At 57.4% G+C, this 112,895-nt stretch carries 111 protein-coding genes, 2 tRNA genes and 1 pseudogene (2 of these 114 cut by a window edge); 53 read left to right on the top strand and 61 right to left on the bottom strand.

Features of this window, described 5'->3' with window-relative positions; all coding sequences use genetic code 11:
* Both queA and GV827_RS06350 read right to left on the bottom strand, forming a co-directional pair.
* Positions 1–1,059: the 5' portion of a tRNA preQ1(34) S-adenosylmethionine ribosyltransferase-isomerase QueA gene (gene queA / locus GV827_RS06355; protein ID WP_164352953.1), read on the bottom strand. Its footprint begins 6 nt before the window's first position; only the first 1,059 of its 1,065 coding nucleotides appear in the window; its start codon is at positions 1,057–1,059; its stop codon lies beyond the left edge, outside the window.
* Between the two features lie 10 nt (positions 1,060–1,069).
* The gene (locus GV827_RS06350; RefSeq protein WP_164352952.1) at positions 1,070–4,456 is read right to left on the bottom strand and encodes a YhdP family protein; all 3,387 of its coding nucleotides are present in this window, start codon (positions 4,454–4,456) and stop codon (positions 1,070–1,072) included.
* Between the two features lie 96 nt (positions 4,457–4,552).
* Here GV827_RS06350 and GV827_RS06345 point away from each other — a divergent pair, with 96 nt between their 5' ends.
* From GV827_RS06345 to GV827_RS06330, 4 genes are all read left to right on the top strand, one after another.
* The gene (locus tag GV827_RS06345; RefSeq protein ID WP_164352951.1) at positions 4,553–5,014 is read left to right on the top strand and encodes a peroxiredoxin; all 462 of its coding nucleotides are present in this window, start codon (positions 4,553–4,555) and stop codon (positions 5,012–5,014) included.
* Complete coding sequence (locus GV827_RS06340; protein ID WP_164352950.1) at positions 5,011–5,823, top strand: ferritin-like domain-containing protein; 813 nt, start codon at positions 5,011–5,013, stop codon at positions 5,821–5,823. Before GV827_RS06345 ends, GV827_RS06340 begins: the two co-directional genes overlap by 4 nt.
* Positions 5,824–6,030: 207 nt before the next feature.
* A complete protein-coding gene (locus tag GV827_RS06335) occupies positions 6,031–7,359 on the top strand; it encodes a DUF5930 domain-containing protein (protein ID WP_164352949.1) in 1,329 nt (442 codons plus the stop codon).
* Positions 7,349–7,864, top strand: a complete 516-nt coding sequence (locus GV827_RS06330) for a bactofilin family protein (protein WP_164352948.1) — start codon at positions 7,349–7,351, stop codon at positions 7,862–7,864. The genes GV827_RS06335 and GV827_RS06330 overlap by 11 nt, the downstream gene beginning before the upstream one ends.
* 150 nt (positions 7,865–8,014) lie before the next feature.
* On the opposite strand, the gene GV827_RS06325 is transcribed toward GV827_RS06330, so the two are convergent.
* Positions 8,015–8,572, bottom strand: a complete 558-nt coding sequence (locus GV827_RS06325) for a peptidylprolyl isomerase (protein ID WP_164352947.1) — start codon at positions 8,570–8,572, stop codon at positions 8,015–8,017.
* The gene (locus GV827_RS06320; protein ID WP_164352946.1) at positions 8,565–9,071 is read right to left on the bottom strand and encodes a peptidylprolyl isomerase; all 507 of its coding nucleotides are present in this window, start codon (positions 9,069–9,071) and stop codon (positions 8,565–8,567) included. Before GV827_RS06320 ends, GV827_RS06325 begins: the two co-directional genes overlap by 8 nt.
* 126 nt (positions 9,072–9,197) lie before the next feature.
* Here GV827_RS06320 and GV827_RS06315 point away from each other — a divergent pair, with 126 nt between their 5' ends.
* The 5 genes from GV827_RS06315 (at position 9,198) to GV827_RS06295 (ending at position 14,761) form a co-directional block, all read left to right on the top strand.
* Positions 9,198–10,400, top strand: coding sequence for a phosphoglycerate kinase (locus GV827_RS06315; protein WP_164352945.1), 1,203 nt, complete (start codon positions 9,198–9,200; stop codon positions 10,398–10,400).
* Positions 10,401–10,532: 132 nt separating this feature from the next.
* Positions 10,533–10,832, top strand: a complete 300-nt coding sequence (locus GV827_RS06310; RefSeq protein WP_164352944.1) for an FtsB family cell division protein — start codon at positions 10,533–10,535, stop codon at positions 10,830–10,832.
* Between the two features lie 182 nt (positions 10,833–11,014).
* Complete coding sequence (gene pdhA / locus GV827_RS06305) at positions 11,015–12,025, top strand: pyruvate dehydrogenase (acetyl-transferring) E1 component subunit alpha (RefSeq protein ID WP_164352943.1); 1,011 nt, start codon at positions 11,015–11,017, stop codon at positions 12,023–12,025.
* A gap of 3 nt (positions 12,026–12,028) precedes the next feature.
* A complete protein-coding gene (locus GV827_RS06300) occupies positions 12,029–13,408 on the top strand; it encodes a pyruvate dehydrogenase complex E1 component subunit beta (protein ID WP_164352942.1) in 1,380 nt (459 codons plus the stop codon).
* A gap of 12 nt (positions 13,409–13,420) precedes the next feature.
* Positions 13,421–14,761 (top strand): pyruvate dehydrogenase complex dihydrolipoamide acetyltransferase, encoded by a 1,341-nt coding sequence (locus GV827_RS06295; protein ID WP_164352941.1) that lies wholly within the window; start codon positions 13,421–13,423, stop codon positions 14,759–14,761.
* A 79-nt stretch (positions 14,762–14,840) separates the two neighbouring features.
* On the opposite strand, the gene cysE is transcribed toward GV827_RS06295, so the two are convergent.
* The 10 genes from cysE to fabD all read right to left on the bottom strand — a co-directional run bounded on the left by cysE (position 14,841) and on the right by fabD (position 24,381).
* Complete coding sequence (gene cysE, locus GV827_RS06290; RefSeq protein WP_164352940.1) at positions 14,841–15,653, bottom strand: serine O-acetyltransferase; 813 nt, start codon at positions 15,651–15,653, stop codon at positions 14,841–14,843.
* Between the two features lie 102 nt (positions 15,654–15,755).
* Positions 15,756–16,049, bottom strand: a complete 294-nt coding sequence (locus GV827_RS06285) for a DUF7742 family protein (RefSeq protein ID WP_164352939.1) — start codon at positions 16,047–16,049, stop codon at positions 15,756–15,758.
* Complete coding sequence (locus tag GV827_RS06280; protein ID WP_268895726.1) at positions 16,049–18,379, bottom strand: baseplate megatron protein TIM-barrel domain-containing protein; 2,331 nt, start codon at positions 18,377–18,379, stop codon at positions 16,049–16,051. Before GV827_RS06280 ends, GV827_RS06285 begins: the two co-directional genes overlap by 1 nt.
* Before the next feature lie 52 nt (positions 18,380–18,431).
* Complete coding sequence (locus GV827_RS06275; RefSeq protein WP_204325754.1) at positions 18,432–18,776, bottom strand: hypothetical protein; 345 nt, start codon at positions 18,774–18,776, stop codon at positions 18,432–18,434.
* A 234-nt stretch (positions 18,777–19,010) separates the two neighbouring features.
* Positions 19,011–20,195, bottom strand: coding sequence for an endolytic transglycosylase MltG (gene mltG / locus GV827_RS06270; protein WP_164352937.1), 1,185 nt, complete (start codon positions 20,193–20,195; stop codon positions 19,011–19,013).
* A gap of 3 nt (positions 20,196–20,198) precedes the next feature.
* A complete protein-coding gene (gene fabF, locus GV827_RS06265) occupies positions 20,199–21,455 on the bottom strand; it encodes a beta-ketoacyl-ACP synthase II (protein WP_164352936.1) in 1,257 nt (418 codons plus the stop codon).
* An 80-nt stretch (positions 21,456–21,535) separates the two neighbouring features.
* Positions 21,536–22,069, bottom strand: coding sequence for a GNAT family N-acetyltransferase (locus GV827_RS06260; RefSeq protein WP_164352935.1), 534 nt, complete (start codon positions 22,067–22,069; stop codon positions 21,536–21,538).
* A 167-nt stretch (positions 22,070–22,236) separates the two neighbouring features.
* Positions 22,237–22,470, bottom strand: a complete 234-nt coding sequence (locus tag GV827_RS06255; protein ID WP_025048350.1) for an acyl carrier protein — start codon at positions 22,468–22,470, stop codon at positions 22,237–22,239.
* Positions 22,471–22,669: 199 nt separating this feature from the next.
* On the bottom strand, positions 22,670–23,407 hold the full coding sequence (gene fabG / locus GV827_RS06250; protein WP_164352934.1) for a 3-oxoacyl-[acyl-carrier-protein] reductase: 738 nt from the start codon (positions 23,405–23,407) through the stop codon (positions 22,670–22,672).
* Between the two features lie 41 nt (positions 23,408–23,448).
* Entirely contained in the window at positions 23,449–24,381 is a 933-nt protein-coding gene (fabD, locus tag GV827_RS06245; RefSeq protein ID WP_164352933.1) for an ACP S-malonyltransferase, read from the bottom strand.
* 141 nt (positions 24,382–24,522) lie between these two features.
* On the opposite strand from fabD, the gene GV827_RS06240 reads away from it, so the two are divergent.
* Positions 24,523–25,734, top strand: a complete 1,212-nt coding sequence (locus GV827_RS06240) for a cytochrome b/b6 domain-containing protein (protein ID WP_164352932.1) — start codon at positions 24,523–24,525, stop codon at positions 25,732–25,734.
* Positions 25,735–25,787: 53 nt separating this feature from the next.
* On the opposite strand, the pseudogene GV827_RS06235 reads toward GV827_RS06240, so the two are convergent.
* Positions 25,788–26,369: pseudogene (locus GV827_RS06235) on the bottom strand (YceI family protein).
* Between the two features lie 173 nt (positions 26,370–26,542).
* A complete protein-coding gene (locus GV827_RS06230) occupies positions 26,543–27,037 on the bottom strand; it encodes a hypothetical protein (RefSeq protein WP_164352931.1) in 495 nt (164 codons plus the stop codon).
* A 419-nt stretch (positions 27,038–27,456) separates the two neighbouring features.
* Here GV827_RS06230 and rpsF point away from each other — a divergent pair, with 419 nt between their 5' ends.
* Genes rpsF through rplI form a run of 3 tightly spaced genes read left to right on the top strand, consistent with a single transcriptional unit; the run spans position 27,457 to position 28,723 of the window.
* Positions 27,457–27,810: a 30S ribosomal protein S6 gene (gene rpsF, locus GV827_RS06225; protein ID WP_164352930.1), complete on the top strand. Its 354-nt coding sequence runs from the start codon at positions 27,457–27,459 to the stop codon at positions 27,808–27,810.
* Between the two features lie 29 nt (positions 27,811–27,839).
* Positions 27,840–28,067 (top strand): 30S ribosomal protein S18, encoded by a 228-nt coding sequence (gene rpsR / locus GV827_RS06220; protein ID WP_039018159.1) that lies wholly within the window; start codon positions 27,840–27,842, stop codon positions 28,065–28,067.
* Positions 28,068–28,078: 11 nt separating this feature from the next.
* A complete protein-coding gene (gene rplI / locus GV827_RS06215; protein WP_164352929.1) occupies positions 28,079–28,723 on the top strand; it encodes a 50S ribosomal protein L9 in 645 nt (214 codons plus the stop codon).
* 195 nt (positions 28,724–28,918) lie between these two features.
* On the opposite strand, the gene GV827_RS06210 is transcribed toward rplI, so the two are convergent.
* Positions 28,919–29,866 carry a cation diffusion facilitator family transporter gene (locus tag GV827_RS06210; protein WP_164352928.1) on the bottom strand — a complete coding sequence of 316 codons (948 nt, stop codon included), beginning with the start codon at positions 29,864–29,866 and terminating at the stop codon, positions 28,919–28,921.
* A 209-nt stretch (positions 29,867–30,075) separates the two neighbouring features.
* On the opposite strand from GV827_RS06210, the gene GV827_RS06205 reads away from it, so the two are divergent.
* Both GV827_RS06205 and GV827_RS06200 read left to right on the top strand, forming a co-directional pair.
* Entirely contained in the window at positions 30,076–30,546 is a 471-nt protein-coding gene (locus GV827_RS06205; RefSeq protein WP_204325752.1) for a transglycosylase SLT domain-containing protein, read from the top strand.
* Between the two features lie 193 nt (positions 30,547–30,739).
* The gene (locus tag GV827_RS06200) at positions 30,740–31,675 is read left to right on the top strand and encodes a calcium/sodium antiporter (protein ID WP_328823116.1); all 936 of its coding nucleotides are present in this window, start codon (positions 30,740–30,742) and stop codon (positions 31,673–31,675) included.
* Between the two features lie 50 nt (positions 31,676–31,725).
* On the opposite strand, the gene tig is transcribed toward GV827_RS06200, so the two are convergent.
* Positions 31,726–33,060, bottom strand: a complete 1,335-nt coding sequence (gene tig, locus GV827_RS06195; protein ID WP_164352927.1) for a trigger factor — start codon at positions 33,058–33,060, stop codon at positions 31,726–31,728.
* Between the two features lie 146 nt (positions 33,061–33,206).
* The gene (locus GV827_RS06190) at positions 33,207–33,491 is read right to left on the bottom strand and encodes a DUF2312 domain-containing protein (RefSeq protein ID WP_164352926.1); all 285 of its coding nucleotides are present in this window, start codon (positions 33,489–33,491) and stop codon (positions 33,207–33,209) included.
* Positions 33,492–33,599: 108 nt separating this feature from the next.
* Between GV827_RS06190 and GV827_RS06185 the strand changes: the two genes are divergently transcribed.
* Together GV827_RS06185 and GV827_RS06180 are read left to right on the top strand one after the other, a co-directional pair.
* A complete protein-coding gene (locus GV827_RS06185) occupies positions 33,600–33,839 on the top strand; it encodes a hypothetical protein (RefSeq protein WP_164352925.1) in 240 nt (79 codons plus the stop codon).
* Positions 33,840–33,922: 83 nt separating this feature from the next.
* Positions 33,923–34,345: a TIGR01244 family sulfur transferase gene (locus GV827_RS06180; RefSeq protein WP_164352924.1), complete on the top strand. Its 423-nt coding sequence runs from the start codon at positions 33,923–33,925 to the stop codon at positions 34,343–34,345.
* A gap of 5 nt (positions 34,346–34,350) precedes the next feature.
* On the opposite strand, the gene GV827_RS06175 is transcribed toward GV827_RS06180, so the two are convergent.
* From GV827_RS06175 to GV827_RS06155, 5 genes are all read right to left on the bottom strand, one after another.
* Positions 34,351–35,571: a FliM/FliN family flagellar motor switch protein gene (locus GV827_RS06175; protein ID WP_164352923.1), complete on the bottom strand. Its 1,221-nt coding sequence runs from the start codon at positions 35,569–35,571 to the stop codon at positions 34,351–34,353.
* Between the two features lie 94 nt (positions 35,572–35,665).
* Positions 35,666–38,389, bottom strand: coding sequence for an ATP-binding protein (locus GV827_RS06170; protein WP_164352922.1), 2,724 nt, complete (start codon positions 38,387–38,389; stop codon positions 35,666–35,668).
* Entirely contained in the window at positions 38,389–38,679 is a 291-nt protein-coding gene (locus GV827_RS06165) for a hypothetical protein (RefSeq protein ID WP_164352921.1), read from the bottom strand. The genes GV827_RS06170 and GV827_RS06165 overlap by 1 nt, the downstream gene beginning before the upstream one ends.
* Before the next feature lie 17 nt (positions 38,680–38,696).
* Complete coding sequence (locus GV827_RS06160) at positions 38,697–39,062, bottom strand: response regulator transcription factor (RefSeq protein WP_164352920.1); 366 nt, start codon at positions 39,060–39,062, stop codon at positions 38,697–38,699.
* Between the two features lie 113 nt (positions 39,063–39,175).
* Positions 39,176–40,474 (bottom strand): short-chain fatty acyl-CoA regulator family protein, encoded by a 1,299-nt coding sequence (locus GV827_RS06155; protein WP_164352919.1) that lies wholly within the window; start codon positions 40,472–40,474, stop codon positions 39,176–39,178.
* 225 nt (positions 40,475–40,699) lie between these two features.
* Here GV827_RS06155 and GV827_RS06150 point away from each other — a divergent pair, with 225 nt between their 5' ends.
* From GV827_RS06150 to GV827_RS06130, 5 genes are all read left to right on the top strand, one after another.
* Entirely contained in the window at positions 40,700–42,046 is a 1,347-nt protein-coding gene (locus tag GV827_RS06150; protein ID WP_164352918.1) for a substrate-binding protein, read from the top strand.
* A gap of 112 nt (positions 42,047–42,158) precedes the next feature.
* Positions 42,159–43,187 (top strand): branched-chain amino acid ABC transporter permease, encoded by a 1,029-nt coding sequence (locus GV827_RS06145; protein ID WP_164352917.1) that lies wholly within the window; start codon positions 42,159–42,161, stop codon positions 43,185–43,187.
* 3 nt (positions 43,188–43,190) lie between these two features.
* Positions 43,191–44,426: a branched-chain amino acid ABC transporter permease gene (locus GV827_RS06140; protein ID WP_164352916.1), complete on the top strand. Its 1,236-nt coding sequence runs from the start codon at positions 43,191–43,193 to the stop codon at positions 44,424–44,426.
* Positions 44,427–44,438: 12 nt separating this feature from the next.
* On the top strand, positions 44,439–45,200 hold the full coding sequence (locus tag GV827_RS06135; RefSeq protein ID WP_164352915.1) for an ABC transporter ATP-binding protein: 762 nt from the start codon (positions 44,439–44,441) through the stop codon (positions 45,198–45,200).
* A 60-nt stretch (positions 45,201–45,260) separates the two neighbouring features.
* The gene (locus GV827_RS06130) at positions 45,261–46,013 is read left to right on the top strand and encodes an ABC transporter ATP-binding protein (protein WP_164352914.1); all 753 of its coding nucleotides are present in this window, start codon (positions 45,261–45,263) and stop codon (positions 46,011–46,013) included.
* Positions 46,014–46,150: 137 nt separating this feature from the next.
* Here GV827_RS06130 and GV827_RS06125 read toward each other — a convergent pair whose 3' ends face one another.
* Positions 46,151–47,650, bottom strand: coding sequence for a class I adenylate-forming enzyme family protein (locus GV827_RS06125; RefSeq protein WP_164352913.1), 1,500 nt, complete (start codon positions 47,648–47,650; stop codon positions 46,151–46,153).
* Between the two features lie 144 nt (positions 47,651–47,794).
* Here GV827_RS06125 and accB point away from each other — a divergent pair, with 144 nt between their 5' ends.
* From accB to aat, 3 genes are read left to right on the top strand one after another with little or no spacing between them, the layout of a single operon-like run.
* A complete protein-coding gene (gene accB / locus GV827_RS06120) occupies positions 47,795–48,295 on the top strand; it encodes an acetyl-CoA carboxylase biotin carboxyl carrier protein (RefSeq protein WP_164352912.1) in 501 nt (166 codons plus the stop codon).
* 12 nt (positions 48,296–48,307) lie between these two features.
* Positions 48,308–49,660, top strand: coding sequence for an acetyl-CoA carboxylase biotin carboxylase subunit (gene accC, locus GV827_RS06115; protein WP_164352911.1), 1,353 nt, complete (start codon positions 48,308–48,310; stop codon positions 49,658–49,660).
* 6 nt (positions 49,661–49,666) lie between these two features.
* Positions 49,667–50,302, top strand: coding sequence for a leucyl/phenylalanyl-tRNA--protein transferase (gene aat / locus GV827_RS06110; protein WP_164352910.1), 636 nt, complete (start codon positions 49,667–49,669; stop codon positions 50,300–50,302).
* Here the strand turns inward: aat and GV827_RS06105 are convergent.
* Both GV827_RS06105 and GV827_RS06100 read right to left on the bottom strand, forming a co-directional pair.
* Entirely contained in the window at positions 50,266–50,646 is a 381-nt protein-coding gene (locus tag GV827_RS06105; RefSeq protein ID WP_328823115.1) for a DUF2155 domain-containing protein, read from the bottom strand. The two genes, aat and GV827_RS06105, sit on opposite strands and share 37 nt — an antisense overlap.
* Complete coding sequence (locus GV827_RS06100) at positions 50,643–51,026, bottom strand: NADH:ubiquinone oxidoreductase subunit NDUFA12 (protein ID WP_164352909.1); 384 nt, start codon at positions 51,024–51,026, stop codon at positions 50,643–50,645. The genes GV827_RS06105 and GV827_RS06100 overlap by 4 nt, the downstream gene beginning before the upstream one ends.
* A gap of 184 nt (positions 51,027–51,210) precedes the next feature.
* Here GV827_RS06100 and GV827_RS06095 point away from each other — a divergent pair, with 184 nt between their 5' ends.
* The gene (locus GV827_RS06095) at positions 51,211–52,977 is read left to right on the top strand and encodes an FkbM family methyltransferase (RefSeq protein ID WP_164352908.1); all 1,767 of its coding nucleotides are present in this window, start codon (positions 51,211–51,213) and stop codon (positions 52,975–52,977) included.
* Here GV827_RS06095 and GV827_RS06090 read toward each other — a convergent pair.
* From GV827_RS06090 to GV827_RS06080, 3 genes are all read right to left on the bottom strand, one after another.
* Positions 52,974–53,336 carry a RidA family protein gene (locus tag GV827_RS06090; RefSeq protein ID WP_164352907.1) on the bottom strand — a complete coding sequence of 121 codons (363 nt, stop codon included), beginning with the start codon at positions 53,334–53,336 and terminating at the stop codon, positions 52,974–52,976. The genes GV827_RS06095 and GV827_RS06090 overlap by 4 nt on opposite strands.
* Positions 53,337–53,620: 284 nt before the next feature.
* The gene (gene clpX / locus GV827_RS06085; RefSeq protein ID WP_164352906.1) at positions 53,621–54,886 is read right to left on the bottom strand and encodes an ATP-dependent Clp protease ATP-binding subunit ClpX; all 1,266 of its coding nucleotides are present in this window, start codon (positions 54,884–54,886) and stop codon (positions 53,621–53,623) included.
* A 125-nt stretch (positions 54,887–55,011) separates the two neighbouring features.
* A complete protein-coding gene (locus GV827_RS06080; RefSeq protein WP_164352905.1) occupies positions 55,012–55,668 on the bottom strand; it encodes an ATP-dependent Clp protease proteolytic subunit in 657 nt (218 codons plus the stop codon).
* A 128-nt stretch (positions 55,669–55,796) separates the two neighbouring features.
* On the opposite strand from GV827_RS06080, the gene GV827_RS06075 reads away from it, so the two are divergent.
* Together GV827_RS06075 and GV827_RS06070 are read left to right on the top strand one after the other, a co-directional pair.
* Positions 55,797–56,999 carry an FAD-binding domain-containing protein gene (locus GV827_RS06075; protein WP_164352904.1) on the top strand — a complete coding sequence of 401 codons (1,203 nt, stop codon included), beginning with the start codon at positions 55,797–55,799 and terminating at the stop codon, positions 56,997–56,999.
* 129 nt (positions 57,000–57,128) lie between these two features.
* Positions 57,129–59,159 (top strand): PhoX family protein, encoded by a 2,031-nt coding sequence (locus GV827_RS06070; RefSeq protein ID WP_164352903.1) that lies wholly within the window; start codon positions 57,129–57,131, stop codon positions 59,157–59,159.
* Positions 59,160–59,366: 207 nt separating this feature from the next.
* On the opposite strand, the gene GV827_RS06065 is transcribed toward GV827_RS06070, so the two are convergent.
* Entirely contained in the window at positions 59,367–60,263 is an 897-nt protein-coding gene (locus GV827_RS06065; protein WP_235930261.1) for a zinc ABC transporter substrate-binding protein, read from the bottom strand.
* A gap of 110 nt (positions 60,264–60,373) precedes the next feature.
* Here GV827_RS06065 and GV827_RS06060 point away from each other — a divergent pair, with 110 nt between their 5' ends.
* The 6 genes from GV827_RS06060 (at position 60,374) to pcaG (ending at position 64,934) form a co-directional block, all read left to right on the top strand.
* Positions 60,374–60,853 (top strand): helix-turn-helix domain-containing protein, encoded by a 480-nt coding sequence (locus GV827_RS06060; protein ID WP_164352901.1) that lies wholly within the window; start codon positions 60,374–60,376, stop codon positions 60,851–60,853.
* The gene (locus tag GV827_RS06055; protein WP_164352900.1) at positions 60,850–61,581 is read left to right on the top strand and encodes an ATP-binding cassette domain-containing protein; all 732 of its coding nucleotides are present in this window, start codon (positions 60,850–60,852) and stop codon (positions 61,579–61,581) included. The genes GV827_RS06060 and GV827_RS06055 overlap by 4 nt, the downstream gene beginning before the upstream one ends.
* Positions 61,581–62,375 carry a metal ABC transporter permease gene (locus tag GV827_RS06050; RefSeq protein ID WP_164352899.1) on the top strand — a complete coding sequence of 265 codons (795 nt, stop codon included), beginning with the start codon at positions 61,581–61,583 and terminating at the stop codon, positions 62,373–62,375. Before GV827_RS06055 ends, GV827_RS06050 begins: the two co-directional genes overlap by 1 nt.
* Before the next feature lie 65 nt (positions 62,376–62,440).
* Complete coding sequence (gene pobA, locus GV827_RS06045; protein WP_164352898.1) at positions 62,441–63,610, top strand: 4-hydroxybenzoate 3-monooxygenase; 1,170 nt, start codon at positions 62,441–62,443, stop codon at positions 63,608–63,610.
* Positions 63,610–64,344, top strand: coding sequence for a protocatechuate 3,4-dioxygenase subunit beta (pcaH, locus tag GV827_RS06040; RefSeq protein ID WP_164352897.1), 735 nt, complete (start codon positions 63,610–63,612; stop codon positions 64,342–64,344). Before pobA ends, pcaH begins: the two co-directional genes overlap by 1 nt.
* Entirely contained in the window at positions 64,344–64,934 is a 591-nt protein-coding gene (gene pcaG / locus GV827_RS06035) for a protocatechuate 3,4-dioxygenase subunit alpha (RefSeq protein WP_164352896.1), read from the top strand. Before pcaH ends, pcaG begins: the two co-directional genes overlap by 1 nt.
* An 18-nt stretch (positions 64,935–64,952) precedes the next feature.
* Here pcaG and kynU read toward each other — a convergent pair whose 3' ends face one another.
* From kynU to GV827_RS05985, 10 genes are all read right to left on the bottom strand, one after another.
* A complete protein-coding gene (kynU, locus tag GV827_RS06030) occupies positions 64,953–66,110 on the bottom strand; it encodes a kynureninase (RefSeq protein ID WP_164353210.1) in 1,158 nt (385 codons plus the stop codon).
* Positions 66,111–66,143: 33 nt separating this feature from the next.
* Positions 66,144–66,971, bottom strand: a complete 828-nt coding sequence (locus tag GV827_RS06025) for a tryptophan 2,3-dioxygenase (RefSeq protein WP_164352895.1) — start codon at positions 66,969–66,971, stop codon at positions 66,144–66,146.
* Positions 66,968–68,587, bottom strand: coding sequence for an AMP-binding protein (locus tag GV827_RS06020; RefSeq protein WP_164352894.1), 1,620 nt, complete (start codon positions 68,585–68,587; stop codon positions 66,968–66,970). The genes GV827_RS06025 and GV827_RS06020 overlap by 4 nt, the downstream gene beginning before the upstream one ends.
* A gap of 1 nt (position 68,588) precedes the next feature.
* On the bottom strand, positions 68,589–69,737 hold the full coding sequence (locus GV827_RS06015) for an acyl-CoA dehydrogenase family protein (protein WP_164353209.1): 1,149 nt from the start codon (positions 69,735–69,737) through the stop codon (positions 68,589–68,591).
* Between the two features lie 57 nt (positions 69,738–69,794).
* Positions 69,795–70,595 (bottom strand): enoyl-CoA hydratase family protein, encoded by an 801-nt coding sequence (locus tag GV827_RS06010; RefSeq protein ID WP_164352893.1) that lies wholly within the window; start codon positions 70,593–70,595, stop codon positions 69,795–69,797.
* Positions 70,585–71,058 (bottom strand): MarR family winged helix-turn-helix transcriptional regulator, encoded by a 474-nt coding sequence (locus GV827_RS06005; RefSeq protein ID WP_164352892.1) that lies wholly within the window; start codon positions 71,056–71,058, stop codon positions 70,585–70,587. Before GV827_RS06005 ends, GV827_RS06010 begins: the two co-directional genes overlap by 11 nt.
* Positions 71,055–71,774, bottom strand: a complete 720-nt coding sequence (locus tag GV827_RS06000; RefSeq protein ID WP_164352891.1) for an SDR family NAD(P)-dependent oxidoreductase — start codon at positions 71,772–71,774, stop codon at positions 71,055–71,057. Before GV827_RS06000 ends, GV827_RS06005 begins: the two co-directional genes overlap by 4 nt.
* Positions 71,771–74,068, bottom strand: a complete 2,298-nt coding sequence (locus tag GV827_RS05995; RefSeq protein ID WP_164352890.1) for a bifunctional salicylyl-CoA 5-hydroxylase/oxidoreductase — start codon at positions 74,066–74,068, stop codon at positions 71,771–71,773. Before GV827_RS05995 ends, GV827_RS06000 begins: the two co-directional genes overlap by 4 nt.
* 241 nt (positions 74,069–74,309) lie before the next feature.
* Entirely contained in the window at positions 74,310–75,368 is a 1,059-nt protein-coding gene (locus GV827_RS05990; protein WP_164352889.1) for an ABC transporter ATP-binding protein, read from the bottom strand.
* The gene (locus GV827_RS05985) at positions 75,365–76,195 is read right to left on the bottom strand and encodes an IclR family transcriptional regulator (RefSeq protein WP_164352888.1); all 831 of its coding nucleotides are present in this window, start codon (positions 76,193–76,195) and stop codon (positions 75,365–75,367) included. Before GV827_RS05985 ends, GV827_RS05990 begins: the two co-directional genes overlap by 4 nt.
* Before the next feature lie 202 nt (positions 76,196–76,397).
* Between GV827_RS05985 and GV827_RS05980 the strand changes: the two genes are divergently transcribed.
* The 10 genes from GV827_RS05980 (at position 76,398) to GV827_RS05935 (ending at position 88,227) form a co-directional block, all read left to right on the top strand.
* The gene (locus tag GV827_RS05980) at positions 76,398–77,615 is read left to right on the top strand and encodes an ABC transporter substrate-binding protein (RefSeq protein WP_235930273.1); all 1,218 of its coding nucleotides are present in this window, start codon (positions 76,398–76,400) and stop codon (positions 77,613–77,615) included.
* A 122-nt stretch (positions 77,616–77,737) separates the two neighbouring features.
* The gene (locus GV827_RS05975) at positions 77,738–78,652 is read left to right on the top strand and encodes a carbohydrate ABC transporter permease (protein ID WP_164352886.1); all 915 of its coding nucleotides are present in this window, start codon (positions 77,738–77,740) and stop codon (positions 78,650–78,652) included.
* The gene (locus tag GV827_RS05970; RefSeq protein ID WP_164352885.1) at positions 78,652–79,500 is read left to right on the top strand and encodes a carbohydrate ABC transporter permease; all 849 of its coding nucleotides are present in this window, start codon (positions 78,652–78,654) and stop codon (positions 79,498–79,500) included. Before GV827_RS05975 ends, GV827_RS05970 begins: the two co-directional genes overlap by 1 nt.
* Positions 79,497–81,581, top strand: a complete 2,085-nt coding sequence (locus tag GV827_RS05965; protein ID WP_164352884.1) for an alpha-galactosidase — start codon at positions 79,497–79,499, stop codon at positions 81,579–81,581. Before GV827_RS05970 ends, GV827_RS05965 begins: the two co-directional genes overlap by 4 nt.
* A 100-nt stretch (positions 81,582–81,681) precedes the next feature.
* Positions 81,682–82,452 (top strand): SDR family NAD(P)-dependent oxidoreductase, encoded by a 771-nt coding sequence (locus GV827_RS05960; protein WP_164352883.1) that lies wholly within the window; start codon positions 81,682–81,684, stop codon positions 82,450–82,452.
* A 2-nt stretch (positions 82,453–82,454) separates the two neighbouring features.
* Complete coding sequence (locus GV827_RS05955; protein ID WP_164352882.1) at positions 82,455–83,357, top strand: 2-dehydro-3-deoxygalactonokinase; 903 nt, start codon at positions 82,455–82,457, stop codon at positions 83,355–83,357.
* Positions 83,354–83,959: a 2-dehydro-3-deoxy-6-phosphogalactonate aldolase gene (locus tag GV827_RS05950; RefSeq protein ID WP_164352881.1), complete on the top strand. Its 606-nt coding sequence runs from the start codon at positions 83,354–83,356 to the stop codon at positions 83,957–83,959. Before GV827_RS05955 ends, GV827_RS05950 begins: the two co-directional genes overlap by 4 nt.
* Positions 83,956–84,813, top strand: a complete 858-nt coding sequence (locus GV827_RS05945; protein ID WP_164352880.1) for an SMP-30/gluconolactonase/LRE family protein — start codon at positions 83,956–83,958, stop codon at positions 84,811–84,813. The genes GV827_RS05950 and GV827_RS05945 overlap by 4 nt, the downstream gene beginning before the upstream one ends.
* Complete coding sequence (locus GV827_RS05940; RefSeq protein ID WP_164352879.1) at positions 84,810–86,726, top strand: beta-galactosidase; 1,917 nt, start codon at positions 84,810–84,812, stop codon at positions 86,724–86,726. Before GV827_RS05945 ends, GV827_RS05940 begins: the two co-directional genes overlap by 4 nt.
* Before the next feature lie 88 nt (positions 86,727–86,814).
* A complete protein-coding gene (locus GV827_RS05935; protein WP_164352878.1) occupies positions 86,815–88,227 on the top strand; it encodes a pyridoxal phosphate-dependent decarboxylase family protein in 1,413 nt (470 codons plus the stop codon).
* A gap of 13 nt (positions 88,228–88,240) precedes the next feature.
* Here GV827_RS05935 and GV827_RS05930 read toward each other — a convergent pair whose 3' ends face one another.
* Positions 88,241–89,116, bottom strand: coding sequence for a hypothetical protein (locus GV827_RS05930; RefSeq protein WP_164352877.1), 876 nt, complete (start codon positions 89,114–89,116; stop codon positions 88,241–88,243).
* Positions 89,117–89,338: 222 nt separating this feature from the next.
* Here GV827_RS05930 and GV827_RS05925 point away from each other — a divergent pair.
* The 4 genes from GV827_RS05925 to GV827_RS05910 all read left to right on the top strand — a co-directional run bounded on the left by GV827_RS05925 (position 89,339) and on the right by GV827_RS05910 (position 92,542).
* Positions 89,339–89,414 (top strand) — tRNA-Thr (locus tag GV827_RS05925).
* 510 nt (positions 89,415–89,924) lie between these two features.
* Entirely contained in the window at positions 89,925–90,368 is a 444-nt protein-coding gene (locus tag GV827_RS05920) for a hypothetical protein (RefSeq protein WP_164352876.1), read from the top strand.
* Positions 90,369–91,862: 1,494 nt separating this feature from the next.
* Positions 91,863–92,297, top strand: coding sequence for a hypothetical protein (locus GV827_RS05915; protein WP_164352875.1), 435 nt, complete (start codon positions 91,863–91,865; stop codon positions 92,295–92,297).
* A gap of 5 nt (positions 92,298–92,302) precedes the next feature.
* On the top strand, positions 92,303–92,542 hold the full coding sequence (locus GV827_RS05910; RefSeq protein WP_164352874.1) for a CDGSH iron-sulfur domain-containing protein: 240 nt from the start codon (positions 92,303–92,305) through the stop codon (positions 92,540–92,542).
* Positions 92,543–92,895: 353 nt separating this feature from the next.
* Here the strand turns inward: GV827_RS05910 and GV827_RS05905 are convergent, their stop codons facing one another.
* The 3 genes from GV827_RS05905 to GV827_RS05895 form a co-directional block, all read right to left on the bottom strand.
* A complete protein-coding gene (locus GV827_RS05905; RefSeq protein WP_164352872.1) occupies positions 92,896–94,689 on the bottom strand; it encodes a DEAD/DEAH box helicase in 1,794 nt (597 codons plus the stop codon).
* Between the two features lie 59 nt (positions 94,690–94,748).
* Entirely contained in the window at positions 94,749–95,045 is a 297-nt protein-coding gene (locus tag GV827_RS05900) for a hypothetical protein (RefSeq protein ID WP_164352870.1), read from the bottom strand.
* A gap of 222 nt (positions 95,046–95,267) precedes the next feature.
* A complete protein-coding gene (locus tag GV827_RS05895) occupies positions 95,268–95,411 on the bottom strand; it encodes a hypothetical protein (protein ID WP_164352868.1) in 144 nt (47 codons plus the stop codon).
* Positions 95,412–95,569: 158 nt separating this feature from the next.
* Here GV827_RS05895 and GV827_RS05890 point away from each other — a divergent pair, with 158 nt between their 5' ends.
* The 3 genes from GV827_RS05890 to GV827_RS05880 all read left to right on the top strand — a co-directional run bounded on the left by GV827_RS05890 (position 95,570) and on the right by GV827_RS05880 (position 97,455).
* On the top strand, positions 95,570–96,043 hold the full coding sequence (locus GV827_RS05890; RefSeq protein WP_164352866.1) for a hypothetical protein: 474 nt from the start codon (positions 95,570–95,572) through the stop codon (positions 96,041–96,043).
* Between the two features lie 486 nt (positions 96,044–96,529).
* On the top strand, positions 96,530–96,778 hold the full coding sequence (locus GV827_RS05885; RefSeq protein WP_164352864.1) for a hypothetical protein: 249 nt from the start codon (positions 96,530–96,532) through the stop codon (positions 96,776–96,778).
* A gap of 134 nt (positions 96,779–96,912) precedes the next feature.
* The gene (locus GV827_RS05880) at positions 96,913–97,455 is read left to right on the top strand and encodes a hypothetical protein (RefSeq protein ID WP_164352862.1); all 543 of its coding nucleotides are present in this window, start codon (positions 96,913–96,915) and stop codon (positions 97,453–97,455) included.
* A 195-nt stretch (positions 97,456–97,650) separates the two neighbouring features.
* On the opposite strand, the gene GV827_RS05875 is transcribed toward GV827_RS05880, so the two are convergent.
* The 3 genes from GV827_RS05875 to GV827_RS05865 all read right to left on the bottom strand — a co-directional run bounded on the left by GV827_RS05875 (position 97,651) and on the right by GV827_RS05865 (position 99,809).
* A complete protein-coding gene (locus tag GV827_RS05875; RefSeq protein ID WP_204325751.1) occupies positions 97,651–97,824 on the bottom strand; it encodes a hypothetical protein in 174 nt (57 codons plus the stop codon).
* A gap of 65 nt (positions 97,825–97,889) precedes the next feature.
* A complete protein-coding gene (locus GV827_RS05870) occupies positions 97,890–98,315 on the bottom strand; it encodes a pentapeptide repeat-containing protein (RefSeq protein WP_164352861.1) in 426 nt (141 codons plus the stop codon).
* 147 nt (positions 98,316–98,462) lie between these two features.
* Positions 98,463–99,809 carry an integrase family protein gene (locus GV827_RS05865; protein ID WP_164352860.1) on the bottom strand — a complete coding sequence of 449 codons (1,347 nt, stop codon included), beginning with the start codon at positions 99,807–99,809 and terminating at the stop codon, positions 98,463–98,465.
* A 100-nt stretch (positions 99,810–99,909) separates the two neighbouring features.
* Here GV827_RS05865 and GV827_RS05860 point away from each other — a divergent pair.
* Positions 99,910–99,989: transfer RNA gene (locus GV827_RS05860), tRNA-Thr, on the top strand.
* 447 nt (positions 99,990–100,436) lie between these two features.
* Here the strand turns inward: GV827_RS05860 and GV827_RS05855 are convergent.
* From GV827_RS05855 to GV827_RS05795, 13 genes are all read right to left on the bottom strand, one after another.
* Positions 100,437–102,026: a caspase family protein gene (locus tag GV827_RS05855; protein ID WP_204325750.1), complete on the bottom strand. Its 1,590-nt coding sequence runs from the start codon at positions 102,024–102,026 to the stop codon at positions 100,437–100,439.
* 9 nt (positions 102,027–102,035) lie between these two features.
* On the bottom strand, positions 102,036–103,112 hold the full coding sequence (locus GV827_RS05850) for an OmpA family protein (RefSeq protein ID WP_164352858.1): 1,077 nt from the start codon (positions 103,110–103,112) through the stop codon (positions 102,036–102,038).
* Positions 103,113–103,232: 120 nt separating this feature from the next.
* The gene (locus GV827_RS05845; RefSeq protein ID WP_164352856.1) at positions 103,233–104,339 is read right to left on the bottom strand and encodes an alpha-hydroxy acid oxidase; all 1,107 of its coding nucleotides are present in this window, start codon (positions 104,337–104,339) and stop codon (positions 103,233–103,235) included.
* Complete coding sequence (comE, locus tag GV827_RS05840; protein WP_164352854.1) at positions 104,339–104,893, bottom strand: sulfopyruvate decarboxylase subunit beta; 555 nt, start codon at positions 104,891–104,893, stop codon at positions 104,339–104,341. The genes GV827_RS05845 and comE overlap by 1 nt, the downstream gene beginning before the upstream one ends.
* Positions 104,890–105,396 (bottom strand): thiamine pyrophosphate-binding protein, encoded by a 507-nt coding sequence (locus GV827_RS05835; RefSeq protein ID WP_164352852.1) that lies wholly within the window; start codon positions 105,394–105,396, stop codon positions 104,890–104,892. The genes comE and GV827_RS05835 overlap by 4 nt, the downstream gene beginning before the upstream one ends.
* Positions 105,397–105,444: 48 nt before the next feature.
* A complete protein-coding gene (locus tag GV827_RS05830; protein WP_164352851.1) occupies positions 105,445–105,855 on the bottom strand; it encodes a universal stress protein in 411 nt (136 codons plus the stop codon).
* Positions 105,856–105,885: 30 nt separating this feature from the next.
* On the bottom strand, positions 105,886–106,866 hold the full coding sequence (locus GV827_RS05825; RefSeq protein ID WP_164352849.1) for a zinc-dependent alcohol dehydrogenase: 981 nt from the start codon (positions 106,864–106,866) through the stop codon (positions 105,886–105,888).
* A complete protein-coding gene (locus tag GV827_RS05820; protein ID WP_164352847.1) occupies positions 106,863–107,624 on the bottom strand; it encodes an SDR family NAD(P)-dependent oxidoreductase in 762 nt (253 codons plus the stop codon). Before GV827_RS05820 ends, GV827_RS05825 begins: the two co-directional genes overlap by 4 nt.
* Entirely contained in the window at positions 107,617–108,924 is a 1,308-nt protein-coding gene (gene hisD, locus GV827_RS05815; protein ID WP_164352845.1) for a histidinol dehydrogenase, read from the bottom strand. Before hisD ends, GV827_RS05820 begins: the two co-directional genes overlap by 8 nt.
* 11 nt (positions 108,925–108,935) lie before the next feature.
* Entirely contained in the window at positions 108,936–110,264 is a 1,329-nt protein-coding gene (locus GV827_RS05810) for a TRAP transporter large permease (protein ID WP_164352843.1), read from the bottom strand.
* 12 nt (positions 110,265–110,276) lie between these two features.
* Positions 110,277–110,789, bottom strand: coding sequence for a TRAP transporter small permease (locus tag GV827_RS05805; protein ID WP_164352840.1), 513 nt, complete (start codon positions 110,787–110,789; stop codon positions 110,277–110,279).
* Positions 110,790–110,902: 113 nt separating this feature from the next.
* On the bottom strand, positions 110,903–112,051 hold the full coding sequence (locus GV827_RS05800; protein WP_164352839.1) for a TRAP transporter substrate-binding protein: 1,149 nt from the start codon (positions 112,049–112,051) through the stop codon (positions 110,903–110,905).
* Positions 112,052–112,075: 24 nt separating this feature from the next.
* Positions 112,076–112,261 carry a hypothetical protein gene (locus GV827_RS05795; protein WP_164352836.1) on the bottom strand — a complete coding sequence of 62 codons (186 nt, stop codon included), beginning with the start codon at positions 112,259–112,261 and terminating at the stop codon, positions 112,076–112,078.
* Positions 112,262–112,394: 133 nt separating this feature from the next.
* On the opposite strand from GV827_RS05795, the gene GV827_RS05790 reads away from it, so the two are divergent.
* Positions 112,395–112,895, top strand: the start of a protein-coding gene (locus tag GV827_RS05790) for a LacI family DNA-binding transcriptional regulator (protein ID WP_386334089.1). The gene runs 546 nt beyond the window's last position; 501 of the gene's 1,047 nt are visible here — the first part of the coding sequence; the start codon lies at positions 112,395–112,397; its stop codon lies off the right edge, out of view.

The following is a 112,895-nucleotide window of genomic DNA, read 5'->3' as shown; positions in this document are numbered from 1 at the left end:
AGAGTTTTGCGACATAGGTATTAAAAGAGAGGCATCGCCGTAGGAAAAAAAGCGATATTCATGCACAATGGCATGTGCGTAGATCTTCTTGATCCGGTCGGCCCCCATCAGGGCGGACACGAGCATCATCAAGGTAGACTTGGGCAAATGGAAGTTGGTCATCAGCGCATCGGCGACTTTGAAGTCGAAGCCCGGCGTGATGAAGATGTCCGTATCGCCTTCCCACGGTTTGATGCTTCCCTCGCGGCCCGCTGTCTCGATCAGGCGCAATGCCGTCGTGCCGACAGGGATCACCCGCCCGCCTGACGCCTTGGTGGCCGCGATTTCTGACGCCGCGGTTTCGCTGACCGATCCCCATTCCGCATGCATCTTGTGGTCTGAGATATCATCCACCTTGACCGGCAGGAACGTCCCCGCCCCGACGTGCAGTGTCACGTAGGTGAACGTCACCCCCTTGTCGGCCAGCGCCTTGAGAAGGGGTTCATCAAAGTGCAACGATGCCGTGGGGGCCGCGACGGCCCCTTTGTTCTTGGCCCAAACAGTCTGGTAGTCGGTCTTGTCCTGGGCGTCGGCAGGGCGTTTGGCAGCGATGTAGGGCGGCAAGGGCATGGCGCCTGCCGCGTTCAGCGCCGCATCGAAATCATCCCCTGTACAATTGAAGCGCAAATGCCCCTGCCCTTCGTTCGTCCCTTCCAGCGTTGCGGAAAGCGCATCGCTAAAGACCACCACTTCGCCGATTTTCACCTTCCGCAGAGGTTTGATCAGCGCTGCCCAGGTTCCGTCTCCGCGCGGTTCTAGCAATGTGACCTCGATCTTCGCGGTGACCGCGCCCTGCGCACTGTCACGATTTCGCACGCCAAAAAGGCGGGCAGGAATCACACGGGTGTCATTCAGCACCAGCCGGTCAACGGGGCGCAGCCAGTCCACCAGATCTGTGACATGCTGGTCGTGAATGGTATCACCTTCGGCCACGAGCAACCGGGCCGATGAACGCGGCACCGCAGGCCGCGTCGCTATCAGCCGTTCGGGCAGATTAAAATCAAAATCAGAGAGCTTCATGGGCCGCGCTTTAGCGTCCCTCATAGGTGCGAGCAACGGGTCTTTTTGGCTTGGGCGCGGCTTGGGGCACAGTGCTTTCCTTGACCCCGTCCACTTCGGGCAATTCCGGCGGAGGTGCGCGGAAAATCTCGCGGAACATCGCCGGAGTGAGTGCGGACAGAGGGTTGACCCCGACTTTCGGCTCTTTCGCTGACCCTCTCAGCGTGTAGTTGAATCCGATCAACCCTTCGCCCTTGCGGGTCAGGATCGAGCCGATGGCATTGAGCAGATAGACCGGGCTGATCACCCCTTGCATCCTGATCTGGCCCGTGTCGAGCGCATAGGTCCCATCCATCGAGAGGCCCATGGACGCCCCCACAGCGCTTGCCTCGGTTAACGTTAGTTGATTTGGGGTCAGGCGAAAAATTGCTTCAACGTCATCAAAATAGATGCCGTCGCCGTTCAACTCATTGATCAGCCCGACGACAGAAACGGCATTCAGCAGCGCCGCAATGCCCGGTGCATCGCGGATGGTCACACCTTCTACTGTCAGACGTCCGTCAAAGGCACCGCCCGACCCAATCGGCAGCAGGACAAGGGCAAGGTCACCGCCCACAACCTGCCGCAGCAGCCCCGCGGCACGCAGCACGTCACCCGCATCAGAAGATATCAACCGAACGGCACTGCGCCCGTCTTGTGGCACGACCCGACCCTGCACAGCGGCCGCGCCGTTCAACTGCGCGTCAAAGCTTCCATCAAGGCCGGCTGCGGTGTCAAAGCGCCCCCGCATATTCGTCAGAGCGATGGTGTCGGTGATTTGCAACCTGTCCAGCGCGACCTCCATCGGTGGGGCGCCGGTCGTCGGTGGCCCTTTGCCGAATTCGGCGCGGCGCAGGTCCAGACGCCCCCCGCGCAGAACAACCTGAAGCGGACGGCCCGCCCCCCTACCGACAAGATCTAGCGGGACATTCAGCCAATTGCCCACCTCAACACGGTCAAAGCGCACGCGCTCAAGTGTGCGGTCGTCGTTGAGACGCACTGAACCAGAGGCGCTTAACCCCGGTCCAGATATCTCTAGCGTGTCGATTTGCGGCACCGCGCCAAAGCTTCCCGCGACCCGGAGTTGGCCGGTCTGACGAGCGGATTTTGACCATGAGACCTGCGGGACTGAGACACGAATCCCTCTCAAATCAGAGCGCAGGTCAAAGGCAGGGGGCGCCCCGCGTGCAAGCGTGACCTCCATCTCGGCCTGTCCCTCTCCGGCAACGGAACCAGAAGGCAGGGTCACCCCAAAGGTTTGCAGCGCCGTTTCAGACAGGGTGATCTGGCCCAGCAGAGTTCCGGGGGCCGCACCCGGACCGAGCGGCTGATTGAGCGTCATGTCAAAGGGAACATTATCAATCGTCCCTGACCCCTTTAGTTCAAGCAGGTCATTTTGTGCGGCAAGTTGCAAACGGTCTGCCACAATCTGACGGTCCTTTACCAACACATCGGATGTCAGCGAAAGCAGATCGCCTTCTGCGTGAAAATCAACCTTGGGCTTGGTACCCGGTTCCAAGGCCATCGCCAACGTTGCTGACATCACCGCCTTGCCGTCCGCCAGTGCAACTGGCAGTTTGGCTTTGTCCATGACAGAGAGTGGCGGCATGTTTAGCAGCGACAGGGCTGATACAATGCTGGACCGCGCCTGCAGGCGCACAACGGCTGGCGTGCCTTCCTTGGCGGTGACATCCGGGATGATAAAAGAAGACCCTGTCATCGAAATTGGTCCGCCTTCGGGCGGTGTGACCTTGCCTGCATCAAGCGAGACCACCATGCGGTTTTCGGCCAGGCTGAAATGCCCCCGCCCCTCGGTGACCAGTGGCAGCGTTTTGGAATAGCGCACGGTGGCCTTATCATAGTCAAAGGCAAGGTAGGTTTGGGGTGCCCTGTCAGGCGCGCGGCGCAGGGCTACGTCTATGCTGTGGATCTCGCCCGCCTTCAGGTTCTCATCCAGCCAGCGCCGGGTGTTTGTGGCCGCGCGTTCCGGCCAAAGCGCCAGCAACCTGTCAGGGGCCAGCGCATCCATCCGTCCGTCCAGTGCCAGCCGCCATCCTTCGGGATCGGCAACCACCTCTCCGTTCACCAGCAGTGTCTGGCCCTGATCGCTGATCTGCCCCCGGCCAAGAGTGACCCGGAAAGGGTCAAGTTGGAGACGGAAGTCCACATCCGCAGACGCGATCTTGATGGGTTCATGATACAGTTCGCTTGGATTGGCTGCGAGGTTCTCAAGCCTGATCTGCCCAACAAGATCGCGCAGCCTTCGATCATCGGGATCGATACCAAGGACCGCGGTCCCGGTGGCCTGTCCGGCAATCCACTTGCTGCGGACGGACAATTCATCGAACCGCAAGAGTTTTTCTGCCGGGTCATAGCTGAAATAGCTACGCGCCCCGTCAAAAGGAATCGGAGACGTGCCGGGGTTGGGCTGAACTGCGCCAGCGCCGATTTGAAGCGTGGCGGCAATCGGCTCAAACCGGCCATCCGATTTCAAGCCAGAGCGGACAGACCCGGAGATGGGCGCCTGCAAAACACCAAGCCAGGCGAATGCTGGCCCCTGTGCCGCAATGTCACCGGCAGGCAGATCGTCAAAGGTCACACCGAAATCAGCAGCGGTCTCCCCGATCTGACTGGTGTAGTTCGCGGAAAGCGTGGCGACGCCCGACCCACCGCTGAGGACGGCAAGGTCAGCCCCAAGGGTCAGGTCCGTGCCGTTCCGGGTCAGCCGCAAACGGCCCCCGTCCACCGTCCATGCGCGTTCAGAACTCACGTCTTCGAAGCGCAGGGTCAGCGCACGCAAATCAATATTCCGCAAGGCGCCCAAAGCAGGACTGGTCAACACCTCGTCCAGTTGTCCGATCAATTCAGGCAGGGTTGCCGCCTCCCGCTGGGGGGCAAGGCCGCTGGCCCCGGTCTGCAGCGACACACGGCCATCGCTCTCTCGCTTCAATCGGGCCACGATGCCGGACAAGGCAATCTCGCGGGGTTGAATTTGCCGTTGCGCCAGCGCGCGCGTCGAAAACGTCGCCTGCACTTCGTTGAAACTGATGATCTCGCCGCCCGACGCGGCACGCACGGCTACTTCCCTGAGGCGCATGCGGGGCCGCCAGCCCTCATCCATGACAAAGCTCATCTCGCCAAAGCTAACGCGTGCCTGCGGCAGCACTTCGGCGAGGCGGTCTTCGATCATGGATTGCGCCCATTCGGGTGCGGTCAGCGGATTGCGCTTGAGATAGAAAACCGACCCACCCGCCAACAGGACCGCGACCGTGGTCATGGCAAGGACCGCGTTCAGCGTCCACATCACGCTTTTGCCCAGAACCCGCCTGCGGGTTTTGGCGGTTGGTTTTTCGGGCCGGGATGCCGGGGCTTTGTTCATTATCGGTCCGGTTGCGTTTCAGGGTCTTGGCGCTGGCCCTTACCGGGCTAATATGTCAGGCCACAAACCAGCTTCCAAGTGAAAGAGACGTGAACCATGCCAGATACCTCTGATCCTGCACCAGACTTTACCTTGCCCGTGACCGGCGGCGGCGATGTTACGCTGAGCAAATTGAAAGGCACGCCCGTTGTGTTGTTTTTCTATCCGCGCGATGACACGCCGGGCTGCACCAAGGAAAGTATCGGCTTTTCGGAAAGCCTTCGCGATTTTGAAGCGGTCGGCGCAAAGGTCTTTGGCATTTCACGCGATACTATGGCCAAGCACGACAAATTCACCGCCAAACATGACCTGACGGTGCCGCTTTTGTCTGACGAAGAAGGCACGGTGACAGAGGCGTATGGCGTCTGGGTCGAAAAGAACATGTACGGCAAAAAATCCATGGGGATCGAGCGTGCAACATATCTCATCGACGCCGATGGCAAGATCGCGCAGGTCTGGCGCAAAGTGAAGGTGCCGGGGCACGTCGAAGCGGTGCTTGAGGCGGTGCGCGCCCTGTGATCCCGCTTGCAGAAATGGCCGAGGCGGTGCTGCGTTGCGCTGATGGGCGCGAAAAGACCGCGCTGTCGCGGCGTTTCGCAGCCCAGTGGCAGGCGGCCCGCGCGGCAGGCGAGACCCCAGCGATTGGCCGGGCGGACCCACCGCTTCATCCTGCCCGCCCCGCAGCCCCCGAGTTGTTGAGCCCACGCGACGTGCCGCGTCGCCGCCCGGGCACGCCTGAGGGGCGCATCGCGCTGCTGCATGCTGTCGCGCATATCGAGCTGAATGCCGTTGATCTGCATTGGGATGTGATCGCCCGCTATACAGATACGCCTATGCCGATGGGCTTTTATGATGATTGGGTAAAGGCCGCCGATGAGGAATCGAAGCACTTCAATCTGATGTGTGATTGCCTTGAAGAGTTGGGCAGTTTCTACGGCGCCCTGCCCGCGCACGCAGGCATGTGGCGGGCGGCAGAGGATACGGTGGACGACCTGATGGGGCGGCTTGCTGTCGTGCCCATGGTTCTTGAGGCACGCGGTCTGGACGTGACACCGGGCATGATCAAGATCTTCAAACAAGCCAAGGCCGACAGCGCCGTGGCCGCGCTTGAGACGATCTATGCCGAGGAAGTTGCGCATGTCGCTTACGGCAGCAAATGGTTCCACTTCCTGTGTGGCAGATACGATGAAGACCCCAAAGAACGCTTTCACGCTCTGGTTCGGCATTACTTCCACGGTGACCTGAAACCACCATTCAACGAGGAAAAACGTGCCGAGGCCGGCATTCCGCCGGATTTTTACTGGCCGCTTGCGGCGCAATCCCGCTAAATCCACGCGAATTGGTTGTAGCGTGAACCACGCAACCCAAGGCATTGGTATCGGCGGATTTTTGCCCATCCGCGTTATTCTGCCGTTTTAACGGAGAGGCACCGGTCAACGGACTTGCCCGCTTGAACCCGCTTAGGTAAGGAAACCTAACCAAAATGTGCCGGTAGACAGGGTACAAGTAACGGGACGGTTAAAGAGGTAGACGACGTGCGCACAAGGCTCGCCATCAAAATCCATGCAGTTTTGGAACATTATTTCCCGGAACGCCGCGTCTTTCTCAAATCTGACACAGATACTCGTTTCATCCGTCTGCGGCCCGGAACGCAGATTATTGCATTTGCAGGCAGTGCTGCACTCGTGGCCTGGGCCATTGTCGCAACGGCAATCATCCTTATGGACAGTATTGGGTCGGGCAATTTCCGCGAACAAGCCAAACGGGACCAACGCACATATCAGGCGCGTCTCAATGATCTGTCCGCCCAACGCGATCAGCGCGCTGAAGAAGCGCTTGCCGCGCAGGAACGTTTTAATGCCGCGCTGACACAGATTTCTATTATGCAGTCCGAGCTCTTGCAGTCCGAGACCCGGCGCCGCGAGCTTGAGACAGGGATCGACGTTATCCAGAATACCCTGCGTGCCACGATGAAAGACCGCGAAACCGCGCGCCGGCAACTGGCGACGCTGCAAGGTGAAATTGAGAATGGTGGCGGTGGCGTAATCCAGACCGCGGCCAGTTCAGCCCCGCTTGGATTTCTGGCTGAAGCGCTGGAGCGTACAGCGAAGGAACGTGACCAGGTCGTCGCAGATGCGCAGGACGCCCTGCTTGAAGCGGACAGGATGAGCCAGGAAATCGCCTTGATGCGCGACCAGAACGACGCCATCTTCCGCCAGCTCGAAGAAGCAATGACCGTTTCGGTTGCTCCGCTGGACAAGATGTTCCGGAACGCAGGTATGCCAACGGACCGTATTCTTGAAACCGTGCGCCGCGGCTATTCCGGGCAAGGTGGGCCCCTTGCCCCGCTTAGCTTTTCCACACGTGGTGAGGAACCCAGCGTTGATACGATGCGCGCCAACCGTTTGCTGAACCAGATGGACCGGCTCAATCTGTACCGCATCGCCGCCGAGAAAGCGCCATTTGCGAATCCTGTCAAAAACGCCTTCCGCTTTACGTCGAAGTTCGGCTATCGCCGCGACCCGAAAACAGGCGGTCGGCGGATGCATTCCGGTGTTGATTTCGCGGCCGGGCTTGGCACACCACTCTACGCGACAGCGGACGGTGTTGTGGTGCATGCAGGCTGGCAATCAGGATATGGTAGGCTTGTCAAAATTCAGCATGAATTCGGCATCGAAACCCGCTACGCCCACTTGTCAAAACTTCGCGTGAAAGTCGGACAAAGGGTATCGCGCGGTCAGAGAATCGGTGATATGGGAGCCTCTGGACGCGTAACCGGCGTACATCTGCATTACGAAGTGCGTGTAGGTGGCAAGGCCGTGAACCCGATGATCTATATCAAGGCAGCAAACGATGTTTTCTAAAAGCAAAATCAACGATCCCGCCCCAAACAAAGATTCAGAGGCCGCCGCCAAGCCTGCGACACCCGCCTCCTCCGCACCTCAGACCAGCACGCCTTCTTCACCCAGTGAGTTCAAGGCTTCTGCGCCGAAAGCGAAGCCACCAGCCTCGCTTTTGTCGGCGGATCTGCACGTTACGGGCAACATGAAAACAACTGGCGATATTCAGGTTGAAGGTACGGTAGAGGGCGACATCCGCGCGCATCTGCTGACCATCGGCGAGTCCGCCACGATCAAAGGCGAAGTGATTGCGGATGACGTTGTCATCAACGGCCGTATCGTGGGTCGCGTGCGCGGGCTGAAAGTGCGGCTGACCTCAACCGCGCGGGTCGAGGGTGACATCATCCACAAGACCATCGCTATCGAGAGCGGCGCACACTTCGAAGGCTCCGTACAGCGTCAGGACGATCCATTGAACCCCGGCGCGAAATCTGCACCGGCAGCCAAGGCAAATCCGGCAGCCGAGTAAGCGCTGCTCAAATCCAATTCGGAAAAGGCATCGCCACATCGTGGCGGTGCCTTTTTCATTGGCAGCGACAAACCATCTGTCAGGCAACAAGAAAGGGCGCGTTTTCCAACGCGCCCTTTTCGAATTTCGCTCATGCCTTGATCGGCGGAATTATTCCGTCACGGTGACAGATTTCATCACGTCAGGTTGACCAACAACAGCGCCGTTCCCGCCCGTCCCCAGCTTGATGCTGTCCACGACTTCCTGTCCCTCGGTGACTTTTCCGACAACCGTGTACTGGCCATTCAGGAAATATCCGGCATCAAACATAATAAAGAACTGGCTGTTGGCAGAGTCTGGGTTCTGCGAACGAGCCATACCCACGACACCTTTGTCAAAAGGAATGTCTGAGAATTCCGCAGGCACGTCGGGCAAGTTTGAGCCGCCCATGCCAGCGCGGCGCATGTCTGCACCTTCCTTGCCAAACTCAACGTCGCCGGTCTGTGCCATAAAGCCTTCGATCACGCGGTGAAACACCACACCATCGTAGGCGCCCTGCTCGGCCAGCGTTGTGATGCGCTCAACGTGCTGCGGGGCGACATCCTCGAACAGGTCGATCTTGACCGTACCGTTGGCCTCACCTGCAACTTCGATCTCAAGACCGCTGGCAGCGGCGGATGATCCGACGAGAACGGCGAAAAGACCGCCTGCGATGAACGCCTTACGCATCGGCAGCGACCTTGACGCTGATCATGCGATCCGGCTCGGCAGGCGGCTCGCCGCGGGTGATAGCGTCGACATGCTCCATCCCTTCGATAACCTGACCATAGACAGTGTATTGTCCGTTCAGGAAATCATTGTCTTTGAAGTTGATGAAAAACTGGCTGTTCGCGCTGTCAGGATTGGCCGACCGTGCCGCGCCCAAAGACCCGCGCGCATGCGGTACCTTGGAAAATTCCGCAGGTACGTTGTCCAGATCGGACCCACCTGTACCAGCCATGCGCAGGTTAAATCCGTCTTCCATGTTGCCATGCTCCACATCGCCGGTCTGTGCCATGAAACCGTCGATAACCCTGTGGAATGCCACGTTGTCGTATTTGCCAGCGCGGGCCAGCTCCTTCATGCGCTCAACATGCTTTGGTGCGACGTCGGGTAGCAGTTGGATTGTGACGGTACCACCTTTGAGTTCCATCAGGATGGTGTTTTCAGGGTCTTTAATCTCGGCCATGCCGTGCTCCTTTGAACTTGATTTGCCTCTACCTAGGGGGGATGGGCGCAATTGCCAAGCGCGTGCATTGACCATTCGGGCCAGAAAGGCAAAACACCCATCGAACAGATCGGGAAAGGACGCGGGATGAGCTGGAAAACGCTGGACGACATGAATCTTGAGGGCAAGCGGGTGCTGGTCCGGGTGGATATCAATGTCCCTGTCGAGAATGGCCGCGTTACCGACGCAACACGGATCGAGCGAATTGTGCCCACGGTTCGCGACATTATCGCCAAAGGTGGCAAGCCCATGTTGCTGGCGCATTTCGGACGGCCCAAGGGCAAGGTAAACTTAGACATGAGCCTTGGACAGGTGTTGCCCGCGCTGCGGGATGCTTTGGACCTGAAGGTGGTGCTGGTCGAAACACTTGAAGGCGCGGAAAACCTGACCGCAGAGGCAGAGGCCGCCGATGTGATCCTGCTGGAGAATATCCGTTTCTATCCCGGCGAAGAAAGCAATGACCCTGATTTCGCAGCGCGCCTTGCGGGCCTGGGCGATGTCTACTGCAATGACGCCTTTTCCGCCGCACACCGCGCACATGCGTCAACCGAAGGAATCGCGAGGCTGATGCCATCCTGTGCAGGCCGCTTGATGGAGGCGGAACTGAGCGCGCTTGAAGCCGCTTTGGCCAAGCCTGAGCGCCCAGTCGGTGCTGTCGTGGGTGGCGCCAAGGTTTCCACCAAGATCGCGCTCCTAGAGAACCTCGTGAACCGCCTCGATACGCTGGTGATCGGCGGCGGCATGGCGAACACCTTTCTGGGCGCGCTGGGTGCTGACCTTGGCGCGTCACTTTCAGAACCCGACTTTTTTGATACCGCCCACGATATTCTCGCACAGGCTGAGAAGGCTGGCTGTCGCGTTATTCTGCCCGAAGACGGGCTTGTCGCCAGGGAATTCGCGGCAGGGACAGCGCATGACGTAAAACGTCTTGGCCCTAATACCAAGCTGGAAGCTGACGAGATGGTTTTGGATGCAGGTCCCGCCAGCATCGAAACGGTCAGCAAGGCCTTCGAGGGGTTGAAAACACTGATCTGGAACGGTCCCATGGGCGCGTTTGAAATCGCCCCCTTTGATACCGCCACAGTGGCGGCTGCCCGCATTGCCGCGCAGCGCACCAAAGACGGCGCGCTGATCTCGGTCGCTGGCGGGGGTGATACGGTTGCCGCGCTTAACAAGGCCGGTGTGGCCGAAGACTTTTCGTATATTTCGACAGCCGGCGGCGCGTTTCTTGAATGGATGGAGGGCAAGACACTGCCCGGCGTCGCTGCCTTGGAGGGCGTGCCACTCTGAACCTGCGGATTTGTCACGCGGGATCAGAAATCCTTAAAAAGATGGCTTTTAACCCGATTTGGGATTCACAGAGCGAATCACCTGTGTCATAGTCTTGTCACGTCCACCAAGAGACGATCTGAGGCAGACCAGATGACCCGCACCGCACGCCCCGCCTTTGGCACATTGCTGTTTTTTGCAATCGCCTTCGCGCTAAGCCTGTATTTCACCTTTGCCGCCGTACAGGGTGATTTTGGGCTGTTTCGCCGGGCTGAGATTGTCGCGGAAAGCCAGCAACTGCGCAGTCAGTTGGCCGAAGTCCGCACAGAAGTTGCCCGGATGGAAAACCTGACCAAGCGCATGTCGGATGATTATCTTGACCTTGACCTGCTTGATGAACAGGTGCGGCGTGTTTTGGGTATGGTTCGCGCAGACGAAATCGTCATCCGCTGAGGCAGGATTGTTTTGGGACACCTGTTCCAGATCGATGTTTCATATCAAAAGCTGCGCTAGTCTCCTTCGCACGACGCTGGTTTCTGTTTGCCCCTACCCTTTGGTCAACGAATCCGATAATAGATAGTTTAACACTAAACTATCTTGTGCACGTAACGACGCGCTGACGGAGGACACGCCCCATGGCGGCAAAGAAGACCACCAAGAAACCCAACGTCTCGGCCGATGAGCTGAAGGCTTATTACAAGGACATGCTGCTGATCCGACGGTTTGAGGAAAAAGCAGGTCAGCTATATGGTATGGGGCTGATTGGCGGTTTCTGCCACCTGTACATCGGACAGGAAGCTGTTGTTGTGGGCCTTGAGGCGGCAGCCGAAGAAGGCGACAAGCGCATCACCTCCTATCGCGATCACGGCCACATGCTGGCTTGTGGCATGGACCCCAATGGCGTGATGGCCGAGCTCACGGGCCGCGAGGGCGGTTATTCCAAGGGCAAAGGCGGCTCCATGCACATGTTCTCGAAAGAGAAGCATTTCTACGGTGGCCACGGGATCGTCGCCGCACAGGTGCCGCTGGGTGCAGGTCTGGCCTTTGCAGACAAATACAAGGAAAACGGTCGCGTTACCTTCACCTACTTCGGTGACGGGGCGGCGAACCAGGGTCAGGTGTACGAGACATTCAATATGGCCGCCCTGTGGCAGCTGCCCTGCATCTTCGTGATCGAGAACAACCAATACGCCATGGGCACGTCCCAGCAACGCTCTACCTCCTCGGCTGAGATCTGGGAGCGTGGCAAAGCGTTCGGCATTCCCGGCGAAGCAGTCGATGGCATGGACGTTCTCGCCGTGAAGGCTGCAGGCGAAACGGCGGTCGCGCACTGCCGCTCGGGCAAGGGCCCCTACATTCTAGAGATCAAAACCTACCGCTACCGCGGCCATTCGATGTCCGATCCGGCCAAGTACCGGACCCGCGAGGAAGTCCAGAAGATGCGCGATGAACGTGACCCCATCGAAGCAGTGCGCAACATGCTGTTGCAGGGCAAGCACGCGACCGAGGATGACCTGAAGGCCATCGACAAGGACATCAAGAAAATCGTTAACGAAAGCGCAGATTTCGCCAAGGACAGCCCCGAGCCCAGTTTGGATGAGCTCTGGACCGATATCTACGCAACCGAAGTACCGCAGGAGGCCTGATTGATGGCGACCGAAATTCTCATGCCCGCTCTCTCGCCAACAATGGAAGAAGGCACGCTTGCCAAATGGCTGGTCAAGGAAGGCGATACCGTCAATTCCGGTGACATCATGGCCGAGATTGAAACCGACAAGGCGACGATGGAGTTCGAAGCCGTAGACGAAGGCATCGTCGGCAAGATCCTCATCGAGGAAGGTACCGAAGGCGTCAAGGTGAACACGCCTATCGCGATCTTGCTGGAGGAAGGCGAAGATGCCTCCGACATCGAGACCGCCAAATCCGAGCCTGCCTCCGCTCCCGTCCCCGCCGACAAGGAGCAATCCTCAGAGACCGCCCCGGCAGCCGCGATGGAGCACCCGGAACCCAAGGTGGACACCTCGCCCGACTGGCCCGAGGGCACCACGCTCAAGCAACAGACGGTCCGCGAGGCCCTGCGCGACGGCATGGCCGAGGAAATGCGCCGCGACGAGAATGTTTTCGTCATGGGCGAAGAGGTGGCTGAATACCAAGGTGCCTACAAGATCACCCAAGGCATGCTTGATGAGTTTGGCCCCAAGCGCGTGATTGACACCCCCATCACCGAACACGGGTTTGCGGGCATCGGTGTGGGTGCTGCTTTTGGCGGTCTGCGCCCCATCGTGGAGTTCATGACCTTCAACTTCGCGATGCAGGCGATTGACCACATCATCAACTCGGCGGCCAAGACGCTTTATATGTCGGGCGGTCAGATGGGCGCGCCAATGGTTTTCCGTGGCCCCAACGGTGCTGCCGCCCGCGTCGGTGCACAGCACTCTCAGGATTACGCCGCGTGGTACATGCAGATCCCCGGTCTAAAGGTTGCGATGCCGTACTCTGCGTCCGACTACAAAGGTCTGATGAAAACGGCGATCCGCGACCCGAACCCGGTCATCTTCCTTGAGAACGAAATCCTTTACGGCAGGTCATTCGACGTACCAGACCTTGACGATTACACCGTTCCATTCGGCAAGGCACGCACATGGCGCGAAGGCGAGGATGTCACAATCGTGAGCTTTGGCATCGGGATGAGCTATGCGCTTCAAGCCGCTGAAAAGCTGGCAGAAGAGGGTATCAGCGCCGAGGTTATCGATCTGCGCACGATCCGTCCAATGGACACGGGTGCCATCATCAAATCGGTGATGAAGACCAATCGTCTGGTCACGGTTGAGGAAGGCTGGCCGCAAGGGTCGGTTGGCAACTACATCTCGTCCGTGGTGATGCAGGAGGCGTTCGATTACCTCGACGCGCCTGTGATCAACTGCACGGGCAAGGATGTTCCGATGCCCTACGCGGCGAACCTTGAAAAACATGCGCTTGTGACCACTGATGAGGTCATCGAAGCTGTGAAAAAAGTCACCTATAAGTAAGGAGCGGACAAGATGCCCACAGAAATCCTCATGCCCGCCCTCTCGCCCACCATGGAAGAAGGCACACTGGCCAAATGGCTGGTCAAAGAAGGCGATACCGTCAGTTCCGGCGATGTGATGTGCGAGATCGAGACCGACAAGGCGACCATGGAGTTCGAAGCCGTGGACGAAGGTGTCATTGGCAAAATCCTGATCCAAGAAGGCACCGAAGGGGTCAAGGTCAACTCTCCCATTGCAGTGCTGCTGGAAGACGGTGAAAGCGCTGACGACATTGGTGATGTCAGCGCGCCCAAAGAACCAGCGTCCTCAAACGCGGCGCCCGCAGAGGCCTCCGACAAAACTGCCCCTGCGGCCGGATATGGTCGCGGCGAGACAGAGGCATCGCCCGCTCCCGCTGCCCCACAGGGTGCAGATGGAAAGCGCATTTTTGCCTCCCCCCTCGCCCGTCGCATAGCGGCGGACAAGGGCTTGGACCTCAGCCAGATCAAAGGCTCCGGGCCCAGAGGGCGGATCGTGAAAGCTGATGTCGAGGGGCTGAGCAAGTCGGACACGCCTGCAAAGGCCGCAGAGGCCACCGCAACGAGCGAAGCGCCAAAGGCAGCCGCGCCGGCAGTGGCTGCTGGACCGTCCACCGATGCCGTGCTCAAGATGTACGAAGGTCGCGACTACGAAGAGATCAAGCTTGATGGTATGCGCAAGACCATCGCCGGCCGCCTGACCGAAGCCAAGCAGACCATCCCGCATTTCTACCTGCGCCGCGACATCCATCTGGATGCGCTGATGGCCTTCCGTTCCCAGTTGAATAAGCAGCTGGAGCCGCGCGGCGTGAAATTGTCGGTGAATGATTTCATCATCAAGGCCTGTGCCTTGGCGCTACAGCAGGTGCCCGAGGCCAATGCCGTCTGGGCAGGCGACCGGATGCTTAAATTGACCCCATCGGATGTGGCCGTCGCCGTCGCGATCGAAGGAGGTCTGTTCACACCGGTCCTGAAGGACGCGGAGATGAAATCGCTTTCCGCGCTATCAGCCGAGATGAAAGACCTCGCGACCCGCGCCCGCGACCGCAAACTTGCGCCGCATGAATATCAGGGCGGTAGCTTTGCCATCTCGAATCTGGGGATGTTCGGCATCGACAATTTCGACGCAGTGATCAATCCGCCGCACGGCGCAATCCTTGCCGTTGGCGCAGGGGTCAAGAAACCGGTTGTGAACGCCGAGGGAGAAATCAGCGTCGCCACTGTGATGTCAGTGACATTGTCGGTCGATCACCGGGTAATCGACGGCGCGCTAGGCGCTCAGTTGCTTTCCGCGATCAAGGACAACCTTGAAGCACCGATGACGATGCTCGCCTGACGGACGTTTTGCGGCAAAGCTTAATCCAATAAAAAAGGCCGGGATTTTCCCGGCCTTTTCTTTCAATTCAACTTTAGGACTATTCTTTCCAAGGCCCAAGCATGTGGTTCATCGAGATTGCTGGCTGCTCACAGCCCGCCTCTCCAACAATGCGCGCCGGAATACCAGCCACCGTCTTGCACGGCGGCACTTCCTCCAACACGACGGAGCCTGCAGCGATGCGGCTGCAGTGTCCCACCCGAATGTTACCCAGCACCTTGGCGCCCGCACCGATCAGCACACCGTCCTCAATTTTGGGATGCCGATCCTCTTCTTCCTTGCCGGTACCGCCCAGAGTAACCGAATGCAGCATCGACACGTTATCGCCGACTACAGCCGTTTCACCGATGACGATGGAATGCGCGTGGTCGATCATGATCCCTTTGCCAATGACAGCTCCGGGATGAATATCGACGCCAAAAATCTCGCTCACCCGCATCTGGACGAAGTAAGCCAGATCCTGACGCCCATGCACCCAGAGATGATGCGCCACACGGTAGGCCTGCACAGCCTGATAGCCTTTGAAATAGAGGATCGGTTGCAGAAACCTGTGGCAGGCCGGATCACGCTCATAAATCGCGACAAGGTCAGCACGCGCCGCTTCTACCAAAGAGGGGTTGTCCGCATAGGCTTCTTCCACCATCTCCCGCACGACGACCATCGACATCTCGTTTGACGCAAGCTTGGCCGCGATCCGATAAGACAGAGCTTTTTCGATCGATTTGTGATGCAGGATACAGGCATGCACAAAGCCGCCGATCAGCGGTTCATCCTGCACAGCCTGTTCGGCTTCCCTCTGAATACGGTCCCAAACCGGATCAACCGTAGCGATTTTTCTGCGAAGTTCAGCCATATCCACGTCCTTTGCTGTGCACGTCCTAGCCTATCTAGGGCCTTTGTGCCAAACGCAAAGCCGTGATGCAGCATATTTCTGCTATCGATGTGTCAGCAAAACTTACATGTGAAAACTGCGGGGCCGATGGCTGAGATGCAACAAGACAAGTGCCAGACATGCGCAGTACTCTGGATCATCAAGTGGCACCTCAAACGCCAAGGGTCTGCGAGATGCCGCGTCAGACAAAGTTCCATTGCCCCATACCGGATGCACTTTACCCAATCTTTGCGTAAATCGATCCGCCCACTCCGCTTCGCGCAGCATCATCCGACAAAGCTCCTCCCTCCCTCTGCGGGGGGCAAACAACAATGCTCTTGCGGCAGCAGTAAGATCGCTGTGAAAGACCGGTCTCACTACTCAGCAATTCGAACAGTTTGAAAAGGTCCGGTCCCATATGTTGCTGATACTTGCGCCACTGCTACGTCGAACGGGCTCGCAAGGTTATCACTCGCCTGCATCGCTGCGGAGTAGTGAAACGAGGGATGCGCCACCATCTCCTCACGCAAGACGGCGCCATTCTGCATCACGCGCACAACGTAGCTTTCGCTTTCTTCGCCCAAAGGAACTTCTGGCGTTTCCCATCCATCACCATCAATCCGGGTTCGCCTGATCCAGTCCAATTCATAGTCGCCGGTAGCCGTTTCCCGAAAGCGCAAATGACACGGCACATAAGGCCGCAACCCATTTCCATCAAACGCCACTATCCTGTGACGATACGATGGGTCGTCATATCCCCGGCGAGCCGGTCCTATCCGAAAATTCTGCGCGACCCGGCGCAAATTCGGGCTCAAATCAAGCTGCGATGGCGTGCCGTCCAGCAGGACGAATGAAGACCCGCTGGGCCAGCTGCCCGGCATCAACCCATCTGACCCCGCCTGACCCCGCAACCGCGTCTTCAACCAATAGGTACGCGGCGCGACCAGTTCCGCTTCGGCAAACTGGAACACCTCCCATTTGTCATAACTGCCGTCGCCGATTGCAGCCATGTTGGCCCCACTCAGAAGTGCCTCTTCACTGACAGACGACAAGCTGCCACTGACCAGCTCAACCTCAAGAACATCTCCTCGGTCGATGACGCCGGCGCGAGCCGCGGGCAAACTGGTGCGCGTTATCCCCACGGTCGAACGCGTGCCAATGACCTTACTTAATTCATAGTTTGCATCCGTACTGGACTGAAACACCGCAACCGGCCCCGGCCAGGGTTGCGCTGTTGCAGCTAGATGTGGCGCATGCGGAACTTCATCCCCACGCAAAAGCGGCAAATCCATGAAGTGGGACAGCACCGGCACCGGGGCCACAAATAGTCTTGCCTGAACTACTTCATCGTAAATATCAGCGAGGTCATAGACCTGCGGCTCAATCCTCACCCCTTCGAGCAGTTGAACGTCTGACTGCTCAACGCGGTCGATCCGGTATAAGGCCGGGCCTTCGTTGGCATCCCCCGGCAATTCAAAAACATCCCCCGCGCCCAGCGCGATTTGTGACGGAGGCAAGGCCAGTCGCACAGTATCACGCGCAACCCGCGCCTCTGTCAGCCACCGCTCGGCAATTTGACGTCCCTCTCCGCGAGTGAGGGCGATATTAACCTCTGAGCCCGACACCGCATGTGTTGCCTCATCGGCCAACACAGCTTCTTCTGCAATGACGTCAAAGTCCGCGTCGGCCTGCACAAACCGCAATCTCATACGCCCAGACACTTCGGCATCTGCCTCGCGAACCTGCTCTGCGGTGCCGTCAAGCTCTGATGTCACGGCAAGCCTTTCAGGATCCAGCGTCACTGCTTTGACCCCATCGCGCATGCGAAACTGCAGCACCCCGTCACGCTCAATCGCGTCAAATCCATATCGGATCATCAAGGGCTGCAAAGCCGCGCGCGCGTCCGTCACCTGTTCTACAGCATAGCCGCGAACATACCCATAAAGCCCTTCAGTTCTGAAATTGACCAAGCCGGCTCGCCTGCAAATCTCGCCGACAACCGATGCAAGCGACCGCCCCGCTGTGCGCCCGTTGATCCAATGGCCACGGGTATAGTTGTCCCCATCACTCCACTTGGTCACGTTGTTGGGAAAAAACGGATAAGGCCGTGTGTCAAAGGCCCAGACGAACGCACGGCTCATGTCCAGCATCCGACCATCGTACTCCGGTGAAAGAGGATTGTGCCCAGGATCGTTCCAATACTCGGACATCGCCCGGAGATACTGCAACTGCATCAGCTCATCGCGCGCACCGGTCGAGTAATAAGGCAGCCTGCTTTCAGAGCTCTTCCAGTCGAGGAACTTGTTGGGCTGATTTGTTCCCTTGTTGACTGCAGCGCATCCATATTCATCCACCCACGCGGCGTCAAACTGGGGCCCCCGAAGCCCCTCAGGATCATGCGCGGTGTGAATGGTCGCAATCGACCCATTCGGCCAGACCAGACGTTTGCGCCCAGACTCCCAAACAGGCCGTCGATCCTCCGGAGAGCACGCCAGCACACCACTGTCACCGAACACCATCACCTCGCGGACCTGTTCAATCGTCTCTCCCACCAGTGCCACGCGCGTGCAGGCTCCCGGATCAAGCGGCTTCGCGCCTTCAACCATTGATCGAACCCACTCGGCCCCAGCGCGTGTCTTGCCCGCACCGCGACCTCCCAGCACAACCCACGTCCGCCACGACCCCTCCGGCGGCAACTGATGGTCCATCGCCCAGAAATCGAATAAGTAAGGAAGAGCCAGCAGCTCTCCCTCATCCAACTCATTCAGGAACTGCTCTTGGACGGCCGCATCGGCGGAGGCGATCCAGCTTGCACCCGATCTCAACCCGCGCTCTGTCCAGATCAAGGGCATATCCCCCTTGTGCGACTCCAGCTTGCTTGCTCTTGCACTCATTGAGATAAATCTCCGCTTTGACATATTGCCCAACCAGATCGCGCAGCCTCTGCACGACCTTCTTGGCGTCGGTTTCCGTTGTCGTCTCTCCGGACTGAGCTTGTTCGATCATGTCCTCGATCTCGCGCCTAAGGGCGGTGATCTGATCACTCAGGGTATCAAGGATCTCCTGCCCCCGTTGTGTGTCTTGCTCTTGGGTCACGGTCATCATTGACTCATACCTTTCGTATGGTCCCCCGACCGACCAGGCATGAAAAAAGCGGCATCCGGGATCATTCCCGAAGCCGCTCGCCCACGTCCTCTAGCATGTCAAAATGTATACTTCAGACCGTGCGAAAAGTCAAGAAAAAGAGGGTTAACAAAACCCTATAACACCGTGCGATCATTCATGAATTTATGGTAAACACCTGTCCCCGCGGGGACAGACGACCTTTATCCAATGAAATCAATTCCCACCGGTTGATGCGTTCCCCGCCGCCTCTGCACCGCGCTCCGCTTCGATCTGTCGCCAGCGCGCGACGTTCTCGTTGTGCTCCGCCAAGGTCACGGCAAAGGCGTGCCCTCCGGTACCATCGGCCACAAAGAAAATATAATCGGTCTCGTCCGGCTGCGCTGCTGCCATCAGGCTTGCACGCCCCGGATTGGCAATGGGCGTGGGCGGCAGTCCGGCAATGACATAGGTGTTCCACGGTGTCTCAGCCCGCAACTCTGACCGCCGAAGGCCGCGACCCAGCACACCCTGACCCTTGGTGATCCCGTAAATAACAGTGGGGTCCGTCTGCAGCCGCATGCCTTGGTTCAACCGGTTCACGAAAACGCTGGCCACCTGCCCGCGCTCTTCAGCCACTCCGGTCTCTTTTTCAACAATGGAGGCCAGCGTCAGCAAATCCTCCGGGCTCTTGATCGGCAGATCAGGATCACGCGCTTCCCACGCCTCGGCAACCAGACGTTCCTGCGCTTCGCGCATCCGGGCAATCACTGCCGCCCGGTCGTCTCCCGGCCGCACCTCATAGCTGTCCGGTGCCAGCGCCCCCTCGGGTGGCACGTCGCCCGCATCACCTTCCAGCACATCCATCGCTTTCAGCGATTCAACCACCTGCCAGCTGGTCACTCCCTCGGCCAGCGCAATACGGTACCGCGTATCGGCCTGCTGCTTCTTTTCCGCGTAAATCGCGGGCGTTTCGTCTTCGCCCGGCTGGAACTCAGCCCGTTCAACAAAACGACTTGTCGCCGGATCCAACTCGCGAACCTGTACCGACACCCGGTTCACCCCAATGCGGTACACAACTTCGGTGCCGCATGTGCTGGCCCCGCCCCGCGTGATCGTATCCACGATCTCGGACATCGACGAACCCGGCTGCACCAGAAAGCTGCCCGCCTTCAACGCTTGTGTCTTGTCCTCGTAATCCGCCCCGATCCGAAAGATCGTCGCCGAACTCACCGCGCCCTGATCCGCCAGATCACTTGAGACCCGCCGCATGTTTGAGCCGGGCTTGACCTGTAAACATATCGCCTGATCCAGCGGCCCCTCAGCGGTGTACTGGTTCTGTCCCCACAGGATCACTCCGCCCAGCATGAACAGCGCCACAACCAGAAAAGTCACCGCGTTCGAGGCAATATGCCGCCACATCGCTTATACCTTTCCGAACAGAACGCTCGCGTTGGTCCCGCCAAAGCCGAAAGAGTTGCTCAGCGCGACGTTGATCTCGCGCTTCACAGCCTTGTTCGGGGCCAGATCAATGGCTGTCTCAACAGCCGGGTTGTCCAGATTGATCGTGGGCGGCGCCACCTGATCGCGTATCGCCAGGATCGAGAAAATCGCCTCAATCGCGCCAGCCGCGCCCAGAAGGTGGCCCGTGGCTGATTTCGTCGACGACATCGTCACCTTGCCCGCGTGCTCGCCCATCATGCGTTCCACGGCGCCCAGTTCTATGACATCCGCCATGGTCGAGGTGCCATGCGCGTTGATGTAATCGATGTCCTTGGGCTCCTTGCCGGCATTTCGCAGCGCGTTGCGCATCGACCGCTCACCGCCCTCACCATCCTCGGACGGTGCCGTGATGTGATAGGCATCCCCGGACAAGCCATAGCCAATCACCTCGGCATAAATCTTCGCGCCGCGCGCCTTGGCGTGCTCGTATTCCTCCAGAACTACAATGCCCGCGCCTTCACCCATCACGAAGCCGTCGCGATCAGCGTCGTAAGGACGAGACGCTTTCTGAGGATCATCGGCCCGCTTGGTGCTCAACGCCTTACAGGCGTTGAACCCGGCAATACCAATCTCGCAAATAGCCGCCTCAGCGCCACCTGCAATCATCACATCTGCGTCCCCATGCTGGATCAAGCGCGAGGCGTCACCAATCGCATGTGCGCCGGTTGAACAGGCCGTTACAACCGAATGGTTTGGCCCGCGGAAGCCGTAGCGGATCGACACCTGACCTGAGATCAGGTTGATCAACGCGCCTGGCACAAAGAACGGGCTCACCCGGCGGGGGCCCTTTTCCTTCATCATGATCGCCGTGTTTGCGATTGAGTTCAGACCGCCGATACCGGACCCGATCAGAACACCTGTCCGCTCAAGGCTTTCACGGTCCTCGGGCATCCAGCCCGCGTCTTCGACCGCCTGCTGCGCCGCCGCCATGCCGAAAAGGATAAAGGTATCTACCTTGCGCTGTTCTTTCGGCTCCATGTACTTGGCCGCATCAAAAGTGCCGTCCGACCCGTCCCCAAGGGGCACTTCACACGCGTATTGCGTCACCAGATTGCTGGCATCAAACCCGGTGATTGGCCCTGCACCGGATTGCCCGTCCAGAATACGGCTCCAGCTTTCCTCGACTCCGTCCGCAAGGGGTGTCACCAACCCCAAACCTGTCACGACCACTCTGCGCATGAAACTGCCCCTCAATTCGCTTTGATCGCCTATACCCTGCTGAAGTGTATTTGTTCAAGACTTCAGGTCACGGCTTGCCGTCAGGCAGGAGGCCCTTTGCGTGTCATAAGATACACCACGTCGTCCCCCATCTCCGCCTCCCGCATCAGGCTATATCCAAGCGCCCTCGCAATTCTCAGAGACGCGGCGTTCTCAGGTGTGATGATACAAACCGTGCGCCCGGCAATGACCCGGTCAAACCAATCATGCGCCGCTTGCACTGCATCGAGGCCTAGCCCTTTGCCCTGAGCCTCTGGCGCCACCACCCAACCCGATTCGGGAAAAGGATCAAAATCCTCACCCAACCCGCGCGAGCCGAAAAAGAAACCCGCCTGACCGGCCATTTCCCGCAGACCATGCGGCTGGATCGCCCACTGACCGAATCCGCTGATTTGCCAGTGACCCGCGTTGCGCAGGAAGACATCCCACGAATGCGCCTTGGTGCGTGGTCCGCCCGATATGTGTTCAACGACCTCTGGCGTGGCCCAGATCTGGGCAAAGCGTGGAAAGTCCTCGGCGCGCATGGCGCGCAGCGTCAATCGGGACGTGTTGATCGTTGGAATTGTCCGGGACATGGGGCACTGCCTTCACGCATTACTTACGGCGTTTTTCCACACCTTGCGAAGACCGTCGACGATGAGCAACCCTGGATTAACAAAGCAGAATAAAAAACGGCGTCATTCCGCTTGGAACAACGCCGTCTCAGGAATTTTGTTGCCGAAAGGGCCGTAGCCCCAAGGACTTAAGAAGCTTCTTTGATGAACTTCACCGCATCGCCGAAAGTCTGGATGTTCTCGGCCGCGTCGTCAGGGATCTCGATGCCGAACTCTTCTTCGAACGCCATCACCAGCTCAACTGTGTCAAGGCTGTCAGCGCCCAGATCGTCGATGAACGACGCATTCTCGGTCACTTTATCCTCTTCCACACCCAGGTGTTCTACAACGATCTTTTTCACGCGGTCTGCGACGTCGCTCATAATAAGTCCTCACTTTTCGGGCACTCAGGCCCCTTTACTGTCCGCACGCCCAATCTCAGGCAGTTGGAGATTGCCCCGGATGGGGCGGCTCTTTCCCCTGATGGCACAAGGGCAAGGGTCCAATCAAGCACCCCCGGATTTGATTCTGCGCCCCCTTTAGCACATGCAAGGCATTGCGCAAACGGGTATGGGAACCGCTTTACAACATGGCCATGCCGCCGTTGACGTGCAAGGTCGCTCCCGTCACGTAAGCCGCCTCGGTGCTGGCCAGATACACGACAGCACTGGCGATTTCCCCCGGCTCGCCCATGCGGCCCGCGGGAATTTGCCCCATGATTCCAGCCTTCTGATCGTCGTTCAGCTTATCCGTCATCGCCGTCGCAATGAAACCCGGCGCGACCACGTTTACCGTAATGCCACGGCTGGCGACCTCATAAGCCAGCGATTTCGACATGCCCACCATACCCGCCTTGCTTGCCGCATAGTTTGCCTGACCCGGATTGCCGGTCGCCCCAACGATGGATGAGATATTCACGATCCGGCCCCAGCGCGCCTTCATCATGCCGCGCATCACACCCTTGCACAGCTTGAATGTTGCGGTGAGGTTCACATTCAGCACAGATTGCCATTCGTCGTCCGACATACGCATGAACAGATTATCGCGGGTAATTCCTGCGTTATTGACCAGAATATCTACAGTTCCCATCGCCTCGGCCGCCTGCTTGGGCAGCGCATCAACGGCTTCAAGGTCGCTCAGGTTGCAGGGCAGCACATGCGCGCGATCGCCGAGCTCGGCCTTCAAGGCCTCAAGCGGCGCTTCTCTTGTGCCCGACAAACCAACCGTCGCGCCCTGCGCATGCAACTGCCGCGCAATATCCGCGCCGATGCCACCGGACGCACCTGTCACAAGTGCGTTTTTCCCTGTCAGATCAAACATCAATTCATCCTTATCCGTTTATTTCCAGCGTTTGCCAAAGGTCAGCCCGCAACGATTGCCGCGACGTCCTCTGGTGTGCCTACAGCACGGCAGGTGCTTTCCTTGGCGATCCGCCTGATCATACCCGACAGCGCCTTGCCCGCGCCGATTTCCCAAAATTCAGTGACCCCCTGGCCCGCCATCCATTCGACCGACGACCGCCAGCGCACGCGCCCCGTCACCTGCTCAACCAGCAGATCGCGAATGCGGCCTGCATCCGTCACGCATTCGGCCAAGACATTGGCAACCAGCGGCACGGATGGATCCGCCATGTCGACCTCACCCAATGCACGCGCCATTTCATCTGCTGCGGGCTGCATGAGCGCACAATGGAAGGGCGCCGACACTGGCAATGGCAGCGCCCGCTTGGCCCCGGCCTCTTTGGCCAGCACCACGGCCCGGTCAATCGCGGACTTGCTACCTGACAGCACATTTTGCGTCGGATCGTTCTCATTTGCCAGCTGGCACACATCGCCCTGGGCGGCGTCCTGCGCCACCTTATCCGCTGCCTCGGCATCCAGCCCCAGAACCGCAGCCATCGCACCTTCACCCACCGGAACCGCCGCCTGCATCGCCTTGCCGCGAATGCGCAGCAAACGGGCCGTATCAGCCAGAGACAGCGTGCCTGCCGCACAAAGCGCAGAATATTCCCCCAGCGAATGCCCCGCCACGAACGACGCGCGTTCCAGCCCGATCCCCTCGGCCTTAAGGGCCGCCATCGCAGCCAGCGATGTGGCCATCAGCGCAGGTTGCGCATTCTCTGTCAGGGTCAGTTCTTCAATCTCGCCATCCCAGATCAGCGTTGAGAGTTTCTGGCCCAAGGCATCATCTACCTCGTCAAAGACCGCTTTCGCAGCCGGATAGGCGTCGGCCAACGCCTTGCCCATGCCAATGGTCTGTGCGCCCTGTCCGGGAAATACGAATGCGATGCTCATAGTGGTCCCCCCTGAAGTCTTTGCGCTGGTCTAGCCTGCACATTGCCTGCGAACAAGCCTGCACGAATGCTGTGCATCCACGAAGATTGCCCAATGCGCTTGCGGCGTTATCTTGAGCAGAGAAAAGTTGAGGAGCAGAAAATGGCATTAACCAACACCGCACAAAGCTATGGCGGGATAGCCAAAACCTTTCACTGGTTGACCGCCCTGCTGATCCTGACACTGATCCCATTGGGCTGGTACGCCAATCAGCTACCCTACGAAACGGATGCGCAGCTAGCCCAAAAGGCGTGGCTGTTCTCTCTGCACAAAACACTTGGTGTGACCGCGTTTTTCGTGGCCCTTGCCCGTATCCTGTGGGCAGTGGTTCAACCCAAGCCCGGATTGCTCAACTCAGAAAAGAAGCTGGAAAGTTTCGCAGCAGAACTTGTGCATTGGCTGCTTTACGGCGCGTTGGTGATCGTGCCGCTATCGGGATGGATTTCGCATGCGGCGGCAGCGGGTTTCGCGCCGATCTGGTGGCCTTTCGGACAGGGTCTGCCGCTGGTGCCGAAATCGGTGGGGGTTGAGCATTTCTTTTCTGCGCTGCACTGGACCGCAACCAAAGTGTTGGTCCTGGCCCTACTGCTTCATATCGCGGGCGCGCTAAAGCATCACTTTGTTGACCGCGATTCCACCTTGCGCCGCATGCTTCCCGGCAGTGGCGCAGTCGCCCATATCCCACCTCAACACCATTCCGCAAAGCCGCTGCTGAGCGCCATCGCTGTCTGGCTTTTGGCGATCGGAATTGGTGCCGGGCTTGCCCTGAATTCCGAAAAGGAACCCATTGCCGATGTTGCACTTGAAGAAGTCATTTCTGACTGGACCGTGCAGGAAGGCACTATTGAGATCACCGTCACCCAGTTCGGCAGTGCTGTCACGGGCAGTTTTGCCGAATGGACGTCAGCCATCTCCTTTGATGAGAAGATTCCGGTCGGTGAGGTGGGTTCTGTGACGACAACAATTGCCATCCCCTCTCTGACCCTGGGATCAGTCACCCAACAGGCCATGGGCGCGGATTTCTTCGATGCCGCGACCTATGCCACGGCGATCTACGACGGGATCATCCGTCACGGCTCCGATGGGTATGAATCGGTTGGCAAATTGCGGATCAAGGACAAATCCGTTCCCCTGACGCTGCCCTTCAACCTCGCACTGGATGGGGACGAGGCGGAAATGCGGGCGGACATCACGCTGGACCGGAGGGACTTTGGCATTGGCGATAACGTCGGCGACGAAGCAAGCCTTGCCTTCGCCGTGCAGGTCGCGATCAGGCTGACAGCGGTCCGGGATGCGCAAGACACCGGCTCATGAAAAAAGCCCGCCTTGATCAGGCGGGCTTTCTGGGAAAGTTTTTGTTGCTCGTCTTAGTCGGCTTTCATCGCCTCAAGCGAGATCATCACATTGACCTCGTCACTGACGGCTGGTGCGAATGCACCAAGATTGAAATCGGACCGTGTCAGTGTGGTTGTGGCATCAAAACCAAGCCATGGCTTGCCCGCCATCGGGTGATCGCCTGTCTTGTTCAGCTTTGCATTTAGCACGACGGACTTGGTGACGTCGTTCATGGTCAGATCGCCGGTGATCAGTGCTGTATCATCGCCTGTGACTTCGATGCTTGTAGACGTGAAGGTCACCATGTCACCCTACTCCGCACCAAAGAAATCGCCTGACATGAAGTGTGCCTCGCGCTGTTCCCAACCGGTGAACATGGACATCACAGGCATGGAGACACTCACAGAAGAGTTCGCCGGAGCTTTCGCATCGTACATGATCTCACCTTCAAAACCGGAGAACATGCCGTAGGTCGTTGAGAACCCGAGGTGCTCATAGTTAAAGACAACCTGCGAGTGGCTGGAATCCAGCACGAATCTTTCGGCGGGCGCCTCGGCGGCGAATGCGGCTGTGGTACCAAGGGCCAGTACGGCGGCGAACGTAAGATTTTTCATTATTGTTGCTCCTGTGAATGATTTGAATTGCCTAAATTGGATTGAACCGATGTTTTGGCAATCCGACAGACACAAACAGGGTCTGCGCGTTTTTGAACAACTTGCTGAAAATATGAAAAATAAGCGCGCTAGCTTTCGCCAACGCGCTTAGAACAACGGGAATGTGAATCGTCTCAGGCGAGCTTGCCTTCGTCGCGCAGACCAGCCACGAGGCTCGAAAGCGCTTTGGGGTCTGTCAGGGACACTTCGGCGAGAAAGACGCCACTTTTATCCCAAAGCCTCACAATCGACCCGACCTTTTCTGCATAGGAAAGCTTATCGAAACCGCACTGCTGCAAGATGACTGGTGCGGCACCGCGTGCACGACGGACCAGACGCACTTCGCGACGGATCGTGTCGATCTCAACTTCGGGAGGTGGGGGCCTTTGGCTGATTGTGATCAGGCCAAAGCAGGCGAACGCTGCCGTGAGCGACAAGATAAGCTTGAACAGCATCACATCACTGTCCCAAGATGAACCCGGCGCGAACCAAAGCCCGACGGCTGCCAAAGCAAGAGAGACCCCCATCAACCGTTGGACACCCCGGATGATCATTCGACCCCCATCGGCCATACGCACGGGTTCGCTCATGTGGGTATTCTGATCCAGATCAGTCAATACTGCGGTCATTGTATTATTCCCTCGGTCGTCATTTTCTTGGTTAATTGTTGATCCATAAAAACGACCAAAACGGGGCGGAGCAGCGGCACGGACAGGACCATGTCAGGGCGTTCACGTGCCGGTTGTTCACCTCACCACATGGTTGAATATGGATGTTTTCAACGTTGATCTCTCAAACACCTGCGCGACTGCCGCGATCCGGAAAGCCGGGGTGTCTAGCACCATTAGAACGATCAAAATGGCTTGGGGATCGCGACAAAGATAAGGATCGACGGGAATGCAGCCCACCGCCCCTTGCCCCGCGCGCCAAACCGTGTATACGGCAGCTTCCTTTGCACAGACGTTGAACCGCGCAGTCTCTCGTGGTGGGGCCGCAAAGGGATATTGCCCTGCCTATGAAATGCGCCTTGACATAAATAGGAGTGCCCATGCCACTTTATGAGCATGTGATGATTGCGCGTCAGGACCTGTCCAACACGCAAGCAGAAGGCCTTATCGAACACTTCGGTACCGTCCTTGCGGACAACGGCGGCAAGATGGTCGACCACGAGTACTGGGGCGTCAAGACGATGGCCTACAAGATCAACAAGAACCGCAAGGGCCACTATGCCTACATGCGTTCCGATGCACCGGCCCCTGCCGTGCAGGAGATGGAGCGCCTGATGCGTCTGCATGACGATGTGATGCGCGTTCTGACCATCAAAGTGGATGAGCACAAAGAGCTGCCATCCGTCCAGATGCAAAAGCGTGACGAACGGCCTGAGCGCCGTGAGCGCCGCTGATCTAACGCTTGAAGATAGGAACCTAAACCATGGCATCAAAACCATTTTTTCGCCGTCGCAAGGTCTGCCCCTTCTCGGGCGATAACGCACCTGCGATCGACTACAAGGACACACGTCTGCTGCAACGCTACATCTCTGAGCGTGGCAAGATCGTTCCTTCCCGTATCACCGCGGTATCCGCGAAAAAGCAGCGTGAACTGGCCCGTGCCATCAAACGCGCTCGCTTCCTCGCCCTGCTGCCCTACGCCGTCAAGTAAGGAGAAAGCACATGCAAGTTATCCTTCTGGAACGTGTGGCCAAGCTGGGCCAGATGGGCGAAGTCGTCGAGGTCAAGCCCGGCTACGCCCGCAACTTCCTGCTGCCGCAGGGCAAGGCGCTGTCTGCGTCCAAGGCCAATGTCGATGCTTTCGAGGCGCGCAAAGCGCAGCTTGAGGCCGACAACCTTGAGACCAAGAAAGAAGCCGACAAGATGGCTGAGACCCTGAACGGTCAGCAGTTCATCGTGATTCGCTCTGCGTCCGACGCAGGTGCGCTCTACGGCTCCGTCACCACCCGCGACGCCGCTGAGGCGACAACCGCAGGCGGTTTCACTGTAGACCGCAAGCAAGTTGTTCTGTCTGCCCCTATCAAGGAACTAGGCCTGCACGACGTACAGATCGTTCTGCACCCCGAAGTGGACGCAACAATCCAGCTGAACGTTGCGCGTTCGGCCGAAGAAGCTGAGCTTCAGGCCTCCGGCAAGTCCATTCAGGAACTGGCCGCAGAGGAAGAAGCCGCAGCAGACTTTGAAATCGCTGAACTCTTTGAGGACATCGGTGCCGCTGCGTCCGAGGACGAAGCACTGGCCGAGACCGTCGAAGAGGTCATCGAAGAAGGCGCTTCGGGCGATCAGGAAGATACAGCAGGAAACTAAGCCTTCTGTCCGATACGAGAAATTCAGAACGCCGCGCTTTAAGCGCGGCGTTTCTTATTTGGGGCCTTGTCTGATTGCTTCAGCATGAAACGAAGATGCGGTTTGCTCCCATTGCCGCTACGCCAGACCCATCGTACCTTTTCACTTCGCCTTCTGGTTTTTGCATCCAATCAGAGAACGCTTGCCCTCGTTCCTTCAATTGATATCCGAGCGAGCGCGCATTCCAGAATTACCGTGCCCATAAAGATCCGCGTTCTGATGCGCGCACTCCTCATGTTCAAACTCAAGACTGGAATGGGCAATGCCGAACCGATCTTTGAGGCGCGTTTTGATATCGGCCTTGATGGATTCGATCCGCTGCCAGGCCTCCTTTGACAGAACCACATGGCAATCAATCGCTGCCTCATGCTCTTGCATCTGCCACAAGTGTACGTGATGCACATCGCGAACCCCTTGAACGCTGCACATTGCCGCGACCACCTCGGCACCTTGAATATCTGGCGGGCTGCCCAGCATGAGCGTCCTGATCGGGCCACCGATCTCTGTCATGGCAAGGTAGAGGATATAGACGGCGATGCCGATGGTGATGGCCGGATCGACCCAGCGCATATCAAATAGAATAATCAGCGTCCCGCCGACAATGACAGCGATAGACCCCATGACATCCGACAGATTGTGCAGGAAAAGGGCGCGGATATTGGCCCCCTCTTTCTGCATCGAATAGGTCAGCACTGCGGTCAAAGTATCAACCGCGAGGGCCACAAACCCAATTAGAACAACGGTCCAACCCATAACCTCCGGCGGGTCAATCAGCCTCATCGCACCTTCATAAATCAGGTAAAACCCGACAAGGATTAGCGTTGTATAATTGATCAGTGCCGCGACAATTTCGATGCGGCCGTAACCAAAGGTCATTCGGGCATCTGCCGGTCTTCTTGCGATTTTTCGTGCGGCAAACGCGATAACGAGCGACGCCATATCCGAGAAATTGTGGAGTGCGTCCGCAATGAGAGCCATGCTCCCCGACAGTATGCCCCCGACGACCTGCGCAACCGTCAGAACCGCATTTGCCCAGACCGCAATAGAGACCCGCCGGTCACCGGATTCAGGATCGATGTGGTGGTGGCCGTGATCGTGCGGCACGGATAAGACACTCCCTTGACGGGTCCATTTGCGGCGCTGGATCTTTATCAAAGAACCATCTTAAGGGCAGGTGCAACCCGCTGCGTGTGAAATCTCATCAACCGACCAGAATATTGATACGCGGAACTCAGCCGCCGAAAGCAACCGCTGTTGAAGCGTCCTTGCCTCTCGTGCATGCCTTTCAAAGGATGTCTGTCTCAGAGGTCAACATGTACCGATACCTGCGCTGTTTCGTTATTCTGCTGGCCGCAGCGAGCCTTGCTGCCTGCACTGCGTCGCCGTCCTCCACTGTTAACGTCGAGCCACCTCTCTACCCAAACGAAACGCCCCAGTTGCGGACCAAGATCAATTATTGGGCAGACCATTACGATCTGCCCCGCCCGCTTGTTCACCGCCTCGCCATTCGCGAAAGCACGCATAACCCCAATGCGCGCAATGGGCCCTATTACGGATTGTTCCAGATTTTACCCGCAACCGCACGGTCCATGGGATTTCAAGGCCAGCCCGCCGATCTGCTGGATGCCGACACGAACCTTGAATATGCGCTGAAATACCTGCGTGGTGCGTGGCTGTTATCTGACGGTGACCACGGCACTGCGATCAGCTGGTACGCCCGTGGCTATTACTATGAAGCGAAGCGGCGTGGACTGCTGGTCGAAACGGGTTTGCGCGAAGGCTGAACTGATTGGTATGTTCCGGTTCTCATGGCGCCTGTCAGCCTGCGACCAATCTCACCAAGTGGTGGTTCATCGCCGCTGTTGGCGGAAATTTTCGTTCGTGTGGCTTGAAGGGCATGCACCGCATACCGATCTCAACTATGCTGGGCAGGCATCAGAGGCTTGATGTGCGCACACGACAGCGAAGGGGTCCGTCGTGATAGTCTTTCTTCTCATCCTTGCTGGTTTCGGCGGGTTGATCCTTGGCGGTGACTATCTGGTCAGGGGGGCAATTGAGGTAGCGCAACGTTTGCGCGTGTCGCCTTTGGTTATCGGACTGACACTTGTCGGATTTGGCACCTCTATGCCAGAACTTGTGACCAGCGTGCAGGCGGCGCTGGCCGGATCACCAGGCATCGCGATTGGGAACGTTGTCGGCAGCAACATTGCGAACATACTGCTGATCCTTGGTCTGACAGCGCTACTTGCCCCGCTTTCCGTGGCCGCAAGTGTACTGAAACGCGATGGTGCCGTGATGATCGCAGCAAGCCTGCTGCTGGTAGCTGTGATCCTGCTGGACGCGCTTTCCCGCGCCGTCGGCGTTTCCTTTTTGGTGCTATTGCTTGCCTATGTGACCTCTCTCCTGATTTTCGTGCGCAGTGCCCCGGTTGAACGGGACATTCCGGCCCCGGCAAAGAGCCAACCCACATTTGTCAGTGTACTTGCGATTCTGGGCGGTCTGGTTCTCACAATTATTTCTGCGCGGATGCTGATCGCCGGCGCCACAAATCTGGCCCGGACGTTTGAGGTCAGCGAAGCCGTTATCGGCCTTACCATCGTTGCCGTCGGTACCTCTTTGCCGGAATTGGTGACCTCTATGTCAGCGGCGCGACGGGGCCAGACCGGTTTGGCCATCGGCAACATCATCGGCAGCAACATCTTTAACATTCTGGGCATTCTGGGCGTCACCGCTGCGCTCAAGCCGCTGAGTGTTCCCGCGCGTTTTGCAGACGCGGATGTCTGGGTAATGCTGGGGTCCGCAATACTGCTGGCCGTCTTTGCGCGCAGCGGATGGCGCATCGGCAGAGGCGAAGGCGCCGTCTTGTTGTTGCTCTTTGTTTGCTACAGCGTCTATCTGGTCATAACGGCATAAAAAAAGCCGCGCCCGATGGCGCGGCCTTCATGACTACCCTGTGGTATGTCTTACTCAGCGTCTTCCAGCGCCTCGACGGCCTTTTGAAGCTCATCCTTGGACACTTCTTTCTCCGACACTTTCGCCTGCTCAGCGATGTGGTCCACAACCTTGTCTTCAAACAGCGGTGCGCGCAGCTGCTGCTGCATCTGCTGGTTCTGCTGAACGAACTCAAAGAACTGGCGTTCCTGGCCGGGGTACTGACGGGCCTGATTCATGATGGCTTGCGTCATTTCGGCGTCAGAAACCTCGACTTCCGCCTTCTGACCGATTTCAGCCAGCAAAAGGCCCAGACGCACGCGGCGTGTCGCCAGCTTGGTGTGCTCGTCCGTGGTCTCGATTTCCGGGTGGTCATGGCCCTGAACATCAGGGTTGTCCTCGTGCCACAGCTGGTGCGCGATCTGACCCGCCTCAGCCTCAACCAGCGACGGTGGCAGTTCAAAATCAACCATCTTGTCCAGCTCATCCAGCAAGCCACGCTTCATCACGGCACGCGACGCACCGGCATATTCTGCTTCGAGGCGTTCCGCGATCTGAGCCTTGAGCGCGGCGAGGTCTTCGGCACCGAACTTTGTTGCCAGTTCATCGTTGATCTCGGCGGCGACAGGCTCTTTCACCTCTTTAACGGTGCAGTCAAAGGTCGCCTCTTTACCAGCCAGATGCTCGGCTTGGTATTCCTCGGGGAACGTGACCGTTACCGCCTTTTCTTCACCGGCTTTCACACCAACCAGTTGCTCTTCGAAACCGGGGATGAAGTTGCCTGAACCCAGCACCAGCGGAAAGTCCTCGGCAGAGCCGCCTTCGAAGGCTTCGCCGTCGACCTTGCCGACGAAATCCATGACGACCTGATCGCCATCCTTGGCCTTGGAGCCCTTCTTGCGGGCTTTGAAGTCCTGCGCGTTCTCGGCCAGATTGGCCAACGCCTCGTCAATCGCGGCATCGTCCGCCTTGACGACCATCTTTTCCAGTTTGATCTTGGACATATCCAGCTCAGGAATTTCCGGCAGCGCTTCGTAGGTCATGGTGACCTCGACGTCGTCGCCTTCCTTCCAGTCCTCATTGGTCATCTTGACCTCGGGCTGCATCGCAGGCCGGTCGCCGGATTTCTCAAAGTGCTCGGACATCGCACCATCGATGCTTTCCTGCATCGCTTCGCCCATCACGCGCTGGCCAAACTGCTTTTTCAGCAGCGCCATTGGGACTTTGCCCTTGCGAAAGCCCTTCATCTCTACTTCGGGCTGGGCCTCGGCCAGTTTCTCGTTGACCTTCGCGTCCAGTTCGGCGGCTGTCACGGTGATCGCGTAGCCGCGTTTCAGACCTTCGTTCAGCGTCTCGTTGACCTGCATGTGTGCTCCATAGAAATAAGCCGCGCGGGACCCGCGCGGGGGAAAATTTGCATCCTTCTATTGGGGTGCGCCCCAAGGTGCAAGGGGGGGTTTCAGGGCCTATTATTCAGGGGCCATTAGACCACGCTGAACAATGCTGACCCGCATCACATGCCCAAAGCTTCCTTGTACATCTCAAGGACCGCTTCTTCTTCTGCGATATCATCGGCATCGCGCTTGCGCAGCGCGATCACTTTGCGCAGCACCTTGGTGTCGTAGCCGCGTGCCTTAGCCTCTGCCATGACCTCTTTTTGCTGCTCGGCCAGGTCTTTTTTCTCGGCGTCCAGACGTTCTATCCGCTCAACGAACTGGCGCAGTTCATTGGCCGTGACGCGGTACGTGGCATCACCCTGGGTTTCGATGACTTCGGGCTTTGTGGCGGCATCGCTCATCAGTGCAGTCCTGTTGTTGAAGGTGGAGGTTCCGTCTGACTACCCGTGCTGCAAAGCGCCTGCAAGCCGCCCTTGCTCAGGACTTCGGATTGGCGTAGCCCTGCGCGCATGGAAAACGACAGTTCATCCTTTGCCTCGATCATCATCTGGTCTGGTGCCGCGATCTCGCTGCTTGGGCTTGTAGGGCTTGTGTGGTGCATTCTGCGGGTCAGCAAGGCCAAGCGCGCAAAGCTGAACGATGATGAGATGCGCAAGGTGCTGCAATCCGCCCTACCGTTGAACCTTGGTGCACTATTTCTGTCCGTCATTGGCCTGATGCTGGTCATCGTGGGCATCTTTATCGCCTAAGCAGGCGGCACAGACTGCCTTTTGTCCATTGTGCGCCGTCGCAATCGCTGGACAGGCTTGTGGCGCTTTCGTAAGTCTGCCGCATGAACATACGACAACTTACCCCCCGCTATAACGTCAGCCCGCAGATCGATCCGGGCGACATGGAAGACCTGCGCGACGCGGGGATCACCCGTATTCTGTGCAACCGTCCCGACGGCGAAGTCCCGCCCAGTCATTCCGCACAGGCGATCCGCACTGCCGCCGAGGCAGCGGGTATCGCGTTTGCTGAGCAACCTTTGACGCACCAGACGATGGTGCCCGAAGTGATCGCGAAAAATCGTGCCTTGGGAGCGGATACAGACGATGTTGTCCTTGCCTATTGCGCGTCTGGCACACGGTCTACCATCGCCTGGGCCCTGGGACAGGCAGGAAAAATGAGCGCAGACGAAATCGTTTCTGCGGCACGTGCGGGCGGCTATGACATCAGCAACATCCGGCACGTTCTCGACCGTCCCTTCAGCTGAAACACCTAACCAACACTCAAGTCTGGCAAGGCGACGTCATCATCAAAATCAGGCAGGTCTGACATGTCGGGTAAGTCCAGCAGATCGGGGAGATCCGGAAGGTCAGGTAGATCCGGCAGATCAGAAATGGCATCGGAGGTCTCTGGTTGCGGGGCTGAAGCCATCTCCGGCAACTCCGCCAAGGCGGAAGAGGCGGAGGCGCTGGGGCTGTCACTTGCAGTGCCATAGGGTTGATTGACGACAGGCAGATCCATTTCTTCGCGATCGGTGGCGCGACGTTTCAGGTTCATATTGACCTGCGGCGGGAGGTTTACCTGAACCGCGCGCATCCCCTCAAGCTGGCCAAGGGTGCCACGGCGCAATGTCTGTCCAGTGATGGTCTGAACACAAACGCTGTCGAACCTGACCGCGCCGATATCGATCATGCTACCGACCTCCAGTGCACCAACCGCGCGCAGGGGCATCTTGAGTTGAGCCAGACTGATCCGAAGCTCAGCCTTCAGGTTTTGAACTGTTTCGGAAAGGATTTCCGAAGGTTGCTGAACGGCAGCACCTTGCATGCCGCTTTCGATTGACGAAGGGGCATCCAGAGTTTCAGACAAAGCCTCCGCCTGAGGCATGCACAGCAACAGGCGGCCCTGGCGCAGCCCACCCGCGATGTCGAGCTGCAGTTGAACAATCTGGTAGTCAGCCGCGTCAAGCGTCATGCCCAAGACCCGTGCATCTTCGACCCAAGCGCCAAATCTGTATCCGGCGATCAGCCGCTGGTCATCGATATCTTGCGGCAACGGGGCGGCCCGTTCCAGCACCGCGTTCAGAAAGGGCGCACAGACGGCTGCATCCGTTGGGGTCATAGCGCGGTCGCTGTCACCAGTGTCTTTCAGAACCTTGCCCATGGTCTGTTGTTGGATCAATGCGCCGACCAGAGTGGGGTCAAACACCGCTGCAGCACGGGAACGCGCCGGTCCGTCCAGCAACATCAGCAATCCGGGATCCGACAGTTTGCCACTCAGATCGTCGCCCGCACATTTTTCGGTCCGCACGCCAATCACGGCCATCGACATATCGAACAGATCATCCGACACCCGCGCAAGCGTGAGCCGCAGCGCTTTGGCCAGCGACATTGCGCGCGCCTGATGCTCTGCCTTTCCCACCTGCGCCTTGCGGTGGATAATGGTGCCGCCTGTGCCCACGTCCCCGTGGGCCGACGTGTCGGGCGCGGTCATAACGCGATCTGATCCCCTACTTGCCCCCGCCATTGCGGGTCTAGGGCCAAGCCATACCGCAATTCAGGTTACCAGAGCCTTTATATCCAATCCTTTACGAGGCTGCCGTGGCCTTGGCGCGCGGGCTGTCATCCAATGCAGCGTTTGGCAGAGACACCCGAAACGCCGCTCCGCTGCGCCCCTTGAGATAGGCAATCTGACCCCCAAGCCGGGCCATGATTTCCTGACAGATGGCAAGGCCAAGCCCTGCCCCCTCACCCTGCGCGCCTGTCACACGATAGAATTTCTCAAAGATGACCGCGTGTTCATCCGTCGCGATCCCTTCTCCGTTGTCCACAAAATCGATGCTCAGACCCCGTTCGGTGATCTGGGGTGTGATGATAAGCTTTGGGATATCTGCGTGGCAGTATTTTTGCGCGTTGCTGATCAGGTTTATGAAAACCTGCACTAATCGATCAAGATCAGTGTTCAGCACCACGTTTTCGGCACCAGGCGTGATCTCCACCTGCATGGCACGTTCTGCCCCTGCCAAAGAAGTTGTGAGGGCGCGATCAAGGACGGAGTACAAGGGTTCTTGCCCCAGATGCAGAGAAACCTGACCGTTTTCCAAGACAGACAGGTCCAACAGATCGTCCAGCAACCGCGTCAAACGGATAGTTTCGGAGTGGATGATGGACGCATAGCGCGTCTTGTCGGCCTCTTCCATCGCGCCGGCATCGCGCAAAATTTCCGAGAAAGACCGGATTGACGTCATGGGCGTGCGCAATTCGTGGCTGATCTGACTCAGGAAGGCATCCTTTTGGAGCGACAGCTGGGTCAGCTTCTCATTCGCGGCTCTTAGCTGGGCTGCTGTTTCCGAAAGCTCTCGGGACTTCAGCTCAAGCTGGCTGGAGTATTCCAGCATCTGGGCGGATTCGTCAGCGACGGCAAGCAGGTCCTGCACGGACACGGAGGTCCCGCCAACAATCTGGCTGACCATCGCATGGGCCGTTGCGGCCCCGACGGAGGCCGCAAGTTCACGCTCCAATCCCTGCACAAAGGTTGGTGTCGGTTCCGGCAGATGACCGGCCAAACCCTGCGCCTTCGCTTCGGCACGAAAGAACGCCTGCGCCTCTGATGCACCCAGGATACGCTGTGACATGATCATAAGGTCTTCACTGCCCGCCACAGAGGCCGTCCAACCGCGCGTAGGTGCTCCATGCTCAAGCACATTGACAAACTGGGCACCCTGAAGCCGTTCAATAGGATCCGGAAAGGTAAAAATCGATACGAAGAGGAAGACAAGCGTGTTCAGGGCAAGGCTCCAGACCACCGCATGCACGGTGGGGTCCAACCCCTCAATTCCGAACAACGCGTGCGGCCGGAGCCAGCTAAGCCCCATCAAGCCCTGCTCGAAAACCTCCTTTGACAGGGCGGCATCAACGCCAAAGCTGGGCAGCAGCATCGTAAAGAACCAGAGGGCAAAACCCGTCCCCAGACCGCAAAGTGCGCCCAACCGCGTGGCCCCGCGCCAGAAGATTCCGCCCATAAGTGCCGGCAGGAACTGCGCCACACCGCCAAAGCTGATGGTGCCAATGGCCGCCAACGCGCCACTGCCACCCGATGCGCGGTAATAGAAGAACCCAAGCGAGATAATGAAAAGGATCGACAATCGGCGCGCGCGGATCACCACGCTGCGCACGTCGCCTGATTGCGTGGCCCCACCTTGCCTAACGGCCAGCCAAACAGGCATGACAATATGGTTGCTGACCATCGTACTCAGCGCAAGCGTTGCGACAATCACCATTGATGTGGCCGATGAAAAGCCACCAAGGAATGACAACATGGCCAGACCATTCTGGTTCTGGCTCAAGGGCAGGCTGAGCACGAACAGATCGGGGTTGGAACCGGCAGGCAATACATCCAACCCGACAACGGCAATTGGCACCACGAACAGGCTCATCAACATCAGGTAGGCCGGAAAGGCCCACGAGGCGATCTGCAAATGCCGTTCATCATCATTTTCGACCACCATCACCTGAAACATGCGTGGCAAGCACAGGAACGCCGCAGCAGACAGCATTGTCAGTGCAACCCAGCGACTGCCCTGCACGTCCCATGCCCCTATTTCGGCAGCGTCAATGCGCGCAAGCGTCTGTCCCATGCCTCCGGCCAGCCCCCAGACAACGAAGATTCCAACGGCCAGCAAGGCCACCAGTTTTACCACCGCCTCCACCGCAACGGCGATGACAACACCGTGGTGACGCTCGTTCACGTTGAGATTGCGGGTGCCGAAAAGCACGGTAAAGACCGCCAGTCCCGCAGCGACCCAGAACGCGGCCTTGGCTGCACTAAAGCCACTTTCCGACTGATCAGCCCCCATCTCCGGTGCAGCAAAGATCGAAAGCGACAGCACTACAGACTGCAGTTGCAGCGCGATATATGGCGTGACACCGATCACCGCCATCAGCGTCACGGCGATGGCAAGCACATTCGATTTTCCGTACCGGGACGAGATCAGGTCCGCGATGGATGTCACGCGCTGGCTGCGCCCGATCCGCACCAGGCGGCGCAGCCCCCACCACCAGCCAATCATCACCAGCGACGGGCCAAGATAGATCGTGAGATATTCCAGACCGGACCGCGCGGCATAGCCAACGGCGCCATAGAAGGTCCACGCTGTACAATAGATCGACAAAGAGAGCGTATAGACAATCGGAGAGCGTAACAGCGCCCCGCCACGCCCTCTTAGCGCCGCCCGTTCGGCCAGAAACGCCACACCGAAAAGGAAGACGACATAGGCCAGGCAGACCAGGACAAGTTGATTAAGTGCAACCATCAGTCAGACGCATGTGGATCGGCCGGGTCAGCGGGAGCTGCGACTGTCGCGGTGCGCCGCCACAGCAACCAGCTGGTCAGCACCAAGGCACCCCAGACGCCGAATAGATATTTCAGGGCGACACTCATCGGCACCGGGTCCTGTGCGCCCTCACCCCCCGATTGCGCCAACGGCCAGGCCAACGGCACCATCCAAAGCAACAGGCCCAAGACTGGCAGGAGCCGCACGGCATCCATGAGGCGGCGCTGACGATAGCTTTGGCGTTCTAGGAAAAGGGGGCCATCGGGCATGGCATTGGCTCCGTCTCTCAGCTGGTCAATTCGCGCACGGCATCAAGCATCTCGGCATTGGAAAACGGCTTGGTCATGAACCGGCTCACCCCTGCTTTCTCGGCCATCTCGCGGTCACGGCTTTGGCCGCGGGCCGTCAGCATCAACACAGGCAGGGTTTCGAGATCAGGATCAGCACGCAGGTCATGCAGAATTTCAAAGCCGCTCTTTCCCGGCAGCATGACGTCGAGCATCACCAGATCAGGCGCGGCTTTCCGGATCACCTCGACCGCGTTTGAGCCATTGGCAAGCGTTTCGACCCGCCAACCTTCGTTGGACAGCAAGAAACGGATGGCTTCTGCGATGTTCAGCTCATCCTCAACAAGTACAACACGTTTGCTCATCTGCAGCGTGTCCTCCCCCCGTACTGTTGCGTCCGTCCCGTCTGACGCGGTCCGTGGCGCAGTAGCCGCAAAGATGCACTGGAACGGGTGACCTGTCAAAAGCTGATCTTGGATCAGACGCCAGCGCTCAGGATCGACGGCTCGCGCCGAGCCCGGCAATTGTCTTGCGGGCAGACACGACAGGTCGAGCCGACCTCCATCCCAGATGCCGCCCCGGCGTCGGCTGGCAGCAGCAACATCACCGACTGCACCAGCGGTGGCGTGTTGTACTGGGCGCTCGAGATTGCCTCGCAGGTGGCGAAGCATTCAAACTGCGCCTGCGCCCGTCCCAGTTGGTTGACCCGGCTGGTCACCACCAGTCCGGGTTGCCCCAATACGGCAAACAGCGGCCATAGCGGGCAGCACGACCCGTGACGTGGCACCGTGAACCCTTCGACAGACTTTCGAAAGATCACAGTGCCGGAGCGGTCGCATACCACGAGGCCCGCGCCCAGTTCAGGCAGCGCCGCCAGTCGGCGCAGCAGGCAGGGCATCGGGCAGCGCAAGGCCGCCGCCAGTGCCAAGGGGTCTGTATTCCCGGTGTCCGCAATCGCGCTGCGCAGCCGCGTCAGGCTCAGCCGGGCCGCATCCTCGGCGACCTGACGCAGCACGACGCCGGCAATGTGCCGCGCAGCTTGCGATACGAGTTCGGGTGCCTGTTCAACCATGTCAGCGATCACACGGTCGTCCGTGCCATCGCGTTCCAACACATCGAAACTGAAATCATGCGCCGACAGAAACGCCTCGACCTCTTCCTGGGGAGAACTTGCCGCATCTGCCGCGTCATCATTGGAATCAAAATAGGAGACAAGAGCTTGGGCACTATCTGACAACCGGCGGCTGTCTTCATGGATATTGGCATGAAAGCGGTCACGCCATTCCGGTTGCAGTGTTTCAGTTTCAGCAAGGATTGCAGCGGTGGACCGGATCGCGGCGGCCGTCGAGAGCAACTCGTGCATGGATGCCGCCAGATGCGGATCATGTGCCAGCCGGTCTGTCAGCGCCTCGACTGTCTGCTCCAGCGCGACCACCCTTTTGCGGGTGCCCGCCAGCACGTCGGCCCAGCCGGGGAAACGTCCTGCGAACTCATCCGCCCGGTCCGCTTCGGGCCCCGACAGACCCGCCTGATCCGCAGCTTCGCGCAACGAGGCGATCAGGGCCGCCTCGGCCCCTTCGGTCAGCGCCTGCGGCTCTACTTCAAGCGAAGCTGCGATGTTCAACAGCAACTTACCGCCGATTCTGCGGCGGTTGTGTTCGATCAGATTGAGGTAGCTGGCCGATATTCCGATCTCGCGTGCAAGATCCGCCTGCTTGAGACCGGCCATAACGCGCCGCTCGCGGATGCGGCTCCCGGTAAGTGCTTCGCGTGCCATGGCATGCAGTCCTTGCATTTTCGCGTGTTATCAACGCGTTTCTGCGCTGCAACATCATGTAATTTACATCACATTAAGAATCCTTGCGAAGATATTTACAAAATAAGTGTGGTTATCAAGGGGGTTATTGAAAGGTTTTCGCAACACGGATGATACTGGCTTTGCACAATTGTGCCGTGAGTCCTTGGAGGAAGGGCTAGCGAATTTACAATCCGGGAGGAATTCATGTCATTTTCGAAACTGACACGCCGTGGTCTGATCAAAACGGGTGCTGTCGCCAGCGCCGGTCTTGCGCTGCCAACATATCTGCGTGCCGACGGCCATTCTGGCTTTACCAACGCGCCAACAGGTTCAACCGTAACGCTGGGCTTTAACGTGCCCCAGACCGGCCCCTACGCCGAAGAGGGTCTGGACGAGCTGCGCGCGCAGGAACTGGCTGTTCAGCACCTGAACGGTGAAGGCGACGGCGGCATGCTGAACACCTTCAGCTCCAAGGCGCTGAAAGGAAACGGCATCCTTGGCAAGAAGGTCGAGTTTGTTACAGGCGACACGCAGACAAAGTCTGACGCGGCGCGTGCTTCCGCAAAAGCGATGATTGAAAAAGACGGCGCGATCATGATCAACGGTGGGTCGTCCTCCGGTGTGGCCGTTGCTGTTCAGGGTCTGTGCCAAGAGGCTGGCGTCATCTTCATGGCGGGTCTGACACACTCCAATGACACCACAGGCAAAGACAAAAAAGCCAATGGTTTCCGCCACTTCTTTAACGGTTACATGTCCGCTGCGGCACTGGCACCCGTGCTGAACAACGCCTACGGTTCTGACCGTCGCGCGTATCATCTGACAGCTGACTACACATGGGGCTGGACGCAGCAGGAATCCATCGCTGCCGCGACCGAAGCCATGGGCTGGGAAACCGTCAACAACGTGCTGACGCCACTCGCGTCCACGGACTTCTCTTCCTACATCGCGCCTGTTCTGAACTCCGGTGCGGACGTACTGGTTCTGAACCACTACGGCGGAAACATGGTGAACTCGCTGACCAACGCGGTTCAGTTCGGCCTTCTGGACAAGGAAGTGAACGGCAAGAAGTTCGAGATCGTCGTTCCACTGTATTCCGAACTGATGGCCGCAGGTGCGGGCAAGAACGTGGAAGGCGTGATCGGCTCCATGAACTGGAACTGGCAGCTGCAGGATGAGGGCTCCAAGGCGTTCACCAAATCCTTCGGTGAAAAGTACGGCCGTCCACCCTCCAACTCCGCGCACACATGCTACGTGCAGACGCTGCTCTATGCGGATGCGGTCGAGCGCGCCGGTTCGTTCAACCCATGTGCGGTTGTCGAGGCCCTCGAAGGCTTTGAATTCGACGGCATGGGCAACGGTCCAACCCTGTACCGCGCCGACGATCACCAGTGCTTCAAGGACGTGCTGGTCATGAAGGGTAAGGAAAACCCATCCAGCGAATATGACACGCTCGAAATCGTCGAAGTGACGCCGGTTGAGCAGGTGACCTACGAGCCAGATCACCCAATGTTCGCTGGCGGTCAGCTTGGGTCCTGTAACCCCGGCGCATAAGCCAGAACTCTGTTAAGACGACGGGGCGCATCAGTTTTGATGGGCCCCGTCACAAGACAACACGCGCGGCCTTTTTCGGCAGCGCGGCGATACATTGCAGAAGGTGGGAACCATGGACGCAATCATTCTTCAATTCCTGAACGGCTTGGACAAGGGATCCGCTTACGCGTTGATCGCCCTTGGTCTGACGCTGATCTTTGGCACGCTGGGGGTTGTAAACTTTGCCCACGGCGCGCTTTTCATGATTGGTGCGTTCTGCTCCGTTACCGTTCAGCGCATTCTGACGCTGAGCACTGAAACACTCTCGGAAACCCAAAAGGACTTTTTGGGCAATCCGCTCAAGATCAAGACCCCATACGTAGAGAGCTGGTTCGGCCCGGAGGTGGGCGCCGCGATCATTGACTGGTCAGTGCCCCTGGCGATCCTGCTTGCCATTCCGGTAATGCTGATCGTGGGCTTTGTTATGGAACGCGGCCTGATCAAGCATTTCTACAAGCGCCCTCATGCCGATCAGATCCTCGTGACCTTTGGTCTGGCCATCGTGTTGCAGGAAGTGATCAAGTACTTCTACGGTGCCAACCCCATTCCAACGCCCGCCCCTGCCGCCTTCGTTGGCAGCTTTGATTTCGGTCCTCTGCTGGGCTTGGACACATCGCTGGCCTACCCGTACTGGCGGCTGGTCTATTTCGCCTTCTCGGCGGTCATCATCGGGGCGGTATTTGCCTTCTTGCAGTTCACCACCTTCGGCATGGTTGTCCGCGCTGGCATGGCGGACCGGGAAACCGTTGGCCTGCTGGGCATCGACATCGACCGGCGCTTTACCATCATGTTCGGTATCGCGGCTGCCGTCGCTGGACTTGCGGGCGTCATGTATGCGCCCATCAACTCACCCAATTATCATATGGGAATGGATTTTCTTGTTCTCAGCTTCGTGGTTGTGGTCGTCGGCGGCATGGGCTCATTGCCCGGTGCGGTGCTGGCGGGCTTCATGCTTGGCATCCTTGAAAGCCTCGCCTCCATGAACGAGGTCAAGAACATCCTGCCCGGTATCGACCAGATCATCATCTACGTGGTCGCAATTGTCATCTTGCTGACACGCCCCCGAGGCCTGATGGGCCGCAAAGGTGTGATGGAGGAATAAACCATGTTCGGATTGAAAAAACACGATTCCCGCCTCTTCATCGTGGTTGCCGTTCTGGCACTTGCGGCACCTTTCCTCCTCAACCCCTTCCCGGACGGATCAGCGATGGCACAGTTCAATGCCGGCTATCCCGACCTGATGCAGCGGTTCGTGATCTTCGGCATCTTCGCCATTGGATTTAACCTGCTGTTCGGCTTGACGGGATACCTCAGCTTTGGACACGCGGCCTTCCTTGGGCTTGGCTCCTACGGTGCGGTCTGGATGTTCAAGCTGCTCAGCATGAACATCATTCCCGCCATCGTCCTCTCGGTCATCGTTGCCGGTGTCTTTGCCCTGATCATCGGATACATCAGCCTACGGCGTTCCGGCATCTACTTTTCGATCCTGACACTGGCCTTTGCGCAAATGATGTTCGCGATCGCCTATTCTGATCTGATTGGGCGCTTCGTGGGGACACCTATCACCAATGGGGAAACAGGGTTGCAGCTTGCGCTTGATGATCCACGGGTGCTTGGCATTTCGGCCACGCCGGACGGTTCCATCCCGCTGACCAACCTTTTCGGGTTGGAAATGCGGTCAGTCTTCAACCTTGAGGTTGGCGGATGGCTCTTTACCTTCTCGTTCGGCTACTACGTTTGCGCCGTGGTGATGCTGTTGTCGTTCTACGTTGCGATCCGCATCTTCCGCTCGCCTTTCGGCCTGATGCTGCGGGCGGTGAAATCCAACCAACAGCGGATGAACTATACCGGCCTGAACACACGTCCCTACACGCTGGCGGTCTTTGTGATTTCAGGCATGTATGCCGGTCTTGCCGGTGGTCTTATGGCATCGATGGACCCGCTGGCCGGTGCTGAACGCATGCAGTGGACCGCGTCCGGCGAGGTGGTCTTGATGACGATCCTTGGCGGTGCCGGCACCCTTATCGGTCCGGTCCTAGGCGCGGGCTTTATCAAGTACTTCGAAAACATCTTTGCCAAGATCAACGACAATGTTTTGCACAGCTGGTTCGCCTTTATGCCTGATGGGCTTGAAGACCTCATGGTCACCATCGTGCACCCGTTCGTCGGCAAAGGCTGGCACCTGACCCTTGGTATCATGTTCATGCTGGTCGTGATCTTCCTGCCTGGTGGTCTGGTTGAGGGCGGACAGCGCATCGGTCGCTTGTTCCGCCGCCGTGACGACAAGGCCACATCGGTCGAATCCGATGCCGCCGAACAACGCAAACCTGCTGCTGAATAAGGAAACCCTCAGATGGCTATTCTTGAAGTAAAAAATGTAGGCAAGCGGTTCGGGGGCCTTCAGGCACTGGGCGATGTGAACCTCAATGTGGAAGAGAACTCTTGCCACGCGATCATCGGGCCCAACGGGGCGGGCAAGTCCACGCTGCTGAACTGCCTCGTGGGCAAGCTGATACCCGATACTGGGTCCGTGATGTTTGACGGCCAGTCCGTGTTGGGCCGCAAACCCTACGAGATCAACCAGATGGGCATCTCTCGCGTTTTCCAGACGCCCGAGATCTTTGGCGATCTCACAGTGATGGAAAACATGATGATCCCCTGCTTTGCCAAGCGCGACGGTTCGTTCCGCATGCATGCCCTTGAAAGCATCGCGCATGAGAAGGATATCGTCGGCAAGGCAGAGCATATGCTGGAAGAGATGAAGCTGATCGACAAGCGGGACATGCATTCCGCGTCGATGTCACGCGGTGACAAGCGTCGGCTTGAGATCGCGATGTGTCTTGCACAGGACCCCCGCCTGCTGCTGCTGGATGAACCAACCGCCGGGATGGCGCGGGCCGATACCAACAATACGATCGACCTGCTGAAACAGATCAAGGAAGAGCGCGACATCACCATCGCCATCATCGAGCATGACATGCATGTCGTCTTCTCCCTTGCTGAACGGATCACGGTTCTGGCCCAAGGCACGCCCCTTGTCGAGGACACGCCCGACAACATCAAAGGCCACCCCAAGGTGCGCGAAGCCTATCTGGGCGAGACTCAGGCTGCCTGACACAAAACGCAGGCACGATGGGGTCGCCTGCCCCGTCAGCCGCCCCAAAAGGACAACGATATGAACACGCAAACCCTTGATAGAAACGCCAATCACGCGGCAACCGCCCCGGCTTTCCTTTCGGTCTGGGATCTTGAGGCCTACTACGGTGAAAGTTACATCGTGCAGGGCATTAGCTTTAACGTCCACGAAGGCGAGATCCTTGCCTTGTTGGGCCGAAATGGCGCGGGCAAGACATCGACATTGCGCGCCATTGCAAGGCTGGCCACGCCGGAGGCACGGCACGGTGAGATCTGGCTTGACCACCAGCCGCTTCACAACATGTCTGCCCATCAGGCATCGCAGGCAGGACTGGGGCTTGTCCCCGAAGACCGTCGGATCATCGCCGGCCTGACGGTTGAAGAAAACCTCAAGCTGGCCCAGATCGCCCCTCCGATCGGATGGTCTCTTGAAAGGCTCTACACGCTGTTCCCGCGCCTGGGAGAGCGCAAGAGCCAGGAAGGCACGACGCTCTCGGGCGGTGAACAGCAGATGTTGGCCATCGCGCGCGCATTGGCGCGTGACGTCAAGGTGTTGTTGCTGGATGAACCCTACGAAGGTCTGGCTCCGGTCATCGTGGACGAGATCGAAAAGACACTTGGCATCATCAAGGAACAGGGCATCACCACGATCCTTGTTGAGCAGAACGCGGTTCGCGCCCTGAAATTGGCAGATCGTGCGGTGATCCTTGATACCGGCGGAATCGTCTTTGACGGCACGGCGCAAGAAGTGCTTGAGAACGCGGAACTGCGTTCGGAGTATCTGGCAATCTGAATTCCCCTGTTGGTGAAGTTCACCAAACCTGGCCGCGTCCATCTAGATGGACGCGGTTTTTTGTTTTGCCGAAGGATAGAAGCCGGGCACGTTTGTCAAGACAGCCCCACCGCATAGAGGCGATGTTTGGCGGCTTCTCAGAGCATGGTGCGCAATGCGGTCTTGAGGACTTTACCGTAATTGTTCTTTGGCAATTCACTGAGGTGGATGTAGGCCTTGGGCCGCTTGAACCGCGCGATATGATCAAGACACAAACGATCAAGCTCCTGCTCGGTGGCGTCGCCCACGACAAACGCCACCACCTCTTCGCCCCAATCGGGGTGGGCACGCCCCACGACTGAGGCTTCAATCACACCGGGATGCGTCAGCAGCACCTCCTCCACCTCCCGCGGATAGACGTTTGATCCGCCTGTGATGATCATATCCTTGCTGCGGTCCTTCAACGTGACATAGCCCGCCGCATCCATCGACCCCATGTCACCGGTCATCAGCCAGCCGTCTTGCAGTGTCTTGGCGCTGGCTTCTGGATTGCGCCAGTAGCCGGGCATCACGGTTGCACCGCGCACCATGATCTCTCCCTGCGTGCCCGCTGCCACTGGGGTTCCCTCCGGTCCCCCGATCCGCACCTCCACCGCAGCTTGCGCGCGCCCCACGGATGCCAGCCTTGCACGCCAGTCAGGATGACTTCGATCTGCCACATCCGCGCGGCTCAGCGCGGTGATCCCCATGGGGCACTCCCCCTGCCCGTATATCTGGACGAATACGGGGCCGAACCAATCCACGGCCTCAATGATATCCGCGTTGTACATTGGTCCACCTGCATAAACGATTGTACGCAGGCCGGTACCTTTTGCGTTCGCCACCTTGGCACTGTCTGTCAATCGCCTGACCATTGTGGGGGCTGCGAACATGTGAACCGATCCGAAGTGGGCAGCGAGGTCCAGTATCTCGGAAGGGTCAAAGCCGCCTGAGGCCGGGCAGACGTGCCTTGCCCCTGCGCGCACGTGCATCAAATTATAAAGCCCCGCGCCATGGCTGAGTGGTGCGGCGTATAGCGCCGCGTCGTTGGCACTGACAGTATCCACATCCGTGCAATAGCACAGCGCCATCGACATCAGCATGCCATGCGTGATGATCACGCCCTTGGGCTGCCCTGTGGTGCCGGAGGTGTAGAAAAGCCACGCCAGATCATCCGGCGTGCGGTCAACGACATCTACGGCTGGGACAGGATGGGCAATTACCGCAGCAATGTCCGCGCCTCTCGCGCCGATGATTCCTGTTTGGAGGGTCTCGCCTTCCAGACCCGCAGCAAGGTCAGGTGAGGCAAAGACCAACCTTGCCTCGGCATTGCTCAGAATGAACGCGGCCTCGCGGGCATGAAGCTTGGCATTGATCGGCACCGCTGCCGCGCCCGCCGCCCAGATGCCATAAAGCAGCATCAGGTATTCCGGCGTATTCTTCATGTAGATCGCAATCCGGTCGCCAGACCTGACCCCCTTGTCGTGCAACCAGCCTGCCACGTTGTACGCACTCGCGGCAAAACGCTGGTAGTCCGCCACCATTTCGGTTCCTCGAAAAAGCGCATGTGCGGCAGGACTGTGGGCTGCTGTCTGCATCAGCCAATGAGCAAGGTTCATCGTCTATCTCCTCAACGCACCATCACGCGCCGTCTTTGACAGACGCACAACTGGCGGCTTTTCATGGCATGACCCTTAGCCTATAAGCGGGGCTGACGTCACGGCCCGGTTGCAGGCCGGATATGAGGATATGTCGAGGAATATATGACAAAAAATACCCATGACGGTGATGTGGCTTTCATCCGGGCGCTGGCCGAATTGCTGAATGAGAATGACCTGACAGAACTGCAGGTCAAGCGTGATTATGGCGAAGATGATAGCCTGAATGTGCGCGTCAGCCGCAAACCTCCACAACAGATCGTGACGCAAGCCGCGCCGATGCAAGCTGCGGCACCGGCGGCAGCGCCCGCCCCCAGTGCGCCCGCTGCCACCCCTGTTGCCACCGAAGCTGGCGCTGATCCGGCCAGCCATCCGGGTGCCGTGACCTCGCCCATGGTGGGCACTGTTTATATGCAGGCAGAGCCCGGTGCGTCCGCCTTCATTACCGTGGGTGCGACCGTGGCCGAAGGGGACACCCTGCTGATCGTCGAAGCCATGAAGACGATGAACCACATTCCCGCGCCCCGCGCCGGGACCATCAAGCGGATCTTGGTCGGCGACGGCGACGCCGTGGAGTTTGGCGCACCGCTCGTCATCATCGAATAAGGCGGTCGCAACATGTTCAATAAAATTCTGGTCGCCAACCGAGGTGAGATCGCCCTGCGCGTGATCCGTGCGGCGCGGGAAATGGGTATCCAGTCGGTCGCAGTTCACTCCACCGCTGACAGTGATGCGATGCACGTGCGCATGGCGGACGAAAGTGTTTGCGTGGGCCCGCCGTCTTCGACGCAATCCTACCTTTCCATCCCCTCGATCATCGCCGCCTGCGAAATCACAGGGGCCGAGGCCATTCACCCCGGTTACGGCTTCCTGTCCGAGAACGCCAATTTCGTTCAGGTGGTTGAAGATCACGACCTGACCTTTATCGGTCCAACAGCGGAGCATATCCGCGTCATGGGTGACAAGATCACCGCCAAGGACACGATGAAGAAGCTTGGCGTTCCTTGCGTGCCCGGTTCCGAGGGCGGTGTCGCCTCGCTTGAGGATGCCAAAGCGCTTGGCGAAGAGATCGGATATCCGGTCATCATCAAGGCCACTGCGGGTGGCGGCGGCAAGGGCATGAAGGTTGCCCAGACCGCCAAGGACATGGAGCGGGCGTTTCAGACTGCACGCGCCGAAGGGCAGTCAAACTTCGGCAACGACGAGGTCTACATCGAGAAATACCTCACCACCCCGCGCCACATCGAAATTCAGGTCTTTGGCGATGGCAAGGGCCGTGCCGTGCATCTGGGCGAACGGGACTGTTCCCTTCAGCGGCGCCACCAGAAAGTATTCGAAGAGGCCCCCGGCCCCACCATCACAGCAGAAGAACGCGCACGGATCGGCAAGGTCTGTGCCGACGCGATGGCCGACATCAATTATATCGGGGCGGGAACGATTGAGTTCCTTTATGAAAACGGTGAGTTCTACTTTATCGAGATGAACACCCGTTTGCAGGTGGAACACCCTGTCACCGAAGCGATCTTTGGGGTCGATTTGGTACGAGAGCAGATTCGCGTCGCTTCCGGCATGGAAATGTCGTTCACCCAAGACGACCTGACCATCAATGGTCACGCCATCGAAGTGCGCATCAACGCTGAGAAACTGCCGAAGTTTACGCCCTGCCCCGGTCGCATTACCCAATATCACGCACCGGGCGGTCTTGGCGTGCGGATGGATTCGGCGCTTTATGATGGCTATTCGATCCCCCCTTTCTACGACAGCCTGATCGGCAAGCTGATCGTCCACGGCCGTGATCGCCCGGAAGCGCTGGCGCGTCTCAACCGGGCGCTGGGTGAGCTGATCGTGGATGGTGTAGATACGACAGTGCCTTTGTTCCACGCCCTTTTGCAGGAGAAAGACATCCACACCGGGTCATACAACATCCACTGGCTGGAAAAGTGGCTGGAAACCAATCTGGGTGATTCCTGAAGCGCGATGTCCGAGCTGACGCCGGAACTGCTGTTACATGGCTATTCCCTTGGGATTTTCCCGATGGCCGAGAACCGCGACGACCCGGATATTTTCTGGGTCGACCCAAAGCGGCGCGGTGTGATGCCTTTGGACGGATTCCACCTATCGCGTTCGTTGGCCAAGGCGATGCGCCAGAGCACCTTCGACGTGCGTATCAACGCAGAATTTGACGCCGTTGTTGCCGCCTGTGCAGACCGCTCAGAAACCTGGATCAACGCCGAGATTGCACGACTTTACAGTGCATTGCACGAACGCGGCCAAGCCCATTCGCTGGAACTCTGGGATGGGTCTGACCTCGTCGGCGGTGTCTACGGCGTCACGCTTGGTGCCGCTTTCTTTGGCGAAAGCATGTTCTCACGCCGCACGAACGCCTCCAAGATGGCGCTCGCAGTGTTGGTGGACAGGCTGAACCGTGCCGGTTTTACACTCTTTGACACGCAGTTTCAGACCGGCCACCTTGCCTCTCTTGGCGTGATTGAAATACCTCGTGCAGCCTATCAGGCACGGCTTGAACATGCCAAAGCCCGAAAAGCAGATTTTGCCGCGCCAGAGATCCTGCCACTTCAGGACGTAATGCAGCGGATGACCCAGACGTCATAGCGCCGATGCTCCAGCGCCGACAATGCAGGCGAGGATGCAATCATCCAACCGGAGAACAACACGCCCTCCTTCCCTGGCTCTGATATCTCAATCGAGGCGTAGGCATTTCCCGAAGGGTTACCCGCCGGATACCGACATTCCTTCATCACGATGCGAAGCGACCCAATCGTCCGGGCCTCGCCCACGCGCATTTCGATATCAAGCGTATCACCAGACGTTTTGTCCAATGCACGCAGGATACCCCCGGGCGCATTACTGGCTTCTTGGGCAGCAATAGCCGTGCCAAGAAAAACGCAAAATATCAGATACTTCCACATGGAACTTGAACGCAGCCCGAGCGTCACTCAGGGCTCCACGCCTCGTAATCGCTGCGTTCTTTGGGTTTTTCCTGACGGATCGAACCCGCCGGCGCATAGGCCAGCATGGTGCCTGTCAAATTCTCCACATGGGGTTTTTCCCACGATTTGTGGGCAAGCGGCTTGTCGGTGGGCGGCTCATCCCACGTGCGGTGCAGCCAGCCATGCCAATCGGGGCTGACGCGACTGGCCTCCATGTCGCCATTGTACATCACCCAACGGCGGCTATCATCCGCGTTGCGGTAATAGATGTTGCCCTGATCGTCTTCGCCTACCTTAACGCCCTTGCGCCAGGTGAAAAACTGGGTGTTTAGCGTCCCGCGCTCCCACCAGGTCAAAGCCCGGAAAATTGTGTTGAGAATGCCCATGATGCTCTCCGCTCTCGGTTGACCCGGTTATGCACCAAGGCTTGGCCCTCGTCCAGCACACAACCGATCCTTAGGGGTGTTGCGGCAAAGACTCGACCATAGGCCGACCACAGCCCGGTTGATGCAAAACTGTGGCCTTGGAAACCCCGCCCCAGTACTGTTTCAAAAACGGAGACAATCTGTGATGGCAAGCACGAGCAAGAAACCAACCCACGCAGCCGAATGCCTTGGCGTCAAGGTGCCCGACAGCCCCATGCTGACCCCCACACGCATCGAGCGGATCAATGCAGCACGCTACGAAGGGCAGGAAATTGCAGGCGCACTGGAGGTGGTCCAGGCTGGTGACAAGGTCCTCGAATTGGGCGCGGGCATCGGCATTGTCGGCGCCGTCGTGGCCAAGAATGCCAAACCCGCCAAGGTCTTGTCGTTTGAAGCGAACCCCGGCCTGATCGAACACATCAACGCGCTTTACAAATTGAACCGCCTCAGCACCAAGGTCGAGGTGCGCAACGAGGTGCTGATCAGCGCGCCGGATGCGCCCAAAACCATGGCATTTCACATCCGCAACTCTTATCTCGGGTCCTCACTGATCGATTCCGACACACGCGCTACCACGCGCGTCGACGTGCCGACAGCGGATTATGCCAAGATTCACAAGGACTTTGGCCCAGATGTTCTGCTGATGGACATCGAAGGCGGAGAGCTTGATTTCCTGCGTCACGCGTCCCTCGAAGGCGTGCGCGCGATCGTGATTGAATTCCACCCCGAAGCCTATGGCAAGGACGGCATGATGGAATGCAAATCCATTCTTGAACGCGCCGGATTTGCCAAGGTCCCCGGGCACTGCACACGCCACGTCTGGACTTGCACATTCGACGAAGGATTGCGGCCGCCGGTACCGGATGGTGGCTGGACCACCCAGATTGAGACGCTTGAAAACGCCTATGTCGTCCCCCCGACCGAGCAGAACTTCGTGCAAAAGGCAGGTATCCTTACCTCTGACGGGGCATATCACGCCAGTGGGGCACTGTGGCGCAACGGGCGTGCCCTGACCATCAAACCCGATCTGCCCAAGGATGATTTGCCTGTCCGCAAGGGAACGTGGCTTTGGGGTGGTGTGCTCTGGATGCATTTTGGTCATTTTCTGGTGGAAAGCACCGCACGACTTTGGGCCCTGGAGCATCTGAATGAAGAAATCGACGGGATACTCTTTGTCCCGAAGCGCCCTCGAAACGGTGATGAAGTCAATGATTTCCAACGGATGCTTGTGGGCTGCATGGGCACCGATGCACCGCTGGCCTGCGCTGGCGCACCAGAGCGGGTGGAGCGGCTGATTGTACCCGGTCAGGGTTTTGGCCTTGGACCGATGATCACCGGGACAAAGGAATTTCGCGCCGCTTTCGCCAAGCGGTTCGGCCAAGACATCAAGGCCGATGGCCCCGAAAAGCTCTACATCAGCCGCAGCTTGCTACCGGCCGGTCGTGGCAACCTGATCGGCGAGGCCGAATTGGAAGCAAAGCTAACCGACGAAGGCTACACCATTTATCATCCCGAAAAGCACGATATCCGGCATCAGATCGCCACCTACAAGGCCGCCAAAAAGGTCATCGCCGCCGAAGGCTCTGCGCTGCATATGCTGGCGATGGTGGCGGACAGAAAAGCGGATGTTGCCATGATTGTCCGCCGTCCATCGGGTGCGACACGCAATATTGAGGTCCATCTTGAAGCCTTCAGCGGCAACGCACCCACGACACTCACGCATCTGAAACGGTCATGGAAGCCGCGCGGCCCGGCAAAACCGCGCACCTGGATGGGAGAGCTGGACATGCCCGCGCTGCAAGAATCGCTGATCCAAGCGGGGTTCATCGGCAAGGGCGGAAAAAGCTGGTGCGCGCTTGATCCGACCACCGTGCAAGAGCGTCTGGGTAGCCGCTTTGAAGAAGTCGCCTAGACCGCCAGAAGAGCCGTGACCTCGATTTCGATCCGATACTTTGGGTCGATCAGCCCACATTCAATCATCGTTGCCGCAGGTGGATGCGCACCGAATACTTCTGCCAGCACCGGCCAGCATGGCTCGAACTCGGTCCGGTCGGGCAGCATGTAGGTGACCCGCACGACATCCTCAAAGGACGCTCCTGCATCTTCCAAGGCCTTGCCAATGATCTCCAGCGCATTCTGGCATTGCTCAACCACATCGGCGCCCTGCCCCGTCGTACCGGCCACATGGACAAATCCACCGGCTACTACAGCACGGCAATAGCCGACTTTCCCTTCAAATTCCCCGCCCGACTGAATGCGCTTGATCGCCATTCCATATCCTCCCGCTGGTTTCAGAGCCGCCCTTGCTTGAGCACAGACAGCCTTTAAGGCACGGCGGCGTCAAGACAAATCGCCGAGGGTCCCGCTTGCGGGATACGGCTATTTTTCTTGAGGGCGTTGGGGCTTTAAGGCAGGCAGGGATCAGGCAAGGGCGGCTCCGGTAACCTGCTGGTTTTGGAGAGTCCCGAAGCACGCGACCTTACAAAAAGAAAAATGGGCGCGCCCAGAGATGCACCCATTCAGATCGTTCATGTGAGGTGGACGGAAAGTGCTCCTCAGCCAGCCGTTGCTGGCTCTTTCTCGGCCTCGCCGTGGATCATCAACGGTGCTGCGTCGGAGGTCACGGCCTCTTCATTCACCACCACTTCATTTACCGACTCAAGCCCGGGCAATTCGAACATCGTATCAAGCAGGATGTCCTCAAGGATGGACCGCAGACCACGCGCCCCTGTTTTGCGCTCAATCGCGCGCTTGGCAATGGCCACAAGCGCATCATCGGTGAAGCTCAGCTGCGTGTCCTCCAGCTCGAAAAGGCGCTGGTATTGCTTGACCAATGCATTCTTCGGCTGGGTCAGGATCGTGACAAGCGCGTCCTCGTCCAGATCTTCCAGCGTCGCCAAAACAGGCAAACGGCCAACGAATTCAGGGATCAAGCCGAATTTCAGCAGATCCTCAGGCTCAAGGTCGGTGAAAATCTCGCCCACGCCGCGTTCATCGTTGTCACGCACATCGGCACCAAAGCCCATGGCTGAGCCCTTGCCGCGTGCCGCGATAATCTTGTCGAGGCCCGCGAATGCGCCGCCGCAGATAAACAGAATGTTCGTGGTATCCACCTGCAGGAATTCCTGCTGTGGGTGCTTGCGCCCCCCCTGTGGCGGCACCGATGCCACGGTACCTTCCATCAGTTTCAGCAGCGCCTGCTGTACACCCTCACCCGATACGTCGCGTGTGATCGAAGGGTTCTCGGACTTGCGTGTGATTTTGTCGACCTCGTCGATATAGACGATGCCGCGCTGTGCGCGTTCCACGTTGTACTCGGAGGCCTGCAGCAGCTTGAGGATGATGTTCTCGACATCCTCACCGACATAACCTGCCTCGGTCAGCGTTGTCGCGTCTGCCATTGTGAACGGCACATCAAGAATCCGCGCCAGCGTCTGTGCCAGCAAGGTCTTGCCGCAGCCGGTGGGGCCGATCAGCAGGATATTGGATTTCGCCAACTCAATATCGCCGCCCTTTTGGGCGTGATTGAGACGCTTGTAATGATTGTGCACCGCAACCGACAGGACCCGCTTGGCCATTGCCTGACCGATCACGTAATCATCCAGCACTTCGCAGATGTCCTTGGGCGTCGGTACGCCGTCCGTCGCTTTGAGGCCGGATGCCTTGGTCTCTTCGCGGATGATATCCATGCAAAGTTCAACGCATTCATCGCAGATGAACACGGTAGGCCCCGCAATCAGCTTGCGCACCTCATGCTGGCTCTTGCCGCAGAAACTGCAATAGAGCGTGTTTTTGCTATCACCGCCGGAATTAGTCGCCATGTCAGCCCTTTCAGGTCTGTCGTGAATTTTGCACCGATAAATTGCAACCGATGCGGTCCCTGCCCTAACCCTAGGCCAGAGGCTTGGGCGCTACAATCGCAAAATCGCAGCGCCCATGGTCTTGGTTACTTGTCGCCTTTGCCCTTCTTAGGTGTGTCGGGATCGTCCGACTTGCCACGGCTTTCCACGATCTCGTCGATCAGGCCCCAGTCCTTGGCATCCTCGGGCGACATGAAGTTGTCGCGTTCAAGCGCCTCTTCAACCTTTTTCAGCGTTTGACCGGTGTGCTTGACATAGATCTCGTTCAGTCGTGTTTTCAGTTTTTGCGTCTCTTGCGCGTGGATCATGATGTCAGTCGCCTGACCCTGATATCCACCCGACGGCTGGTGCACCATCACGCGGGAGTTGGGCAGTGAGAACCGCATGCCCGGCTCACCGGCGGTCAGCAGGAGCGATCCCATTGATGCCGCCTGACCGATGACCAGCGTGCTGACCTTCGGGCGGATGTACTGCATGGTGTCATAAATCGACAGACCCGAGGTCACCACACCGCCGGGGCTGTTGATATACATAGATATTTCCTTCGAGGGGTTCTCGGCCTCTAGGTGCAGCAACTGGGCCACGATCAGCGATGACATGCCGTCGTGCACAGGGCCGGAAAGGAAGATAATCCGCTCTTTTAGCAGACGCGAGAAAATGTCGTAGGCACGCTCGCCCCGGCTGGTTTGTTCGACCACCATGGGGACGAGAGTGTTCATGTAGGTTTCGTAGGGATCGGTCATGTGCGCCTGCCTGTCATTTCGTTCGCGGGACCATACCCGCAAAACCGTTAGCGCAAGATTAGTCTCGGGCTCTGGGACCTTCAAGGGGGGGACGTTGCCGCCGTCGCACCTCGACCTATCTGCGGACCATGACAAATGCTCTGACCCACTTCCCCCCGACCCACGCAGAAGCGCGCGCACGCCTCGAACAATTTGCCCCAAGCGCGGCAGGACAATACGCCCGCACGCGCAATTTCGACTATGGCCCAGGCCAACACGACAACGTCTCGACCCTCTCGCCATACGTGAAGGTCAGGATGCTGGATGAAATCACTGTAACCCGTGCGGTTCTGTCGCAACACAAGGAAGCCGATGCCGAAAAGTTCATCGCCGAAGTTTTCTGGCGCAGCTACTGGAAAGGCTGGCTCGAGTTGCGCCCCGCTGTCTGGACACAATACATGAATGATCTCATACGCTTGCGGGACGATATTCAGACACAATCAGGTCTCCGCACACGTTGGGAAGAGGCCTGCACAGGCCAGACAGGGATTGCCCCCTTCGACGCCTGGGCACAGGAGCTTCAGCAGACCGGATACTTGCACAACCACGCGCGCATGTGGTTTGCGTCGATCTGGATATTTACGCTGGACCTGCCTTGGCAGCTTGGGGCGGATTTCTTCCTCAGGCACCTTCTGGACGGGGATGCAGCCGTCAATACGTTAAGTTGGCGTTGGGTTGCAGGCATCCAGACGCAGGGCAAGACCTACCTCGCCACGGCGGAGAATATTGCAAAATTCACCGACGGGCGCTTCCCTAACGTCACGAACATCTCAGACAAAGCCATTCCCTGCGAGGCGCCCAAACCTGTTGCGGCGGGCATGCTTCCCCCCTGCGACCCACTGCCCCTGTCAAAGCGGTACGGGATCTTGTTGCATGGTGATGACATAGACGTTGACCGATTGCTGCTGCGCGCAAAAGATCCCGTCGCTTTTGCCTATGCGGATGCAACAGCCGGGCACACGACGTGGCAAATGGCCCCGCATGTCGGCCAGTTCAGGGCAAGCGCCGCGCAGGGCGCCGTTCCTGCTGATGCGGAAATGCAGTTGCTCAGTACTGCGCAGTCAATAGCGGACTGGGCATCGCAGCATAACATGGAGCAGATCGTTGCACCTTATGCACCGGTTGGGCCAATGCGTGACATGCTCACCGCATATCGTGCCATTGACGGCGCGGTGCCCCTAAGCCTTTTTCGGCGTCCCCTCGATAGTGCCGCTTGGCCCCACGCCACGAAGGGGTTCTTTCCCTTCCGCAAACACATTCCAGCACTCATCGGCGAATTTGTGCGCAGATAGCAGAGCCAATCAAAATACCTTTGCCATTTCTACGACAGGTTGTGCGACAATCTCACAGCGGAACGTCACAAAACCACAACAAACTCAGTGCAAACCCGCGGACATGCCATATCAGCGGAGGGAAACGCCATGAAGCGCAGTGAAATCATCAATGACCCGGACATCGGCAACAAGGCAGAAGCCTTTGAGGCCTTTGACGACATACCCACAAACCCCAATCTCAGTCGCACCATCGGCGATGTGATCAACGCCCGCTATGGCCGCCGCGATATTCTGCGTGGTGCATTGGGCGTGTCCGCAACCACAGCTCTTTTTGGTACTTCCGCATTGATTGCGCCGAACAGGGCTGACGCTGCGGCACATGGTGCAAGCCGGTACAAATTCGAAGAATTGACTGCCGGTAACGACGAGACGCACCACATCGCTGACGGCTATGATGCCCAAATCCTGCTCCGTTGGGGCGATCCAATCACTGCGGATGCGCCAGAATTCGATGTGATGAACCAGACCGCAGAAGCACAACTCAAACAGTTCGGCTACAACAACGACTATGTCGGCTTTACCGCGCTGAATGACGAAGGCACGCGCGGCCTGCTCTGCGTCAACCACGAGTACACGAACGAAGAGGTGATGTTCCCCGGTCTGGGGCGTCAGGACCGCGACGGATTTGCCGGAATGACCGAGGAACTGGTCAACATAGAAATGGCCGCGCACGGCGGCACGGTGGTGGAAGTCGCCAAAGGCGAGGATGGCACATGGGCGCTGGTCCGCGACAGCCAGTACAACCGCCGTATCACGCCCTTGGATACCGAAATGACGATCAGCGGTCCGGCAGCCGGCCACGACCGGATGATGACGAATGCTGACCCGGAAGGCATGACGGTGATCGGGACAGTCAACAACTGCGCCGGCGGGATGACACCCTGGGGCACCTACCTGATGGCCGAAGAGAACTTTCACGGCTATTTCTGGACCGACATCATGGATGTCGAAGACAAACCCGACATATCCGGGCATAGTGACGCAGCTTCGAAAAAGCGCTACGGTGTGCCGGGCAAGTGGTACGCCTGGGGCAAGTTCCACGACCGCTGGAACATTGATAAGGAACCCAATGAGCCGAACCGCTGGGGCTGGATCGTTGAGGTCGATCCGCGCAATCCTGATGCCAAGCCGATCAAGCATACCGCACTTGGCCGCTTCCGCCATGAAGGCGCGGAAACCACGGTGGCCTCGGACGGTAGGCTGGTGGTCTATTCCGGCGACGACAACCGCTTTGATTACATGTACAAATACGTCTCCAATGGCACGGTGACCGGGAACGAAGCCCACGGGTCCGAACTGTTGTCGGACGGCACGCTTTATGTTGCGCGCTTTGACGAGGACGGGACGATCACGTGGATGCCATTGATCCACGGCGAAGGGCCGCTGACCGCTGAGAACGGTTTTAACGATCAGGCAGATGTGATGATCGACACCCGGATGGCAGCCGACCTTCTGGGCGCCACACCGATGGACCGGCCCGAGGACGCGCAGCCGCGCGGTGACGGGACCGCTTACGTGATGTTGACCAATAACTCGCGTCGCAAGCCTGATCAGGTGAACGCGGCCAACCCCCGCCCGGAAAGCTCCTTTGGCCATATTATCGAAATCAAGGAGGCGGATGGCAATCACTCTGCCACGACCGGAACATGGTCGATCCTTGTGAAATGCGGCGATCCGTCGATCACAGAGGTCGGCGCACAGTGGAACCCTGACACATCCGAGGACGGCTGGTTCGGCTCGCCCGACAATTGCGCAATAGACGCTGACGGCAGGCTTTGGATCTCAACGGATCAGGGGTCGAACTGGGGCAAGACTGGTAAATCTGATGGGCTCTATGCGCTAGAGACCGAAGGTGAAGGACGCGGGACATCCAAGCTGTTCTTCCGCTGCCCGATAGGCGGCGAGCTTTGCGGGCCCTATTTCACCGAAGATTCCGAAACGCTGTTCCTTGCGGTGCAACATCCCGGAACCGACGGCACAAAGAGTTTCAAAGGGTTTGAGCGTAATTCAACCTTCGAAGACCCGGCGACCCGCTGGCCTGACTTTGATCCCAACATGCCGCCACGTCCCTCGGTGCTAGTTGTGACCAAGCGAGGCGGCGGCAAAATCGCCGTCTAGCCATACTCAAAAGACCTTTTTAGCACCCTCGGCCCCGCTGATCCCCCGCGGGGCCTTTTTCTATCCACCAATCCAACTCTGTCAGATCAGCTTGAACAAGTTCAGCCGCGCTTCACGGCTGAGACGTGACTTAAGTAGTTTCGCTGGCCTGACACATGGGGTCGGTTGGACTAACGGCGACCGGCCAAAAGCCTCCAGATATGAAACTCAAGGGCGAAGGCAGTTGGCCATCCCTGTTGCAAGCGCACGCAGCAATTCGGGATATAGGTCCGGTCCCAGCGGCTGATCTACACCGATCGGATCGAGTATCGCGATTTTCGTACTCTGGTTTTCGATCACCGTCGCCAGAATGCCGGTGTCCATTTGAGGTTCCGCAAAGGCACAGACCACGCCAACCTTGTCCACCTGCTTGCGCAAGGATGCCACGCGCCCGGCACCGGGCTTGGCCGCGTCACCTGTGCTGACGGCCGCTTTGGCCTCGATCTCGAAACGTGCCTCAAAGTAATGAAAAGCATCATGAAAAACGATGAATGGCCGGTCTTTCGCTGGGGCCAATTGCACATCGATTTCAGCTGTCAGCGCGGCAAGCTGTGCGCGACCTGCCTCAGCATTCTGACGGTAACGTGCGGCGTTATCCGGGTCCAGCTCTGCCAGAGCATGGGCAATTGCTGTCAGCATTTGCGCACCGTTCATCGGATCAAGCCAAATATGAGGGTCTGCCGCTTCATGTTCTTCAACATGACCGTGATCGTGGCCGTGTCCATGATCGTGAGAATGATCCACGCTGAACGCCTCGCCCCCACGGAAGGGCAGGAATGTCATCCCATCCGCATCCATCAAGGTCAGGTGGGTCGCGTTGGGGGCGAGCGCCTCAAGCGGCTCTTCCATCCAAGGTGTCAGCGCCGGACCAACCCAGACCACCAGATCAGCACCGCTCAACGCGCGCGCCTCAGAGGGGCGCATGGCATAGCCATGGGGTGACGCGGCGGGCGGAATGATCAGGTCGGGCGTCCCGACCCCGTCCATTACTTGAGATACCAGAGAATGGACCGGCGCGATATCGGTGGCCACGCGGGGCGCGTCCGCCAGCGCAGGCGATGACATGAGTAGAATCAGGGTAAACAAACGATGCATGACAAATCTCCAAGAATGACTCTTCGCTTGCTAGCTATAATGTTATAACATATCAATACCTGCGAAAAGGAGCGGCGGAAATGAGCACAATCGGCTTTGCGCCCCATGATCACAAATCCTGCGTGGCTGGCACGTTGCACAAGGCTGAGGCACATTGTGCATCTCAAGGATTACGACTGACGCCCGTGCGGCGCCGTTCGCTTGAGATACTGCTGGCAGAGCACCGCGCGCTTGGGGCCTATGATCTGCTTGGTATTCTGGCGAAAGAGGGGCTTGGCGCGCAACCTCCCGTCGCGTATCGCGCGCTGGACTTTTTGGTCGGCGCAGGCTTTGCCCACAAGATCGAGGCGCTGAATGCCTATATCGCCTGCGCACATCTGGGGACCTGCCACATGCCCGCCTTTCTGATCTGTCGCAGCTGCAAATCCGTCGCCGAAGCCGATACCGCGCCGGCCCAAGGGCGCTTGGGCGATGCGGCCCGCGAGGCCGGATTCGTCATTGAACGCACTGTGGTTGAGGCCGAAGGCATCTGCCCCCAATGTCAGGACGCCGCCGCATGAGCCTGATTGAGACGCGTGGATTGTGCCTTGGCTACGGGAACGATGTTGTCTTGCGCGACGTGACCTTCAGTATTGATCGCGGAGAGATCGTCACAATCGTAGGGCCAAACGGGTCAGGCAAATCCAGCCTTTTGCGGGCAGTCATTGGTGCGCTGCAACCTGTGTCCGGCAGCGTGACGCGTGCCAAAGGTCTGCGGATCGGATATGTCCCTCAACAATTGCACATTGATGCGACCCTGCCCCTGACCGTCCGCCGTTTCCTGAACCTGCCACATAGGCAAAAGGCTTCGGATATCGCGGTGGCCCTGACCCGCGCCGGTGTGCCGGAACTGGCGGACGCCCAAATGGCGCAGCTGTCCGGTGGACAGTTTCAGCGTGTTCTTCTGGCCCGCGCCTTGCTGGGTAGGCCCGACATTCTGATCCTGGACGAAGCGACGCAAGGTTTGGATCAACCGGGGTCCGCTTCGTTTTACCGGCAAATCGAGGAGGTCCGGCGGGAACTGGGAGTGGCGGTGTTGATGGTCAGCCACGATTTGCACGTGGTTATGGCCGCTTCGGACAGAGTTTTGTGCCTCAATGGTCATATCTGCTGCGAAGGATCACCGGAGGTCGTGGCCGACGCGCCCGAGTATCGCGCGCTGTTCGGCACAGGAACCCAAGGCACGCTTGCGCTTTATCGGCATGATCATGACCACGCACATGATCACGATCACGGACACACACACTGATGTTGGACGACTTTCTGGTTCGTGCTGCCCTTGCAGGTCTTGGCGTGGCGCTGGCCGCCGCACCTCTGGGGTGTTTCGTCGTCTGGCGGCGCATGGCTTATTTCGGAGATGCGACCAGCCATGCCGCCCTTCTGGGCGTGGCGCTGGCGCTCGCGACGGACCTGCCCATCCTCGCGGGCGTACTGCTGGTTGCACTGACCATGGCGTTGATTGTCAGCGCATTGTCAGAAAGGCACGTCAGCACAGACGCCCTGCTGGGGGTTCTGGCCCACGCCGGACTCGCGTTTGGACTGGTGGCAATATCTTTGGTACCGGGACAGCGGGTGGACCTGTCTGCCTACTTATTCGGGGATATCCTTGCAGTCTCGCCGCTTGATATCCTCGTGATCTGGGGCGGGGCCGCGCTCGTCGCGCTTTTGCTGATCCTGCGCTGGCAAGCGATGCTGACTGCCACGTTAAACCCCGACCTTGCCACGGCCTCAGGCGGCAACCCAAGGCGAGAGCAACTGATCCTCACAATCGCTCTGGCGATTACGGTCGCCGTGGCGATCAAGGTTGTTGGCGCGCTGCTGATTGCAGCCATGCTGATCATTCCCGCCGCTGCCGCACGCCCCTTTGCGCGAAGCCCTGAAAGCATGGCGGTGTGCGCTGTCGCAATGGGTGCATTGTCCGTCTTTGCGGGTCTTTATGCGTCCTTTGCCTATGACACACCAACAGGTCCCAGCATCGTATCCGCAGCCGCATTGCTGTTTGCGATATCAACCGGGCTATCGCCAATGGTACGCGGCAAATAGAACAGGTTACCACTGGCCTTGTCCTGAGATTTGGCTAGGGTTGCGGAAAAAAGCGGGGGGAATTCATGCGCACACAGGTTGTAATCATCGGGGGCGGGCCATCAGGGCTTCTTTTGGGGCAGCTTTTGGATGGCATCGGTGTCGAGGCGATCGTACTGGAACGCAAAACCCGCGATTATGTGCTAAGCCGGATTCGTGCGGGCGTTCTGGAACGCGGCACCGTCGGTTTGCTCGCGCAGGCGGGCGTCGACGCGAGACTGAAAGAACAGGGCATTCCCCACGACGGCACGTTGATTGCCAATGGAAACGACAGCTTTCGCGTTGATTTCACCGAACATACCGGCACCACGGTCATGGTCTACGGCCAGACAGAAGTGACCCGCGATCTTTATGATGCAAGAGAGGCTGCTGGTGCGCAGACGCTGTTCAACGTCGAAAATGTTGTCATTTCAGATGCAGATACCGACACCCCCAGCGTCAGCTTTGAACAAGACGGAACGAACCACACGATAACCTGCGATTACATTGTCGGGTGTGACGGCTTCCACGGGGTCAGCCGCAAATCCATTCCCGAAGACAAGCGCCGCGAGTTTGAAAAAATCTATCCCTTTGGCTGGCTTGGTATCCTGTCGGAAACCCCGCCCGTCGATGACGAACTGATCTACGCGAACTCCGAACGCGGCTTTGCGCTTTGTTCCATGCGGAATGCGAATTTGAGCCGCTATTACGTCCAGTGTTCGATGGCCGATCACGTCGATAACTGGTCGGACGAAGATTTCTGGACAGAACTGAAACGCCGCCTTCCCGAGGATGTCGCCGATAAGCTTGTTACCGGCCCGTCGATTGAAAAGTCTATCGCGCCCTTGCGGTCTTTCGTGACCGAACCAATGCGCTGGGGGCAACTGTTTTTGTGCGGCGACGCCGCGCACATCGTCCCCCCCACCGGGGCCAAGGGGCTGAATACGGCCGCGTCAGACGTGCATTACCTGTTTGAAGGGATGAAGGCGTGGTATGCTAATCAGGATGCTGATGGCCTTGATCGCTATTCCGAACGCGCGCTGGACCGTGTCTGGAAGGCTGAGCGGTTCTCATGGTGGTTCTCGTCGCTGATGCACCGGTTTCCGGACCAGACCGATTTCGATCTCCGCATGCAGCGGTCAGAGCTTGAATTCCTGCGCACCAACAAGGCCGCGCAAAAAGCATTCGCTGAAAACTACGTTGGATTGCCTTACTGATGACTGAAATACCCAAAGGCGGCTATGCCGCGCGGCTGCCGCAAAACCACCCGGTGGCGCTATACCCACCCTACCGTACCTCTGTGAAACGCAGCCCGCAGGCGGCCCCCCTCTCGTTTCCCACGACGATCAGCGAAGAAACAGGTCCGGTCTTTGGTCATGATCTGCTGGGACCAAAAGATGCGGACCTTTTGCACAACTTCGGCCCGCAGGACCAGTCGGCCATCGGGCCACGTATCGTGGTGCATGGCCGGGTTCAGGACCAGTTTGGCCGCCCGGTGGTGGGTGCGCTGCTTGAGGTGTGGCAAGCGAACGCAGGTGGCCGGTACCGGCACAAGAAGGAAGGCTACCTTGCCCCGCTTGACCCCAATTTTGGCGGGTGCGGGCGTGTGATTACTGGGCCGGATGGTAGCTATGAGTTCCGCACCGTGCTGCCTGGCCCCTACCCCTGGCCCAATGGCCCCAATGACTGGCGGCCATCACACATTCATTTCAGTATCTTCGGAGCGGGTTTTGCGCAAAGGCTGATCACGCAGATGTATTTCGAGGGCGACCCGTTGATCTGGCGTTGCCCGATCGTGGGATCCATCCAAGACAAGGCGGCGGTAGAGCGGCTCATTGCGCCCTTGGACATGGAGCGTACCCTGCCGATGGACGCCCGTGCCTACCGGTTTGACATCACGCTGCGTGGCCGTCGTCAGACCATGTTTGAAAACCGGATGGAGGGCCTTTGATGACAGATCATCCAGAAACAGCAAGCCAAACGGCTGGACCATATGTTCATATCGGCTGCACTCCGAATTTCGCGGGTATTCATGGCGTTTACCCAGAAGACCTGGGCGCGCGCATGATAACTGGCGATGCGACCGGAGAGCGGATCACGCTGATCGGGCAGATCTTTGACGGGACCGGCACGCCGCTTCGTGATGCGATGATCGAAGCATGGCAGGCTGATGCGAATGGGCTTTATGCCGGACAGGAGGGCGCGGACCCGCATTTCTCTGGTTTTGGCCGTTGTCCCTGCGACGCCGAAGACGGGTCTTTCCGGTTCGAAACAATCAAGCCCGGTACCGTGGCCTGGCCATCCGGCGGGACGCAGGCACCGCATGTCAACCTGTGGATTGTCGCCCGTGGGATCAATCTGGGTCTTCACACCCGTGCGTATTTCGCCGACGCACCGCAGAACGACAGTGACCCGGTGCTGGGCCGGATAGAACACAGCGTCCGCGCAAAAACATTGCTTGCACAGGCAGAAGGATCGGGCGTTTACCGCTTTGACATCCACCTGCAAGGCCCTGATGAAACGATCTTTTTCGACGTTTGATAGAATCAGAAAGCCGCGTTATGTGACGCGGCTTTTTACTTTGTAGGCCTCATTGTCCCAAAGGTTATTTCCCATCACGTCTTTCATGACCGCAACAGCGGCGGTGACGTTCGCGCCATCCAAATACAGCGGCGTGAACCCGAAGCGCATGATGTCAGGCGCACGAAAATCACCAATCACACCGCGATCGATCAGTGCCTGCATCGCGGCGTAGCCATGCTCAAACCGGAAAGACACCTGTGAGCCACGGATAGAAGCATCGCGTGGGCTGGCGAGCGTCAGTTCGGGCACGTCACGCTCTACTTCCTTGATGAACTGCTCTTGCAAGGCGACGGAAGCCTGACGCACGTCCGTCATATCCACACCGTCCCAGACCTTCATCGCCTCTTCCAGCGCGGCCATTTGCAACACCGGTGGCGTGCCGACCCGCATCCGCTCGATTCCCTTGGCAGGTTTGTAATTCAGATCGAAATCGAAGGGGCTGGCGTGGCCAAGCCAGCCGCTGAGCGCCGGTTCGGCTTCATCCGCAAGGTCGGGCCGGATGTAGATAAAGGCTGGCGCGCCCGGACCCCCGTTGAGGTATTTGTAGGTACAGCCCACCGCGAATTCGCAATTCGATCCAGCCAGATCAACCGGGATCGCGCCGGCAGAATGCGCAAGGTCCCAGACCATCACCGCCCCGGCCGCATGGGCAAGTTCAGTCACGGTCTTCATGTCGTGCTTGCGCCCGGTGCGGTAATCCACCTCGGTCAGCATCACAACCGCAACATCCTCGCCAATCGCCTCTGCGACATCTTCCGGATCAACGGTTCGCAACTCATAACCCTGCTCCAGCAGACCAACCAGCCCTTCGGCAATATAAAGATCGCTGGGGAAATTTCCGTTATCGCTCAGGATCACCTTTCGGTCGGGCCGCATCTTCAACCCCGCAGCCAGCGCCTGATAGACTTTCACGGACAGGGTATCTCCCATCACCACAGTGCCTTCGGCAGCACCGATGAGACGCCCCACGGCATTTCCCACCTCGGACGGCATGGACATCCAACCGGCCTTGTTCCAGCCCCGGATCAGCATCTGCGCCCATTCTTCGGTCATCACTCCTGCAACACGTTCGGGCACCGATTTTGGCATCGGACCCAGCGAGTTACCATCGAGGTACACCACGCCTTCCGGCATGATGAAGTGCTCTTTTTTCAATACGTTCGCCACCTACAGTGCTCCTCTGACGTGCCATAGCTCGGGAAAAAGCTCTACTTCCAACATCTTGCGCAGATAGGCCACCCCGGACGTGCCGCCAGTGCCGCGTTTGAACCCGATGATCCGCTCAACGGTCGTGACATGGTTGAAACGCCAGCGGCGGAAATAATCCTCAAGATCGACCAGCTTTTCCGCCAATTCGTAGAGTTCCCAATGCGTTGCCGGGTCTTCATAAACCTTTTGCCAGACATCCTGCACCGCCTGATCTGCCAGCCAGTCGCCCTGACTTGGCGGCCCCGCCAATGAGGGCACCTGCAACCGGTCGCAGGCTATACCGATCGCCACCTGGTACAGGCTTGGTTGCTGCAATTCATTGTTCAGCGCCTCAAAGGCCACCGGTTTGTGCTCATGCAGCTTCATCAGGGCACCGATACGGTTGCCAAGCAGGTATTCGACCAGTCGGTACTGGTGCGATTGGAACCCGGACGAATTTCCAAGCGACGGTCGGAACGCGGTGTATTCGCTGGGCGTCATGGTGCGCAATACATCCCATGCCGAATTCAACTGCTCGAAAATGCGCGCCACGCGGGTCAACATCTTGAACGCAGGCTGCAGATTGCCCTCCAACATCACCGCCCGCGCCGCCTGCAGCTCGTGGATCGCCAGACGCATCCAAAGCTCCGACGTCTGATGCTGCACGATGAAAAGCATCTCATCATGCGCGGCGCTCAGCGGATGTTGCGAGGACAGGATCGCATCCAGCCCAAGATAATCGCCATAGGACATGTCCTTGGCGAAATCCATCTTCGCCCCTTCGGAGGCTGTATCAAATTCGCTCATGCTTTTCCCCGCAAGGCAAAGCGCTGGATCTTGCCCGTTGCTGTCTTGGGCAAGGCATCGATGAACTTGATGTCCCTAGGGTACTTGTAGGGGGCTATCGTGTTTTTCACGTGATCCTGCAATTCCTTGACCAAGGCGTCATCGCCTGTGACGCCATCCACAAGGACGACATGGGCCTGCACGATGGCGCCCCGTGCCTCATCTGGCGCACCAACGACGCCGCATTCACTGACTGCTGGATGGCTGAGCAGTGCCGCCTCAACCTCGGGACCGGCGATGTTGTAGCCCGCCGAAATAATCATATCATCGTTGCGCGCGGCAAAGTGCAGATAGCCGTCGGCGTCCATGGTGAAGCTGTCCCCTGTGATGTTCCAGCCGTCCTGCACATAGACCTTTTGACGGTCATCGGCGAGATATCTGCAGCCCGTGGGCCCCCGCACGGCAAGCCGCCCGACCACACCCCGCGGCACCTCGTCTCCGTTTTCGTCAATGATCTTGGCCTCGTAGCCCGTCACCGGTTTGCCCGTGCAGGCGGCCTTGTGATCGTCAAACCGATTGGAGATAAAAATATGCAGCATCTCGGTCGCCCCGATGCCATCCAGCATCGGCTTGCCGGTCTTGTCCTTCCAATCGTGGTAAACAGGTGCCGGCAACGTCTCGCCCGCGCTCACAGCGGCGCGAAGAGAAGATAGGTCTGCCCCCTCGTCCATCGCCTGCAACATCGCACGGTATGCGGTCGGCGCGGTGAAACAGACCGTCGCTTTGAATTTCTCGATGATCTCGATCATGTTGGGCGGGCTGGCGGTTTCCAGCAGGGTCGCTGCCGCGCCGAAACGCAAGGGGAAGACCGCAAGCCCCCCCAAGCCAAAGGTGAACGCCAGGGGCGGTGACCCGACAAAGACGTCATCCGGGGTGACGCCAAGCACTTCCCTGGCATAACCGTCCGCGATGATCAGCAGATCGCGGTGGAAATGCATCGTCGCCTTTGGATCACCGGTGGTTCCCGACGTAAAGCCCAACAATGCCACGTCATCCTGACTGGTCTCGACTGCGTCGAACTGCACCGGCTTTTCCAGCGCCAGCCGATCCAGTTCTGCGTCGTGGTTGCTTGTCCCGTCAAAGCCGACAACCGTCTTGAGAAACTTCGACGTCTTGGCACAGGTCGTCATCTCGTCCATCAGCCGCGTATCACACAGCGCGTGCGTGATTTCAGCCTTGTCCACGATCGCGCCAAGCTCTCCCGCGCGAAGCATCGGCATGGTGTTGACCACGACCGCGCCCGCCTTGGTCGCTGCCAGCCAGCAAGCAACCATCGCCGGATTGTTTGCCGAACGGATCAACACCCGATTACCCGGTTTCACGCCCAGATTTTCAACAAGCGACCCCGCAAGCCGATTGGTCCAGTCGCTCAGCTCCTTGTAGGTCCGGCGCCGGCCGTTTCCGATCAGCGCGGTGTGATCTCCGAACCCTTTTTCGACCATCTTATCCGTGAGTTCAACGCCGACGTTCAAGCGGTCGGGATAGTCAAATCCGTCCAGCAACAGATCGGGCCAAAGGCTCTCATCCGGCAGATTCTCGCGCGCGAATTGATCCGTATGCGCCGATGGTCCCAGCATCTTATCTTCCCCCAAGTGTCTGGCGCGCAATGACGACACGCTGCACGTCTGATGCGCCTTCGTAGATGCGAAGCGCACGGATTTCGCGGTAGAGGCTTTCAACCATCTGCCCATGCCGCACACCGTCGCCTCCGTGCAACTGGACTGCCTTGTCAATCACCTGCTGCGCGTGATCCGTGGCAAAAAGCTTTGCCATGGCCGCCTCGCGCGTGACCCTCGCCGCACCGCTGTCCTTGGTCCATGCCGCGCGGTAAACCAGCAGCGCACTGGCATCCACGTCAACGGCCATGTCGGCGATATGCCCCTGAACCATCTGCAATTCGCTCAAGGGCGCGCCCTGCACCTTGCGGCTGGTGACCCGATCAATCGCCTCGTCCAAAGCCCGCCGGGCAAATCCAAGTGCCGCTGCCGCCACGGTGGACCGGAACACATCCAGAACCGACATGGCGATCCCAAAGCCTCTGCCGCGCTCTCCGATCAGCGCGGAGCCGGGAATTTTCACACTGTCAAAATGCAACGTGGCCAAAGGGTGCGGCGCCATCACCTCAAGCCGCTCTTCCACCTTGAGCCCCGGCGTGTCGGCCGGAACGACGAAAGCCGACAACCCCTTGGCGCCCGGCGCTTCTCCGGTGCGGGCAAAGACGGTGTAGACATCCGCAATGCCGCCGTTCGAAATCCAGGTCTTGCGGCCGTTCAGCACGAAACCGTTGCCATCCGTCTCGGCCGTCATGGTAGATGCCGCCACGTCCGACCCCGATTGCGGCTCGGTCAGCGCAAAGGCCGAGATCGCGGCTCCGCTGCGGGTCTTCGGCAGCCACTCCGCCTGCTGTTCCGGTGTGCCGAAAAGCGAGATCGCGCCGGTCCCGAGCCCCTGCATGGCAAAGGCGAAATCCGCCAGCCCGTCATGACGCGCGAGGGTCTCCCGGATCAGGCAAAGGCTGCGCACATCGAGGCTTTCACCCGCAGCGGCCCCCGAATGGCGCAACCAGCCCCCCTCGCCCAGCATCCGCACAATCTCGCGACAGGCGGCATCGGTGTCTGAATGATCGACCGCCGACAGATGTACCGCCGCCCAGGCATCCAGCGCCTCCGCCAGTTCACGATGCCGATCTTCGAAAAACGGCCACGCCAGGAACGACCGATCAGACATTGCGCCGTCCCCCTGCTTCATCTTTCCAATACAATTCGAATACCCCCCTCGCCACGCTCAATCCCCCTCGAAAACTGGGCGCTCCTTGGCGACGAACGCCTTGTAGGCACGCTCGAAATCGCCGGTCTGCATGCAAATCGCCTGCGCCTGCGCCTCTGCCTCGATGGCCTGCTCAATGGACATTGACCATTCCTGCGCCAGCATTGTCTTGGTCATCATATGCGCGAAATTCGGACCGGCCTGAATTTGCTTGGCCAAGGCGAGCGCATCAGCGTCCAGATCACCTGATGAAACCAACCGGTTGAAGAAGCCCCACCGCTCGCCCTCATCCGCTGACATGGAGCGGCCCGTATAAAGCAACTCAGCCGCACGGGTCTGGCCGATGATGCGCGGCAGGATCGCACAGGCACCCATGTCGCAACCCGCAAGGCCAACCCGGGTAAACAGGAACGCGGTCTTGGCCTCAGGCGTGCCGATGCGCAGATCCGACGCCATGGCAATGATGGCCCCGGCACCGACGCAAATGCCATCCACGGCTGCTATGACAGGTTTGCCACAGTTCACGATTGCCTTGACCAGGTCGCCCGTCATACGGGTGAACTGCAGCAATTCCTTCATGTTCATGCGCGTCAATGGCCCAATGATATCATGCACATCGCCGCCAGAACTAAAGTTGCCACCGTTGGAACCAAAGATCACAACGTCAACGTCATCCGCATAGACCAGATCACGAAACCAATCGCGTAACTCAGCATAGCTATCAAAAGTCAGCGGGTTCTTACGGTCGGGTCTGTCAAGGCGAACGGTGGCGATGCCACTCTCAATCTCGCATAGAAAATGTTTCACATCACTGCGCATGGGCGGGTTCCTTTGTCATTTCTACATGTGCTTCGGCAGCGGCGGCAAAGGCCTGCAGCCGTTCAGCCATGGCACGGGCGTCTTCCGGGCTGACCCCGCTAAGCATGCCGTTGATCCAGTCTTCATGCGCCTGTGCCTGCGTTTCGAATTCTTTCTGGCCAGCCTTGGTCAGGCGCAATACCGTGGCCCGTCGATCACCGGGCACGGCGACACGCTCGACCAGACCTTCCTCACTCAGGCGGTCAGCGATACCGGTGACGTTGCCATTAGAGACGCGGAGCACCCCGCTGAGCTTGCTCATCTTCAAGCCCTCAGGGTGGCGTGACAGCGCTGACATGACGTCAAAGCGCGGCAGTGTCGTGTTGTGCTCGCGGCGCAGCTTGTCGCGCAACTCATGCTCGATACCGCGCACCACTTTCAGCAGCCGCAGCCAAAGCCGTACGCGGTCCTTGGCAGCAGTCATATTTCGCCGCCCGAGACCACGAGATCATGGCCATTGATCATTGATGCCTCTGGCGAGGCAAGGAAACGCACGGCAGCCACGACCTCGTCAGTAGTGATCATCCGGCGCATCGGGTTGTTTGACACCAGCATCTTCTCAGCGGTCACACGGTCCACTTCCATGCGTTTCATCACGTTGCGCACTGCACCGTCAGCCATCGCCGTGTCCACAAACCCCGGGCAGACCGCATTGCAGGTAATCCCGGATTTTGCCACTTCGATGGCAAGCGACCGGACCAACCCCAATACACCATGCTTGGCCCCAGCATAGGCCGCCAGGTTCGCACCGCCCTTCAGGCTTGCAATCGACGCCATCGCGATAAGCCGCCCCCCCGGTTGCATATCCGCCAGCGCCGCGCGGAATGTCAGGAAGACGCCCGTCAGGTTCACCGCCAACGTGTCGTTCCACACCTGCAACGGCATATCCTTTACGGGCATCGCATGCCCTGCGCCCGCATTGGCAACAACCACGTCATAGGGTTTGTCAAACAGTGCTTTTACCGATGCCTCATCCGTCACATCGACCTGCAAACAGCGCATGTCCCCACCAGCGTTTGTCTCCTCCAGCGCGTCCATCCGACGCCCTGCAATGGTGACGTGATCTCCATTTGCCGCGAAATCCTGCGCGACCGACCGACCAATGCCTGACCCGCCACCTGTGACCAAAACATGTCTCATACGTTCACTTGCTCCATATCTGCGGCACGGTCCGCGAGCCGCCATGCCTGATCTCGGCCTGCCTCATAGGGCTTGGGCCATTTCGCGTGACGATCCCCGATCTCGGTCCCTGCGTGCAAGGTCCAATATGGATCGCTCAGATGCGGACGGGCGAGGCAGACCAGATCGGCACGGCCTGCCATGAGAATGGAATTCACGTGGTCAGGCTCAAAGATATTGCCGACCGCCATTGTCTTGATCCCGCCCTCGTTCCGGATGCGATCCGAGAAAGGTGTCTGGAACATACGGCCATAGACCGGCTGAGCCTGCGTCGAGGTCTGCCCTGCAGAGACATCGATGATGTCGGCGCCTGCGGCCTCAAAAAGCTTTGCAATTTCGACGGCTTCGCCCGGTGTCACGCCATCATCGCCTGCCCAGTCAGAGGCAGAGATGCGCACAGACATCGGCTTGCCTTCCGGCCAGACCGCCCGCATCGCGTTGAAGACCTCAAGCGGGTAGCGCATCCGGTTTTCAAGGCTCCCGCCGTATTCATCGCTGCGGGTGTTCGACAGTGGTGAAATGAACGACGAAATGAAATACCCGTGTGCGGCATGTAATTCGATCATGTCGAACCCGGCGCGGTCGGCCATCTTGGCCGCTTCGACGAATTCGTCGCGAATGCGGTCCATGTCTTGGCGAGTCGCTTCCTTGGGCACGGCGTTTTCGTCGGACCACGGGATGGCTGAGGCTGAAACCAAGGGCCAGTTGCCCTCTTTCAATGGCCTGTCCATGCCTTCCCATCCGATCCGGGTAGAGCCTTTGCGCCCTGCGTGACCGATCTGGCAGCAGATCTTGGCTTCCGTCTCGCTGTGGACAAAGTCGGTGAGCCGCTTCCAAGCCGCCTCGTGTTCGGGTGTATAGAGGCCCGGACATCCCGGCGTGATCCGCCCTTCGGGCGAGACGCAGGTCATTTCGGTATACACAAGCCCTGCCCCACCCTTGGCGCGCTCTCCGTAGTGGATCAGGTGCCAGTCCGTCGGGCAGCCATCGACGGCTTTGTATTGCGCCATGGGTGAGACCACGATGCGGTTTTCCAGTTTCATGTCTCGCAGTTGGAAGGGCGCGAACATGGGCGCGCGGACAGGGCCATTTGCGCCCGCCCCGGACTGCTCCATGAACCACTTCTCAGCGCCTTTCAGCCAGTTCGGGTCGCGCTGACGGAGGTTTTCATGGCTGATACGTTGGGACCGGGTCAACATGGAGTAGTTCAATTGGACCGGATCAAGATCGAGATAGCGCTCCACGTCCTCGAACCACTCAAGAGAGTTGCGCGCCGCTGATTGCAGCCGCAGTACCTCAAGCCTTCGTGCATCTTCGTATTTCTCAAAGGCTCGTTCGATATTCTTCTCAGCGCAGACATGATCCGCAAGCGAGATCGCGGATTCCATCGCCAGCTTGCTGCCCGACCCGATAGAGAAATGCGCAGTCGCCGCCGCATCCCCCATCAGGACTACGTTTTTGTAGTGCCACTTTTCGCAAAGCACTCGGGGGAACTTGATCCAGGCGGAACCGCGAATGTGCCGCGCATTGGTCATCAACTTGTGACCATCCAGATGATCTTTGAATACCTCTTCGCAAACGGCGATCGACTCTTCCTGGGACATGTCGCCAAAACCGAAGTTGTCGAAGGTTTCTTGCGAACACTCAACAATGAAAGTCGCGGTGTCCTTGTCAAACTGGTAGGCGTGCACCCACATCCAGCCATTATCCGTCTTCTCGAAGATAAAGGTAAAGGCATCGTCAAATTTCTGGTGTGTGCCAAGCCAGACAAACTGGCATTTGCGCACGTCAATGTCAGGTTTGAAGGTATCTCCGAACTCCATTCGCGTTTTGGAATTCAGCCCATCACAGGCGACCACCAGATCGTAGTCATCCATGTAGGCGGAAGCAGATTCAACTTCGGTTTCGAACTGGAGGTTCACACCCAGCTCGCGCGCACGCGCCTGCAGGATGATCAGCAATTGCTTGCGCCCGATCCCGCAAAAACCATGGCCGGAGCTGACCGTTTTGGTGCCTTTGTAAATCAGCGCCATGTCGTCCCAATAGGCGAAATGCTTGCGGATTTCAGCGGCGGAGACAGGGTCATTTGCCTCAAGGTTGTCCAGCGTTTCGTCAGACAGCACAACGCCCCAACCGAAGGTATCTTCAGGCTTGTTGCGTTCCAGAACAGTGATGTCTGCATCGGGATCACGCAGTTTCATTGAGATGGCAAAGTAAAGGCCCGCTGGCCCTCCGCCCAAACAGATCGCACGCATGTCGCATTCCCCAGATTAGATGTGTTGAGGTCAGGCTACGCCCAATGGAACGGTCTTTCAAGCCAGAATATTTTATACATAAAATAATTGCTTGATGAGAGCTCACTGACAGAATTGACAGCTACCTAATCTGTGCAGTTGGAACTTTCACGGTGACTGAAACGGCGTCCCGGCTTGCGCGCAAGCGCGCGTGACACCTGATCGGACAGGCGTACGGCACATCGCGTATTCGCAGATCAGTTTACCGTATCCGCGCTTCGGTCTGAGCATCGAAGACCATCGCGCGGCGCGGCTCGAACGAGATATCGACGGTATCACCTTCGCGGGCGCGGTCGTCCCCGCGTTCTTCGGCGATGATGCGCTCATCGCTGTGGGTGGCAAGATGCAAATAGCTGACGCCGCCCAGCGCTTCGGAGAGGTCGGCAGTCAGGCCACCCGTCTGTTGCTGGACGTCAATGTGTTCTGGTCTGATGCCAAGGATCACCTCCGCGCCTTCAGAAGGCAGGTTTGCCGTCACTTCGACCGAACGGCCCAGCGCCGGAACAGAGACCGCGCCATTCAGCACTTTGCCTTTCAGAAAATTCATTGCGGGAGACCCGATGAAACCCGCGACAAACTTGTTGTCAGGATCGCGGTAAAGATCGAGCGGTGCGCCCACCTGCTCTATGCGGCCGGACCTCAGCACGACAATCTTATCCGCCAATGTCATCGCCTCGACCTGATCGTGGGTGACGTAGATCATCGTCGCCCCGATTTCCTTGTGCAATCGCGCAATCTCGACCCGCATCTCGACCCGCAGTTCGGCATCAAGGTTGGACAACGGCTCATCAAATAGAAACACCTCAGGCCCGCGCACGATGGCACGTCCAATGGCGACACGCTGGCGCTGACCGCCAGAGAGGTTCGCGGGCTTTCGCTTGAGATACGGGTCAAGTTTGAGAATATCAGAGGCCGCTTTGACCTTTTGGTTGATCTCGGCCTTGGGCACGCCGTTCATCTTCAGGCCGAACCCCATATTCTGCTCAACCGTCATATGCGGATAAAGAGCGTAGGTCTGGAACACCATCGCCACGCCTCTTTCTGAGGGGTCGGCTTTTGTAACATCGCGCGCCCCGATATTGATGGCGCCTTCGGTGGTATCCTCCAGCCCGGCGATCATTCGCAGCAGTGTGGACTTACCGCAACCCGAGGGGCCGACGAACACGCAGAATTCGCCGTCATCGACCTCTAGGTCGATGCCATGGATAACCTGCACATCGCCGTAGCGTTTGATCGCATTTTGCAGCGTGACACCTGTCATTGCTTCATGCCCCCGTATTTTGGCTGAACCTTGTCCGTATCGTTTGTCGCCTGCGACAGATGCACGGGCGACCGCCAGGCCTCCGCATCTGCCGCAATCGCTTGCGCCGTAATCCGCAGGTCAGGCACCAGCCCGTCAAGCTTTGTGAAGTCCGTATCGCGGGTAGAGCCGGTGATCGACAACCCACCCAATACCTGACCTTTTGATGATCGGATCGGCACGGCAGTGCAAATAATTCCCGGCTCGTGCTCTTCACGGTCATAGGCGTGACCGCGGGTGACGATGTTCGCCAGCTCTGCCTTGAGCGAAGCAGGATCTGCCAGCGTCTGATCCGTAAAGCGGTGATAGCTTTGCTGTGCCAGAACGCGGCTTTGCTCTTCCTCGGGCAGGAACGCCAGCATCGCCTTGCCGACGCCGGTGCAATAGGCCGGTCCGATCTTGCCTGCATCCGAAAACATCTCAATCGGTTGCGTCGCATTTCGTTTATCGACGTAAAGAACCTGTCCGTGATCAAGCTGCGCCAGATGCACCGTCAGCCCGATCTTATGGCTGAGTGCGTCGAGGTGAGGCCGCGCGATGGGCGCAAGGCTGCTTTGGTTCCAAGCCGCATGGGCAAGGCGCACAAGGCGCACGCCAACGGAATAGGTCTGGTGTTCGGGATCGTATGCCAACAGCCGCTGGTTGGTCAGGGTCTGCAGGAACCGATATAACGTCGCCTTGGGAAAAGGGCTTGCTTCCAGCAATGCGCCAAACCGCACCGGACGGCCAAAGGCGGCCACCTGATCCAAGACATCCATTGCTTTGCCAACCGTTCCGTCACCGGACATGGGCTCCCTCCCTGATGTGGCCCGAGACCTCTTGGCCTCACGCATCCCTCCCCGGATCGCCACTTGACAAGATTGGCAGGGTGCGCTGTAGTTTTCAATATATAAAACCTAGTTCCAAATAATGGAACCTTAAAATGATCTCGGGAGGATCCACATGACTTCACTGAAATCCACGGTGCTTGGTTTGTTCGCTGGCACGACGATGCTGGCAGGGGCCGCTTTGGCCGATGGGCACGCAAAGCTGAGCGGCGATCTGGTTATTTTCTCTGATATGTCCAACCCTGCCCCGCGTGCAGTGATGGAAGGCATGGTGGCGCGCTTTGGCGAAATGCACCCTGACCTGAATGTGGAGCTGACGGTGATCGACCGCGAGGCCTACAAAACCCAGATCCGCAACTTTCTGACAGCAGACGCGCCAGACGTGGCAAACTGGTATGCTGCCAACAGAATGCGGCCCTACGTGGACGCAGGCCTGTTTGAAGACGTCTCCGACATCTGGGAAGGCACGCTGAGCGACGAGCTTGCCTCGACCAAGGGGGCGATGACACTGGACGGCAAGCAATGGGGTGTACCCTACACGTACTACCAGTGGGGTGTGTACTACAGGAAAGACATCTACGAAGAGCTGGGGCTGACCGAACCGACGAATTTTGACGAAATGAAGTCGAACTGTCAGGCGCTTATCGATTCAGGGCGCAAGTGCTTTACCCTTGGATCCAAGTTCCTGTGGACGACAGCGGGCTGGTTTGACTATCTCAACATGCGTACCAACGGGTATGATTTTCACGCCGCGCTGACCGGTGGCGAAATTCCATGGACAGATGACCGTGTGAAGGCGACTTTCGCCAATTGGAAAGAACTGTTGGACATGGGCGCGTTCATTGATGATCACACCGCATACAGCTGGCAGGAATCCCTGCCATTCGTCGTGAACGGCGATGCTGCGGCAATCCTGATGGGTAACTTTGCGGTGGCACCGCTGCGCGAGGCCGGTCTGGATGATACCAAGCTGGACTTTTACCAGTTCCCGGCAATCAATGCCGACGTGGCGTTGGCCGAGGATGCGCCGACAGACACCTTCCATATCCCGGCGAATGCCAGCAACAAGGATGCAGCGCGTGCTTTCCTGAAATTTGTTGTCTCGGCTGAGAACCAGACCATGATCAACGCAGGCGATGCACTGGGTCAGCTGCCGGTAAACAGCAAATCATCTGTGGACGATGACAAGTTCCTGAAGGAAGGTTTCGAGATGCTGTCGTCCAATTCTCCGGGCGGTGTCGCACAGTTCTTTGACCGTGACGCCCCAGCCGAAATGGCAAAGGTGGCCATGGAAGGCTTTCAGGAATTCATGGTCAAGCCAGACAACCTTGATCGTATCCTGAGCAAGCTGGAGCGTGCGCGCGCGCGCATCTACCGCTGAAAACAACAGGCGCGCGGGGCTTCCCGCGCGTCTGCCCCCGTGGTGGAGAAAAGCCGCACATCTTGTGACAGCGCCACTTTGTAAGGTGCAGGCCCCTGCACCCTGTCCCGCAAGGAAAGCCTATGTCAGACGTTATAGCCGACCGCAGCTTTTGGCACCGCAATCAGCAAACGCTGGCACCTTGGCTGTTCCTGACACCGGCGATCCTGTTCTTTGTTTTCTACGTCATCTACCCGGTCTTTCAGTCCTTCAACCTGTCGCTCTATGAATGGGACGGCTTGGGGACAAAGGAATATGTCGGGCTGCGCAACTACGAAGACCTTTATTGGGAATGGGTCGACCGCGACGCGTTCTATACGTCACTCAAGAACAACGTCATCTGGTTGTTTCTGTATCTCGCGGCTATACCTGCAGGCCTGTTCATCGCGCTTTTCCTGAACCAGACCGTGACGGGCATCCGTCTTTACAAATCCTTGTTCTTTTTTCCCTTCGTGATCTCTCAAGTTGTCGTCGGCCTTGTCTTCACGTGGTTCTATGACCCTGCCTTTGGCTTTCTGAATATCTTCTTGGGCTGGTTTGGCGCAGGACCGATCAACATGCTGGGCGACGAACGATACGTCACCTACGGTGTGATCCTTGCGGGGCTCTGGCCCCAGACGGCCTATTGCATGATCCTTTATCTGACCGGTCTTAACGCGGTGGATCCCGAGCAGATCGAGGCCGGGCGACTTGACGGGGCCAAGGGGTGGCGAATGCTCTGGCATGTGGTCCTGCCCCAGCTCAAACCTGCGACCTTCATCGCTTTCGTCGTCACTATCATCGGCGCGCTGCGGTCTTTTGATCTTATTTCTGTCATGACAAGCGGCGGACCGTTCGGCTCGTCCCGCGTGCTCGCTTATTACATGTTTGAGGTCGCGCTTAGCGAATATGGCTTTCGCATGGGATATGGTGCTGCAATTGCTGTCGTGCTGTTCGCGATCATGATGGTCTTCATCGCCTATTTTCTGTTCTCGATGTACCGAGAGGAGAAGCGCTGATGTTCCCCACACCGCTCGAAAAACGCCCCGCTGCCGCCAAGACGATCTACCAAGCGGTCCTGCCCCTCGCCCTGATCGCGTGGCTGTTGCCGCTCTTGGCTGTTGCTGTCTTTTCAATAAAGCCGGGCGCAGACTTCACCAACGCGAACTACTGGGGCGTTCCGTCTTCGTTCAACTTTGTTGAGAACTACGGGCAGGTCTTTTTCAACTCTGACATGCCGCGTTATCTGCTGAACTCTTTCATGATCACGATCCCCACCGTGATCGGTGCGGTGGCACTATCCGCGATGACCGGGTTTGCACTGGGGATCTACCGGTTCAAGGCAAACATCTGGATCTTCTTCATGTTTGTCGCGGGCAATTTCGTTCCGTTTCAGATCCTGATGGTGCCGGTGCGCGACCTGACCTTGGATATGGGGCTGTATAATACCAAGCTTGGATTGGTGCTGTTTCATGTCGCTTTCCAGACCGGGTTTTGCACGCTGTTCATGCGCAACTTCATCCGCGCGCTGCCGTATGAACTGATTGAGGCCGCACGGGTCGAGGGCATCTCTGAAATCCGGATATTCTGGTATGTTGTCTTGCCTCTCATGAAACCCGCCCTTGCGGCGCTGTCGGTGCTGATCTTCACTTTCATCTGGAACGACTATTTCTGGGCCGTGGTGTTGACGCAGGGTCCGGAAAGCCAGCCGGTGACAGCCGGGATCACGGCCTTCAATTCACAGTTCCGTGCGATGTATCACCTGATGAGCGCGGGCAGCCTCGTGGCAGCCCTGCCGCCCGTCGCGATGTTCTTTCTGATGCAGAAGCACTTTATCGCGGGGCTGACATTGGGTGCGGTCAAGTGATCAAGACATGGAGGCTGGACGACGACCGCCAGACCCTGGCGCTGGCATCGGTCGATGACCGCTGCCCTGGGGTGATCTATTGGGGCGCCCCCCTGCCCGCTGATGAAAACCTTGAGATCTTGGCAGCCAGCACGCAATTAGACATCACAGGCGGCATGCTGGACGAAAACCCTGCACTATCGATCTGCCCCGAGGCGGCGCGCAGTTTTCAAGGGCAACCCGGCCTTATCGTCCGTGACACGGATGGCACGCCATTGATGCCGCAGTTCTCTCTTGCCGACGTGCAGGAAAACGCGGATGAATTGCGCCTTGTTTGCACAGACTTTGTCAGCCGGATTACATATACCGCGCACTTTGCCATTGACCCAGAAACCCATGTTATCACAGCCAAAGCAACGCTGACGTCAGACCGTCCGCTTCATTTGCATTGGCTCTCTGCGCCCGTCCTGCCCGGCCCACAGAGCGCTGATGACATGATTGACGTTTCGGGCCGCTGGTGCGGTGAGTTTCAGCTTAATCGCACGCCATGGTCGCCCGGCATCCGCTACCGCGAGAATAGGACGGGCCGCACCGGACATGAACATTTTCCAGGTCTGATTGTGCCGTGCCGCGGGGCGACGAATGTCAACGGGGAGGCCTATGCATTTCACTACGGCTGGTCCGGTGGGCATCGAATGATCGCAGAGGAATTGCCAGACGGCCGTCGACAGATCCAGTTCGGCCACGCCGCAGGAATGGACACCGCCCCCGCGACAGAGTTCGAGACTGCACCGCTTTTTGCCGTCTATTCGTCGGACGGGCTGAACGGCTGTGCTGTTTCCTTTCAGCGCCACCTCCGCGACCGGATCGTAACCTGGGCCAAGCCCAAAGCCCCACGTCCGGTCCATTACAACTGCTGGGAAGCAGTCTATTTCGATCACAACCTCGACATGCTGAAAGACATCGCTTCCCGTGCCGCAGATCTGGGTGCCGAACGCTTCGTGCTGGATGACGGTTGGTTCGGGCAGCGTGATGACGACACGTCATCCCTATCGGATTGGGAAGTCGATCCGCGCAAATATCCCGACGGCCTTGGACCGCTGATTGATCATGTCCAATCGTGCGGCATGCGCTTTGGCATCTGGTTTGAGCCGGAAATGATCAATCCTGACAGCAACATTCACCGCAAGCACCCCGATTGGGCATTGGGCGCGGATGACCAGATACTTGGCCGTCAGCAAAAAGCCCTCAACATGGCGCTGCCGGATGTCCGGGATTTCATCTTTGACCGAATGGCTACCATCCTCGGTGCCCATGACATCGACTACATTAAGTGGGACCATAACCGCGTGCTGCCGATGCCGGACGCGGCGCAAACACGCGGATCTTACGCCTTGATAGATCGCTTGCGCACTTCCTTTCCACAAGTTGAGATTGAAAGCTGCGCGTCGGGCGGCGGGCGAATTGACTTTGGCATCCTTAGCCGCACGCAGCGTGTCTGGCTTTCAGACAGCAACGATGCGCTGGAGCGGCTCAAGATACAGCACAACGCTGCATTGTTCCTGCCTGCGGCCGTGACAGGCAGCCACGTCGGCCCCCGGCGCAGCCACACCTCGGGGCGCATTCTGGACATCGAGTTCAGGGCGTGGGTGGCTGCACAAAGGCATATGGGATTTGAAATGGATCCGCGCGAACTGGACGCGAGGGAACAAGAGGTCCTGCGTGAGGTCACCGCATGGTGGAAAGCGAACAGAGACTGGATGTTCAATGCCGATATCCTGCGGCTGGATACAGCAGACCCTGCAGTGATCGCCGAGCAGCAGTTGGCTGTGGACGGCAGACGTTTCGTGGTTTTCGCAGGCAAAGCCGCCACATCTGCCCAGATCGCGCCCCGGCCGCTGCGCTTGACCCGGCTTGACCCCTCGGCGCGTTACTCGATCAGCCTGCGGAACCGCACGTCGGCCCCAGCGCTGTCGCGTGGTGACCATATTCTGAAACGCGGGCCAGTGACGCTCAGCGGTGCAGCGCTTATGCACAGCGGTTTCACCCTGCCATGGAGTTTTCCGGAAACCATGTGGGTTGTGGAAGGAGAAAAGCTTTGACGATCAGCGGATATACAGCCGCCCCATTGAAGTGCGGGCAACTTCCTTGCAAGGAGGGTCTCAAGACCTTTGACAGGCACTGGCAGCAAAGGAGAGCAGAGTGATACAGACCGCGACGTTTCATGATCTTGATGGCAAGTCCGTTTTCATCACCGGCGGTGGCTCAGGGATCGGAGCCTCTCTCACAGACGGGTTTCTGGGCCAAGGTGCTAAGGTGGCCTTTATCGGGCGTTCGGACGCATCTGCCTTCGTGGCCGAAATGGCCGAAAAGCACGGCAGAGCCCCGCTATTCCTGCAGGGTGACGTGACGGACACGGATCGGTTGAAGGCAACAATTTCAGAGGCTGCAAAGGCGCATGGCGCGGTGGATGTGCTGGTCAGCAATGCGGCCAATGACGAAAGGCATCGTACTGCGGATCTGACGCCAGAGCATTGGGACCAGCTGCAGGCAATCAATCTCAAAGCGTACTTCTTTGCCGCACAGGCGGTATTGCCCGGGATGCAGGCCAAACACGCCGGTGCCATTATCAACTTCAGCTCCATCAGCTATATGATGGGGAATTCCGGCTATCCCGCCTACACCGCCGCCAACGGGGCGATCACCGCCCTCAGCCGCTCTCTTGCCAGAGAATTCGGCCCGGACGGGGTACGGGTCAACGCGCTGGCCCCGGGGTGGGTAATGACCCAAAAGCAATTGGACCTTTGGGCAACGCCAGAAGATCTTGCCGCGCATCTGGAACGACAATGCCTGAAAACCCACCTGTCCCCACAGGACATCGTGGATGCCGTCCTGTTTTTGGCCTCCGATGCCAGCCGGATGATGACGGGGCAATGCATGGTCGTCGATGGCGGCGTTGTGACGACGGGGTAGGAATGACCAACCCGATCACACCAGAATGGATCGCGCTTGACTGGGGCACAAGCAACCTGCGCGGCTGGGCAATGCAGGGCGGTGCTGTGCTGGACAGCGCGCGGTCGGGCGACGGGATGGGCAACCTTGAGAAAACAGGTTTCGAGTCTGCTTTGACAGCTTTGCTGGCTGGCTGGAATGTCTCACCGAAGACACCCATCATTGCCTGCGGCATGGTTGGGTCACGGCAAGGCTGGGTAGAGGCGCCCTATCGTTCAGTCCCGTGTAAGCCATTGTCGGAAAGCGTGGTGCGCCCGACATCAGATGCGTTTGATGTGCGGGTTCTGCCGGGATTGCGCCAGACCACACCATCGGACGTGATGCGTGGGGAAGAAACCCAGATTGCGGGTTTTCTTTCCCTCAACCCCAACTGGGACGGCGTCATTTGCCTGCCCGGCACCCATACGAAATGGGCGCAGGTGTCCGCCGGTGAAGTAGTCAGTTTCGAGACCTACATGACCGGCGAGATGTTTTCGCTTTTGTCCACACAGTCTGTCCTGCGTCACTCAGTCGGCGGTGAAGACTGGGATGCAGTGGCCTTTGACAACAGCATCGAAGAGGCGCTGAGCAAACCGGAAAAGCTTGCTGCCCGTTTATTTTCAATCCGGGCAGATGATCTTCTCAAAGGCACCTCGCCAGAGGTAAGCCGGGCGCGCCTTTCCGGCCTGCTGATCGGAGCAGAGCTTTCCGCCGCTCGTCCCTATTGGCTTGGGATGAATATCGCCATCATCGGGGACACATCACTTGCGACGTTCTATGCACGTGCCTTGGGAAATCAGGGGGTGCCCGCAACCATTGCTGACGCGGCACGTATGACACTGGCAGGGCTTACTGCCGCATATCGACACACAAAGGACGCACGATGACCTATCCGCTTATCGCCATCCTGCGCGGGATTACACCGGGTGAGGCTCCGGCCATCGGGGAGGCACTTGTTGCCGCTGGCTTGACGACGATCGAGGTGCCGCTGAATTCGCCCGATCCGTTGGACAGCATTGCGGCCTTGGCGCACTGTCTGGGCGACCGGGCTGTCGTTGGCGCAGGTACGGTTCTGACCGTGGCAGAGGTTGATGCCGTCGCCGATGCGGGGGGCCAGATCATCGTTTCGCCCAACTGCAACCGGGAGGTTATCAGACGCACCAAAGCACGCGGTATGCAAAGTTGGCCGGGTGTCTTTACACCCACCGAAGCTCTGGCTGCCCTGGAGGCAGGCGCGGACGGTCTAAAGCTGTTCCCCGGTTCTATGGCTGGACCCGCCGGGTTGTCAGCAATGCGCGCCATCCTGCCGCAAGGTACAAGAGTATACGCCGTGGGAGGCGCCGGACCAGACAACTTTGGTGATTGGATCGCGGCTTCTGCCGATGGATTCGGTATTGGCTCGGCGCTCTACAAGCCGGGTATGACAGCCGTAGATGTGGGCGCGCGCGCAGCACGGATCGTTGACGCCTACAGGGAGGCCGCGAAGTGAATACTTTTGACAGCCGTTTGAATGTTCTAGGAGAGGGCCCGCTGTGGCACCCAACGCGCAAAACACTGTTCTGGGTTGATATTCTGGGCAAACGTCTTTTGTCGCGATCTGGCGCAGACACCTCGGAATGGTCTTTCGATGAGCATTTTTCGGCGGCGGGATGGGTCGATGAAGACACGTTGCTTCTGGCGTCAGAAACGGCGCTTTGGCGATTTGCAATTGCTACAGGAGCGAAAGAAAAGATCTGCGCGCTGGATGCAGAAAACCCGATAACACGCTCCAATGACGGACGCGCTGATCCTTGGGGCGGATTCTGGATCGGGACAATGGGCAAGAAGGCTGAGCCGCAGGCCGGTGCCATCTACCGCTATTTCAAAGGTACGCTGCGCAAGCTTGTCCCAGACGTTACGATCAGCAACGCAATCTGCTTCGCGCCTGATCGGTCCTGCGCCTATTATACCGACACTTTGACACAAAAGATCATGCGACAGCCCCTTGAGGCCGAAAACGGATGGCCAACCGGTGCGCCGAGCATCTTTGCAGATCTCACGGAAAGCCGCCTTTACCCGGATGGTGCCGTAACGGATGCCAATGGCAACCTCTGGTGTGCGATGTGGGGGGCCGCTTGCGTGATCTGCTTTGCCCCTGACGGAACAGAGCTGCGCCGTATCGACGTGCCGGCACGCCAACCCACATGCCCCGCTTTCGGCGGTCCAGACCTGCGCGACTTGTTTGTCACATCCGCCACTGACGGGCTGCGCGCGGAAGAAATCGAAAAACGCCCATTGAACGGGGCGACATTCACCTTGGCAGGTGTCGCCCAGGGGTTGGCTGAACCGCAGGTCTTGCTGTGAAACGGGCGCTTGGCGTTTGTTACTATCCGGAACACTGGCCCGAGGACATGTGGGAACGCGATGCCGCCCGGATGGCAGACGCAGGGATCACCTGGGTCCGTATCGGAGAATTCGCGTGGTCCCGGCTGGAACCGAAACCCGGTGCGTTTACTTTTGAATGGCTGGACAAAGCCATCGCAACCCTTGCCCGGGCGGGTCTGAAGATTGTTCTTGGTACCCCGTCCGCAACGCCCCCCCGCTGGATGCTTGACCGCTTTCCCGACATGCTGGCAGCCGACGTCGAAGGGCGTCCGCGCACGTTCGGTTCACGCAGACATTACTGCCACAGTCACGCAGGGTACCGCAAAGCGGCTGCCGAGATGGCAGCAACACTTGGCAAGCGATATGGGCGCGATCCACGTATCGCGGCATGGCAGATCGACAATGAGTACGGCTGCCACGATACGGTCCTGAGCTATTCGCATGCCGCCCGGCATGCTTTCCGCGACTGGCTCGCTCGGAAATACCAAAGCACCGATGCACTGAACCGGGCGTGGGGCAATGTCTTCTGGTCGATGGAATACGACAGCTTTGATGATATTGATCTGCCCAACCTTACGGTCACTCAACCCAATCCGGCACACGAAATGGCTTTCCGCCGTTTTGCCTCGGATCAGGTGGTGGCGTGGAATGCCGCGCAAGTGGCCGCCCTTCGTCCGTTGACCGATGCACCACTCATTCACAACTACATGGGCAGAGTGCTGGAGTTTGATCATTTCGCAGTGGCCCGTGACCTCGATATCGCGTCATGGGACAGCTACCCGATCGGGTTTCTGTCAGATCGTTTAGAAGGGGATACCGCGCACAAGACACGGTATCTGCAGCAGGGCGATCCAGACATGCAGGCGTTTCACCACGATCTTTACCGCGCCATGAACAATGGGCGCTGGTGGGTTATGGAACAACAGCCCGGGCCGGTGAACTGGGCCCCCTACAATCCTGCCCCCCTGCCCGGCATGGTGCGGCTTTGGACGTGGGAGGCCTTTGCGCACGGCGCCGAAGTCGTGAGCTATTTCCGTTGGCGGCAAGCGCATTTTGCGCAAGAGCAGATGCACGCGGGCCTGCTGCGTGCTGATGATGCTGAAGCGCCGGGATTGGCCGAGGCAAGACAAGCGGCTGCGGAATTGGCTGAAATGCCTGAAATCGCCCCCAGAAAGGCGCCAGTCGCGCTGATCTTTGATTACGCGTCAGACTGGGCATGGAAGACCCTGCCGCAGGGAGCCGATTTTGACTATTTCCGTCTGGTGTTCGACGCCTACCGCGCATTAAGGCGCCATGGCTTGTCTGTAGATTTTTTACCGCCCGATGCCACGACAGGTCAGATGGCAGATTACAAAGCAATCTTTGCCCCGGGGCTTGCCCATATGTCGCCCGGCTTGATGCAGTCGCTATCGGACGCCGACGTTCCCTGCCTTCTGGGACCGCGGACCAACCTGATGACCCCTGAGATGTCCACCGCCCTGCCCCTCGGTCCCAATGTCCCGTCCCTTGATCTAAAAGTGACGATGGTTCAAAGCCTTCCCCCTTCTTGCACACGCACGGTCGCTGGTGGCGGTACCGTCTTGCATTGGGTCGAGACGCTGCAAGGAACGGCAGAGGCAATCATGTCATTGCAGGACGGCAGCGCCGTCGTCGCAAGAACAGGTGCAATGCATTATCTCGGTGGTTGGCCAGATCAGCCGCTTTGGGATCGGCTCGTCTCGGTCCTTGTCAAAGATGCTGATCTCACGCTTCTACCCGAAGGCCTGCGGTTGCGCGATACAACAAGCCATCGGTTTGCTTTCAACTATGGCTCCACCCCGGTGAATTGGAACGGCGCAGAGATCGCCCCCGCTGATGTTGTTTGGTGGCCCCATGACAACGATCCAGTCTGAACGTTGACAGTAATAGCTCATTTGCTTAACACATTAAGTAATTCGACTGCCCTCTACTCTGGGGCGTCATCGCCATGGGAGAGACAACATGGATTGGGAAGATTTTCGCAAACGGGGTCGCGATGCTGCTGATTGGGCTGCGGATTACCATCTCTACCTGCGCGACCGTCCCGTGCGCGCCCAGACCAAACCCGGCGAGATTATCGCGCAGCTGCCCAAGAGCGCACCCGACACGGCAGAATCGATTGACGCCATCCTGAACGATTTGGAACAGACAATCATGCCCGGGATGACGCATTGGCAGCACCCCCGGTTCTTTGCCTATTTCCCAGCCAATGCTGCACCGGTTTCTGTTCTGGCGGAAAGCTATGTCAATGCCATCGCAGCGCAATGCATGTTGTGGCAGACCTCTCCGGCGGCGACCGAACTTGAGACGCGGACTTGCGATTGGATGCGGCAGGCAGTGGGTTTGCCTGATGGGTTTTCCGGCGTCATTCAGGATAGCGCAAGCACCGCGACCCTGTGCGCCGTGCTCAGCATGCGGGAACGGGCGCTGAACTGGGCCGGAAACCGCGATGGGCTGACCGGGCAACCCCGCCTGCGTGTCTATGCCAGCGCCGAAGTGCATACATCGATTGATCGTGCCATCTGGATCGCGGGGATCGGAGAGGCCAATCTGGTGCGTATCCCATCCTCAGGTCCAAATCGCGCCATGCAGGTGGACGCCTTGCGAGAAGCGATAGCGGCAGACCGTGCCAAGGAGGGGTACATGCCTGCAGGTATTATCGCCTGTGTGGGCGGCACCAGCGCCGGTGCGACCGATGACATCAGCGCGGTGATGGATGTGGCCGAGGCAGAGAAACTTTATGTCCATGTCGATGCCGCTTGGGCCGGGGCTGCCATGATCTGTCCTGAATATCAGGCGATGTGGCGAGGGGTGGAGCGTGCCGACAGTATCGTGCTGAACCCGCACAAGTGGCTGGGAGCACAGTTTGACTGCACCACCCATTTTCTCAAAGACCCCGAAACCTTGGTAAAAACACTGGCGATCCAGCCAGAATACCTCAAGACACATGGGGCAGACGGGATCATTAACTATTCCGAATGGTCCGTACCCCTGGGCCGAAGATTCCGCGCCCTCAAGCTTTGGTTTCTGTTAAGGGCACATGGGTTGGACGGATTGCGTGAGATGATCCGCAACCACGTGAAATGGGCAGAAGCCTTGGCAGATCGGTTGGCTGCCACGCCAGATTTTGAAATCGTCACACCGCCCATGCTTTCCCTTTTCACCTTTCGGTACGTGCCAAATGGCGCAATTGATCTCGATACGTTGAACCAAGACCTTGTGAATGCGATCAACACGGACGGTCGGATCTATCTGACGCAAACCCGGATTGATGGTGCTCTTGTCATTCGTTTTCAGGCTGGTGCGTTCAGTTGTACTGAAGATGACGTCCGGATGGCGTATGACGTGATAACAGAGATTGCCAACCAGATGTGATGGGTCGTGTAAGTCAGGGACCGATCAATGTGACGCCGGGCAACCGCTGCAATACGAGGACATCCTCGTCGTAGAGTTCGGTCAGTTCTTCCACCAACTCTTCGGTCCAGCCCGGCATGTCGAGCTCTTCTTCGATTTCCTCTTCTAGCGCGAACTTGTCGAGGAATACCGCAATGACCCGACGTTTCTGCATCTCAGACATATCGGGGTGGCTGTGCATGTAGCTGCGGAAACGCTCCATCCCCTCCTTGCTCATGATCGAGGTTAGAAGATCGAAACCGCCTACGATCTTTTCGTGCGGATCTATGCCTGCCAACTCGCGGATGATTTGCGACCATATGACCGGCGTATCTTCGGCGCACCAAATGGTGATTGGGATGTCGGGTGCCGCCTCCCGAATGGCTGCCACGGTATCGGACCACCGGATATCAAATGGCCCGCACCCGGCCCAGAATGCATCATCGGACTGGTCAATAGACTTGTCAAAAAGGATCGGTATCAGGGTTGCGGGGTTCCGAATAGCAAGGAAAATCTCAAGATCATCCTGCGGAAACAACGCCGCCATATGTGCCATCCGTTCAGGTGCTGCGGGGTAAAGAACACCTTTCTGGATCGCCGTTCCTGCGGTGCGGAAGAAATTGGCATCAGAAAGTATCACCCGGTCTGCTGGCGCGTCATCCAAAATCACGTCGAGCAGAACCTCTCGTGCCTGTGGCGAGGCCGGCGCCCTGCTCATGGCATTAAGGGTATCGCGCACCAGCGCACGATAGCTGTTGGGTCCTGGCACGGTGATACCGCGCTTGGCGAACGCATCCTTGTTGCGCAGAACCGATTTGATCAGCCGTTCCTGCTCGGTAAAGTGCGCCCCTGTTTGCAAGACAAGCTGCATAAATTGTTACTCGGACCTTTGCTTGATTGCGCTTGTGAATACAGGCTCTGCCGCCTTGTGTAAAACGCCAAAATCGTTCTGCAGGCTGCCCTCAAACCAAGATGAAAAAATGATGCCAAATGAGTGCCGAGAGTGCTTGCATCCATAATCAGCATCAACTAAAGAACGCCCACACCGAACAGGCGGTCAGCCGCTGTCGGTCCTCAGCGTTGCAAAACGTTGGCCCCTATAGCTCAGCTGGTAGAGCAACTGATTTGTAATCAGTAGGTCCGCGGTTCGAGTCCGTGTGGGGGCACCATCAAAATCAAAGACTTACCAGAAACTCGCCCGAGGCCATTCTTGCCTTAGTAGACACATGGTAGACATTCGGCATGATTACGGCGTGACTACGGTCATGTGATGCTGATTAGATACGGTGAGCGTGAAGCCACGGGAGGGTCTCGTCTCGTACACAGAGACCTCTTTGCGCCTCCCTACCCCCAGAAACTGTTGGACTAGGTAAGAGACAGGGCCTGCAAGGTTAGGCATGGGCCACATACCCCCACCCGGTAACATGTATTCGACCTCTGCCAGTGCTTAAGATCCAGAGAGTGTTAACCACTTTTGACTGATTAAGGGCGGATGAAGCTTGGGGTGGGCTTCGATCAGAGCAAACAGTATGCGCTCATTTCCCTCAAGGTGACCTTACTGCCTGCCCAAAAGGGTTGATCAGAGCGCAGAACAGCGGCACCCTGCAAAAAGGCATCTAACTTAGGGGATGTCGGGCAACGCGGTTCACTTGGGAAAAATTGGCTAGGGGGGAGGTCCAATGGCGGACAAAGAAAAGGAAAAGAAGAAAAAAGAAGACCAGATGAAAAAGGATAAGGATACCTTGGACAAGGGTCTGAAGGCACTTGAGAAGGTGCTGGATTCAAATGCACTCAAAAGAATTCGCAAGACCTTTAACAAGTTTGAATCTGCTGCGAAAACAGGCAAGAAAGTTGCGGAAGCCGGTAAGGAAGTCTCAAAAGAGCATCAAATTGCAAAGAAGGCATTTGTTGAAGAGTGCATGAAGAAATATGGGAAAGATGAGAACTTCAGAGGTCTTTGTCACGCGGAATGGAGCAAGGAGTTTGGGCCTTCCGATGAACTGAGCAAGACAGCCAAGAAGTCATTTACGAAAATATTCGCGGAGAAGCTGCCTGAAGCTATCTGCAAGAGAATAGATAGCTGCGCAAAAGAGCTTGAAAAGATGGAGAAGGCTAAGAAATAGCAAGGAATGCATGTGCCAATGCCCCGTTCGGCCAGTACATCCCGGTTGAGATATTGGATCTATAAGATGCGCACTGAGTTAGGTGATGCGTTTTTGCTTCATGCGCAAAGACACCCGCTGACTCTTCGGCACTCATTGCCGCAATGAACCTGAATTCTACCACCGACGCTGCTTCCTCTCAGCCCCCATGGTTCTCACGATTGAGCCTAGGGGGTATTTTTGGCGCGCCCCAGAAGTAATCCGCTACCCGCTTAGAGCACGGCAATCGCTAGAAAGAAAATGACGAGCAATACAGCAAGTATGGACAGAAACGCTTGAGACCTATTCCGTTCTTCTAAAGCTTTCTTAGACAAGGACGTTGAAACCTGAGGTGCAGGATATTTTCGAGCAGACATAATCGATTCCAGTTGGCAGACTGTGACGAGCATCTTCATATTGAACGTCAAATAAGGCGAGAACTGGGCGAAACTTGGGTTTAAGCTTGCTGAGATTGGGGCTTTCTTGGGGCTGAGTTGATCTGTTTGGAAACGTTATGTCCAACAGTAACAAGGGCTAGTAATGAACCCAAGACCGATGTACCGTCAGCTATCTCTACCTGATTAGCCCCCCTGGTTCCGTGAGCCTCGGGGGTTTCTTTTTGGGCGGGCTAAGGTGATCCGTTATTCGAACAGATTCCTATATATACCTTACAAATTCTTGTTCGGTTAAGCTAAGACCAGAGAATAAGATAAGCTAGCAACAGTGACACCGCACAGATCGCACCGATGCGCCACGCTAGCTGCGAAAGCTTTCTGCCATCAGTGTCTGGCAAAGGATCATCGTAAGGGACTTTGTAGCTTCGGCCTTGCACTTTAACTTATTCCTGCAATGAATTTCTGTGTTCTTTCGCGCTGCAAGTGAGACTTACATGCGATTAGGGGCAAAAATGTGACAAACAGATGGATTGAACATGATCCGTCAATGCTCCATCCAAAACCTGTGAACCGCCGCGACAGTTTCCGGAATTTGCTTTGCTGCTTGTTCGAGAGTTCGATCCAGTTCCTCCTGCGGTAGGTGTCTAGGTCTGCGAGGTATGCTCCGTGATTCCCGTTGGGCTGCACCCGATTGGATCACAAAGCAAGAATTATTGCCTCCACAGAACTTGTGGATAAGTCTGCGGACAAATGATCCATAAGCGGATTTTTGCCTTTGCTTTCAAAGCCATTCACAAAACGGCTATTTTTTGAGCTTTGCACTAAACATATGAGAATGAATGAGAATTTTAGCTAGGCCCATTACTTCTTGTCCGTTGCATACCACTGTGTCCCAAATATTGTGCTACTGAGGCAAGGTGTACAACTGTTCAATTACCGCCACTACAGTCAGGTCGAGGAAGGGTTGTTATCAGACCTGTCTTTTGCTGCCCTAGATGAAGCGCGAAGTTAGGTCTAGACTAGCAATATTTCCAAGCCCTTAGGGTTGTCCAATAAGTTCAAAGATTTGGAGTAAGCGCACATGCCACCCAAGATGGATAAAGAGGTTGAGAAACAGTTCAAGGAAGTCGAAAAACAGCTAAAGTTGATTTCGAAAACCCTCGGAGACATGGAACGGCGCCTGAAATTCGTCGAGGAACGAGGAAAGGTACTCGCTGATAGCCTCACCAGTGCCAAAGACCTCGAAAAGTTGACGGACGTCCACTTTAATAAGCTAGCCCGAGAGATGGAGCGAGGACAGCAGACCAGTTTTGAGCGGATGAAAGCAACCGAAAGACGGATTGAACTCCAAGAGAAGCGTGACAAGGCCTATGAAAAGGAGGCGTCTAAAGAATACGAAAAAGCACGCAAGGAGGGTGAAAAATATGCCGATGAAAGGATGAAGCAGTTTGAGAAGCAGCGTTTGGATATGCGACTAACCGCACTGGAAGCGATAGTAGCGAAGCTTGGGAAATAAGAAACATGTCAGAGCCAGAGATCGCCCAGAAAGCCCCCTACCCAACTGAAGTCGAAGCCGGTAAGAACTACTTCTGGTGTGCCTGTGGGAAGAGCAGCAACCAGCCTTTCTGTGATGGGAGCCACAAGGGGACAGACTTCACGCCGGTCAAATACACTGCAGAAAAAGATGGGAAGGTGTTCTTCTGTGGGTGTAAGGCTTCAGGCAAGTCACCGCTATGCGACGGAAGTCACTCGAAGCTCTGACCAAAGGGCGAGACTACTGGTATGTCCAATGGAGTTAGATTTCGGCTTACAGTACCGTCTTCTTGTCTCTTAATGTGACAACTTCCTATAGTATCTTATAGCACTTTGTCACAATAACGGCCCCCTAAGCCGAAACTTCAGGCTGTCCTTGGTTCTTCTAAAATACTAGAGCGGCCCTATCCCGTAGTTCTTTCTTTCCTTTTTTAATAAGACAAGAGATAAAAGAGAAGAAGATATAAACCTAGGGGGCGGACCTCTTGGAAGAACCTAAATGCATATCTCACTAAGAGGGTATTACTTGTCTAAGTATGCATTAAGGAAAAAATATCTGAAGATAGAGCCGCCCACTTATTTTAGTTGTCTCTAGTCCAAACAAACTTACCTTGATTCCCTTTGCCTTTCTTTCCCGGCTCAAACCTATAACCTAGCATCTGGAGGTCTAAACTGTTTTGTAGACCGTTCTTATAATCTCGTATGTTGAAATTGAGAGCCTCTTGAACCTCTGAGAGTGGCACATCTGCTCTTCTGTTCTGTTGTTTCAAGTACCAGACGATGCGATCAATCCTCCCGGTCGGCTCTCCTGTCTCCTGTCCTTCATATTCTAGAACATCTGTCTCACAATCTCGGTATTGCACTGCAAGTCTAATGAACCTGTCTGCCGTGGTGTGGACGTAGGCTGTCATCTCCCCTGCTACAGCATTCTTATCTATGTTCCGTACACTCCCTCGGCCTATCTGCTGCATCATGTTGTCGATGTACTGTGCTTCCCTGATGCGCTCGTAGTTGCCCACCAGCCTGCGCTTATTTGCTTCTTCAAGAGCTTTGTCCGTGATCTCTTCATTGGCTAGCGTATGGAAGCGTCGAACAGCCGCATCCTGAGGCAGATGATTGTCCCAGAGATAGACCACAGCTTTGCACTCAGCGAAGGCATTTGAGCCAACAGACCTTGCATGGTGGGACACCTTGATCTGCTTCCCGTGTTTGGTCACCGAGATTGGATATTCCAGTTCACCCTTAGTTAGCTGTCCGAGATAGTCTCGAAGACATCCGTCCAGAACCTTCTTGGGCATTGTCATGTAGATCGTGTCTTCTTTGACATTAGACAAAACCCAATCGATATAGCGAACCACTTTGTCTTTCTTATCTTGTCCTATCCAAGAGTCGTAATAGGGAGGGAGATCAGGACCAGAGAGGTGCACTAGTTTAAGCTGCTCATAACTAGGTGGCGCCCAATAGGCTTTGGATTGACTATCTTGCTTAAACGAACCAGCAATATCGTAAACCATGCCTCCAGTAGCACTTAATACGATTGTCTTTTCTAAATTAGGAATGCCTAGAACCGCAGCCGAGTAGATAGGGTCGTAACGGTCACGGTCAATATTCCCTCTTGACAGGAAAACCAGTCCCTGAAGAAGGGCTTCACAAAACCTCTGGTTGGCTACCAGTACTCCGCGATAAGCAGTCGTCTGTGAGTAATCAGTAAGCTTCAAGTCAAAGGCTATGGTCTGCGCCCAGCTAAGGTCACCGCTTCTTGATGCGGCTATGTATTTCTTGTCACTATCTTGAAGCTGACGGTCCAGCTCATTTGCGAAGTTAGCTAGCTTAGTGAACTCGTCGGGATAAATGTTATGGCTGGTGGCCCAAGACCTAGCCTGATTGAAGTGCTCAAGCTTCAAAGTGGCTTCACCGGTGGCATAGATCGCCTCATCGACAACAAACAGATCACGATCATCTAGCGCCCCTTGATTATACTGTATGAACTGGTGCGTCAGGACGATTATGCGTTTTGCAAGCTCATCATCTTTGTCAACCGCTGCATCGCCATGGTAATGACCAACAACATCGTTTCCCAGCTCCTCAACTAACGATTTGTAGACCTCATCGACTGAGTCTTTGTAGAGCGTCATGAAGCAAAGGCGCTGGTCTGGGAAATCTTTTGCGAAGCGTATGATCCCCCAGATTGCTCCAGTTGTCTTACCTGAGCCTGTTGGCATCGGGACGTACAAAGGGCCAGTCTCAAAGCCCTCAGCCATAATAATGATTGCAGAGGCCGTCATGTTTGCAGAGTTAACCTGCCAGTCTGATAGCCAGTCTAGACCGCCTTTCTCATTCCTTCTGCGGGCTATGGCTTCGTCGAATAGGTTCATAGTCAATGTGATCCCCTAAAGGGCTAATTCAAACAACTCTACATGTAAGAAAAATACTACTAAAGCTCTGTAGCACCCTTCATCTTCCTGACGTAGTAGACGGTCTTCCCTTCTTTATTCTTACCTTTGAAACCAAACCCCATCTTCTTTGCCTTTGCATCAGTGTCCGGTTTGTAATCCTGAAGCAAAGCTACTGCTTCACTCCAGCGAACACCCTTATCGATAGCCAACTTCACAACGTTATCCACGAACTCAGTCTTGTAGGCGTTCTTTTCCTCTTCCTCGACCCGCAGAATTTCTTTCTTGAGCTTTTCTCTCTCTGCAGGACTTAATGCCTTAACATCTACTACGGTCATAATCTTTCCCTTCAGCTGTTGTCACCTAGAGATAGCACAACTGGCTATTAAGAAGAAGCGGGAAGACTCAACTGTTAAGATGCACTATCATTAGAGAACCCCATCTCGCTCAATAGGACTCTCTCTAAGCGCCTCCAGGTGCTCTCCGGTGGGGAGAACCCCCATGAAAATCCAAGATTGCTTTCAGTGACTCTCTCCGTGGCTGTACGGGCGGACTGTGGGTCAGACCGAGAAGGGATCGTCGAGTACACCAACCACCTGCATCAGGAACTCCCCATTTGTTGGGTCCAGAGGCTGGGCCTTCATGGTGTGCCGCAGGCAATGGGCTGTGAGCCCCTTGAAGTCTCTCAGAACCGATCTGTCCATGAGCAGTGCTGATCGCCGAGGGGAAACATGATCATCCGGGATGGAACACCTAAGCTCAAACCATAAAAATGGCTTGAAAATGGCTTTAATCGATGCAATCGTTTAAATAGAGTAAGAAAATGTTGACGTCGCAAAAGTCTTGTTGGAGCGATAATGAGATGAGCATCAAGGCGAAGATTGCGGCGAAGTTCGCCTCTGCCCTAAAGAGCACTAAGGCCACCAGTGCAGCTGAAGATACAGTAGATTTGTTATACAAAACAACTTTTTTTGCGGATCAATTTAAATCAGAAATTAGCGATCTTAAACCAGTATCAGCCGGGATTGGCCTAGCTGCCACAGCAGTACTTATGGCGTATAAACTTCAAGCCGTTGCGAACAAGGCGAAAGGCGAGCTCGATGAAAAAATGATCGCTGCTGAGACAGAAAAATTGGAAAAAAACTCTAAAAAGTATTCATTAATTATGAAAAATATAACAAAAAAATGCGACGCACAATTAAAGGTGTGCAAAGATGCAAAGCATAAAAAGGCGTTGAATAATCTAAAGAAGTCCGCTTTGATTTCCACGAAGAAGGTGGATGCGCAGGCCAAATTGGCGTCTTTAGCCTTGAAAAAAATCAAAAAGGCTTCTTAGACAAGCACAAGCGAACGGCTGCGCGTTCCTTCATCGGCAATCGGATGCCTCGGCCTCCTCAACCGTTTGCTCAAACTGCCAGTTAGGGTCGTAGTAGCTGCACACAGCCTCAAAGGCAGACCTCCTGCAGCCATTCCCTGACCTGCTCCACCGCGTACCCCCTCCCATAGCTCACCCCTACGCCCCCAACAGTCCTCCACCCCCCGATCTGGTCTATAAGGTCACTCGGACATTCTACGGCTCTCAGACGGTCTCTCATGGTGTGACGGAGGCAATGGGCTGTCCTCCTCTCCAGAGCAGGCAGCGATGACCGTAGTTAGTCTGCGTGAAAAACCTTCGATCCAATCTGTCATCTCATAGGCCAACCAATTGCACGGTCGTCATGCAAGGGTGGTCTCGGTTTGATCAGCAGCTATTGCAGAAAGGGGTTTGAGATGGAGCATACCCCGTTAGAATGGCCGCAAGATACGGAAGAGGAGGTTTTTCATGTCCGATACATTTGAAGAGATGGAAACAGCGCTCGGAAGGTATCACGCGAGGATAGCAAGCGACTTCTATACGTCAGCAGAGATTGCAGAGGTCCCCGGGAGCTTGAGGATCAGAGGCTACTACGGCCCCCTAATGACAGCGTCGCTCAAAGAAAGTGCCTCCAGCGAAGCTTACCGAGAGCATGTCCAGAAGGCTGTAGCAGAATACCGCAAGGTACCGCTCTTTCGTCACGTCGAAGACAAGTAAACCAGCTGACTTATATCAACGGATAGCAAATCCCTGACTACGTCGGTGTTCGATTCTTGGCGATTAGCTCACATGTCCTTGATGAGAGCCAATGCTGTGCTGACAGGATCAAACTTTTCGCGTACACTAACTTCATGAAATTATCTGTCGTTGGCCTTCGTGCCCTGCCTTTTCTCTTTGTTTTCATTTTTTCCAGCATTGCTTATGCCGCAGACGTGGACAGGTTTGCCGGGACCTACACTGGCAACGCTGAGTTCATATCCAACGATGAGAAACAGCGCCGAGACTTGAGTACCACGATCACGCCGAACAAAGATGGTTTCACGCTTAGTTGGACCTCCGTAACTCACAGGAAAGATGGGCGAATAAAGGAGGCGACCTATACAATTGAGTTCTTTCCCAGCCCGCGCGAGGGAATCTATAGCTCCGCCATGAAGGTAGACATCTTCGGCAAACGTAAGCCTCTCAATCCTCTGAATGGTGAGCCATTTGTTTGGGCCCGGTTCAGAGATGATACATTCTCAACATATTCTCTCTTCATTACAGAAGAGGGTGAGTATGAGATGCAAGAATACCACCGTACCCTAACAGACGGCGGCTTGGACTTAGTTTTCCATCGCGTCAGAGACAGCATGCTTCTACGTGAGATCAAGGCTTTTCTTGCCCGGGAAGGGTGACGATCTGGTTTGCCAGATAGCTGTCCGCCGAAAAGCCCACCTTCTGACCTACATCCAGAAATCAATGACAGCAAATTTTGCCCATACGAACCTGAGTTGCCAGCAGCTTTCCGAACATCAATATGACCGTAGAGGCTCTGTAGGCACCCCCGCCAGCGCATCAAGACACCCCAAAAATCAGCCCCTCAGGACGCTCTATGCAGTGAATGGATCGTCTAGCACACCAACCACCTGCATCAGGAACTCGCCGTTGGTTGTGTCCAGTGCTTGCTCATAGCAGTTGTCTATTTCTGACATAGCTTGGTTGATGCTTGCTTGAGTACCATCGAAGAGAGCCATAGCTGCTGAAGCATTATCAACATCTGACATACCTTTGTGCACTGCAAAGTAAGCACCAATGTCCACCTTGTTTTCCAGATCGGTTCTGCATGCAGTCAATTCCCAGAAGTCGAGCAACCACTGTATTCAACGGCACCATCTGGCATTTTGGTATTGCAGAGGATAGCGCCTCTCATAAGTGCCCCAGTTGTTTTTCCGTCTCTCAGATTCGCTCCATCTAGGTTTGCATCCCTCAAATCGGCCCCCCTCAGATCAGCTCCCGTTAGGTCAGCACCTCTTAGGTTCGCATCACTTAGATAAGCACCGCTAAGGTCTACACCATTCAGTCTGGAAAAGCTTAGGTCAGAGCCTCTTAGGTAAGCTCCGGTTAGACGAACTTCACTCAGCAATGCCCCACTCAGGTCACACCTCTCACAATTATTGGTCTCTTTCAGTTGCTTGAGATGCCCTTCATCCAAGGCCGATGCACTGGAGCCTATGACCGTGACTGCTGCCGTGATTGCGACTAATATTTTCTTCACTCAGAAACCTCATCATCCAATAAATCAGGCATCTATTCCTCAATCACCAGAGCAGTTCTCGACGCAATCGACAATACCATCTTTGCGACTGCTAAACTCGGAGAGGAAGATTTCTGAGGACCTTGTAGCTACCAACGGCTTCCACACCTACCCCTTTAGCCACTCAAGGTTGGATGCAGCTATTTGTTCAGCGTGTTCTGCAAGTCTTTGCTTCTGCATCTCGTCAGGCTCTTGTGCTATTGCGGCGTCAACATCTCGCTGATGCTCCCAGTCAGGGTCGTAGTACCGGTGGTATCCGTCCGCTACTGCATCAAAGACAGGTCTAAGGCGATCTATCTGCGTGATGATGTAACCTTCGGTGATAGACTGCGACCTGTGGTTCAGCGCCCTCCTGATCAAGTCTAGCGACGCACCATTGGATTCTGCATGGGTGGCAAAGGTTCGACGCAGGTCATGGAAGCTGAACTTGATACCCGTATGGCGAATGATACGCGCAAGCTGTGATTTGGGTTCTGTCATGTGATTGTCACCCCTACGAGCAGGGAAGACCCAAGGTGATCCATCCTTACCGATAGCCTGAAGGTGGGCCTGTTGCCGCTTGAGTACCCACTTGATCATCTTGGATAGCGGTATGTGGTGATCAGTTCCGTTCTTGGTGTCATGGACCACGAAGTAACCTTTGTCCCAGTCAACATCTTCCCAAGCCAGCCGAAGACCCTCCGTCCTACGAAGCCCCGAGCACATCAGCAGCATCACGAAGTTGATCCCCTGCTCTGTTACCCCGTGCTTACGTGTCTCAGGCCAGTCTTTCTCCATGTGATAGAAGTGAATGAGCCTCTTGATCTGCTCGTCCTCTAGGTAGTCCGTGCGCCTCTTCACCTGACGCCTGTACTTCTTCTGCTTGATGACCAGCCACGGGTTTTCAGTGATCAAACGCTCTCCATCCACCTCATCTGCCAAGGCAAATCCGAATACAGCGGACATGATACGGTAACACTTTGCAGCCGATGGTAGCCCTGCGTTGTCACGGATATGGACAAAGCGTTCCTCTGCATCCTGACGGGTCACATCGCGGATTGGCTTTTCCCTCCATGCCGAGAAGTAGAGGTTGAAGGCATTAATGTAGTCTTGCTCGGTACGTGGTTTGAGGTCTCTGGCAGCAAGATAGCTGTCGAACACTGCCCCCACCGTCTTGCCTAGGGCTTCCTCACGAGCCTCAACAGCCTTACGCACCTCAACGGGGTCTTCCCCTCGCTGCATCTGGAGTAGTTTGTCTCGTGCAAGCTCTTTGGCGTCAGCTACGGTCATAGCTGGATGCTGTCCGAGGGTGATCCTTCGTGTCCTTCCGCCCCTGATCCGACCTTCGACAATGAACGAGATACGGCCCTTGGGGGTCACCTTCACGCCAAAGCCTTTCAGCGTGTCATCCCGTAGGATGGAGACTTTGCTTGGCGGTTTGAGGCTGTCGACTTTCTTCTGCGTGATATTGGTCATATGAAACTAGTAGACAAAAAATAGACAGAAGGATAGTAGACAAATAGTAGACAAAGGGCATGATTTTGGCTGAAATGAAGCTATTATGATGTCTCTTAACGCCTATTCCTATAGCTCAGCTGGTAGAGCAACTGATTTGTAATCAGTAGGTCCGCGGTTCGAGTCCGTGTGGGGGCACCATTTTTCATTCCAACAGATATGTCTAGATCGAGCATCAGGGGCTCTTTGGTTCGATCTTATGTAAAAATTGGGTTGCCGCCCGTCGGTCTGCAGACTGCAGTGAAAAGGCGCTATTCGCGCGACTTACGTCAGCCTCGCATGCAACATCTGCCCAGATTAATCGCAACAGTTTCTCAAAATTTGCAGAGTACGGTCGCGACAGCCAAGCAGTGGGACATATGGGCCGCGCAGGACACAACAGCTGTTTCTTCAATGGTGGTCCCATCCACATACCCTGTTCGCCGACCGTCAGGATGGACTGACGCGCGCACATTATCTCAGGAAACCTTTCATGCCTTAGTCAGGAACAAAGGACGGGCGGCAAAAATCACGCCATCCTCTATCTTTTGCTGCTGCAGGAACCTGTCACTTGGTCTTGGAAAAGTGGTCCCGCGGGTGTCGAACGGCCTATTTGCAGCCCCCCTCGGCCCAAGAGCGAACATTCATCTTAAAGCCACCGCCGTAAGGGTGCTGCTTTGAGACTGCATCGTTGTTCCCTGCATTCACATAGGTTTGCCCCTGCGTACAAAGGGCTTCCTTGGTCCATTGATGGCAATTTGAGCAACTTTGCTCTTTCCATAACTCTTCGGGCAACCCTTCAATGGGCGGAAATAATGGCGACAGGGTTACCAGTTCTTCGATGCTCTTGCCGATCAGCCGGTCCACACCGCTGGTAAAGGGCATGGTCCAAGTCAGCTCGGTCCCCATAGGGGCAGGAGCAGCACGCGATGGGGCAGCGGCCACAACGATTTCCTGCTGTTCCGTTGGGGCCTGTGCTGCAGCAGCCGCACGCTCGGCCTTTTCGGCCAAAACCTTCAACTCAAAAACCGCGAATTCAGCATAGATCCCTTCGGGAAAGGCGTCGAGGTAGGCCTGATAATCACCTGCAGTGCCTGAGCTTTGAGCGATGCCGATCAGGCGCTCCTGCTCTTTGGTTGTATCAACTGGAGCGGGTTCAGGTGCCGGTGCGGGTTCTGGCTCCGCCGCGGCAATCTCAAGGGGGGGCGCTTCCTGTTGTGCCTGAGCGCCTGCTGTCGCAGTGCCTTGGTCCAGTTCAGAATTGATGATTTTCTCAAGCAATGCGCGCGCTTCGGGGATATGCTCGCTGTCAGGATAGCCGCGCATGAACAAAACGACAGGCACCGGGTCAGTACTGAATTTCACAGATTCCCAAAGCTGCTGCTCCGCGATTTCTTCCTTGGTCTTTTCCTCTTGCGCAACAAAGTAGAAATCATCAGTCAGCGACGAAGTATCCCAAGGTGTCTGCTGGCCTTGCGTTTCTTCGATCACTTTCACACGAACGTTTTTGAAAACCTGTTCAATCGGCACGCCGGCTGCAGGAATTTCGCGCGCAAGCGCCTTGGTGAACGGGCTGTTACCGTCCAGACCATCCAACGCCACGGCACCGGGCGCCGTTGAATACGCAAGGAAGGTTCCCGTCGGAGATTTCATTTCCGCCAGACCATTGTCATTCAGGTCGGGGATCGCTTCGAATGGATTGTTTCGACAGGCATCAAGGATGACGATATTCGTCTTGTTCTTCGCCGAAAACATCTGACGCAACACCGCCTGTGCCGGCACGGCAACAAGGCTGAGATCGGCCGCATCGGTCAGGCTGGCATCGACGGGCAGCAGATAGTTGTTGCCAAAGGACTGCACCGCATGGCCCGCGTAGTAGAACAGGCCCGTCGCGTTGGGCCCCGCTTCCCGCAGGTCGCGGCCAAACTGGGCGATTGCACGGTTCAGCGAAATCTGGCTTGCATCGGTCAATATCGTGACCTTGAAGCCTTTCTGCTCAAGGGTCTGCGCCATCAGCTCGGCATCAGGCACCGGATTATCCAGCGCCGTCACAGCCCCATAAGAGCCATTACCAATGATCAGCGCGATCCTCGGCTCAATCTCTTGCGCAGATGCGGCTTGCATGCTGAAGATCACAATACTGACAGCACTTATCAAGCGGATGAGGCGGCCAATGGCCGCCTTTTGGTTCCAAATCATGTGTCGCATTTAGTTGCTTATCACCTTGAACTCGATCCTGCGGTTTTTCCATCGCCCCTCACGCGTGTCGTTTGTGGCGATGGGGCTGCTCTCACCGTATCCTTTGCTGACAAGAACCGATGGACTGAGGTTCTTGGACATCAGATATTGGCGTACAGTGTTGGCGCGTGCGTCAGACAGTCTTTGGTTGCTGGCATCGCTTCCGACGGAGTCGGTATGCCCGCCCACTTCGATTACCATGTTGGCGCAGCGCGAAATGATGTTGGCAAGACTATCCAGCAAAGGTTCACTTTTGGCATCATGCCGCGAACTGCCAGAGGCAAAGTAAATATTGCCGGTCCGAGACAGGATTTCGAAACGCCCTTTGCAGGCTTCACGGTCAAAGTTACCTTCGGCTTCCAGCGCTACCGAAGCAGGTGCTGTTGTCGCTGTTGGTGCTGATGCCGCCGCCGTGGTGCTGTTGCGCGCAAAAATGAAATCGAAGGACACGGTAGCTGACGGGATGATGTCCACATTCGCGGCCTCTTGCAGTTTGCCCAAGCCTTCCATCAGGTTGAAGTCCGCCACACCAACCGAAATTGGCGTGCGGCTGGCGACAGACACCATGTCTTGCGTCAGCAGCGTTACGTAAACCTCTGCTTCATAGGTATTTTTTACTCCGTGCAGGTCCATCGTGTAAGTGACCGGCACCGTTTTGCGGCGCACATCAGACAGATCATTCAGCAGGGCCGCGTCGATCTGGGTGCTGATCGTGGCAGTGGGGAACTTGAATGTTTCGAAAAACAAAAAGCGCATCCGCACGTTGCGCAGGTCAATCTTGGTATCGACAGAGTCGAGCAAGACCCGCACTTCGGTCGATCCGGTCGGGCTGATCTCCCCCTCAAGGGTGGCAAAACTGCTGGATTCAACGACCGTCTGCTTCTTCACTGACTGAAACGTCAGGTTCGACATTTCTGGTTGCAGGGTCCAACCGCTGGAAAACGGGTTCAACTGAGCCTGCGCCGTTTGGCCAAAGGCAAGCACAGCCAGCAATGCAACGAAAAGACCAAAGGCAACCCTTTGATGCAGCTTTTTCAAATGGTTCATGACTTTCCTCCTGGTCGCCCAAATAATGAAAGGACGGGAATATTCTCAAATAATAGATCAAGTGTTGCACGAAGTGCTGCCTGCGAACAATCCTTTTCGGGCAGATTTTGGGAAGCCGTTTCAGGCGTTGCGGCGATCGAATTTCAGGTGTGTCATACCGGTTTGGGCCATCGCGATGCTCATCTCATCGCTGAGCACATTCCATAGCTGGTTCAGGCCCTCGCGACCTGCCGCTGCCATCGCAAATTGCAGGATGCGTCCGAAAAATACGAAATCGGCACCCGCCATCAGCGCCTTGAGAGCATCTTCGCCAGACCGCAGACCGCTGTCGAAGAACAACGGATAATCAGGGCCAAGAGCGGCGCGCATCAGTGGAAGAACCTCAAAAGGCGCAGGCGCACTTTCCAGTTGGCGCGCGCCATGACTGGACACCTGAATGGCGTCAACACCGGCCTTCTTAAGCGCCACGGCGTCCTCTACATCAAGCACACCTTTGACAACCAGATTGCCCGGCCATGCGTCCCGAAGACGTGCGAGCGTATCCCAGTCTGCCTTTGCCCGGCTCTCGGTTCGGTCAAACTCGTAGCCGTCCATCTCAAAGTTGGCCATTTGTGGTTTGCCGTGGATCAGCCCTGAAATCGACCAACGCGGGTGCAGGGCAAAATCAATGAACTGGCGCGGCCCGATCCGGAAAGGCATCTTGAAGCCGTGACGCAGCTCGCGCGGACGACGGCCTACTTCGGGCACGTCTACCGTCAGGACAAGCGTCTCATAGCCTGCGGCCTTGGCGCGCTCGACCAGCTTGAAGGTCCCTGCCCCATCCCCGCTGAAGTAAAGCTGGAACCATGCGTTGCCCTCCGCGACCTCAATGATTTTCTCCATGGGAGTCGAGGCGACGGTGGAGACGCCATGTGGTACCGCGTACTTCGCGGCCATTTTCGCCAGCATCAGGTCGGCACCGGGCGCTGACAGGTTGCACATGCCCATGGGGGCGATCCCAAAGGGACGTTTGGTGGGTTTGCCAAAAACACTGGAGGACAGCGACCGTTCGCTCACATCGCGCAGGATGCGTGGCCGCAGCGTCATGGCATCAAGGGCGGCACGGTTGCGTGCCGCCCCTGTTTCGGCTCCGGCCGAGCCATCGATATAGTCAAACACCATCCATGGCAGCCGCCGCTTCGCCAACCGGCGGGCGTCCTCGGCGCTATGGATGGCGTCAGCGCCCATCAGGCTTTCACAGCTTCCATGAAGCGGTGGCGGATGACGACAGGGTCCATCGTAATCACGGGCAGCTTGATATTGCCGCTGTCACATTTGCAGACGATGATCGTCATCTCGTCGCTGTCGATGGCCGCTTGCAAGACAGGTGGCAAATCCTTGTCCTGCACCTCGATCACGTTTTCGCAGCCACAGGCAGTTGCAACAGCCGCGAGCGAGGTTTTCCGGCCCGCATACGTGGGCTGATCCCCGGTTGAGCCATAGGAACCGTTGTCGATGATCAGCAGCGTGTAGTTGCCCGTCGCGTTATTCGCGATGGTGGGCAGCGTGCCGAGGTTGGTCAGGACAGAACCGTCGCCATCAATCGAGATGACAGGCTTGTCCTGCGCCAGCGCCAGACCGAAGCCAATGGAGGACGACAGGCCCATCGTACCAAGCATGTAAAAGTTGGTGGGCTGATCGTCGATCATGTGCAATTCCTGGCTGGGCAGCCCGATGTTGCAGACGACAAGGTGATCCCGGATGATCGGGGCGATTTCTTTGAGAATTTCTGAACGGATCATTGGTCGCCGTAGCCTCCCCAGAAGTTGGCGTCTGTCAGGATCGCCACGGGTTTGTTGCACATGAAGGTGTACTTCAGAATGTTGTCGAACTCCTCGACATCCTTTTGCCAGTGGAAGTGGTACGTCGGGATGTTGAGTTGGGCCAGCAGCGCCTTGGTATGTACTGCCATTTCCACCTGGCAGGCCACAGGCTCGCGCAGCTCTCCGCGATAAGAGATGATCATCGGCAGCGGCATCCGGTAGAACTGCGTCAGGGTCGCCAGCGTGTTGATTGTCACACCAATCGCTGTGTTCTGCATGATGATCGCAGGGCGCTTGCCGCCCATGAAGGCACCAGCACACAGGCCCATGCCCTCGTCTTCCTTGTTGGACGGGATGTGGAAAATCTCGTCGCGGTTCTCCATCTCTTCGATCACACCGGCCAGCTGTTTGCAGGGCACGGTGGTCACGAAAGAGACATCGTTCGCAACAAGATCATCCGCGATCTTCTTGTCGATATTCATGTCAGTTTGCCTTTCAGGTTGATGCGCGGGTTTGGCGCGTTTTGAGAATTAGGAAGAACGGTGAACGTGAACCGCGCAAGGGGCGTGACGGACGACGCGCGCGGCGGTGGAGCCAAGCAGATAATCGCTCAGCCCCGGTTTGTGCGACCCGATGACGATGCAATCGATGCCATTGGCCGTCGCATAGTCGATGATGGTGCGGTAAGTGTGACCCTTGATCAATTCGGCCTTGATGCCGTCGATCCCGTCGAGCTTTTCGGTCAGTGTCTTGCGCGCACGCTCGAACCCTTCCTTGACTGCATCTTCGTCAAGGTAGGCCGTCACTGAGCCTTGCGGCGCTTCGTAGACATGCAGGGCGATGATCTCTCCGTCCCCACCGGTCAGCGCCTTCGCAATCTCAATTGTTTGAGGGGATACATTGTGGTCAAGCGCCATCGGGACGAGGATTTTACGATACATGATCTCTCTCCATTGCGTGTTTCGGGGTCTTCATGCCCAAGGGGACAGGACGATTTTCGGGGCGGCAACTTTGCCCTGGCGCAGGTCCTTGAAGGCAGCAAACCCTTCTGACAGGGGGCGTTCTTCGATCCAGTCGAGCGGGCCAAGCCGGCCATCAAAGATCGCCTGCGCGGTGTCGCGGAAATCCTGTGCCGTGTAGGTGTAGGTACCGATGAAAGTGATTTCCTGCAGGGTCATCCGGCGCACATCAAGCCCGCCAGTGTCCTCTCCCAACCCCACGTGAGCGATCACGCCGCCCGGCTGGGCGCATTCTGAGGCCTTCGCACGGGTCGCTGCATAGCCGACAGCGTCAACGACTACCGGGAACAGTCCTTCGGCGAATGCGACGGTCTTCTGACCGCACAGGTCAGACAAGAAGGCCCGGCGCGCATCGTTGGGCTCAGCCACGGTCACGTCGTCGATACCCATCGCTTTCAGTGCGAGGGCTGCAGCCAATCCAATGGCTCCGCCCCCGATGACAAGGGCGCGCTTGTCCATGGACGGATGCATCGCCTCCAACGCCAGCCTGACGGCATGCCAGCTGACTGCGAGCGGCTCTGCCAGAGCCGCCTTATTCAACGGTACGCCTTCCGGCACCTCGACCAGATTGCTCTCCGGCATCGCTACATATTGCGCGAAAGCACCTTCGCGGGGCGGCATTGAGATGATCTGTCGCGTGGGGCACAGGTTCTCGCGGCCCGCCTTGCAGGCCTGACACGTGCCGCATGTGACAAGCGGGTTCACCGTGACGCGCAGGCCGTCCTTCGGTCCGCCCACGATTACACCCGCCGCCTCATGCCCAAGGATCAGCGGGGCAGGACGGCGTGCGTCATGACCCAGATACGCGTGCATGTCAGAGCCACAAATACCTACCGCTTCGACCTTGATCAGATGCTCGCCTGCGCGCGCCTCCGCATCGGGGACATCGCGGAAACCGAGTTCTTCAACACCGTCATAAACAAGAGCTTTCATTTCGCTGTAAACCCCCCGTCCACCATAAGAACCTGACCTGTTACGTAACTCGATGCCTCCGAACAGAGAAACAAGAGCGGTCCATCCATATCTTCCATGCGCCCATTCCGGCCCGCACATGTCTGCGCCGCATTGCGTGCAGCACGCTCAGGATCATCGAACACCGCCGCGGTCAGTTCGGTCGGAAAAAACCCCGGCCCGATGGCGTTGGCCGTAATCCCGTCGCGCGACCATGCCTCGGCCATGGCGCGGGTCAATTGCCCGATACCCGCCTTGGTGGCGCCGTATGCGATGCCCCCCGGAAACGCGCGCGTCGTTTGCAGCGACGCGAAATTCACGATCCGACCCCAGCCTTTTTCCTTCATTGCAGGCACCAGCGCCTGAGATAGAAAGAACGGTGCGCTGAGATTCAGCGCCAGCGTCATATCCCAGCCTTCGGGCGTGACATCATCTGCGGCCTGACGCGTGTTCACACCAGCCGCGTGGATGACAATATCCGGCGCGCCGAAAGGCTCAGATACTGCAGTCCGCAGTTCTTCAATCCGGTCCCGATCAGCAACGTCCGCTGCAACGGCAGCGGCTTTTGCGCCAATCTCGTCCGTCAGACTGTCCAGCGCCTCTTGCCTGCGGGCTACGCCCACGACCTTTGCCCCTGCAGCAGCAAGGGCAACGGCCGCACGCCGACCCAGACCGGAGCTTGCCCCGGTCACGCAAGCCACCCGGCCCGTCAGGTCAAAGAGGTGACGCGGGTCAGCCATCTGCGGAGAGATCGAAGTTCTCGCCGGGGAAGTATTTGGCCAGACGCACGTCCGCCGCGCGGGCGTGACCTTCCATCCCTTCCAGACGCGAGATGCGGGCGGTCGCAATCGCCACATCCTTGGACGCCTCGCGCGTGGTGCGCTGCCAAGTGACGATCTTCATGTACTTGTGCACGCTCAGACCACCGGTGTAGCCAGCCGCACCAGACGTGGGCAGCACGTGGTTCGTGCCTGCGGCCTTGTCGCCGTAGGACACTGTGGTCTCCTCGCCCAGAAACAGCGAGCCGTAGCAGGTCAAACGGTTCAGCCACCAATCAAGGTCCTCGGCCTGCACGGTCAGGTGCTCTGGTGCATAGTCATCGGAACAGGCGGCCATCTCTTCGCGGTCGGCACAGACAATCACCTCTGCATAATCGCGCCATGCGGCAGCGGCGTTCTGGCTGTTGAGTTCGGGCAGATCGCCGATGAGGCCGGGCACAAGGTCCATCACCTTTTCGGCCAGCGCACGGTCATCCGTGACCAGCCAGACAGGCGAGTTGTAGCCATGCTCGGCCTGAGACACGAGGTCGGTTGCGACCACATGCGGATCGGCCGTCTTGTCCGCAAGGACAAGGCTGTCTGTCGGGCCTGCGATCATGTCGATACCGACGCGGCCAAAGAGGATACGCTTGGCTTCGGCGACGAACTGGTTGCCGGGGCCGACAAGAATGTTCGCCTTGGGCAGACCAAAAAGACCAAAGGTCATGGCTGCCACGCCCTGCACACCGCCCATTGCGATGATCTTGTCCGCGCCGCAGATATGCGCGGCATAAACAATTGCCGGGTTCACGCCTTCGCCCGGACGGGGCGGTGAACAGGCCGCGATGTGACGGCATCCTGCGACTTTTGCGGTCGTCACCGTCATGATGGCGGATGCAATGTGGCTGTAACGCCCGCCGGGGACATAGCAGCCTGCTGCATCCACGGGGATCGCCTTTTGTCCCGCGATGAATCCGGGATGGATTTCCATCTGAACGTCGGAAACTGTGCCTTTTTGCATTTCAGCAAAGCGTTTGACGTTGTCGTGCGAGAACTGAATGTCGGCCTTCAGTTTTTCGGGCACCAGTGCGCAGGCAGCGTCGATCTCTTCTTGCGACAGGATCACGTTGCCTTCGTATTGGTCGAACTTCTTGGCATATTCCAGCGCCTTTTCGTCGCCACCCGCCTCGATATCATCAAGGATATTCTTGACGATCTCGTGGGTTTCCGACGCGTCCGACTTGGCAGTCAGCGGTGCTTTCTTGAGGTATTCACGGGTCATGAGCGGGGTTCCTACTTATAGATTTCTGGAAGCAGTGAAGTGGAAATGGCAGGCACGTAGGCGATCAGAAGAACGACGACGAACATGCACAATACGAAGGGGATGGCGCGCCAGGCTATCTTCAGAATTGACTCGCCTGTGATGCCAGAAACGACGAACAGGTTGAGGCCCAGCGGCGGCGTGATGAAGCCCACGCCCAGCGCGGTGATCATCATGATGCAGAACTGAATTTCGTTCATGCCGATGTTATCCGCCAGTGGCTTGAGGATGGGGGCGAGGATCACGATGTTGGGTGTCGTCTCCATCACGCAGCCTGCGGCGATCAGAATGCCGATCATCAGCAGGATCAGCAGCCATGGCTCGTCCGTCATCATGGTGACCGACGTCACAAAGCCCTGAGGCACACCCATAATGGCCAGCGCCTCGGCCAACGGGGCCGAAAAGGCGATGATCGGCAGGATCACACCGTTCACCTTGGCCGAGCTGACCAGCATTGCGGGGAAGTCAGCCAATCTCAGCGTGCCAAGGATGAAGCCCATGAGGATCGTCACGACCACCGCTGTAGCACCGGCTTCGGTTGGGGTCAGACGACCTGAGAAGATCCCGTAGAAGATGATGCCGGGCACAATGAACGCGTACCAGCCGGACTTGAGAGAGCGCAGAAGGTTCGCAAACCATTCACCCATGGTCATCATGCCGCCACCTTCCCAAGCGTACAGGCGGTTCATGATCAGGTTGGTGATCAGGATCGAGATCAGGATCGCCAACCCGGGGATCAGCGCGGCGAGAAACAGGGTCGAGGCCGATATGCCGAGTACAAGGCCGATGATGATATAGGCGATCGAGGGCGGGATCAGGATGCCAGTACAGGCACCGGCGGCAACCAGCGCGCAGGCGTAGGGGCGGGGATAACCGCTCTCAACCAGACGGTCGATGGTCATACGGCCCACGGCGGCAGCACCCGCCGCGTCAGAGCCGGAGATCGCCGCGAACATGCCGCAGACAAGGACAGTAGCAGAGCCGAAACCACCCTTTGCAAAGCAGGTCAGCGCCTCGGCCACGTCGAGGAACTTGCGCGACAGACCTGTACGAACAAGCACGTCGCCGGTGAGGATGAACAGAGGCACGGCGGTCAAAGCGAAGGCGTCGATGCCAGTGAAGAGTTTCTCGCCCACAAGGCTGAGCGGCAAGTCGCCGGACATCACCAGCATGGCGATTGCAGCTGTGCCGATGGCAGCCCAGACCGGAACCGCAAGTGCAATCAGGGCGACGAACATGAGGACCGGGATGTAGAAGTCCCACCCCAACTCAACCGTTTGATTCATTGTTTGCCAAAGCATTTTTCAGGCTCCTTAATCAAACAGTTTGTCGCCTTCGAAGACAGCAGTGCCGTCCCGAAGCGATCTGAAGTCGCGAACGAATGATTGCAAAAGGCGCCAGATCATCAGCGCAAATCCAATCGGCACAGACATGAGGAACCAGACTTTGGAGATGCGCAATCCATCTGTCACCGAGCCGAACTTGGCAGAGACGTGGACCGTCTCAAGTGACCAGTAAAGCGCGATGATCGCCACGCCGAACATGACCAGATCACCAAATATATAAAGCAGCGCCTTGGGCCGCGGTCCGAGGTAGTGCATGATCACGTCGATGCGGATGTGCGCACGTTCCTTGACAGCAGCAGCCGCGCCGATCCACGCAAGGTAGATAAAGGAGTAGCGCACGATCTCTTCCCCCCAGATGGAGGAATAAGCGAACAGTTCGCGGCGGATCACTTCGATGGCCATCGTGATGACGAGCATCACGTAGAACATCAAAAGCAGCCACCTTTCCGCGTCTCGGTCAATTCGTTTGAGAATATCCATATCTCGCCCCGGCCTTGGCCGCACTTCACCTGTTCAGCCCGACCGGGCTGTCATGAAGGTGCTGCAAATTAAGGAAAATTGGCGGACGCCTGAATGGCGTCCGCCGGAAGGGTTTAGGCGTCGTGCACGTAGTACTTGCCTTGCGTGCCTGCCGCCTCTTCCATCTTGGCAAAGGCTTCCATGGAACCGGCGAGCTCTGTCTTGAACTCGTCCCATTCGGAGCGCTGGTAGCCGCCTGCTTCTTTCCATTCGCCCAGCTGATCTTCGCTCAGCGAGTGGAATTCAACACCGGCCTTCGCAAGTTCGGCCATCGCGTAGGCACGTGCCGATGGTACTTTGGAGAGGTTCTGGTGCGCGGTCATTTCGGAGCCCCAAATGATGCCCTCTTGGACGTCGGCTGGCATGGAATTGAACCATTCAAGGTTACAGGAATAAACTTGGCTGTCTGGCACGGCCTGCGTGAAGGTCACGTGGGACAGGATGTCCTTGAATCCAAAGACATAGAGAGCGCCCACAGATGGGTCGAGCGCGTCGGCCACACCCTGCTTGATCGCGGATGGTGTCTCGCCCCATGCCACCGGCGTCGGGTTTGCACCGACCATGCGGTAGTACTGCTGCAGCATCTTGGAGCCCGGCACGCGGAACTTGACGCCCGACAGATCGGATGGCGACAGAACCGCCCCTGCCCCGCCCTTGCGCACAGCAACGACGCGTGGGTCGATGTTGACGTAGAACAGCGCCTTGAAGCCCGCCGCCTCGACCTTTGGGTGGACCTCGGTGTCCCAGAAGTTCGAGTTAACAAGGTTGGTGAAGCGCTGGTTTGAACCGCAGAGATACGGCATGTTGATCAGGTCAACGGTGGACGCAAACGGTGCAAAGTTGGACAGAGAGTGCTGGGCCGCCTGAATGGTCCCGCCCTGAACCGCCTGCACCAGCGCGCCGCCGGCACCAAGCTGACCACCGGGGGCGAGCTTCACATAAACCTTGCCGTTGGTGGCGTTCTGGATGTTTTCCTTCAGGTCGAGCTGCATGATCGGGTAGCTGCGCGATGCGCCCAGAACATAGGCCGTGGCGATGACCATCGTATGCTCTGCTGCCTTCTCGCGGTCCCGCTCTTCGTTGGCTGTCTGTGCGGCCGCTTCAGTTGACCAGAGCATTCCGCTGGCACCAGCAACCATTGCAGCGGTGAAGCTGCCAGTCGCAGCCAGTTTCAGAAAGTTACGACGCTCGGCTGACTTCAGCTCTTTTGTCTCTTTGTCCATATGGTGTCCTCCCGTTGAACTTGGTTAGCTGCCGTTTTTGTTTTTGCGGTCAGCTTCGGCTTTCAGAATCGCGACCACGAAAAGGATCGAGGCCACAAAAAGAACCAGCATTTCCCCCACGTCCCCCAAAAATGCGCTTCCCGCGAAAGCACCGAGTGCGACGTTTGCGAAATAAATGGCAAATACGACGATAGATGCAGCAAGAAACATGGGCGAGGCTCCTGAGTGAATCGGCTCCTCGTCAGTGTAAGCGCTTACATTTATAATGCAAGCGTTTACATTTTGCTTGTTTCCAATACCTTGACACATAACATCCCAAAGGTGATGCGACATGAAAGCTGATATTTCGAAGGACGATGCCACGCCGACACTTGACGACGTCGCCCGCAAGGCTGGCGTTTCGACAGCTACGGTGTCGCGCTGTCTGAATAACCCCGACCGTGTGGTCGAGGCGACGCGCGCAAGGGTGATGGAAGCGGTCAAGGCGCTTGAATATACGCCGAACTTCGCTGCCCGCGTGATGGCGGCCAAACGTACGTTCACCATTGGGGCAATCATCCCCACGATGGACAACGCGATTTTTGCGCGCGGGTTGCAGGCCTTTCAGGAGGCATTACACGCAAGGGGCTACACCTTGCTGGTGTCAAGTTCGGCCTACCGCCCCGATGTCGAAGAGGAACAGATCAGGGCGCTGGTGGCGCGTGGTGCCGACGGCTTGCTATTGATCGGCCACGACCGGGACGCACCGATTTATGAATACCTTGAGCGCCAAAAGGTCCCTGCCCTTGCGGCGTGGTCTTTTATGGAAGACGGGCAGATTCCGTCCATCGGTTTCGACAATCGC

The organism is Sulfitobacter sediminilitoris (genome assembly GCF_010667575.1).
Taxonomy (GTDB): Bacteria; Pseudomonadota; Alphaproteobacteria; order Rhodobacterales; family Rhodobacteraceae; genus Sulfitobacter; species Sulfitobacter sediminilitoris.
This window is presented reverse-complemented; position numbering and strand designations above follow the sequence as displayed.

Coding starts and splice junctions, on each gene's coding strand:
- GV827_RS06350 (WP_164352952.1), bottom strand. CDS start 4,456: ATGAACAAAGCCCCGGCATCCCGGCCCGAAAAACCAACCGCCAAAACC.
- GV827_RS06345 (WP_164352951.1), top strand. CDS start 4,553: ATGCCAGATACCTCTGATCCTGCACCAGACTTTACCTTGCCCGTGACC.
- GV827_RS06330 (WP_164352948.1), top strand. CDS start 7,349: ATGTTTTCTAAAAGCAAAATCAACGATCCCGCCCCAAACAAAGATTCA.
- GV827_RS06325 (WP_164352947.1), bottom strand. CDS start 8,572: ATGCGTAAGGCGTTCATCGCAGGCGGTCTTTTCGCCGTTCTCGTCGGA.
- GV827_RS06320 (WP_164352946.1), bottom strand. CDS start 9,071: ATGGCCGAGATTAAAGACCCTGAAAACACCATCCTGATGGAACTCAAA.
- GV827_RS06315 (WP_164352945.1), top strand. CDS start 9,198: ATGAGCTGGAAAACGCTGGACGACATGAATCTTGAGGGCAAGCGGGTG.
- GV827_RS06310 (WP_164352944.1), top strand. CDS start 10,533: ATGACCCGCACCGCACGCCCCGCCTTTGGCACATTGCTGTTTTTTGCA.
- pdhA (WP_164352943.1), top strand. CDS start 11,015: ATGGCGGCAAAGAAGACCACCAAGAAACCCAACGTCTCGGCCGATGAG.
- GV827_RS06300 (WP_164352942.1), top strand. CDS start 12,029: ATGGCGACCGAAATTCTCATGCCCGCTCTCTCGCCAACAATGGAAGAA.
- GV827_RS06295 (WP_164352941.1), top strand. CDS start 13,421: ATGCCCACAGAAATCCTCATGCCCGCCCTCTCGCCCACCATGGAAGAA.
- cysE (WP_164352940.1), bottom strand. CDS start 15,653: ATGGCTGAACTTCGCAGAAAAATCGCTACGGTTGATCCGGTTTGGGAC.
- GV827_RS06280 (WP_268895726.1), bottom strand. CDS start 18,379: ATGGACCATCAGTTGCCGCCGGAGGGGTCGTGGCGGACGTGGGTTGTG.
- GV827_RS06275 (WP_204325754.1), bottom strand. CDS start 18,776: ATGATGACCGTGACCCAAGAGCAAGACACACAACGGGGGCAGGAGATC.
- mltG (WP_164352937.1), bottom strand. CDS start 20,195: ATGTGGCGGCATATTGCCTCGAACGCGGTGACTTTTCTGGTTGTGGCG.
- fabF (WP_164352936.1), bottom strand. CDS start 21,455: ATGCGCAGAGTGGTCGTGACAGGTTTGGGGTTGGTGACACCCCTTGCG.
- GV827_RS06260 (WP_164352935.1), bottom strand. CDS start 22,069: ATGTCCCGGACAATTCCAACGATCAACACGTCCCGATTGACGCTGCGC.
- GV827_RS06255 (WP_025048350.1), bottom strand. CDS start 22,470: ATGAGCGACGTCGCAGACCGCGTGAAAAAGATCGTTGTAGAACACCTG.
- fabG (WP_164352934.1), bottom strand. CDS start 23,407: ATGTTTGATCTGACAGGGAAAAACGCACTTGTGACAGGTGCGTCCGGT.
- fabD (WP_164352933.1), bottom strand. CDS start 24,381: ATGAGCATCGCATTCGTATTTCCCGGACAGGGCGCACAGACCATTGGC.
- GV827_RS06240 (WP_164352932.1), top strand. CDS start 24,523: ATGGCATTAACCAACACCGCACAAAGCTATGGCGGGATAGCCAAAACC.
- GV827_RS06230 (WP_164352931.1), bottom strand. CDS start 27,037: ATGACCGCAGTATTGACTGATCTGGATCAGAATACCCACATGAGCGAA.
- rpsF (WP_164352930.1), top strand. CDS start 27,457: ATGCCACTTTATGAGCATGTGATGATTGCGCGTCAGGACCTGTCCAAC.
- rpsR (WP_039018159.1), top strand. CDS start 27,840: ATGGCATCAAAACCATTTTTTCGCCGTCGCAAGGTCTGCCCCTTCTCG.
- rplI (WP_164352929.1), top strand. CDS start 28,079: ATGCAAGTTATCCTTCTGGAACGTGTGGCCAAGCTGGGCCAGATGGGC.
- GV827_RS06205 (WP_204325752.1), top strand. CDS start 30,076: ATGTACCGATACCTGCGCTGTTTCGTTATTCTGCTGGCCGCAGCGAGC.
- tig (WP_164352927.1), bottom strand. CDS start 33,060: ATGCAGGTCAACGAGACGCTGAACGAAGGTCTGAAACGCGGCTACGCG.
- GV827_RS06190 (WP_164352926.1), bottom strand. CDS start 33,491: ATGAGCGATGCCGCCACAAAGCCCGAAGTCATCGAAACCCAGGGTGAT.
- GV827_RS06185 (WP_164352925.1), top strand. CDS start 33,600: ATGGAAAACGACAGTTCATCCTTTGCCTCGATCATCATCTGGTCTGGT.
- GV827_RS06180 (WP_164352924.1), top strand. CDS start 33,923: ATGAACATACGACAACTTACCCCCCGCTATAACGTCAGCCCGCAGATC.
- GV827_RS06175 (WP_164352923.1), bottom strand. CDS start 35,571: ATGACCGCGCCCGACACGTCGGCCCACGGGGACGTGGGCACAGGCGGC.
- GV827_RS06170 (WP_164352922.1), bottom strand. CDS start 38,389: ATGGTTGCACTTAATCAACTTGTCCTGGTCTGCCTGGCCTATGTCGTC.
- GV827_RS06165 (WP_164352921.1), bottom strand. CDS start 38,679: ATGCCCGATGGCCCCCTTTTCCTAGAACGCCAAAGCTATCGTCAGCGC.
- GV827_RS06160 (WP_164352920.1), bottom strand. CDS start 39,062: ATGAGCAAACGTGTTGTACTTGTTGAGGATGAGCTGAACATCGCAGAA.
- GV827_RS06155 (WP_164352919.1), bottom strand. CDS start 40,474: ATGGCACGCGAAGCACTTACCGGGAGCCGCATCCGCGAGCGGCGCGTT.
- GV827_RS06150 (WP_164352918.1), top strand. CDS start 40,700: ATGTCATTTTCGAAACTGACACGCCGTGGTCTGATCAAAACGGGTGCT.
- GV827_RS06145 (WP_164352917.1), top strand. CDS start 42,159: ATGGACGCAATCATTCTTCAATTCCTGAACGGCTTGGACAAGGGATCC.
- GV827_RS06140 (WP_164352916.1), top strand. CDS start 43,191: ATGTTCGGATTGAAAAAACACGATTCCCGCCTCTTCATCGTGGTTGCC.
- GV827_RS06135 (WP_164352915.1), top strand. CDS start 44,439: ATGGCTATTCTTGAAGTAAAAAATGTAGGCAAGCGGTTCGGGGGCCTT.
- GV827_RS06130 (WP_164352914.1), top strand. CDS start 45,261: ATGAACACGCAAACCCTTGATAGAAACGCCAATCACGCGGCAACCGCC.
- GV827_RS06125 (WP_164352913.1), bottom strand. CDS start 47,650: ATGAACCTTGCTCATTGGCTGATGCAGACAGCAGCCCACAGTCCTGCC.
- accB (WP_164352912.1), top strand. CDS start 47,795: ATGACAAAAAATACCCATGACGGTGATGTGGCTTTCATCCGGGCGCTG.
- accC (WP_164352911.1), top strand. CDS start 48,308: ATGTTCAATAAAATTCTGGTCGCCAACCGAGGTGAGATCGCCCTGCGC.
- aat (WP_164352910.1), top strand. CDS start 49,667: ATGTCCGAGCTGACGCCGGAACTGCTGTTACATGGCTATTCCCTTGGG.
- GV827_RS06100 (WP_164352909.1), bottom strand. CDS start 51,026: ATGGGCATTCTCAACACAATTTTCCGGGCTTTGACCTGGTGGGAGCGC.
- GV827_RS06095 (WP_164352908.1), top strand. CDS start 51,211: ATGGCAAGCACGAGCAAGAAACCAACCCACGCAGCCGAATGCCTTGGC.
- GV827_RS06090 (WP_164352907.1), bottom strand. CDS start 53,336: ATGGCGATCAAGCGCATTCAGTCGGGCGGGGAATTTGAAGGGAAAGTC.
- clpX (WP_164352906.1), bottom strand. CDS start 54,886: ATGGCGACTAATTCCGGCGGTGATAGCAAAAACACGCTCTATTGCAGT.
- GV827_RS06080 (WP_164352905.1), bottom strand. CDS start 55,668: ATGACCGATCCCTACGAAACCTACATGAACACTCTCGTCCCCATGGTG.
- GV827_RS06075 (WP_164352904.1), top strand. CDS start 55,797: ATGACAAATGCTCTGACCCACTTCCCCCCGACCCACGCAGAAGCGCGC.
- GV827_RS06070 (WP_164352903.1), top strand. CDS start 57,129: ATGAAGCGCAGTGAAATCATCAATGACCCGGACATCGGCAACAAGGCA.
- GV827_RS06065 (WP_235930261.1), bottom strand. CDS start 60,263: ATGTCATCGCCTGCGCTGGCGGACGCGCCCCGCGTGGCCACCGATATC.
- GV827_RS06060 (WP_164352901.1), top strand. CDS start 60,374: ATGAGCACAATCGGCTTTGCGCCCCATGATCACAAATCCTGCGTGGCT.
- GV827_RS06055 (WP_164352900.1), top strand. CDS start 60,850: ATGAGCCTGATTGAGACGCGTGGATTGTGCCTTGGCTACGGGAACGAT.
- GV827_RS06050 (WP_164352899.1), top strand. CDS start 61,581: ATGTTGGACGACTTTCTGGTTCGTGCTGCCCTTGCAGGTCTTGGCGTG.
- pobA (WP_164352898.1), top strand. CDS start 62,441: ATGCGCACACAGGTTGTAATCATCGGGGGCGGGCCATCAGGGCTTCTT.
- pcaH (WP_164352897.1), top strand. CDS start 63,610: ATGACTGAAATACCCAAAGGCGGCTATGCCGCGCGGCTGCCGCAAAAC.
- pcaG (WP_164352896.1), top strand. CDS start 64,344: ATGACAGATCATCCAGAAACAGCAAGCCAAACGGCTGGACCATATGTT.
- kynU (WP_164353210.1), bottom strand. CDS start 66,110: ATGCCGGAAGGCGTGGTGTACCTCGATGGTAACTCGCTGGGTCCGATG.
- GV827_RS06025 (WP_164352895.1), bottom strand. CDS start 66,971: ATGAGCGAATTTGATACAGCCTCCGAAGGGGCGAAGATGGATTTCGCC.
- GV827_RS06020 (WP_164352894.1), bottom strand. CDS start 68,587: ATGCTGGGACCATCGGCGCATACGGATCAATTCGCGCGCGAGAATCTG.
- GV827_RS06015 (WP_164353209.1), bottom strand. CDS start 69,737: ATGTCTGATCGGTCGTTCCTGGCGTGGCCGTTTTTCGAAGATCGGCAT.
- GV827_RS06010 (WP_164352893.1), bottom strand. CDS start 70,595: ATGCGCAGTGATGTGAAACATTTTCTATGCGAGATTGAGAGTGGCATC.
- GV827_RS06005 (WP_164352892.1), bottom strand. CDS start 71,058: ATGACTGCTGCCAAGGACCGCGTACGGCTTTGGCTGCGGCTGCTGAAA.
- GV827_RS06000 (WP_164352891.1), bottom strand. CDS start 71,774: ATGAGACATGTTTTGGTCACAGGTGGCGGGTCAGGCATTGGTCGGTCG.
- GV827_RS05995 (WP_164352890.1), bottom strand. CDS start 74,068: ATGCGTGCGATCTGTTTGGGCGGAGGGCCAGCGGGCCTTTACTTTGCC.
- GV827_RS05990 (WP_164352889.1), bottom strand. CDS start 75,368: ATGACAGGTGTCACGCTGCAAAATGCGATCAAACGCTACGGCGATGTG.
- GV827_RS05985 (WP_164352888.1), bottom strand. CDS start 76,195: ATGTCCGGTGACGGAACGGTTGGCAAAGCAATGGATGTCTTGGATCAG.
- GV827_RS05980 (WP_235930273.1), top strand. CDS start 76,398: ATGCTGGCAGGGGCCGCTTTGGCCGATGGGCACGCAAAGCTGAGCGGC.
- GV827_RS05975 (WP_164352886.1), top strand. CDS start 77,738: ATGTCAGACGTTATAGCCGACCGCAGCTTTTGGCACCGCAATCAGCAA.
- GV827_RS05970 (WP_164352885.1), top strand. CDS start 78,652: ATGTTCCCCACACCGCTCGAAAAACGCCCCGCTGCCGCCAAGACGATC.
- GV827_RS05955 (WP_164352882.1), top strand. CDS start 82,455: ATGACCAACCCGATCACACCAGAATGGATCGCGCTTGACTGGGGCACA.
- GV827_RS05950 (WP_164352881.1), top strand. CDS start 83,354: ATGACCTATCCGCTTATCGCCATCCTGCGCGGGATTACACCGGGTGAG.
- GV827_RS05935 (WP_164352878.1), top strand. CDS start 86,815: ATGGATTGGGAAGATTTTCGCAAACGGGGTCGCGATGCTGCTGATTGG.
- GV827_RS05930 (WP_164352877.1), bottom strand. CDS start 89,116: ATGCAGCTTGTCTTGCAAACAGGGGCGCACTTTACCGAGCAGGAACGG.
- GV827_RS05920 (WP_164352876.1), top strand. CDS start 89,925: ATGGCGGACAAAGAAAAGGAAAAGAAGAAAAAAGAAGACCAGATGAAA.
- GV827_RS05915 (WP_164352875.1), top strand. CDS start 91,863: ATGCCACCCAAGATGGATAAAGAGGTTGAGAAACAGTTCAAGGAAGTC.
- GV827_RS05910 (WP_164352874.1), top strand. CDS start 92,303: ATGTCAGAGCCAGAGATCGCCCAGAAAGCCCCCTACCCAACTGAAGTC.
- GV827_RS05905 (WP_164352872.1), bottom strand. CDS start 94,689: ATGAACCTATTCGACGAAGCCATAGCCCGCAGAAGGAATGAGAAAGGC.
- GV827_RS05900 (WP_164352870.1), bottom strand. CDS start 95,045: ATGACCGTAGTAGATGTTAAGGCATTAAGTCCTGCAGAGAGAGAAAAG.
- GV827_RS05895 (WP_164352868.1), bottom strand. CDS start 95,411: ATGGACAGATCGGTTCTGAGAGACTTCAAGGGGCTCACAGCCCATTGC.
- GV827_RS05890 (WP_164352866.1), top strand. CDS start 95,570: ATGAGCATCAAGGCGAAGATTGCGGCGAAGTTCGCCTCTGCCCTAAAG.
- GV827_RS05885 (WP_164352864.1), top strand. CDS start 96,530: ATGTCCGATACATTTGAAGAGATGGAAACAGCGCTCGGAAGGTATCAC.
- GV827_RS05880 (WP_164352862.1), top strand. CDS start 96,913: ATGAAATTATCTGTCGTTGGCCTTCGTGCCCTGCCTTTTCTCTTTGTT.
- GV827_RS05875 (WP_204325751.1), bottom strand. CDS start 97,824: ATGTCAGATGTTGATAATGCTTCAGCAGCTATGGCTCTCTTCGATGGT.
- GV827_RS05865 (WP_164352860.1), bottom strand. CDS start 99,809: ATGACCAATATCACGCAGAAGAAAGTCGACAGCCTCAAACCGCCAAGC.
- GV827_RS05855 (WP_204325750.1), bottom strand. CDS start 102,026: ATGATTTGGAACCAAAAGGCGGCCATTGGCCGCCTCATCCGCTTGATA.
- GV827_RS05850 (WP_164352858.1), bottom strand. CDS start 103,112: ATGAACCATTTGAAAAAGCTGCATCAAAGGGTTGCCTTTGGTCTTTTC.
- GV827_RS05845 (WP_164352856.1), bottom strand. CDS start 104,339: ATGGGCGCTGACGCCATCCATAGCGCCGAGGACGCCCGCCGGTTGGCG.
- comE (WP_164352854.1), bottom strand. CDS start 104,893: ATGATCCGTTCAGAAATTCTCAAAGAAATCGCCCCGATCATCCGGGAT.
- GV827_RS05835 (WP_164352852.1), bottom strand. CDS start 105,396: ATGAATATCGACAAGAAGATCGCGGATGATCTTGTTGCGAACGATGTC.
- GV827_RS05830 (WP_164352851.1), bottom strand. CDS start 105,855: ATGTATCGTAAAATCCTCGTCCCGATGGCGCTTGACCACAATGTATCC.
- GV827_RS05825 (WP_164352849.1), bottom strand. CDS start 106,866: ATGAAAGCTCTTGTTTATGACGGTGTTGAAGAACTCGGTTTCCGCGAT.
- GV827_RS05820 (WP_164352847.1), bottom strand. CDS start 107,624: ATGGCTGACCCGCGTCACCTCTTTGACCTGACGGGCCGGGTGGCTTGC.
- hisD (WP_164352845.1), bottom strand. CDS start 108,924: ATGACCCGTGAATACCTCAAGAAAGCACCGCTGACTGCCAAGTCGGAC.
- GV827_RS05810 (WP_164352843.1), bottom strand. CDS start 110,264: ATGCTTTGGCAAACAATGAATCAAACGGTTGAGTTGGGGTGGGACTTC.
- GV827_RS05805 (WP_164352840.1), bottom strand. CDS start 110,789: ATGGATATTCTCAAACGAATTGACCGAGACGCGGAAAGGTGGCTGCTT.
- GV827_RS05800 (WP_164352839.1), bottom strand. CDS start 112,051: ATGGACAAAGAGACAAAAGAGCTGAAGTCAGCCGAGCGTCGTAACTTT.
- GV827_RS05795 (WP_164352836.1), bottom strand. CDS start 112,261: ATGTTTCTTGCTGCATCTATCGTCGTATTTGCCATTTATTTCGCAAAC.